The organism is Streptomyces sp. NPDC007896 (assembly GCF_042959425.1).
Lineage (GTDB): Bacteria > Actinomycetota > Actinomycetes > Streptomycetales > Streptomycetaceae > Streptomyces.
The window spans coordinates 226,954-311,253 of record NZ_JBIBKX010000016.1 but is presented as its reverse complement, the minus strand read 5'-3'; the positions used below and the strand labels follow the sequence as shown (position 1 = coordinate 311,253).

General features: G+C 69.3%; 71 protein-coding genes, 2 tRNA genes and 2 pseudogenes (1 of these 75 only partly in view). 39 read left to right on the top strand and 36 right to left on the bottom strand.

All coding sequences use genetic code 11. From position 1 onward, the window contains the following. Nucleotides 1-656: 656 nt before the first annotated feature. On the top strand, nucleotides 657-1,064 hold the full coding sequence (locus ACFZDJ_RS41235; protein WP_391066849.1) for a hypothetical protein: 408 nt from the start codon (nucleotides 657-659) through the stop codon (nucleotides 1,062-1,064). Between the two features lie 23 nt (nucleotides 1,065-1,087). Further along, a tRNA-OTHER gene (locus ACFZDJ_RS41230) sits at nucleotides 1,088-1,186 on the top strand. Nucleotides 1,187-1,465: 279 nt separating this feature from the next. Here the strand turns inward: ACFZDJ_RS41230 and ACFZDJ_RS41225 are convergent. After that, a complete protein-coding gene (locus tag ACFZDJ_RS41225; RefSeq protein ID WP_391066846.1) occupies nucleotides 1,466-2,026 on the bottom strand; it encodes a hypothetical protein in 561 nt (186 codons plus the stop codon). 12 nt (nucleotides 2,027-2,038) lie between these two features. Further along, on the bottom strand, nucleotides 2,039-2,932 hold the full coding sequence (locus ACFZDJ_RS41220; RefSeq protein WP_391066843.1) for an amidase domain-containing protein: 894 nt from the start codon (nucleotides 2,930-2,932) through the stop codon (nucleotides 2,039-2,041). Between the two features lie 250 nt (nucleotides 2,933-3,182). Between ACFZDJ_RS41220 and ACFZDJ_RS41215 the strand changes: the two genes are divergently transcribed. Beyond that, nucleotides 3,183-4,379, top strand: a complete 1,197-nt coding sequence (locus ACFZDJ_RS41215; protein ID WP_391066873.1) for a tyrosine-type recombinase/integrase — start codon at nucleotides 3,183-3,185, stop codon at nucleotides 4,377-4,379. 540 nt (nucleotides 4,380-4,919) lie between these two features. Next, nucleotides 4,920-6,986, top strand: coding sequence for a SpoIIE family protein phosphatase (locus ACFZDJ_RS41210; protein ID WP_391066840.1), 2,067 nt, complete (start codon nucleotides 4,920-4,922; stop codon nucleotides 6,984-6,986). Between the two features lie 33 nt (nucleotides 6,987-7,019). Here the strand turns inward: ACFZDJ_RS41210 and ACFZDJ_RS41205 are convergent, their stop codons facing one another. Then, nucleotides 7,020-7,289, bottom strand: coding sequence for a hypothetical protein (locus ACFZDJ_RS41205; RefSeq protein ID WP_391066838.1), 270 nt, complete (start codon nucleotides 7,287-7,289; stop codon nucleotides 7,020-7,022). 33 nt (nucleotides 7,290-7,322) lie between these two features. Beyond that, nucleotides 7,323-7,493, bottom strand: a complete 171-nt coding sequence (locus ACFZDJ_RS41200; RefSeq protein WP_391066835.1) for a hypothetical protein — start codon at nucleotides 7,491-7,493, stop codon at nucleotides 7,323-7,325. A 161-nt stretch (nucleotides 7,494-7,654) separates the two neighbouring features. Here ACFZDJ_RS41200 and phoU point away from each other — a divergent pair, with 161 nt between their 5' ends. The 11 genes and pseudogenes from phoU to ACFZDJ_RS41145 all read left to right on the top strand — a co-directional run bounded on the left by phoU (nucleotide 7,655) and on the right by ACFZDJ_RS41145 (nucleotide 21,430). Beyond that, on the top strand, nucleotides 7,655-8,329 hold the full coding sequence (gene phoU / locus ACFZDJ_RS41195; protein ID WP_391066832.1) for a phosphate signaling complex protein PhoU: 675 nt from the start codon (nucleotides 7,655-7,657) through the stop codon (nucleotides 8,327-8,329). Between the two features lie 1,522 nt (nucleotides 8,330-9,851). Further along, on the top strand, nucleotides 9,852-10,523 hold the full coding sequence (locus ACFZDJ_RS41190) for an RDD family protein (RefSeq protein ID WP_391066829.1): 672 nt from the start codon (nucleotides 9,852-9,854) through the stop codon (nucleotides 10,521-10,523). A gap of 246 nt (nucleotides 10,524-10,769) precedes the next feature. Beyond that, nucleotides 10,770-11,020: pseudogene (locus ACFZDJ_RS41185) on the top strand (transposase); the annotation flags it as partial. 464 nt (nucleotides 11,021-11,484) lie between these two features. Then, the gene (locus ACFZDJ_RS41180; protein ID WP_391066827.1) at nucleotides 11,485-12,378 is read left to right on the top strand and encodes a glycosyltransferase; all 894 of its coding nucleotides are present in this window, start codon (nucleotides 11,485-11,487) and stop codon (nucleotides 12,376-12,378) included. 65 nt (nucleotides 12,379-12,443) lie between these two features. After that, nucleotides 12,444-12,875 (top strand): hypothetical protein, encoded by a 432-nt coding sequence (locus tag ACFZDJ_RS41175; RefSeq protein ID WP_391066824.1) that lies wholly within the window; start codon nucleotides 12,444-12,446, stop codon nucleotides 12,873-12,875. A gap of 76 nt (nucleotides 12,876-12,951) precedes the next feature. Further along, entirely contained in the window at nucleotides 12,952-14,043 is a 1,092-nt protein-coding gene (locus ACFZDJ_RS41170) for a glycosyltransferase (protein WP_391066821.1), read from the top strand. Continuing rightward, nucleotides 14,040-16,466, top strand: coding sequence for a DUF2206 domain-containing protein (locus ACFZDJ_RS41165; protein ID WP_391066818.1), 2,427 nt, complete (start codon nucleotides 14,040-14,042; stop codon nucleotides 16,464-16,466). The genes ACFZDJ_RS41170 and ACFZDJ_RS41165 overlap by 4 nt, the downstream gene beginning before the upstream one ends. Then, complete coding sequence (locus tag ACFZDJ_RS41160; protein WP_391066816.1) at nucleotides 16,463-17,626, top strand: glycosyltransferase; 1,164 nt, start codon at nucleotides 16,463-16,465, stop codon at nucleotides 17,624-17,626. Before ACFZDJ_RS41165 ends, ACFZDJ_RS41160 begins: the two co-directional genes overlap by 4 nt. Next, nucleotides 17,623-19,041, top strand: a complete 1,419-nt coding sequence (locus tag ACFZDJ_RS41155; RefSeq protein WP_391066813.1) for an oligosaccharide flippase family protein — start codon at nucleotides 17,623-17,625, stop codon at nucleotides 19,039-19,041. The genes ACFZDJ_RS41160 and ACFZDJ_RS41155 overlap by 4 nt, the downstream gene beginning before the upstream one ends. Continuing rightward, entirely contained in the window at nucleotides 19,038-20,282 is a 1,245-nt protein-coding gene (locus tag ACFZDJ_RS41150) for a polysaccharide pyruvyl transferase family protein (RefSeq protein WP_391066810.1), read from the top strand. The genes ACFZDJ_RS41155 and ACFZDJ_RS41150 overlap by 4 nt, the downstream gene beginning before the upstream one ends. Next, nucleotides 20,279-21,430 carry a glycosyltransferase gene (locus tag ACFZDJ_RS41145; RefSeq protein ID WP_391066807.1) on the top strand — a complete coding sequence of 384 codons (1,152 nt, stop codon included), beginning with the start codon at nucleotides 20,279-20,281 and terminating at the stop codon, nucleotides 21,428-21,430. The genes ACFZDJ_RS41150 and ACFZDJ_RS41145 overlap by 4 nt, the downstream gene beginning before the upstream one ends. Before the next feature lie 20 nt (nucleotides 21,431-21,450). Here the strand turns inward: ACFZDJ_RS41145 and ACFZDJ_RS41140 are convergent, their stop codons facing one another. From ACFZDJ_RS41140 to ACFZDJ_RS41115, 6 genes are all read right to left on the bottom strand, one after another. Continuing rightward, complete coding sequence (locus ACFZDJ_RS41140; RefSeq protein ID WP_391066804.1) at nucleotides 21,451-22,644, bottom strand: cellulase family glycosylhydrolase; 1,194 nt, start codon at nucleotides 22,642-22,644, stop codon at nucleotides 21,451-21,453. Nucleotides 22,645-22,980: 336 nt separating this feature from the next. Further along, nucleotides 22,981-23,343, bottom strand: a complete 363-nt coding sequence (locus ACFZDJ_RS41135) for a glutamate ligase domain-containing protein (RefSeq protein ID WP_391066801.1) — start codon at nucleotides 23,341-23,343, stop codon at nucleotides 22,981-22,983. Further along, nucleotides 23,343-23,864: a C39 family peptidase gene (locus tag ACFZDJ_RS41130; RefSeq protein WP_391066798.1), complete on the bottom strand. Its 522-nt coding sequence runs from the start codon at nucleotides 23,862-23,864 to the stop codon at nucleotides 23,343-23,345. Before ACFZDJ_RS41130 ends, ACFZDJ_RS41135 begins: the two co-directional genes overlap by 1 nt. A 37-nt stretch (nucleotides 23,865-23,901) precedes the next feature. Continuing rightward, entirely contained in the window at nucleotides 23,902-24,654 is a 753-nt protein-coding gene (locus ACFZDJ_RS41125) for an ATP-grasp domain-containing protein (protein WP_391066795.1), read from the bottom strand. Nucleotides 24,655-24,702: 48 nt separating this feature from the next. Next, nucleotides 24,703-25,791: a diaminopimelate epimerase gene (dapF, locus tag ACFZDJ_RS41120; RefSeq protein WP_391066792.1), complete on the bottom strand. Its 1,089-nt coding sequence runs from the start codon at nucleotides 25,789-25,791 to the stop codon at nucleotides 24,703-24,705. A 59-nt stretch (nucleotides 25,792-25,850) separates the two neighbouring features. Beyond that, nucleotides 25,851-25,994, bottom strand: coding sequence for a hypothetical protein (locus tag ACFZDJ_RS41115; protein WP_391066789.1), 144 nt, complete (start codon nucleotides 25,992-25,994; stop codon nucleotides 25,851-25,853). Nucleotides 25,995-26,162: 168 nt separating this feature from the next. Between ACFZDJ_RS41115 and ACFZDJ_RS41110 the strand changes: the two genes are divergently transcribed. After that, on the top strand, nucleotides 26,163-26,321 hold the full coding sequence (locus ACFZDJ_RS41110) for a hypothetical protein (protein ID WP_391066787.1): 159 nt from the start codon (nucleotides 26,163-26,165) through the stop codon (nucleotides 26,319-26,321). Nucleotides 26,322-26,411: 90 nt separating this feature from the next. On the opposite strand, the gene ACFZDJ_RS41105 is transcribed toward ACFZDJ_RS41110, so the two are convergent. Further along, on the bottom strand, nucleotides 26,412-26,759 hold the full coding sequence (locus ACFZDJ_RS41105; protein WP_391066784.1) for a hypothetical protein: 348 nt from the start codon (nucleotides 26,757-26,759) through the stop codon (nucleotides 26,412-26,414). A gap of 616 nt (nucleotides 26,760-27,375) precedes the next feature. Here ACFZDJ_RS41105 and ACFZDJ_RS41100 point away from each other — a divergent pair. Then, entirely contained in the window at nucleotides 27,376-27,897 is a 522-nt protein-coding gene (locus ACFZDJ_RS41100) for a hypothetical protein (protein ID WP_168509182.1), read from the top strand. Nucleotides 27,898-28,232: 335 nt separating this feature from the next. Here ACFZDJ_RS41100 and ACFZDJ_RS41095 read toward each other — a convergent pair whose 3' ends face one another. Beyond that, on the bottom strand, nucleotides 28,233-29,951 hold the full coding sequence (locus ACFZDJ_RS41095) for an RICIN domain-containing protein (RefSeq protein WP_391066781.1): 1,719 nt from the start codon (nucleotides 29,949-29,951) through the stop codon (nucleotides 28,233-28,235). A 775-nt stretch (nucleotides 29,952-30,726) separates the two neighbouring features. Next, nucleotides 30,727-31,482, bottom strand: coding sequence for a hypothetical protein (locus tag ACFZDJ_RS41090; RefSeq protein WP_391066779.1), 756 nt, complete (start codon nucleotides 31,480-31,482; stop codon nucleotides 30,727-30,729). Nucleotides 31,483-31,908: 426 nt separating this feature from the next. On the opposite strand from ACFZDJ_RS41090, the gene ACFZDJ_RS41085 reads away from it, so the two are divergent. After that, the gene (locus tag ACFZDJ_RS41085) at nucleotides 31,909-32,133 is read left to right on the top strand and encodes a hypothetical protein (protein WP_067376496.1); all 225 of its coding nucleotides are present in this window, start codon (nucleotides 31,909-31,911) and stop codon (nucleotides 32,131-32,133) included. A 359-nt stretch (nucleotides 32,134-32,492) separates the two neighbouring features. Here ACFZDJ_RS41085 and ACFZDJ_RS41080 read toward each other — a convergent pair whose 3' ends face one another. Then, the gene (locus ACFZDJ_RS41080) at nucleotides 32,493-33,005 is read right to left on the bottom strand and encodes an alpha/beta fold hydrolase (protein WP_391066775.1); all 513 of its coding nucleotides are present in this window, start codon (nucleotides 33,003-33,005) and stop codon (nucleotides 32,493-32,495) included. An 8-nt stretch (nucleotides 33,006-33,013) separates the two neighbouring features. Between ACFZDJ_RS41080 and ACFZDJ_RS41075 the strand changes: the two are divergent. Continuing rightward, nucleotides 33,014-33,820: pseudogene (locus ACFZDJ_RS41075) on the top strand (tyrosine-type recombinase/integrase); the annotation flags it as partial. A gap of 71 nt (nucleotides 33,821-33,891) precedes the next feature. Here the strand turns inward: ACFZDJ_RS41075 and ACFZDJ_RS41070 are convergent. Together ACFZDJ_RS41070 and ACFZDJ_RS41065 are read right to left on the bottom strand one after the other, a co-directional pair. After that, nucleotides 33,892-33,964, bottom strand: a tRNA-Arg gene (locus tag ACFZDJ_RS41070). Between the two features lie 68 nt (nucleotides 33,965-34,032). Beyond that, nucleotides 34,033-34,782: a TetR/AcrR family transcriptional regulator gene (locus tag ACFZDJ_RS41065; protein WP_168509166.1), complete on the bottom strand. Its 750-nt coding sequence runs from the start codon at nucleotides 34,780-34,782 to the stop codon at nucleotides 34,033-34,035. Nucleotides 34,783-34,964: 182 nt separating this feature from the next. Here ACFZDJ_RS41065 and ACFZDJ_RS41060 point away from each other — a divergent pair, with 182 nt between their 5' ends. Then, nucleotides 34,965-36,515 (top strand): MFS transporter, encoded by a 1,551-nt coding sequence (locus tag ACFZDJ_RS41060; protein WP_391066772.1) that lies wholly within the window; start codon nucleotides 34,965-34,967, stop codon nucleotides 36,513-36,515. A gap of 116 nt (nucleotides 36,516-36,631) precedes the next feature. On the opposite strand, the gene ACFZDJ_RS41055 is transcribed toward ACFZDJ_RS41060, so the two are convergent. Together ACFZDJ_RS41055 and ACFZDJ_RS41050 are read right to left on the bottom strand one after the other, a co-directional pair. Continuing rightward, a complete protein-coding gene (locus ACFZDJ_RS41055) occupies nucleotides 36,632-38,551 on the bottom strand; it encodes an IclR family transcriptional regulator C-terminal domain-containing protein (protein WP_391066769.1) in 1,920 nt (639 codons plus the stop codon). Between the two features lie 171 nt (nucleotides 38,552-38,722). After that, on the bottom strand, nucleotides 38,723-40,006 hold the full coding sequence (locus tag ACFZDJ_RS41050) for a M6 family metalloprotease domain-containing protein (RefSeq protein WP_390930292.1): 1,284 nt from the start codon (nucleotides 40,004-40,006) through the stop codon (nucleotides 38,723-38,725). A gap of 924 nt (nucleotides 40,007-40,930) precedes the next feature. Between ACFZDJ_RS41050 and ACFZDJ_RS41045 the strand changes: the two genes are divergently transcribed. After that, the gene (locus ACFZDJ_RS41045) at nucleotides 40,931-41,575 is read left to right on the top strand and encodes a TetR/AcrR family transcriptional regulator (protein ID WP_384908089.1); all 645 of its coding nucleotides are present in this window, start codon (nucleotides 40,931-40,933) and stop codon (nucleotides 41,573-41,575) included. 158 nt (nucleotides 41,576-41,733) lie between these two features. Then, nucleotides 41,734-43,284 (top strand): MFS transporter, encoded by a 1,551-nt coding sequence (locus tag ACFZDJ_RS41040; RefSeq protein WP_211118732.1) that lies wholly within the window; start codon nucleotides 41,734-41,736, stop codon nucleotides 43,282-43,284. Nucleotides 43,285-43,485: 201 nt separating this feature from the next. On the opposite strand, the gene ACFZDJ_RS41035 is transcribed toward ACFZDJ_RS41040, so the two are convergent. Then, the gene (locus ACFZDJ_RS41035; protein WP_168492601.1) at nucleotides 43,486-43,995 is read right to left on the bottom strand and encodes a MarR family winged helix-turn-helix transcriptional regulator; all 510 of its coding nucleotides are present in this window, start codon (nucleotides 43,993-43,995) and stop codon (nucleotides 43,486-43,488) included. A gap of 128 nt (nucleotides 43,996-44,123) precedes the next feature. On the opposite strand from ACFZDJ_RS41035, the gene ACFZDJ_RS41030 reads away from it, so the two are divergent. Then, nucleotides 44,124-44,936 (top strand): dioxygenase, encoded by an 813-nt coding sequence (locus ACFZDJ_RS41030; RefSeq protein WP_384908091.1) that lies wholly within the window; start codon nucleotides 44,124-44,126, stop codon nucleotides 44,934-44,936. Between the two features lie 37 nt (nucleotides 44,937-44,973). On the opposite strand, the gene ACFZDJ_RS41025 is transcribed toward ACFZDJ_RS41030, so the two are convergent. After that, entirely contained in the window at nucleotides 44,974-45,513 is a 540-nt protein-coding gene (locus tag ACFZDJ_RS41025; protein WP_101404531.1) for a GNAT family N-acetyltransferase, read from the bottom strand. Between the two features lie 169 nt (nucleotides 45,514-45,682). Between ACFZDJ_RS41025 and ACFZDJ_RS41020 the strand changes: the two genes are divergently transcribed. Beyond that, a complete protein-coding gene (locus tag ACFZDJ_RS41020) occupies nucleotides 45,683-46,684 on the top strand; it encodes an RNA polymerase sigma factor RpoD/SigA (protein ID WP_101404532.1) in 1,002 nt (333 codons plus the stop codon). A 631-nt stretch (nucleotides 46,685-47,315) separates the two neighbouring features. Then, nucleotides 47,316-47,915: a TetR family transcriptional regulator gene (locus ACFZDJ_RS41015; protein WP_390930911.1), complete on the top strand. Its 600-nt coding sequence runs from the start codon at nucleotides 47,316-47,318 to the stop codon at nucleotides 47,913-47,915. A 59-nt stretch (nucleotides 47,916-47,974) separates the two neighbouring features. Here ACFZDJ_RS41015 and ACFZDJ_RS41010 read toward each other — a convergent pair whose 3' ends face one another. Further along, complete coding sequence (locus ACFZDJ_RS41010) at nucleotides 47,975-48,994, bottom strand: WYL domain-containing protein (protein ID WP_391066767.1); 1,020 nt, start codon at nucleotides 48,992-48,994, stop codon at nucleotides 47,975-47,977. 61 nt (nucleotides 48,995-49,055) lie between these two features. On the opposite strand from ACFZDJ_RS41010, the gene ACFZDJ_RS41005 reads away from it, so the two are divergent. Both ACFZDJ_RS41005 and ACFZDJ_RS41000 read left to right on the top strand, forming a co-directional pair. Further along, nucleotides 49,056-50,633 carry a DHA2 family efflux MFS transporter permease subunit gene (locus ACFZDJ_RS41005; RefSeq protein ID WP_390930286.1) on the top strand — a complete coding sequence of 526 codons (1,578 nt, stop codon included), beginning with the start codon at nucleotides 49,056-49,058 and terminating at the stop codon, nucleotides 50,631-50,633. A gap of 323 nt (nucleotides 50,634-50,956) precedes the next feature. After that, nucleotides 50,957-52,729 carry an aKG-HExxH-type peptide beta-hydroxylase gene (locus ACFZDJ_RS41000; protein ID WP_391066764.1) on the top strand — a complete coding sequence of 591 codons (1,773 nt, stop codon included), beginning with the start codon at nucleotides 50,957-50,959 and terminating at the stop codon, nucleotides 52,727-52,729. A 44-nt stretch (nucleotides 52,730-52,773) separates the two neighbouring features. Here ACFZDJ_RS41000 and fxsT read toward each other — a convergent pair whose 3' ends face one another. From fxsT to ACFZDJ_RS40980, 4 genes are all read right to left on the bottom strand, one after another. Next, the gene (gene fxsT / locus ACFZDJ_RS40995) at nucleotides 52,774-56,634 is read right to left on the bottom strand and encodes an FxSxx-COOH system tetratricopeptide repeat protein (RefSeq protein ID WP_390930282.1); all 3,861 of its coding nucleotides are present in this window, start codon (nucleotides 56,632-56,634) and stop codon (nucleotides 52,774-52,776) included. Beyond that, complete coding sequence (locus tag ACFZDJ_RS40990) at nucleotides 56,631-57,623, bottom strand: MoxR family ATPase (protein ID WP_390930280.1); 993 nt, start codon at nucleotides 57,621-57,623, stop codon at nucleotides 56,631-56,633. Before ACFZDJ_RS40990 ends, fxsT begins: the two co-directional genes overlap by 4 nt. 134 nt (nucleotides 57,624-57,757) lie before the next feature. Then, nucleotides 57,758-59,269, bottom strand: a complete 1,512-nt coding sequence (locus ACFZDJ_RS40985) for a hypothetical protein (protein WP_391066763.1) — start codon at nucleotides 59,267-59,269, stop codon at nucleotides 57,758-57,760. After that, nucleotides 59,266-60,123, bottom strand: coding sequence for a TIR domain-containing protein (locus tag ACFZDJ_RS40980; protein WP_391066760.1), 858 nt, complete (start codon nucleotides 60,121-60,123; stop codon nucleotides 59,266-59,268). Before ACFZDJ_RS40980 ends, ACFZDJ_RS40985 begins: the two co-directional genes overlap by 4 nt. A 224-nt stretch (nucleotides 60,124-60,347) precedes the next feature. Between ACFZDJ_RS40980 and ACFZDJ_RS40975 the strand changes: the two genes are divergently transcribed. From ACFZDJ_RS40975 to ACFZDJ_RS40960, 4 genes are all read left to right on the top strand, one after another. After that, nucleotides 60,348-61,109, top strand: a complete 762-nt coding sequence (locus ACFZDJ_RS40975; protein ID WP_390930274.1) for a DeoR family transcriptional regulator — start codon at nucleotides 60,348-60,350, stop codon at nucleotides 61,107-61,109. Further along, nucleotides 61,106-62,059 (top strand): 1-phosphofructokinase, encoded by a 954-nt coding sequence (gene pfkB / locus ACFZDJ_RS40970; protein ID WP_391066758.1) that lies wholly within the window; start codon nucleotides 61,106-61,108, stop codon nucleotides 62,057-62,059. The genes ACFZDJ_RS40975 and pfkB overlap by 4 nt, the downstream gene beginning before the upstream one ends. A gap of 205 nt (nucleotides 62,060-62,264) precedes the next feature. Then, nucleotides 62,265-64,349, top strand: a complete 2,085-nt coding sequence (locus ACFZDJ_RS40965; protein ID WP_391066755.1) for a fructose-specific PTS transporter subunit EIIC — start codon at nucleotides 62,265-62,267, stop codon at nucleotides 64,347-64,349. A gap of 88 nt (nucleotides 64,350-64,437) precedes the next feature. Then, nucleotides 64,438-64,695 (top strand): hypothetical protein, encoded by a 258-nt coding sequence (locus ACFZDJ_RS40960; protein WP_391066752.1) that lies wholly within the window; start codon nucleotides 64,438-64,440, stop codon nucleotides 64,693-64,695. 9 nt (nucleotides 64,696-64,704) lie between these two features. On the opposite strand, the gene ACFZDJ_RS40955 is transcribed toward ACFZDJ_RS40960, so the two are convergent. The 4 genes from ACFZDJ_RS40955 to ACFZDJ_RS40940 all read right to left on the bottom strand — a co-directional run bounded on the left by ACFZDJ_RS40955 (nucleotide 64,705) and on the right by ACFZDJ_RS40940 (nucleotide 69,324). Beyond that, the gene (locus ACFZDJ_RS40955) at nucleotides 64,705-65,454 is read right to left on the bottom strand and encodes a DUF6227 family protein (protein WP_101404541.1); all 750 of its coding nucleotides are present in this window, start codon (nucleotides 65,452-65,454) and stop codon (nucleotides 64,705-64,707) included. Nucleotides 65,455-65,611: 157 nt separating this feature from the next. Beyond that, on the bottom strand, nucleotides 65,612-66,778 hold the full coding sequence (locus ACFZDJ_RS40950) for an Ig-like domain-containing protein (protein ID WP_391066870.1): 1,167 nt from the start codon (nucleotides 66,776-66,778) through the stop codon (nucleotides 65,612-65,614). A 273-nt stretch (nucleotides 66,779-67,051) separates the two neighbouring features. Beyond that, the gene (locus ACFZDJ_RS40945; protein ID WP_391066750.1) at nucleotides 67,052-68,083 is read right to left on the bottom strand and encodes a P1 family peptidase; all 1,032 of its coding nucleotides are present in this window, start codon (nucleotides 68,081-68,083) and stop codon (nucleotides 67,052-67,054) included. Beyond that, complete coding sequence (locus tag ACFZDJ_RS40940; RefSeq protein WP_391066747.1) at nucleotides 68,080-69,324, bottom strand: low temperature requirement protein A; 1,245 nt, start codon at nucleotides 69,322-69,324, stop codon at nucleotides 68,080-68,082. Before ACFZDJ_RS40940 ends, ACFZDJ_RS40945 begins: the two co-directional genes overlap by 4 nt. Nucleotides 69,325-69,428: 104 nt before the next feature. On the opposite strand from ACFZDJ_RS40940, the gene ACFZDJ_RS40935 reads away from it, so the two are divergent. Beyond that, on the top strand, nucleotides 69,429-69,629 hold the full coding sequence (locus ACFZDJ_RS40935; RefSeq protein ID WP_168492573.1) for a hypothetical protein: 201 nt from the start codon (nucleotides 69,429-69,431) through the stop codon (nucleotides 69,627-69,629). Between the two features lie 253 nt (nucleotides 69,630-69,882). On the opposite strand, the gene mscL is transcribed toward ACFZDJ_RS40935, so the two are convergent. The 6 genes from mscL to ACFZDJ_RS40905 form a co-directional block, all read right to left on the bottom strand. Beyond that, nucleotides 69,883-70,353 (bottom strand): large conductance mechanosensitive channel protein MscL, encoded by a 471-nt coding sequence (mscL, locus tag ACFZDJ_RS40930; RefSeq protein ID WP_391066745.1) that lies wholly within the window; start codon nucleotides 70,351-70,353, stop codon nucleotides 69,883-69,885. Nucleotides 70,354-70,503: 150 nt separating this feature from the next. Beyond that, nucleotides 70,504-71,136, bottom strand: a complete 633-nt coding sequence (locus tag ACFZDJ_RS40925; RefSeq protein WP_391066742.1) for a hypothetical protein — start codon at nucleotides 71,134-71,136, stop codon at nucleotides 70,504-70,506. A 175-nt stretch (nucleotides 71,137-71,311) separates the two neighbouring features. Further along, nucleotides 71,312-72,145 carry an S-methyl-5'-thioadenosine phosphorylase gene (locus tag ACFZDJ_RS40920; protein ID WP_168509146.1) on the bottom strand — a complete coding sequence of 278 codons (834 nt, stop codon included), beginning with the start codon at nucleotides 72,143-72,145 and terminating at the stop codon, nucleotides 71,312-71,314. Between the two features lie 134 nt (nucleotides 72,146-72,279). Beyond that, the gene (locus ACFZDJ_RS40915; RefSeq protein ID WP_384908125.1) at nucleotides 72,280-72,585 is read right to left on the bottom strand and encodes an FmdB family zinc ribbon protein; all 306 of its coding nucleotides are present in this window, start codon (nucleotides 72,583-72,585) and stop codon (nucleotides 72,280-72,282) included. 68 nt (nucleotides 72,586-72,653) lie between these two features. Continuing rightward, a complete protein-coding gene (locus tag ACFZDJ_RS40910) occupies nucleotides 72,654-73,916 on the bottom strand; it encodes an MFS transporter (protein WP_391066739.1) in 1,263 nt (420 codons plus the stop codon). Nucleotides 73,917-74,179: 263 nt separating this feature from the next. Then, entirely contained in the window at nucleotides 74,180-75,736 is a 1,557-nt protein-coding gene (locus tag ACFZDJ_RS40905) for a potassium/proton antiporter (protein WP_390930258.1), read from the bottom strand. Between the two features lie 307 nt (nucleotides 75,737-76,043). Here ACFZDJ_RS40905 and ACFZDJ_RS40900 point away from each other — a divergent pair, with 307 nt between their 5' ends. Then, on the top strand, nucleotides 76,044-78,809 hold the full coding sequence (locus ACFZDJ_RS40900; protein ID WP_391066736.1) for a penicillin acylase family protein: 2,766 nt from the start codon (nucleotides 76,044-76,046) through the stop codon (nucleotides 78,807-78,809). Nucleotides 78,810-78,899: 90 nt separating this feature from the next. On the opposite strand, the gene ACFZDJ_RS40895 is transcribed toward ACFZDJ_RS40900, so the two are convergent. Next, nucleotides 78,900-79,475: a 5-formyltetrahydrofolate cyclo-ligase gene (locus tag ACFZDJ_RS40895; RefSeq protein ID WP_391066733.1), complete on the bottom strand. Its 576-nt coding sequence runs from the start codon at nucleotides 79,473-79,475 to the stop codon at nucleotides 78,900-78,902. A gap of 132 nt (nucleotides 79,476-79,607) precedes the next feature. On the opposite strand from ACFZDJ_RS40895, the gene galU reads away from it, so the two are divergent. The 6 genes from galU to glpR all read left to right on the top strand — a co-directional run. Further along, nucleotides 79,608-80,510, top strand: coding sequence for a UTP--glucose-1-phosphate uridylyltransferase GalU (gene galU / locus ACFZDJ_RS40890; RefSeq protein WP_168509140.1), 903 nt, complete (start codon nucleotides 79,608-79,610; stop codon nucleotides 80,508-80,510). A 4-nt stretch (nucleotides 80,511-80,514) separates the two neighbouring features. Continuing rightward, the gene (gene glp / locus ACFZDJ_RS40885) at nucleotides 80,515-81,837 is read left to right on the top strand and encodes a gephyrin-like molybdotransferase Glp (protein WP_390930252.1); all 1,323 of its coding nucleotides are present in this window, start codon (nucleotides 80,515-80,517) and stop codon (nucleotides 81,835-81,837) included. A gap of 61 nt (nucleotides 81,838-81,898) precedes the next feature. Then, on the top strand, nucleotides 81,899-82,378 hold the full coding sequence (moaC, locus tag ACFZDJ_RS40880) for a cyclic pyranopterin monophosphate synthase MoaC (protein ID WP_168509139.1): 480 nt from the start codon (nucleotides 81,899-81,901) through the stop codon (nucleotides 82,376-82,378). Further along, complete coding sequence (locus tag ACFZDJ_RS40875) at nucleotides 82,375-82,887, top strand: MogA/MoaB family molybdenum cofactor biosynthesis protein (RefSeq protein WP_360278754.1); 513 nt, start codon at nucleotides 82,375-82,377, stop codon at nucleotides 82,885-82,887. Before moaC ends, ACFZDJ_RS40875 begins: the two co-directional genes overlap by 4 nt. Beyond that, entirely contained in the window at nucleotides 82,884-83,537 is a 654-nt protein-coding gene (locus ACFZDJ_RS40870; protein ID WP_384908379.1) for a GNAT family N-acetyltransferase, read from the top strand. Before ACFZDJ_RS40875 ends, ACFZDJ_RS40870 begins: the two co-directional genes overlap by 4 nt. 177 nt (nucleotides 83,538-83,714) lie before the next feature. After that, a protein-coding gene (glpR, locus tag ACFZDJ_RS40865; RefSeq protein ID WP_391066730.1) for a gephyrin-like molybdotransferase receptor GlpR crosses the window boundary here: on the top strand, nucleotides 83,715-84,300 show its beginning. 734 nt of this gene lie beyond the right edge of the window; 586 of the gene's 1,320 nt are visible here — the first part of the coding sequence; its start codon is at nucleotides 83,715-83,717; its stop codon lies beyond the right edge, outside the window.

Sequence of the window (84,300 nt, the reverse complement as noted above, 5' to 3'; positions counted from 1 at the left end):
CCTCGCCGCCCGGCGTCGCTCCCGGACCTCTGCGGTCGAGCGCGGTCGGTAGCCGGGGCCGCCGCAACCGCACGAGTGGAAGGTGAGGCCGGCACTCAGCGTGGCCTCAAGTGCCTCCCAAGCGCTCTTGTCTCTACGGCGAGGGACAGCAAGGTCGAACCCAGCATTGATCATCGGGGTACGGCAGCGTGGGCACGGATGCGCCCGCGGCGGCCGCGGGCTCTGCTTGAACGACGACCGGCACGCCAGACACACGAAGTGCGGTTTGTAAGGGGTCGCGTATCGGCACATGCGGACAGGGTAGAGAGGGTGCCTGGACGGGACCACCGCTTTAGGAGCGAGGTGGGGCGAGTGCCGCTCTGACCTGCGAAACGTCCACGTGGGCGGACAGAGGATCAGTCCCCCGCCGGCCACCGCTGTTCCCCGTGGTTCCCCGCTGGATCTGGCACGGGTGTGGCACGGAGAACTTCTGATCCGGAGCTCTGGAGAGTGCCCTTTCACGACCCCGCGAAGGCCCAATGTACTCTGCCGTCCGGAGCAGTTGGTGTAACTGGCGAACACCAAGGGGGCGCATGAAGATGGGTATGGCCAGTCAGCTCCGACGCGAGTGGAGAGGGGGCCTCCGCCAAGTTGCACTCCACCTTGGGGCCATGCACGTGAGCGGTGTGATCTTGCTGTTCACCTTCTTGATACCTCCGGCCTGGGCTCTCGACGCCTACGGCGCAGCACCGGCCGACGATCCCACGGCAGATGTACCCCCTTTCATGATCCTTGCTGCGCTGCTGTTCGCTTGCGTGGGCTTCCACGTGGTCGTGCAGATTCCCTCTGGACTGCTGGGTACCTGGCTGGGGCGGAATCGTGGTGGCTTGGTCACCTATGCGATAGCCCTGGTGATTGCGGGTACCCTCACTGCCCTGGTCCTGGGGGCAGTCCTTCACGTCAAGAGTGCCAGGGCATTCAGGGGACTGTGGGCAGATTTCATGGTGCGCGGCTCGCTTGGGCTGGTGGGCTATGTGGTGGTGAGCTGCGTACTTTTTGGGCAATGCCGAGTTCGCTCAGTGTGACATCGGCGAAGCATTCGCGATGCGAGGTCGGTGGAGTTTCAAGGGCCGCGTCAGCTTGGTCAGCGGTCTTGAAAACCGTCGTGGCAGCGATGTCACCGTGGGTTCAAATCCCACCGCCTCCGCCGAGGTCATAGACCTGCTGGTCAGATGGGGTGTCTCTCACCGAGGGGCACCCCATCTGCGTGGGTCCTGTCTCACCTTGATCCGGCTGTGTAGCGTTGTGGATCACTGCGTGTGGACCAGGCGTGGACCACCATTGCGAGACAAACAGCAGGTCAGCGCCCGGTCGGAGGATTGGCGCTGTCGCGCACCAGGGGGCGCAGGGCGCCGTGACATGGGAGATGACGAGCCCCCGCCCTCCGGCTCGTTCCGGAGGGCGGGGGCCCGGGGTGCTCATGCGATCAGTTGCTGTTCTTCATTCTGGAGCCGGTTCCTCCCGGCTCCTTCGGCGCCCAGTTGGGAGCATGGGTTGCGTCCTTGAAATCGGCCGACTTCATCAGAACCCGCCAGTCCTCCTTGCCCGCGTCGCCATCGAGCCGAACGGTGAACTCTTTGACCTGGCGGGTGTCATGGAAGTACAGGACCACGACTTGGCGCTCTGAGCCATCGTCATAGAAATCGCCTGTCACATGGCGACGGGCGCCGGCACCGAAGCCCTTGATCCAGTTCTCGGCGGTCTTCCGGGCGTCCGTCTCGTTGCTGTCGCTGGTCGCCAGCTTGCGAAGTTCATCCGTTTTGCCATCGGCGATGTCCCACACGAGCTTTTGCACCACCAGCAGAGAGCCGGTGGAGGGGTAGCCGACCACGTGCAACGGCTCGTGGTCGGCGTACGCCTGCTCGTAGGACGCGCCCGGCCCTCTGGCATCAGCAGAGCTGCTGTCGAGGACAGCACATCCAGACGTCAGCAACACTGCTGTTGCCAGCCATCCGGCCGCCGTATGGCTCTGCTTCAACCTGGGCATCTCACATCCTTGCTAACTACGGGTCTTGGGCCTGACGATCGTGACCTTCTCGATCGGGTTCGAGGAGTGACTGTACCGATTGATCACCTCGTTGAGAGTGGTCTCATTCTTCAGGCCGTGCTGCACGATCCTCGCGTGCCCTTGCACCATGGCTGAGACGATCGCCACGTGGTTGTAAATCCTCTCCCTCTTCCACTTGAAGAAGACGAGGTCCCCCACCTTGGCGTTGTACTCGTGCGGAATCATCGCGGAATTCCGCCACTTGGTCACGTGCCGCCGGAGGTAGTCCGCGCTCGTCCAACTCCAGCTCTTACCGAACCCATACCTGCCCTGCCACCAGGCATTGTCCGCCTTGCGGCCGCCGGGGCGCATCTTCATCCCGCCCCCGTGGTACAGGGCCTTGGAGACGAAGTTCGCGCAGTCGGTCCTGTACTCCCACCTGGTGTCCAGGTTGTTGTATGCCCAGTTGGCCGTTCCGTCGCCGCTGATCGCTGCGGCTGCGGCTGCCGAATCGGCTGAATCTGCGGACGTGGACGTCGGGTTGGCGTCAGGGCCGTAGATGCCTTCATCGATGAGCGGCTGCGGCTCCTCCTCCTGGTCGGCGGCGATTTTGCCGTTCGCGTCAGGAAGGTGCGGATCGGCTGAAGGTGCGGGCCAACCGTTCGCGGTCCACGCCGCGTCGGGAACGGCTGCGGAGAAGTTGTCGGGAAGATCTATGGAGGGGCTGTCGGCAACGTCTGCGGAGGCATTGTCGGCAGAGTCTGTGGCGGCGTTTGCTGTTCCTGTGATGGCGCCCGAAGTGCCGGGAACGTCTGTGGTGGCGTTCGCTGTTCCTGTGATGGCGCCGGTGGCGGTGAGGGCGAGCACTGCTGCGCCGGTGATCGTACGGCCGAACTTGTTGCGCAAGAGTCGGGTTCCTTCCCCCTGTGATGGGTCCCGGCCGCCTGGTCGCGGATCGGTGCGGCTTCGGGACTCGTGATTAGGAGGATGGAGGGGCGGACACGTGAGTTCCCAGTTGGCCGTGTGTTTCGCGCGGCATCCGAGCCGGAGCACCTGAAAGACCGTCCGCTTGCGGTTTACCGTGTAACTGGTTAGCGATTCTTTGACCAACACGCCACACCTCGGCTTGGCGGTGAAGGTGTTCGGCGTGGTTGTGATGCTGTTCGGCTTCTGGTTGGTCAGCGTGGCTGACTGGGAACCGCAGCAGAAAGGCAACCGCAGAAACTTCGGGTCCGTCCGTCAGCTCACCTCCGGCCGATGGCAGGTGCGCTACCGCGATCCGGAGACCGGCCTCCTGCGCCCTGCTGAGAAGACGTACGCGACCAAGACCGATGCGCAGGTCGCACTCACGCACATCGAGGCGGACATCACGCGCGGTCAGTGGGCGGACCCGGACGCCGCAGCGGTGAACTTCGCCGACTACGCCACGGCATGGCTTCGGGACCGCAAGCTGGCCGACCGTACCCGTGAGCGGAACGAGTCGGTGGTGCGGCTGCACATCATCCCCACTTTCGGCGCGGGCTCCATCGCCGACGTCACGACCGCCCGGGTGCGGAGCTGGCGCGGCAAGCTCCTTGCGGCGGGAGTGGGGGAGCCCACAGTGGTCAAGGCGTACCAACTGTTGCGGGCCCTGATGAACACGGCGGTGGACGACGAGATGATTCGGCGCAACCCCTGCCGGATCAAAGGCGCGGACAGCTATGACGTGCCTGAGCGGCCCGTGTTGTCGGTGACGGAAGTCTTCGGGGTGGCTGATGCGATTGGGCCGCGTTACCGGCTGCTCGTCGTCCTGGCGGCGTTCACGACGCTCCACTTCGGCGAGTTGGCCGCGCTGCGTCGCAAGGACATCGACCTGGCCGGCCGTCTGGTTGTGGTCCGCCGGGCGCAAGCCGAGTTGCAGGACGGGCGGCTCTTCGACAAGGCGCCCAAGTCGGCTGCGGGGGTGCGGACGGTCTCCTTCCCCAGTGAGCTGGTCGACGAGATCACGCGCCACCTGGAGCACTACGCCGCCGCAGGACAGGACGGGCACGTGTTCGTCGGGCCTCAGGGCGGCCAGCTTCGGCGGAGCAACTTCCGGGACGACTGGGTCAAGGCGCGGAAGGATGCAGGCGTCACGGCCGAGCTGCACTTCCACGACCTGAGGCATACGGGCAATACGCTCGCCTCCACGGCCGGGGCCAGCACCCGGGAGCTGATGACGCGGATGGGCCACAGCAGCTCGCGGGCCGCGCTGATCTATCAGCACATGACCAGTGACCGTGATCGGGCCATAGCCGACCGCCTCGGCGCGATGATCCGCGACGGTGGGGGAGACCCCTCGGACAACGGCGACAAGGGCTCCGCCCGGACGTAGTGGCACGCGTGTGGCACGGCGCCGGAAACGGTGAAGGGCCAGCCTGGGAGGTGAATCCTCCTGAGCCGGCCCTTCTCTCTGTGCCCCCGGCAGGATTCGAACCTGCGACACCCGCTTTAGGAGTTTTCCCTGGGCTGGGCTGTGACCTGCGGAAACGTCAGCCGTGAGGCGTCTGACCTTGGAAAACGCTTCTCCGGAGTTCTCGCGTGTTCGCGGGGTTTCCCGTCCTGATGTGTGCTGAATCCGTTCTGGTCGGGGCTGCTTGAAAGGGCTGAGAGCGGCCGCGATGGGGACCGGTGCGGCCAAAAGTGCCGGTACAAACAGACGCTCCAGGTCTGGCAAAGCATCGCCGCGCCACACGCGGGTACCTGATCAGCGTCGCTGCAGCGGTTCGGGGTACCCGAGCAAATCACGCCCGCTCTGTTCAGCCTGGGCAAGCCCGAAGGCCAGGGGCAGCATGGAGGTACCGGCAGTCGGAATTCCGGCGGCGATGCCGGCACGGGTCAGCATGCTTCTGCGGCCGGCGGAGGAGGATCTGGGATGACAGCAGAATCCTTCCAGCTCAGCGGCGACGAGTCCGGCCCCGAGCGGCCTCGACCGACCGGCCTGCTGGATGTGCTGAGCGTCGCCGCGGTGGTTCTGGACGCCGGCGGGCGCATCGTGTTCTGGACCCCGCAGGCCGAGGATCTCTTCGGCTACACCGCGGAAGAGGCCCTGGGCGAGTACGCAGCGCGTCTGCTGATCCACCCGGATCACCTGCAGGCGGTCCTGGGTCTGTTCGCGGAGGTGTTGGAGACCGGCCGGAGCTGGGCCGGCGCCTTCCCCATCCGGCACAAGGACGGCAGCACCCGCCTGATGGAGTTCCGCAACATGCGGCTGCTGGACGACCGCGGGGATGTCTACGCCCTCGGTATCGCGGCCGACCACACCCTGCTCCAGCGCGTCGAGACCGACCTGGCACTGTGCGAGCGGCTGATCAACCAGTCCCCGATCGGGCTGGCCCTCATGGACCCCGACCTGCGCTATCTCCTGGTCAACCCCGCACTGGAGCGCATCGACGGCATACCCGCCGAAGACCACGTCGGCCGCAACCTGAGGGAGACCCTGCCCTTCCCGGACGTCGACACCATCGAGTCCGCCCTGCACCAGGTGCTGACCACCGGCACCCCGCTGCTCGACCAGTACCACGTGGGCCGGCCCCTGACCGACCCCGACCACGATCACGCCTGGTCCCTCTCCTTCTACCGGCTGGAGGATCCCGGCGGGCGGGTCCTGGGCGCAGCCGCCTCGGTCGTCGACGTCACCGAGCGGCACCGTGCGGCCATCGAGGCCGACCGGGCCCGGCGTCGCCTAGCCCTCATTGCCGACGCCTCCACCCGCGTCGGCACCACTCTGGAGGTGGAGCAGACCGCCCGCGAACTGGCCGAGGTCGCGACCCCCGAGCTTGCGGACGTGGCCGCCGTGGACGTCCTCGACTCCGCCCTGGCCTGCCGCCGCACACGTAAACCGGACAACGGCCCGGAGCTCTTCCGCGCGCTGGCACTCAAGGCGGCCCATCCCACTCCGGCCCTCCGCGCCGCCGACCCTCCCGGTGACCTCGCCGCCTACGGCGGCGACCGTCTGGTCACCCTGTGTGTCCACACCGGCCGGCCGGTCCTGGTGCGCCACGTGGGCGACCAGGATCTTCGGCGTATCGCCCGCGACAGAGAGGCCACCACGCTCCTGGCCCGCGCCGGCGTCCACTCCTATCTCGCGGTGCCGCTGATCGCCCACGGCGAGGTGCTCGGTGCCCTCGACCTCAAGCGCACCCGCAATCCCGTCCCGTTCGACCAGGACGACGTCGTCCTGGCCAGTGAGCTTGCCAGCCGCGCCGCCGTGGCCATCGACAACGCCCGCTGGTTCCAGAGCGTGCGCAACACCGCCCTCACCCTCCAGCGCAGCTTGCTGCCCGACCACCCACCGCACCGCACCGGCCTGGAACTCGCCTCCCGCTACCAGCCCGCCCAGGCCACCAGCGAAGTCGGCGGCGACTGGTACGACGTCATCCCCCTGACCGACGACAGGACCGCGCTGGTCGTCGGCGACGTCATGGGCAATGGCATCGACGCCGCCGCCACCATGGGCCGGCTGCGTACCGCCACCTGCGCCTACGCAGACCTCGACCTCGCCCCCGACGCGGTGCTCCAGCACCTGGACAAAATCACCGGCGATCTGGAGCACTACATCGTCACCTGCATCTATGCCGTGTACGACCCCCACCGCGGGCAGTGCCGCATCGCCAACGCAGGTCACATGCCGCCCGCGCTGGCCCGCCCCGGCCACGCCGCTGTACTGCTCGACCTGCCCACCGGAGCCCCTCTCGGCGTCGGGGGCATTCCCTTCGAGACCACCACCGCCGACCTCAGCCCCGGCGACCTGCTGGTCCTCTATACCGACGGCCTCGTCGAGACGCGGCACCACCCCATCGACGACCGCCTGAACCTGCTCCTCAGCTTCCTCGACGAGCCCCACCGACCCCTTGATCAGACCTGCGACCTCCTGCTGTACGGCCTGCGCCACCCCGACGACCACGACGACGTCGCGCTCCTCGTCGCCCGGGCCCTTTAGGCCACACGTCGGCCAACCATCGTCCGCTCGGCCTCACTCGTCGTCGGCAGCCGCGGTCGTCTCGATCTCCAGCACGCCGTCGTCCGGGAAGAGTTCGGAAGTCAGACGCCTCGCGTCGCCCGTGCTCTCCAGCTGAAGCAGCACGTGGACGGCGGGATCGGTCCGCCCCGGCAGCCGTTCGACCTTGACCAGCAGGATGCGGAAACTCCGCCCAGTGCACGTCCCCATCAGCCGGGGCAGCAGCGCCGCGCCCGTTCGGCAGGTCATGCGTAGTGCGAAGGTGGTGGCGGTGGTGCCAGGCACCAGTCGGGCGGAAGCAGGGGGTATCCCCGTACATCAGGGCACCGACGACACCAAGGTGTCCGTGTGTAGCCCGGCGCTCTTCTGCTGGGCCGCCCGCTCCCAGCCGATCAGGCTCGACAACAGCAGCGCGAGTCCAAGCTCGGCCGGCTGCCGCAAGCTCTGCCCGTCGCCCACATCTCGCATGGGGACCGCCAGCCCAAGCATGTGCACCTCCCCTCAGGCACTGCGCCTACCCAGCCGGGAGCCACCGCTCTTGTGACTGGTCCGACAGTCCACCGCCACGGGTAGTGACGCCACCGTCATTCGGATGTGCAAGGCTGAGATAGCGGGAGTAGACGCGCACAGAAGGGGGCCGGAGGCACACGATGCGGGACGCGTATCACGAGGAACTGGACTTGATCAGCGACGGCCTGGTCGAAATGGCGAGGCTGACCGGCTCGGCCATCGGCCGGGCGACCACCGCCCTCCTCGATGCCGACCTCCAGCTCGCCGAAAATGTGATCTCGGGCGACGAAAAGATCGACGACCTCCAGCGCGACCTGGAGGACAAGGCGATCGCTCTCCTGGCGCGCCAGCAGCCCGTCGCTACGGACCTGCGGGTCGTGGTCACATCGCTACGGATGAGCGCGGACCTGGAACGATCGGGCGACCTGGCCCAGCACCTGGCCAAGCTGGCCCGCATGCGCTTCCCGGAAGCCGCCATACCCGGCGACCTCCACCGCACGATCCTGGAAATGGGCCAGCTCGCGCAGCGCCTCATGGCCCAGGCAGCGGAAGTACTGATCACCAAGGATCTGGACGCGGCACGCCAATTGGAGCAGGACGACGACCGCATGGACGAGCTGCACCGCACGGTCTTCCAGCACCTCCTCGATGACCGCTGGAAGCACGGCGTCGAGACAGCAGTAGACGTCACCCTGGTCGGCCGCTACTACGAGCGCTTCGCCGACCACGCGGTGTCCGTCGCCCGCCGCGTGGTCTACCTGGTCACCGGCGAACACGCGGACGAAGTGGTAACAGACCCGCCAGGCGCCCCCTGATCCCGCACCCACGGCGCAGTCGGAGTGGGATCGAGTCTTTGATCGACGGTGTTGGTTCATCCCGGGTGGCGCTGTCCCCCCCGCAGGTAGGCGCCGTCCGGCATGACGGCAGTCAATCATCGTGAACTTGCACTCGAACCGGCTACCTTTTTTTGTGCCGAACGAAGTTCATGCAGGTTTGCCATCTGCCAGTGCTGCCCGTTGGCCGTACGGGCAGCAAGCCCAACGCACCGCCCGTCGTACCGATACGACTGGCCCGCGTCGAGCGGCGTCAACGCTTCTCGTAGGGGTCCGAGGGCTCCTCGACCTGCCTGACTGTCTTCGCGTCCAGGACCGGGGGCCAGGCCGCTGAGGAGCCCAGTCGGTGATCTTCTCGATGACCTGGTGGACGTTGTCCGGCGAGTACCAGCGGTGCGGGTTGCTGCCCCGCTTGACGCCCACCAGGTCGCCGACCTTCAGGTCGGTGCGGCTGCCGGCGGGGTTGGCGGACAGCAGCTTGTCCGTCCAGGCGTCGTAGCCGATCCCGTTGACGATCGTGTACTGATCCGTAGCTCTGTAGAAATCGGTCAACGGTGGCCATGTAGACCGTCGTTCGGTCCCTGAGAGCGGCTGTCGGCCATGGTCGGTTGCTGTGGTTGCTGTTCAGCACCGGCGGTGGCAACGGCAGCGTGAGAGGCCACCGTGATCCGTGCGAAGACGGACTCATCCGCTATTCACAGATTCGCCGTTCTCATCCGTTACGGAGGCGATCCGGCATCCTACGGGGCCGTCCGGGACACTGCTCACCGATGCGGACGGGTTGGTGTCTGACGGCTCGTCGGTTGCAGTGGCTAGCGGTTCCACCGTGCCCACAGACCAACTGCCGCTATCCCCATAGCGGTCACTGCCAGTGCCCCAGACCACCTGAACGTAGAAGCTGTGCGTGTTGTTGGGGTCCAGGTTTTTGATGGTCACCGTAGAGTAAAGCGTAGGTGACTGCCCATCAGTCCGCCCCAGTCGGCAATTACTGGCGGACCAAGAGGCGGTGCTGGCTGTCTTGGCCGTGGATGTCGATGTAGATGAACTCGCCGAAACCTGCGATGCCGCGGAGAGCGCTCCGGTCAATACGAAGCACAGGGCGGCTGGCAGAGCGACAAGCGATTGTTTGATGCGCATAAGTGTCTCCCATGGATGAGAGTAATCTTGGGTGATTCGACATATGCGGCAATCAAATGAGCATCCGAGCCTTCGGGGTTGTGCTCTGTAACATCCATAACAAGGGTAGCAGCCCAGTAAGAAGCTGCAAATCACCAAAAGCCTAACCTCGTTGGGTCTACCGGTGCGTCGCGACAGTGCACATGGCTCTCGCACTGCACCTGCACTCCTTGATCGATGTGCGGCAACCTCGGTTCTGTGCTAGTCCTGTGAATAGGTGCGGCATGCCTCATACGCCCTTGTGCGACATACGGGCATACCCGACTGGCCGTCAGATCCCATTCCACCGCACTGATCGCGGGCTGCTCCAGAGAGTAGGGAGTCGGTCATGACCGCGAATCCAGGCGAGAGCCGAGGAGGGGGACAGAAGCATGAAATACCGTCCCCCGAGCCTAGATCGTGGCAGCAATGGTCGTCACGTTCCAGGCCAAGCCAACCCACATCCCCACCGCCCGCCTCCCTTCCCCCGCAACCGCCAGAAGCAGCACCGGCAGCAGTAGACCCGGCAACGTTCACACCGACGGGAAAATGTACAAATTGCGGGCAAGCGACTGCGGGTGAGCCATCTTGCCAATTTTGCAACCAGGTGCAGTTTATGCCGCGAGGAATAACACTCTCCACAGCTGGACTGCGTTTCGGCGGTTATCTGCTAGAGGGAGTGATAATGGTCTGTACGTTGTTGATTGGCTGGCTTATTTGGGCGCTCATAGTCTTCCAATACGGCCAAACACCCGCCAAACAGCTGCTTCACATGAGAGTCGTTCATATTTCGGAAGCCCGGACTGCCCGATGGTGGCGAATGTTCTTCCGGGAATTTATCGCGAAGACGCTCATTGGCTTCCTTGCCGCTTTTACTCTCCTGATTCCATACTTCTGGCTCCTGTGGGATCGAAATCGGCAAGAACTTTGGGACAAAATGGCCACTACGCTCGTCGTCACTGACCCGAGAGATCAACTTCAACCGCACTCCCCAGACCGTTCCGCCAGCTGGTCAGGATAGGACGTCCGGGTGCGGCAGGAGCTGTGGCAACTCGCGGCTGCTGGCCCAACGTGAGGTCGGTGGAATGGCTTTGGGCGGGAGCTGCTTTGGCGCGAGTGATCATGGCGCCGTCAGCTTCCGGCGCGTCCGGCAGTCTGTGGACCTGCCCGTCATGCGGGCCACGCCGTATGTGGCCATGAGGTCGTACAGTCTTGAGTCTTCTCGGAGAGAAGCGCGTTGACCTGAAAGAACTCCTCTCGATAGTTCTGGTCCACCAACCCTCTCGAGCCGCGGAACCGGGAGATCGAACGGCGGGCCGATGTCGTACAGGTCTTCCTTAACCCTGCCGCCGTCGGCCGGCTCACCGCTGTGGTCCTGGCCGAGCCTCACGACGAACGGCCGGACTTCGACCGCCAGTACCTCTCCGAAGGCTCCATGGCCGAGCTCCTCACCGCGCAACCCATCGAGGACGGCCGCCAGCCCCTCCGCAGTCGGAACCGCATCAACTCGACCAGTGACTACACCATCAGGAGGGACACGCCCCGTTGCTGCACGCAGCACCCAAACCCTTGGCAGGTTGACGGCGTCGTCGAGGAGGTCGTGAATGCAGGTCGGCGGTGTGCGATAGCAGCCCAGGCCGATGTGGTGGAGGTCCGGAATCGGTCACTCCTTCGAACACTCGCGCTGGCGCGAACGGGGTGATGACTCCCTTCACCGCTTTTGCCCTGATATCTAGATCACGTTGAGTAAAAAGTGAGTTACCTGAGCTCGTAAAGGAAATGTGAGGAGCTAGGCTAGAGTTCGTAACTAGTTGAAGGGCGGACCATTTTGCCGTGCCTGTCAGTTCGGCAGAACTGTCGTGCCGCCCGAGACGTCAAGCGGTACGTGTGACGGGCACGTGCCGCGGTGCCGTGGGGGCGGGCGACGGGGCCCATAACCAACGGCGGCGCTGAGCACTGTGTTTGCTCCTGGGGGGAGCTCAATGAAGACATTGTCCATCGTCATCCCTGCCCTGAACGAGGCCGAAAACCTCCCCACGGTCATGGGATCCATCCCGAACCACGAACTGTCAGCGGCGGGCTGGCGCGTCGAGGTCATCGTGGTCGACAACGCATCCACCGATGACACGGCGGACGTCGCCCGCTCGCTGGGTGCCGTGGTCGTCTCTCAGCCCAATCGCGGCTACGGAAACGCCTATCAGGCGGGCTTCGACGCGGCGACCGGCGAGGTAATCGCCACGGGCGACGCCGACTGCACGTATCCGTTCGACGCGTTGCCGCACCTCCTGCACATCCTGGACGCGCGGGGGGTGGAGTTCATGACCACGAACCGGTTGGGGTTGGAGAACCGGCACGCCATGAAGCCGTCCCACACCATGGCCAACTACGCGTTGAGCGCGCTCAGCCGAGCCCTCTTCCGCAACGGTCTGCGTGACTCGCAGTCCGGCATGTGGATCTTTCAGCGGCATGTGTGGAAGACGATCGACGTTCGCTCTCCGGGAATGGCGTTCTCTCAGGAGATCAAGAACGCGGCGACCCGCGCCGGCTTCCGGTGCCTGGAGGTCCCCATCGAGTACAGGGTGCGTGGCGGAGAGGTGAAGCTCAACGCACTGCCTGACGGCGTGGCCAACCTCCGGCAGCTCTTCTCGCACAAGCTGCGGGACAACCGACTGCGCGCGGTTCCCACGCGGATGGTTCCGTTGGCGGTGGTGGCCCGTGCGACCGCTGCCGCCGAGCGTGCGGCACGTGCCGCCGAGCGTGCGGCCGAGCGTGCTGGCGAGGCAGTGGAGCAGTACAACGCCGGTTCGGCTCGGCCGACGCTTCCGTCCCTTCCGTCACCTCGGGATGCTGACGAAGCGTCTCTGGAAATGGCGTGACGACGACGCCTCACGGATCCCCGCCGCTCCGTCAGACCTCACAGAGGCGAGCGGAGCGGCGGGCCATGTCTTCTACGCCCGTCCGCCGGGCGGTTGTGCGAGTCACCGCCGTGCTGGGTGTGGTCGGTCTGTGCGGTGCCGCTTGGGCTGTACCTGCGGTCCGCAGCACACTGCGAGATTCCTTCACCGAGCGTCAGCAGACCTACATAGAGCTGTACTTCGCGAAGGATCCGTGGTTCGACGGTGGCGAACTCGTCGTGCCGCTCGACCTGGTCGAGCACGGCGCAAGCGGGGGCCGCCATGTGGTCGAGGTACGAGCCGAGGATGGGAAGGGCCGGCGCCTGTCAGGTCGCACACGCGCGGTCACGACCAAGCCGGGGGCACTGAAGGACATCGACATCCGGCTGCCTCTCAAGGGGGACAAGAGAAGAGACGTCGAGTCGGTCGAGGTGACCCTGACGGGGCACCCTCAGCGTCTACGCATGCACATTCGCTGACCGTCCGTATTCCGTCGGGCTCTTCTGTTGCCTTCGTCCTACCTCATCGAGCCGCACCAGTCATCGCGGGGAGCCCATGCGTACCATCGTCCAGATCGCCCCTTACTACCCCCCTCACCTGGGCGGCCTCGAACGCGTCGTCTCCCACCTCGCGCGAGAACAGGCGAAGCGGCACGACGTCCGTGTACTGACCACCGCTCTGGGCTCAGCGGGAGCCCCCCGCGTCGTGACCGAGGACGGAGTCGTCGTTCACAGGCACCGTGCGGTCGAAGTGGCACACACGGCTGTGGCACCCGGACTTGCCGCACACCTCGCCCGCCTGCCCCGTGAGGCCGTGCTGCATCTGCACTGCGCGCACGCCTTGATGCCGGAGTTGGTCGCCGTCGTTGCCCGGCTGCGGAGAACGCGCTATCTGCTCCACTTTCATCTGGACGTGGATGCCTCCGGCCCCCTGGGAGCCCTTCTGCCCTACTACAAGCGGCATGTGTTCGGCCGCGTGCTTCGTGCCGCGGCCGGGGTCGTGGCATTGACAGAGACCCAGGCGGCGTTTCTCGCCAGTGCTTACCAAGTGCCCGCCGGACGTTTGCACGTTGTGCCCAACGGAGTGGCCGAGTCGTACTACATGCCGCCGCGGGACGTGTCTTCGACGCCGCTGCGTCTGCTGTATGTGGGTCGGCTCGGCATCCAGAAGAACGTGGCCCGGCTGCTGGACGCCATGGCATTGGTGCGGCAGGACGTCCGGCTGCGCATCGTCGGCGACGGCGAACTGCGCGGCCGACTCATGGCGCAGGCTCAGCAGCTGGGTCTGCGCAACGTGGAATTCGCCGGCGGCCTGCTCGGCGAGGATCTCGTGAAGGCTTATGCCGATGCCGACGCGTTCGTCCTCGCCTCCGACAAAGAGGGCATGCCCCTGGTGGTTCTCGAGGCGATGGCGGCCGGGCTACCGGTCATTGCCACGGACGTACCGGGAACACGCGAACTGGTCGCCGGCATCGGCATGCTGGCCGCACCGGAGGCCGGTGCGCTCGCCGAGGCCATCGACAAGGTGGCCGCCGACCCGGAGCGCCGGTCCATGCTGGCCCAGGCCAGTGCCGAACACGCTCGGAACTATGCGTGGGCCACCGTCGCCCAGCGGATCGACGACGTCTACACCAGGGCCGGACTGTGACAACGAAAGACACCCTGGAACTGACCGTCACGCGCTCCTTTCCTCCGGAGCCCTCCCCGGGCGAGGCCGGGGCCGTACCCGCGCACAGGCCCCGTCTCGGGCGCCGCGAGCCTCTGGGCCGTCGGCCGGGTGTCCTGCTCGGCGTCGTCCTCGCCACCGTGCTCCAGCTCGTACCCCACGTGCCCGATGCGCTCCGCACCCTCGCCGGCCTCTGGCTGCTGTTCGGTGCGCCCATCGTGTTGTGGTGGCCGGTGGCCCGGCGCGTCGTGACATCCGCGACCGCCATGCTGTTGCTGTCCGTCGGCTTCACCGTCATCACCGACATGGCCGTCGCCCTCACGGTCAACACCGGGCTTCCTCCGCTCGGTGTCGACCGTCCGCTGACCCGACCGATCCTGACGATCGCGACCGCTGTCGCTCTGGTCGTGCTCAACGCGCTCGGCCCCATCGGCACAGGCCATGGAGCCGGCGACGCCGCGCATCGAGACATCCGGTCCCGGTGGGAGGAGCTGAAGGGCGTTCGTGGGATACGCCCGGTCGGCATCCTGGGCGCATTCACCCTCGTCCTGTCCGTGGCGGGTCCCATCAGGCTCAACAACGGCCTGGGCGGCTCGGTCAGCGTGGTCGCCGTGATCGCCGTGGTCGCCCTGCTGACTCTGCTCCTGCTGCGCAGAGGGCGCTATCCGGTCCCGGTCCTGGAACTGGGCTTGTACTGCGCGGCCGCTGCCCTGCTGCTGCTCACCTCGCTGCGCGGCCAGTACATCACCGGCCACGACATCCAGAAGGAGTTCCTCTACTTCCGGCTCGCTCTCGGCGGCGAGCACTGGGACGTGGCCGCCTACACAGACCCGTACAACGCGTGTCTGGGCATCACCCTGCTGCCCGTGAGTGTCTTCCAGCTCACCGCGCTGCCCGACACCACGATCTTCAAGGTTGTCCTGCCGCTCCTGTTCGCGTGCACACCGGTCCTCGTGCACCGCTCGGTTCGCAATGTGGCGCCCCGTGTGGTCGCGTTGATGTCGGCGGTGTACTTCATGGTCTTCCCGACCTTCCTCACCGACATGACGTACCTCGGCCGCCAGGAGATCGCCTTCCTGCTGCTGGGCTGCGCCATGGTGGTCCTCACGGACTCGCGCGGCCCCCTGCGGGCCCGCCGCATCGTGTTCGTGGTGCTCCTCGGCGGCATCGTCCTGTCGCACTACTCCACGACCTACGTGGTCGTCGGCACTCTCGCGATCTCCTTCCTCCTGGACAAGGCGTGGCGGCTGCTCGCTCGTAGAGGCCGCGGGAGAGTACGGCGCAGGCGCCGCGAGGACCGCATGCTTTCGTTCCTCACCTGGTGGACCGTAGCGGTGCCTGCGCTCCTTGCCCTGCTCTGGGCGGGACCGGTGACGCACACCGGAGGCCAGGCCGAACGCACGCTGCACGCCGTAGCCTCGGCGCTGACAGGCGGTGAGTCAGAGTCCGGCTCGTCGGACACGGCCTACAGCCTCCTTGGCGGAGCCAAGGTCCCCGCCGCCCAACGGATGCGGGATTACGAGGACGGTTTGTTGAAGCAGACCGCAGCACAGCGTTCGGACGGTGACTACCTGCCGCTGGCTGACGTCAAGAGCGCGTCCACTCCCGTGGTCCAGGCTTCCGTCATGAAACCCACGGCCTTCGGCCGCGCCCTGCAGACAGTGGGCATCGACGTACAGGGCCTCAACGGCGGGCTCCGGCAGGCAGCCGCCCTGTTCTTCCAGGTCATGGTGATGGTGGGATTCGCCGTGGCGATGTGGGCACGGCGCTCGGCGTTCCGACCCGTCCGGGATCAGGTCACGATCGCCGTCGGCGCGTGGTGCATGGTCGTGCTGTTCACTCTGATTCCACAACTCTCGGTGGACTACAGCCTGCTGCGCGCATTCCAGCAGGGTCTGTTCTTCTTCGCGCCCTTCCTGGCCACGGCCACGCTCTGGCTGGTGCGGTGGGCAGGGCGCCGGGCCGTGCCGCTGGCCTGTGTTCTGCTTGCCGGCCTCCTGCTGGACCTGTCCGGCGTGGTACCGAAGGCGCTGGGCGGCTATCCGGCTCAGCTGCAGCTCTCCAACGCCGGTCAGTCCTACACCATCTACTACCCGCACGTCGAAGAGCGCAGGGCCGCCCTGTGGCTCGACGCGCGACTCACCAGGGAGGGCCGCGGACTGGTGCAGACCGACCGGTTCACCTACAGCCGTCTGCAGGCGCTGCTCACCCATCCCACGCTCGCCGACGTCCACCCGGCCGCCCTGCGCACCGACTCCTACGTCCTGCTCGGCACCACCCCGACCCGCACCGGGCTGGTCACCGTCTTCTACGGGGGCGACCTCATCACGTACGAGTACCCGATGAAGGTCCTCGACTCCCGGGATCTCATCTACAGCGACGGGGGAGCCGTGATCTACCGATGAGCTCGCGTCCGCCGAAAGTCCTCCTCGTCAGCCATTACTACCCGCCGCATGTCGGCGGCATCGAGAACGTCGTGCGGCAAGAAGCCGCGGGGCTGGCCTCGCAAGGCGCCGATGTCACCGTGCTCACCAGTGGTCCGCGTTCCTCCGTCACCATCGAGGACGGCGTCCGGGTCGTCCGTGTACGGGCCTGGAACGGAGCGGAACACCGCGCCGGTGTACCGTTCCCCGTCTTCTCGCCCGCCCTCCTGCCCGTCGTACTGCGCTGGACTCGCAGGGCTGACGTCGTGCACATCCACGACTGCCTCTACCTCAGCTCATGGGCGGCCGGCCTGGCCACGCGGTTCACGCGCACCCGCTATGTGCTCACCCAGCACGTGGCGGTCGTCGACCACCCGTCGGGCCTGGTCCGAGGGGTGCAGCGAATGGTGTACGGGACGGTGGGCCGATTCCTGCTGCGCGGCGCGCGGGCGGTGTTCACTCTCAACGCCTCGGTGGAGTCCTTCGTCCGGGCGCACGGCGCCCGTTCCGCGCGCTCGCACCACCTCGCCAACGGTGTCGACACCGACCGGTTCCGTCCGGCGGGGGAGAGTGAACGGGCCCGAATACGGGCCCGGTTCGGGCTGCCCGCCGACCGCGTCCTGGTGCTGTTCGTGGGCCGCCTCGTGCCCAAGAAGGGATATGACCTGCTGCTGGCCGCCCGTACCTCGGACGCTCACTACGACCTGGTCCTTTCCGGGGGTGGGGACGTCCCGTCCCTGGCCGGACGTCCCGGGGTGCACCACCTCGGTCCCCTCCCACCGGATGCCGTCGCCGAGGCGTATCGAGCGTGCGACATCTTCGCGCTGCCGTCGACCGCCGAAGGGTTCCCGCTCACGGTTCAGGAGGCCATGGCCTCCGGGCTTCCGGTGGTGACTACTGACGACCCGGGGTATGCGCCGTACCAGCTGAACCGTGACCGGGTGTCCCTGGTAGCACGCGAGGTGCCCGCGCTCCGCACGGAACTGGAGGCTCTGGCGGCCGACTCGGAGCGACGCACCGGCATGGGGGACTACAGCCGGGCCCACGCGGAGAAGGCTTTCACTTGGGAGAGTCACGTGCGAACCCTTCTCGCGCACTACCGCGGCGAGTGGCATGCGGGTCGGGGAGATGAACGCCGATGACCGGAACCACCCTCCCCGGCCCGGTCGGCGGCGAGCGGCGCAAACACGCCCGCTCCGGCGACCGCATCTACCGCAGTTCCTTCTTCCTGCTCGCTTCCACGGTGGTCACCGCGGGACTGAGCTTCGTGTTCTGGGTGGTCGTCGCCCGGTTCTACTCCCCGGCCCAGGTCGGACTCGCCACCTCCCTGATCTCCGCGACCTCGTTGCTCGCCACCCTGAGCCTGCTCGGCCTCAACAACACCCTGGTCAGGTTTCCCGCCGGACGCGAGGCCCGCAACGCGCAGATCAGTCAGGCACTCGTCCTCGTGGCCGGCGTGGGATGCCTGGCTGGCGCCGTCTATCTGGTCGGCCTGCCGTGGTACGGCGCGAAACTCGGCTTCGTGCGCGACGACTGGCCGTCCGCGATCGCGTTCACCGGCTTCTGCGGGTGCGCGGCGATGAGCATGCTGGTGCGGTCTGTCTTCACGGGAGCCCGGATCCCGGAGTACAACGTACTGATCGACGGCCTGACCCAAGGCGTCGCCAAGGTGGCGATACCGGCCGCACTCACGGGGATGGGCGTCTTCGGGATCGTCGCCTCCGCCGGTGTCGGATACGCGGCGACGGTGGTGGTGGCCCTGCTCGTGCTGCGGCATCGGCTCGGCCTGCGCATCGATCTACGTACCCGGGGTACCCGACTGCGTGAGAAGTTCCGCTTCTCCGTGGCCAGTCACGCCTCGAACCTGATCAATCTGGCACCCGTGCTGGCGACTCCGCTGATCGTGCTGCACCACCGAGGGGCCGCCGAGGTGGGCTACTACTTCGTGGCCTTCCAGATCGCGGCCATGCTGAACGCCGTCTCCACCGCCGTCGGAGAGGCCGTCTTCGCGGAGGTCTCCCATCAGGAGTCCAGGTTCCGGGAGCTGATGCTCCGCTCGGCGCGGATCATCGCGGTGGTGCAGGTGCCCGCTGCTGCGTCGGTGGCGGTCGGCGGAGGGCTACTGCTCCGGATGTTCGGCGCCGAGTACGCGGTACACGCACGATCCCTGCTGATCGTGCTGGCCATCGCCGCCCTGCCGGTGTCGCTCAACACCTGGGCCTGTTTCGCGCTGAAACTGAGCCAGCGCATGTGGCAGCTGATCACCGCCAACACAGTGATGGCGGCTCTGTCCATCGGACTGAGTTCGGTCTGGGCCGACCGCGGTCTGGTGTGGGTCGGCTTCGCCTGGGCGATCGGCAACCTGGTGGCGGGAGTGTTCGCCACGGCGAGCCTCCTCAGCACCCGGACGACCGGAAGGCCGACCTCCGCGACGGGCCTGCCTGCTCCGTCAGCCGGGTCCGACGTCCCCCCGCCGTCGCCGTCGGGTGTTTCGGCCGCCTCCCACCAGGTGGCACCGCGCCTGCCCGGTACCCGTTCCGAGAGGTCCTCCCTGTGAACATCGTGGTGATCAACGCCTATGTCCGTGAGAACGCGGGTGACGCCGCCCTGCTCTCCGTCTGCCTGCGTCAGGTGCGGGAGGCGTTCCCCGACGCCGACGTGGTCGTCGCGGGCATGGAGGACGCGGCCGCGCACCCGGAGTTCGAGGGGGTGCGGAACATCGGGTCCCTGCGCCGGTATGTCGCGGACGGCACCGTCTCTCTGCCACGGCGCCTGATGCGCAAGGCGCTGGTAGGCATGGCGGGTGCCGTTGCCGTGGCGCTTCCCCGCCCGCTGCGCCGGACCCTGCTGCGAGCCCTGCCCGCCGAGGCCCGGCGTGAGGCGGAGGCTGTGTCCCGGGCGGACCTCGTGGTGTCGATGGGCGGCGGCTACGTGCTGGCCCGGCCCGGCCTGGACGGCTACCAGAACGTGTTCTTCGTACTGCTTCCCGCGCTGCTGGCGCAGAAGGCCGGGGTGCCGGTGGTGTGGGCACCACAGTCATTCGGCCCCTTCCCTGCGGCCGCCCAGCGGCGACTGGTCGGCCACGTGATGCGCCGCTCGGCGGCCGTGCTGGCACGCGAGGACGTCAGTGTGGGTGAACTCCTGGCCTGCGGCATCCCCGAGGAGCACATCGAGAGGGCGGTCGACGCGGGGTTCGCCTTCGCGCCCGGGCGCGCCGTCGCGTGGCGGGACCGGCTCGGTGTGGCGCCCGGCGAGCGGCTCGTCGGGGTCACGGCCCGCCGCTGGCTGGCCCCCACCGCCCAGGACCGCTACGAACGCGAACTGGCGCGCACGATAGACGCCGTTCAGGCCACCGGTGCCCGAGTGGTGCTCATCCCTCAGGTGAGCACGGACTACCTCGGCGACGACGACCGCGTCTGCGAGCGGCGCATCGCCGCACACTGCACGAGCGGGCCACTGATGGTCGACGAAGTGGTCGACTACCGCGACCTCAAAGGTCTTTACGACGAGTGCGGGCTGCTGATCGGGACCCGCTTCCACTCCGTGATCTTCTCGCTCACCAGCGAAGTGCCGTGCGTGGCCATCGAGTACGAGCACAAGACCCGGGGAATCATGGCGGACCTGGAACTCTCCTCCTGGGTTCTGCCCATCGCCGACGTGACTCACGAGCGGCTGTGGGCGCTGGTCGAACCGCTGCTGGAAGATCCCGGCCCGTACCGCGCACTGCTGGACAAGAACCTGCCCGGCTATGTGGACCGTGCTCTCTCCCTGCCCGCCCGGTTGAGGGAGTGCGTGTGACACCGCCGTCCCGGGAACGCCGTACGGTCGCCGTCGTCACCCCTTACTACCCGCCGAAGATCGGCGGTGTGGAGCAGTACAGCGCACGCGTGGCGGCGGCGGTCGCCGCCACCGACGACCTGCGCGCCCTGGTCATCACCACACGGCTCGACAGGGGTCTTCGTACCGAGGTCACCACGGAGGACGGTGTGACAGTGGTACGGCTCGGGGTCTGGCTGCGCCTGTCCAACACCCCTCTGAGCCCGTTGTGGCCTCTGCAACTGCGCCGCTGGCTGCGGCGAACGGGCGCGGACGTCGTCCACGCGCACGCTCCGGTCCCCGGGATCGGCGACCTGGCGGTCGCCATGTCCGGGCCCCGGCCGGCGGTACTCACGTACCACGCCGGCTCGATGCACAAGGGCGAGCCTGGCAGCGGCGCGGCGGACCGGCTCATCCGGCTGTACGAGACCAGTGTGCTGCCCCGGGTGTTCTCCCGTGCCCAGCGCCTCGTGGCCGTCTCGCCTGTGTCGCTGGCGGCGGCTCGCCGTGACGCGGTCTGCATTACGCCCGGCGTCGACACGGACCGCTTCACGCCGGGCGCACCCGCTTCCCGGCGACCGCCGACGCTGGTCTACGTAGGCCGCATGGATCGTTCGTCAGCCTGGAAGGGCACTGATGTCCTGGTCCGTGCCTTTGCGCTGCTGGCGGCGGAACACCCAACGGTCCGGCTGCGTCTGGTGGGCGACGGTGACGCACTTCCCGATCTGCGCGCCCTCGCGGCCGAACTGGGCGTCGCGGACCGACTGGAGACTCCCGGCGCGCTGAGCGGCGCGGCACTGACCGATGCCGTGCGCACCGCGGCCCTACTCGCCCTGCCCTCACTCACCGAAGCGGAGTCCTTCGGCATGGCGCTGGTCGAGGCGATGGCCTGCGCTACGCCGGTCGTGGGCTCGGCGGTCGGCGGCATCCCGCACGTCGTGGAGCACGAGAAGACAGGACTGCTGGTCCCGCCGGGCGACCCGACCGCACTGGCCGCGGCATGCGCCAGGCTGCTGTCCGACGGAGGGCTGGCGGACCGGATGGGAGCGGCCGGGCGCCGAGCGGCCGAGCAACGCTATTCCTGGCCCGCCCTGACCGCACGCTACGTGGACATGTTCCGCGCCCTCTGAACAGTGGACGGCGGCCAGTCTCACCCTTGCTGCTGCTCCTGATAACTGCGAATCGCCTTCTCCCAGGCAGCGAAAGCCGTCTTGCGCCGGCCGTCGGAGGAGAGCAGACCGAAATGCTGGGAGGTGCGGCTGTCCGGGGTTTCCGGCTCGCCATCACGGTAGGAGAACCAGAAAACCGTCGCGACCGAGGGGATCGCCGCGGCAGCGGGCACAGTGTCCGAGGCGATCTCGGCCTGAAGCCGTGGTGTCACGTGTCGGGTGTTCCGGTCGTTCGGCCTGTCGGCGGCGGCGCCCTGCGACCAGGTCGGCGCTCCGGTTTCGGTCAGCCATATGGGCATCTTCGGCTTACCGAAGCGGCGCAGCGTGGAGACGAGGCTGTCGCTGGTATCGGCGATCTCCTCGAAACGGGTGCCGGTCGCTGTCCTGGTACTGGGCAGGAGCGGGTAGGTGTAGGGGTGGTACGAGATGGCGTCCACCTGATCCAGAGCACCCAGCCGGCCCAGCTCCGCGAGATATGCCTGGTGTGATACGTACTGCTTGGCCGGGTCGGTCTTCACGGCCGCAAGCCCTCCGAGCAGCAGATACGCGTCCTTGTCCATGGAACGGATGGCCCGTGCGGTCGCTGTCAGCAGAGCGGCATAACGCTGGGCGTCCGGGCCGGTCCGCCAGAAGGGCTTGATGTTGGGCTCGTTCCATATCTCCCAGGTGTGCACGCCCTCCGGGGCGTATCGCTCGGCCGCACGGCGGGCGAAGGCGGCGAACTGGGCGTCGGCTGCCGGAGGACATGTCTGGCTGGTACTCGAACAGTCCGCGGCCGCGGCCCATCGGGGGGTGTAACCAATGGTCGGCAGTACGTCCAGACCGCGCTTCCGAGCGGCGGCCACCACCCGGTCGAATCGCGTCCACACGTACTGCGAGGCAGAATCCGGCTGGATGTTGCGCCACGAGAGGTCCACACGGACCCAGCGCACGCCGAGTTCCTTGGCGTCGTCCAGGGACCGGGCGAGTGCAGCGTCCCTGGCCCAGGTCAGAGTGTCGCCGAACGACAAACCGAAACCCAGGCGGTGCGAGTCGGTGCTGGAGGGTTCCCGTGAGGCAGGCCCGGACGCTCGGCCGTTCTCCGGGGCACGCGAGGAACTGTCAACACCCGATGTGGACACCACTACGCCCACCGCGATTCCGAGGACGACGACCGAGACGATCGTGCTCAGCACACGCCGCCCCAGCAGCGGTGACCAGGAGCTGCGAGGCGACGGAGGAACCAACAGGGGCTCTTCGGGCTGATACGGCACCCCAGAAGACTAATGCGCCTCTTTTCGGCCAGTGCAGGCACCTTGACGTGATCGCGTTGCCATATGCGACAGCACGGCCTCGGCTGGCGCGTGGGGCCGACTTCCCGCCACACCCTGCTGTGACTCTGTCGGGGGGCTCGCGCCGCGACGAAGAGGCGCAAGGCATAGCCACGGGCTGGCGGGGCTCGCCTTTGACTGCTGGCGGAATTCCTCCGCGTCGAGCCCGGCCTGCTGGCGAGCCAGCAGGCCGGCGTCTGCTCACAGTCCGGTGATGGGTTGCCCGGTGAGTGCTTGGGCGATCTGCCAGAGCTGTCCACCGCGGGATGCCTTCATGAGAACGACATCGCCGGGGCGGAGGATGGAGGCCAGGTAGGCGGCGGCGGTGCCGTTGTCGCCGACCATCGCGATGTCCGGCACGCCTGCCGCCCCCGCCGCGAGGGCGAGTTGCTTGGCAAGTGTGTCGCCGACCGCCACGATGAGATCGACACCGTTCTCGGCTGCCATGCGCCCGACCTCGCGGTGAGCTTCCACGGCTTCGTCGCCCAGCTCCAGCATCTCTCCGAGTACGGCGATCCTTCGGCTGCTTGTGGCCTCGGTCGTGTCGCCGTCTGCCTCGGGCATCAAGACTCTCCGTTGTTCAGGGGTGCGAAGGTGATCGCGCGGCCAGAGTACGAAGGGGACAGCCGACTGAGGGGGACTCGATCGTGCGTCTGGCCCCAGGCCGATGGGTCCCGGATGAAGATCGTCGGGTCGGAGGCGTTCTCGTAGCCGCGAAGGATGACGAGGTGGCCTCCGGAACGTCCGTCGTCGGGGAGCTGCTCGGTCACGGACACGATGACGGGTGCATCATCGAGGCGGGTGAGTAGGTCTTCGACCGGCACGGGCTCTGCGGCCGACGGGACGCCGAGGTCGGTCGCCAGGCTCGCGATCCCCGCGTGGAGTGCTCCACGCGGGGTCAGAACCTCGTGCTTGACCGCGAGTTTCAACAGTTCCGTGACCGTGGGTGCCTCGCGCCCGTAGGCGAGCAGGATCATTCTCAGCGACGCCAGGCCGCACGCCCGGTTGGACCATTCCACCCTGTCCCCGAGTGCCCAGCCTCCGTGCAGATCCCATTCGGCGGGGGCGATGAGCTGTCGGCACATGGGGACATCGTGGACGCGCGACACAGCGGGCGGGCTCCTACGGTGAGACGGCAGCCTCCCGAGTCAGTGTGGTGCTGGAGAACGCGGGAGTGGGCAGGGGAACATCGTATGGCGGGCGGGCCAACGCCTCGTGCAGCATCGCCACTACGACATCCGTGTGCGTGAGTCCGACCATCGCGGCGCCCACCACGAAGTTGCTGTCACGGGACATGCCCGGCGTGCTGTTGACCTCCAGCACATACGGCTCGTCGTCCTCGGTGAGGATGAAGTCGACGCGCGCCGAACCATGCAGGCCGAGCCCGTCCCACAGCGTCGTGGCGTACTCGGTGACCCTGGACAGCACCTCCGGCGGTAGCTCGGCGGCCCGTACGGCTACGGCGCCCCTGGAATCCACGTCGAGCTTCGTGTCGGCGTCGTAGAACTCCGCCTCGGTGGCCTCGGTGGCCAGCGGGGGGAGCACGACGACGGCTCCTCCGGGCAGCTCCAGCAATCCGACGGTCAACGGCACGCCGGTCAGGTAGTCCTCGACCAACACGTCTGCGCCCGCTTTGCCCGCAGCGTCCGCCAGCGCCCTGGGAAGGTCGGCCCTTTCGCGGACCAGGCTCATGCCTACGCTGGAGCCGCCGAAGGGCGGCTTGACCATCGCGGCCAGACCGTTCCGGTGCATCGGGCCCCCGGACCACACCCACCATCCGGGCGTGGGGACGCCGAGACTCAGCATCACCCGCTTGCGGAGGATCTTGTCGGCGGCCACCGCCGACGCGGCCACTCCGCTGCCGCAGTACGGCACGCGTAGGTAGTCCAGCAGGCCCTGCAGCCTCCCGTCCTCCCCGTACGGTCAGTGAAGGTTCGAGAGGGCCACGTCGTACCCGGCCAACTCCGTGATGAAGTCCGGTTCGCACGGGTTCAGTACCTTCCAGCGGGCTCCAATGCGGTCCAGGGCCTCGGACAGGGCGGTCACGGAACGCTGGTCCACGGGGCACTTCGAGTGGTACAGCCGGTCCTCTGCCGAAACCGGCCCGTAGACGAGTGCGACACCGAGCCCCTCTCGGTCGCGCTGCCAGTAGCGAAGTGTCTGGGCGGCCTCTCGCACCGCGAGGCCGGAGCTGGAGTCGAGGAACTGAGTCATGCGAGGACCCCTTCGAAGGTGTTGGTGACCGGTCCGCCGACCCAGTGAGTCCGCTTCGGTCGGTCGGGATATGGCCGGACCGTGAGCGGCTCCCCGGCATGGTTGTGGACGGTGACGGCACGCGGCGACACGAGTCCGCGCAGGGGCGGCGATGACGACGGCCGCGACGGCTCCACTCCCGCACGACAGGGTTTCCGCCTCGACGCCGCGCTCGTAGGCGCGGATCTTCAGCGCCTGGCTGCCGGCGGCTTCTACGAAGTTGACGTTCGTCCCCAGCGGGGCAAGGTCCGGGTGGTGGCGGATGAGGCGTCCGACGAGTACCGCGTCGATGGCGTCCACGTCGTCCACGATGGCGACGACGTGTTCGGTGCCGGTGTGGGCGCTGTCGAACCAGGTCGGCTTGCCGTTGATGACGGTCTGAACTCGCCGGGGGTGGACCGCGCCGACTTCGGCCGTGACCCACACGGAGTCGTCGCTCACGATCGCCTCGTGCATCACTCCCGCCATGCGGAGGCTCATCTCGCGGAAGCCGTGGTCGTGGTGCGCGGCCCAGGCGGTACACCGCAGAGCGCTACCGCACATCGTTGCGACTGAGCCGTCAGCGTTGAAGCAGCTGACTGCGAGGACGATCGGGCTGATGCTGATCAGGCTGCTGATGACGAGGCCGTCCGCGCCTACGCCGGTTCGTCTGGCGCAGAGGCGTTCCGCCTCCTTTGGCCAGTCCTTTTCGCCGTCCGGAGTGGGGTCGGCTAACAGGACGAAGTCGTTTCCCGCTCCGTGAATCTTGCGGAAGCGCATGGCAAAGCTCCTCGCTGGGCTGAGGTGACAGTGCTCGTGATGGCCGAACGGGGCCGGGATCAGAGGAGTTCGACAGGCCGATACGTGGTCGCCGACTCCTTCATGACCCACGGGGAGTGCCCGTCGAAGATCAGCACCCGGTGCCCCGCGATGCCGGCGGACCGCATGTCGCGGATCCGCAGATACAGCCCGTCGAGGCACACGAAGTCGCCTATGCGGACCTCGCTGGGCTGTCTCTGGCCGGCGATGGTGCCGAGAGGCGGAGAGGGCGCAGGAGCTGGTTCAGTGGTGCGGCGCTCGTACGTTCAGCCCTTCCAGATGGCTAGGAGGATCGAACCGCCCAGGGCCAAGAGGCTCGCCAGGTAGGCGAGTTGTTGCGCTTTCCCGACCGCCTGGACGAGGTCTCGAAGAAGATGCACAAGCGCCGCTCCAAGCAACTGGCCAAGGCGAAGGCCAAGCTGGAGAAGGCGGAGCGGAAGGCCCGTGAGGCCGCCGAGACCGTGGCAGCCCTGGAGGAAGACGCCGCGTGATGTGTGCCTAACCCGTACCGGGGCGCCGTAACCGAAGGGGGCACCCCACCGCGCTGATGCGGTGGGGTGCCCCCTTGCGTCTTCCTCGGATCAGGTCAGTCGCGGCCGACGGCTTTCCTCCCAGAACCGGTCCATCGCAGCAGCGGCCGCATCCCCAGCCAACCGCTCGATCCTCTCGGGCACCTCGCGCTCGTCGAGGACGAAGAGCCTCCCGCCGACGAGACGGGTGGTCGTCTTCCAGCCGAGACGCCGTCCCGCTTCCCTGGCGGCGCGCCGGACGTCCTTGAGCTCGCCCATCTCCGCAAGATCGTCAGCGCCGAGGATCAGCTGCCCGTAGTAGCCCTCGTACTCCGGCTTCAGAGCGGCCTGCATCAGCGACTCAAGCCGGTCGACCAGCTTCTCGTACCGGCGCCGGGCCAGCTCGTCGTTCGCGGGCATCTCGCACAGCTCCCCACCTCTGCCCGCAGCCGCATGTGTGCCATATGTGTGCTGCGAGGACGAAGGCCCTCCCGCCCGATGGACGGAAGGGCCTCTGACCAGGTGTTTCTCTGTGCCCCCGGCAGGATTCGAACCTGCGACACCCGCTTGAGGAGTTCGATCCGAGCTCGCTTCGGCTGCTGTAGTCGACTGGTGCGACGGCCGGACAGGGTTGTTGGTGTACGCCACCGTCCGGAGTCGTTGATGTCAGGCGTGGATGTCAGAACCTTCTGGTCCGTAGCTCTAGATAGATCGGTCAAGGACGGTCATACAGGCCGCACTTCGGGTCTACAAGGACACTGCGGGACGGGACCGGTTGCTGTGGTTGCTGTACTTGGCTGGTGTACCGCGATCTCAGGGCCTCACCCTTATCAGGTCAATCACCGTGGGTGGGAACCTTGAACAACTCACCATCCACCTCTATCGCTGGTCCGCATGAGTGCGGCTGCGACCGCCGCTGTACGCCGCCGTTGGTGTCAACCGCTGGTGTCAAACACCGACCGTCGACCCCGACCCCCTCGACCCTCGCGCGGCCATGTAGAGCATCATGCTGGCACGGCGACGTGAGGGGGGTTCGGTGAAGTGTGACGTAGTGATGCGAGGTCTGCGGTTCGGCCTGGTTGTCGGAGGGGTCTGCGCGCTGGGCTGGGGCGTCGTTTGGACGGCTGCCGTGATGGTCGCGTTGGCGCTGAGGCACGGGCACGGTGTGCCTTCGGCTCTCATCTCGGAAGTGATCCTCATGGGTGGCAGTCTGCTCGTGGGTGCGGCGCTGGGTCTGGTACTCGGCGCGACATTGGCACTCGCGCCCGGCTGGCTGACCTCTCATGGGCTGATCCGTCGGCTTCTGGCGGGAGCGGTCGCCGGAACGCTTTTCCTCGGCGAGGTTGTGGTCAGCGTGGAGGGCGGCATCCTGCCGGTGCTGGTGATGATCACGGGCATCCCGGTGGTTGGCGTGCTAGCGGCTGCGTGCAGTGGTGACATTTCAGGAAGCAGCCGCCGTCATGCCTGGTTGTGGTCGCGCACGCTTCTGTGGGCTGATTTTCGAGCACTCGCCTGGCGCGGGAGGCTCCGTGCCGCAGTTGACCTGCTGTGGAACTGATCCCTGCCATCTAAGTAGCTGTTGTCTTTCCGATCTTGAGCGGTGTCTGTCGAGCGGGAGTCTCGATTGGGTGGTCGCGGGGTGTTCGGCGCATACGAGCAGGGCCTCCTGAACAGCTCGTTGGTGTCTGGTCACCGAGCAGCAGGAGGCCCTGGTGCCGGTGCGTGAGCGCCGGTATCCGACCGATATGACGGACGGGGAGTGGGTCGTGGCCGGCAGATGCTGGACGCGATCCGCTATCTCCGCTTGAGCGAACCTGGCGGTCGGGCCAGGGAACGGCCGCCCGCGGCGAACCGTAGCCGTCGGCCGAGGCCTCCTCGGCCGACGGCAGGCGCCTACTTGAGCGCCGTACCACCCGACTTGCGGTACGCGATCGTCTTGTTGATCAGGTTTCCGCCGTCGGACTCGACCGTGGTCTGTTCCTGCTGCCCCGGACCGAACAGGAGGCCGGCGACGTGCGCGTTCGCCACCTGGTCCATGTGCGCGAAGAACCAGTCGACCTTGTCGTCCTTGTAATGGTTGAGGGTGTTGTTCTGCGCCATGTTGCCCACGGGGATCTGCCACAGGACCACCGGCTTGCCCACCGACTCGGCCATCGTCTTGTACCACCCCAGCGCGGCAGCGGCCTTCTGGTCGTTCCAGAAGGTGTCACGGGCGCCGTGCGCCGGCTGCGCGTACCAGCCCGCATCGCGGTCCGACACATCTGCGACCAGGAAGTCGGCGTTTTTCGCCCCGAGGTCCGTGTAGTCCTTGACGCATTTCTGGACGTCGGTCTGCCAGTCCCAGCAGGTCAGGTGGAACCCTGCGCCCGTGTTCGGCGCGTACTTGTGCGCCATCGCTATCAGGCAACGGGACAGGCCGGCGGCGCTGTTCTCCTGCGATCCGCAGTCTGTCGGATTCGCGGCCGTGACCTGCGCGGCGACCTGGTGCGGATTGCCGAGCGACCGGACGTAGCCCCAGAAGTCGGGCTCGATGTCGATCATGTCGTGCGAGTTGCCGATCTTCTGGAGGAAGAAGCGGTAGTCGTTCATATACCGGGTGAGCAGGTCAGCCCTGTTGATGGCCTTGACCTCGCCCGGACCGTCGCCCTCGCCTGCCAGATCCCCGAGGTCGCGCAATGAGTACCAGGTCCAGAAGTTCTTCTGCGGGCGCGGGCTGCCCTGGTACGTCGCCTTGGCCACGTGATCGTCGCCCCAGGTCACGTAGAAGCCGGGCGCCGTGGTGTCGCCGCTCCAGCAGCCCCACCAGCTCGACCACTCGGCCTTGCAACGCGATGCCGAATAGTAGTCCGACGAGGGCGCGGGCTGGCTGTGCACATAGGCGTATCGCACGTCGAACGGCGCGGCGGTCGTCGAGGCGTCGGACATCGAGCCGCCGATGAGCACCGTGCTACTGCCCATGAAACGTGTCGCCGAGCTGCCGCCACCGCCACCGCCACCGGCACCGCCACCGGCGGCCGGAGATGACGCCGACGGCGACGGCGAGCGGGTACCGCTCGTAGCCTGGCTTGTCGGAACGCTGCCGCCCGGTGTGGTGGGCGTGGGGGTGCTGCCGGAACTCCCGGTGCTGTCGATGCTCCCGGCCGGGACGAGTTTCCACTCCTGGCTGGCGCCGCCCCTGTCCTTGTTCTGGGCGACGCGGCCCCCGTCGGCCTTGGAGCCGTTCTGGACCTCAACGGCCATGCCACTGAAGCGATTGATCAGACGCACGTAGCCGTCCGACGACTTATTCAGGTGGAACTGCTGGTTGGCGCCGTTCCGGTCGCGCCACTGCACCATGGCGGAGCCGGCGGTCTTCGACCAGCCGTAGTCGTCCAGCACCTTGCCGGAGTTCCGGTTCTGCAGCCGGTAGTTCCCGTCACCCGAGTCGATGAACCGCCACTGCTGGTTAGCCCCGCCGTGACGGCCCCACTGCACCACCGCCGCACCGTCGTACGTGGCATAGGCGAGGCCGTCCAGCACCTCGCCGCTGTTCCGGTTGACCAGCACGTACCAGGCCTTCGTGTCCACGACTGCCGCTGAGGCCGTGTTGACCACGGCCACGGAACCGCCCACGACAGCCAGGACGACGGCCGCCCAGAGACTCCGACGCTGGTACAACCGACGGCCACGATGTCCCTTCCGTCGCCCCGGAACGGCTGAGCGGAACGACAGGCGACCACGGCGACGACGGCGGGCGCGACCGCCGACGGGCGACGCCTCCGACGACGCGGATGGACGAGGGAACATTTCGGTGCTCTCTTTCAGCCGTTGCCTCTGTCCGGACCGCCTGGTCCGGACAACCCCCAGTTGTCACAGCCCCCGAAAAGGTTGCCCCGGCCCGCGGGAATTTTTGTTCGGACGCCGCGCACCGGGTGGCGATCACGTCGTCGGGTCGGAGCGGCGGCCAGGGCGGAACGCAACTGACGGTCGGTCAGCCAGCCGCCCATGGTGGGTATCGGGAGCCGTCCGGCCCGTCGCCCGGCACGCCCGACCAGCGGAAACGCAGCCCTCAAGCCCGGAAAGACAACAGCTTCTAAGAATCCGGGCCACCTCGGGTGCGGGTCCGAGAGGTCGGCGGAGCCTTACTGACTTAGCCAAACGTCGCTGCCCAGGTCCCACCTACCCGGTACCCGGAGGGCACGGGTTGCCGCTGGCCAACCGCTTTAGGAGCGAGGTTGGGCGATCACGTGCGTGACCTGCGGATTCCCCTGCCTTACCACAGTCGGCCGAACTCACCCCTGCGGACCCCGGTTCCCCGTGAGTCCCCGTCCGTTCTGGCACGAGAGTGGCACGGCCTGGGGACCGTGCCGGGTGCCAGCAGGTGTCTGGATCCGGGCAGGCTGACGAGCTACCTGGCGCGGGAATTGTCGCGCAGAGCGCGTGCCAGCTCGGCGACGTGTCGCGCTTGGACGGCGGACAGCCGTCGCGCCTCCCACAGCAGCGCTGCGGCGTCCACGGCTTCCGGGGACGGAGAGGGCGGCACCTCACGCAGAAAGACGCCCGTCAACGCGGCCAGATCGCTGGCGTCGATCCCCAGCAGGACAGCGAAGTCCGTCACCAAGCGCGGGGTCAGCTCCTTACGACCGGAGCCGATCACCCCGTAAGTGGCCGCCGACAGGTATGTGGGCGTCACGAATGCAAGCGTCTGCGCCATGCCCATCCAGTTCAGGTTGCGGTACTGGAGCATGCGGATCACCCAAGTGCTCGGTCCGCCGGCGAGGGGTATGAGCGGCTTCGGGGCGAAGCTGGAACGCCGTTCCTCCTGCGGCAGTAAGCGGATCTGCTGTAGGAGGTCACGGCGTCCCGCTGCCGGGAGACGCGTCGCATCCGTCACTGTGCTCGCCACCCACTTCGTGGCCGTGCCGTCCAACGGCGCTAGATCGTCCGGGACTGCCAACCCTGCGAGGATGAACAGATCGACGGCGTGGAAACCCAGCGCGGGCGCGAGCCGTCGGAGCAACCCCGCGCCTGGGCGCTCCCCTGCGAGCACCGCGCGGACCTCGTCAGCGGTCAAGCCGGCGCGGTCGGCTAACTCCTGCACGCCAAGGTCTCTGTGGTCCAGCGACCACGCCAGCATCGCGCCGAAGCCAGGATGCTCCTTCATGCTCGCAACCTAGCCGGAAGCGCGTACCCCAGCCCTGTCACTCGACCTGGAGCCCCGCCTTGAACATTCCGCTGGTTCCGATAGCCGGACATACCGATGCGCGCTCAGTCAGATCGCAATCCGAGGTACAAGGGCAAAGTAGAGCGTTAGTTTGGAAGATCGCGTAACCGGATGAGGGCTGAGCTGGCGAGACGCTGAGCTGCGGGTTCTCGGGGCACTCGCCGAGGGTCCCCGCTGCTCCCCGCTGGTTGCTGTTCGACCGGGCACGCGGAGGGCACGCGTGTGCCTCTCTGCCGCACTCTTGGCCGCCAGATGGCGAGACCCGTGCAGACGACCCTGTTGCGCGCTCACGCGGGCTGTGGGGCGGCTCGCACTGCCCCGTAGTCTCGGTTCCGACCACACGGCAAGAACGGGGGAGTTCACGGGATGGCGAAGCCGGTACGTGCAGCACTGGGGGAAGTCTGGCTCAACTGCCAGGTCTGCCAAGGGGATCTGTTCCGAGAGCGGCGTGTCCTGCTCAACAGCGCCGGCATGGAGTTCATGCTCGGAAAGTTGGCCGGCGAGAACGCCACGGGCCTGATCTGCTGGCGGTGCGGCTACGTCCACTTGTTCGTCAACAAGGACATCAAGCTCTACCGAGCGGACAAGTAACGGAGATTGCGAAATCGGGTGGGGGCTGACCTGAGGCGGTGACGTGCGTGTGTTCAGCACACTCGCTGACGTCCTCCGTGGGTCCCTGCTGCCAGGAGACCACGCGGTCGGCGAAGCCTGACTGGTCGAGTCAAGTCGCCGGCCGACCTGTGCGACGCTCGATGCGAACTATGGGCACGAAGGTCACCGAGGTCTGTCGGGCTGGCTGGGCGGGCCGTGAGAAGCATGGACGGTTGGTGCTGGCCGACGGGGTTGCTGTACTTCGCTGCTGTACCGCACCGAGTTCTGTCGAGACCTCTTTACGGCCGGCGGCGACGCGCACGGATGCCCAAAGGCGGCGTGCCCCGCAGTCCTCGGCCCTACTCCAGGGTCTTCGCAGCGTTGCGGATGACCTCGAGGACAGCGTTGGGCTGAGAGAGCATCGGGACGTGGCTGCTGTCGAGACTGACGGTCGTGGCCTTCATCCGTTCGGCGGAAGCGCGCTCCCGGTCCGGGTTCACCGTGCGGTCCTGGGTGCCCACGATGTACCAGCTCGGCTTCGCTCGCCAGGCATTGCCGGGTACCTGCTGGTCGAAGAGGTCCGCGATCGGCGGGTCAGCGGTCGCCAGCACGAGTTTTTGTTCCTCCAGCGGCAGGTCGCCGCAGAAGTCGCCGATGCCCGACTCCTTGAGGTAGATGCGGTTGTCGGCGACCTCAAGGTGCTCGAAAACCGGCGAGCTGGGAAACGCGGCCAGGTGCTGCTGCGAGGTCTCGTCGTCGTCCGGGGAAAGCGCGCAGATGTACACCAGCGCGCCCACCCTGTCGTGCACGCCCGCCTTGGTGATCAGCGTGCCGCCGTAGGAGTGGCCCACGAGCACGACCGGGCCAGGCACGTGGTTGATCGCGCGGGGTCGCCGACGTACGCCGCTTCCTCGTCCGCCTGGAGAAGGAGACCACCGCGGCAACGGCCAAGGAGTCCCACCGAGTGCTCCGTTCCGCTCTGTCCTCCGCCTGCCGGGAGGAACTGATCACGCGCAACGTCGCCAAGCTGGTCGAGCCGCCCCGCACGGACAACAGGGAGTTGAAGCCCTGGAGCCTGGACGAGACGTTGGACTTCCTTGCGGCGTCCCGGAGGGATCCGCTCTATGCAGCCTTCGTGCTCGCCGTGGCTATGGGTCTGCGCCGGGGAGAGATCATCGGCCTTCGCTGGTCTGATCTCGACCTCGACAACCGAGTCCTCTACGTCCGGCAGCAGACTCAGCGTCGCCGCGGAGTCTTGTACGACGACGACCCCAAGAGCCGCCGCCGTCGCGTCGTCCCGCTGCCCGCGCTCTGCATCGCCCCGCTGCGCTGGCACCGGATGCGGCAGTCCGCCGCACGCGCCAAGGCGGGGGAGAAGTGGCTGGCGTCCGGCTACGTCTTCACCACCCGCACCGGCCGCCAGGTCGAGCCGCGGAACGTCTACCGCTCCTTCACCCGCATCGCTGACTCCGCCGGCATCCGAGTCGTCCGGCTGCACGACGCCCGGCACGGCACGGCGACCCTGCTTACCGCGGCCGGAGTCGCGCCCCGCGTCGTGATGGAGATCCTCGGCCACTCTCAGATCAGCATCACCATGGACGTCTACACGCACGTCGTGCAGGACACGCAGCGCGAGGCCATGAGTCACATGGATCGGCTGCTCAGGAGGCGTCCCGGCCGTCAGTGACCGTGCTCGTTGATGTCAGCTGTGGATGTCAAAGGCCCCGGACCATGATCAGTCCGGGGCCTTTGCCCTTGTGCCCCCGGCAGGATTCGAACCTGCGACACCCGCTTTAGGAGAGCGGTGCTCTATCCCCTGAGCTACGAAGGCGGGGGGATCTCGGTGAGACCCGGCGACTAGCGTAGCGGATTCGGTGGGGTGGGGGTTCTGGCGTTCGGTCAGTGGGTGATTCGGGTTGCCAGGCCGTCCAGGACGCGGTCGAGGCCGTACCGGAAATTCTCGTCGCGGGCGGTGCGGGGATCCTTGCCGCGTTGTTCGGCGTAGCCCTCGCGGAGGTGGGGGTAGGACTCGGCGGCCTGTTCGGCGGTGGGCCAGAGGCTCTCCACGTACTGCTGTTCGGTGTGGCCGCTGCGGGCGAGGACGTTGAGGTAGGCGGCCTCGCTGGTGGCCATGCCGGTGACGTAGGCGACGAGGGTCGAGGCGGCCTGGTCGGCCTCGGTCGTGGGCAGGCCCGCGCGGGTGAAGAGGGCGAGCAGGAACTCGGCCAGGCGCATCGCGTTCGGGCCGAGGTACGACATGCCCATCTCGCCGAGCACCGAGGCGATCCACGGGTGGCGCAGCATCGTCGCGCGCAGGCTCTGGGCGCAGAGGGTCGCGTCCGCGCGCCAGGTCGAGGGGTCGGTGGACCGGGGGATTTCGATTTCGCCGTAGATCTCGTCGATGGCCAGCTCGATGAGCTCGTCTTTGTTGGCCACGTGCCGGTAGAGCGAGGTGGCACCGGCGCCGAGGCGGGTGCCGAGCTTGCGCATGCTCAGAGCGTCGATGCCGTCGGAGTCGAGCAGGCGTAGCGCCTCGGCGACGATCTGGTCCCGGCTCAGCGCCGGCTGTTCGCGGCCGGCCCGGGGGCGGGTCCACACCGACTGGACGGGAGGTGGCGGCTCCGCTTCGGCCTGCTTCTGGGGGGACATTCGGCTTCCTCTCTCCCGGTCCGGCCACCGTAGCGCACAGCATGCGCAGGGTGCGTACGGGTGGCGATGTTTTCGTACGTCGTTCTCTCTTGCGTACAGTGTGCGCATCACCGTACGGTGTTCCACAGAGCGCACGGTGTGTGCGGCTCAGCCCGCCGTTCGAGAGGTAGAGAGGTAGACAGATGGACCGTCATCCGCGCCGCTGGCTCATCCTGATCGTGTTGTGCCTCAGCACCCTGGTGCTGGTCGTCGACAACATGGTTCTCACCGTGGCGATCCCGACGATCGCCGAGGACCTCAAGGCCAGTGCCCAGGACCTTCAGTGGATCCTCGATTCGTACATGCTGGTCTTCGCCGGGCTGCTGCTGACCGCGGGCAGCCTCTCCGACAAGTTCGGGCGGCGGAAGGTGATGGTCATCGGGCTCGCGCTCTTCGGGGCGGCCTCGGTGGTGGCCATGGAGGCCGCCACGCCCGGGGCGCTGATCCTGGGGCGGGTGCTGATGGGCGTCGGGGGCGCGCTGATCATGCCCAGCACGCTGTCGATCCTGATCACCGTCTTCGACGACGCCGAGCGGCCCAAGGCCATCGCCGCCTGGAGCGCCGTCGCCATGGTCGGGCTCGTCGGTGGTCCGGTCGTCGGCGGCGCGCTGCTGGCCCACTTCTGGTGGGGGGTCGTCTTCCTCCTCAACATTCCCATCGCCGGTCTCGCGATCATCGCCGCGCTGGTCCTCATGCCCGAGTCCAAGGGGCCCTGGCGCAAGGCCGACCCGATCGGCATGGTGCTGTCGATGGTCGGCATGACCGCGCTCATCTGGACGATCATCGAGCTTCCCAAGGGTGGGCTGGGTCAGCAGGGCACGCAGTTCTCGCTCGGCTTCGCGGTGCTCGGGCTGGTCGGGTTCGGGGTGTGGGAGAGCCGCTGCTCCTCGCCGATGATCCCGGTCTCGCTCTACCGCAACCGTGTCTTCACCGGCGCCAGCTTCTCCCTCGTGCTGCTGACCCTGGCCCAGGGCGGCCTGATGCTGGTGCTGACCCAGTACCTGCAGTTCGTCCTCGGCTACTCCGCCACCCAGACCGGTCTCGCCTTCACCCCGCTGGCCCTCGCGACCCTCGCCTTCAACAGCGTCGGCGCCGCCCTGCTGCCGAAGACCGGCAACCGCGCCATGGCGGTCTTCGGACTCCTCGTCATCGCCTCCGGGTTCGGGCTGCTGTCCACGCTGAACGCGCAGAGTGGGTGGGGAGTGCTCGCCGGTGCCATGTGCCTCATGGGCGCCGGTGGCGGGCTGACGATGCCCGCGGCGATGGCGGCCATGATGGGCGCGATCCCGGACGAGCACGCCGGTGTGGGCTCCGCGCTCAACGACACCGTCCAGCAGGCCGGCGCCGCGCTCGGTGTCGCCGTCCTCGGCGCGGTTCTCTCCAGCACCTTCACCGGACACATGCCCGCCGCCGCCCCGGCCGCCGCCCGCCACTCGATCGGCGACGCCCTCGCCGTCGCCGCCCGCACCGGCGACAAGTCCCTCCTCGCCTCCGCCCACGACGCGTTCACCAGCGCGATGTCGGCGAGCTTCCTGGCGGGCGGGGCGGGAGTCCTGGTCGCGGCCGTCCTCGCCGTCTTCCTGATGCGGGACGGCAGGTCCACCGGAGCCCCGGACGAGGGTGCGTGCGAGGCCGCCCCGGACGAGGGCGGGTCCGAGGCCGCGGAGAACGGGCTCGCGGGGGTCACCCACTGACGCCCAGGGTCACCCCCCTGCACATGCTCCCGCCCGTGTCCGGACCACCTCCCCGTGGCCCGGACACGGGCGCTCACGTGCTCAAACGGTCGTCAGAAGGGGGACGCGCCCATGCGTCACGTCCGCGGTACCCGGCGAAACCGTCCCGCCACCCACAGGTCCTCCTCGATCCGCCCCACCGTGGCCCGCAACTCCGGCAGCACCTCGGCGACGCACTCCTCGGACGTACGGCGGCTGCTGTGCATTGCGACATTGACGGCGGCCACGACCCGCCCACCGCGCTCGCGCACCGGCACCGCGACCGAGCGCAGCCCCACCTCCAACTCCTCGTCGACCAGGGCGTATCCCTCTTCCCGTACGCGGTCCAGGACGGCCTTCAGCCGAGCGGGGTCCGTGATCGTGCGGGGGGTCAACGGGAGCAGTTCGGTGAGCGGCGGCTCGGGCAGGTCCGCCAGCATCACCCGGCCCAGCGCGGTGGGGTACGCGGGCAGGCGGGTGCCGATGGTGATGTGGACGCTCATGACGCGGCTGGTGGAGACGCGGCCCGTGTACTGGATCTCGTCGCCGGTCAGGATCGCCAGCGACACCGAGTCGTGCAGCCGCTGCGAGAGTTCGGTGAGGTGCGGGGCGGCGATCTCGGCGAGCGAGGTCCGCGACAGGGGAGGGAAGCCGAGGCCCAGCACGCGGGGGGTGAGGCGGAAGACGCGGTCGTGCGCGGTGACGTATCCGAGGTGTTCCAGGGTGATCAGGGCGCGGCGGGCGGTCGCCCGGGCGAGCCCGGTGGCCCGGGCGACCTCGGTGAGGTTCAGTTCGGCGCGGCCCTCGCCGAAGGCGGTGATGACGGTGAGGCCCCGGGCCAGCGACTCGATGAACTCCCGGCCCAGTTCCTGCTTGGAGGCGCCGGTCCAGACGGCGAGGCCGGAGGGGGCGGCGGTGGGGCGGGGCGCGTCGGATTCGGCGTGCCGTGCCTCGCGCAGTTCCCGTTCCATCGCGGCGACGGCCTCCCGCAGCCGGGGCAGCACGGCGTCGCGCAGATCGGCCGCGGTGTGCCGGCTGGTGTGGCTGACCACGCTCACCACACAGGCGATGCGGCCCGCCTCCCGTACGGGCAGGGAGAGGGCGACCAGGCCCGGTTCGATCAACTGGTCGTCCAGCGCCCAGCCGGCCTCCCGCGCCTCGGCCGTACGCTGCTCGAAGTCGTCGCCGAGAGTGGGAAGTCGACGTGCGCTTCGGCCGGCGTCCGGCTCCTGCGGCCCGCCCGCCGTGCGGCCCTTGCCGACTGTGAGGTCCTTGCCGACCCTGAGGTCCTTGCCGACCCTGAGTTCTTTCCCGCCCGCAAGGTCCTTCCCGTCCACAAGGTCTCTGCCGTTTTTGCCGTTCGTGCGGTTCGCGCCGCTCCTGTCCTTCTCGTCGTTCCGGTCGTCCTCGCCGTACTCGATCGGCCGGCTGCGCGCCGGGACTGCCGGAAACCCCCGGTCCTCCGGGTCGGCCGCGCGCCGCTCGTGCCACCGCGCCCACTCCCGTTCGCCCCACTCGGTGGCGAACAGCGGGCCGGGGGCGGTGCGTTCGGCGGGCAGCAGGTCGCCGATGCGGAAGCTCAGCGACATGGCGCGGCGCCGGGTCGCCTGGTGGATGAAGCGGATGCCGTCCTGGTCGCCGACCGCGAGCGAGACGGACTCGTCGAGCTCGTCGGCGAGGGCGTCGGCGTGCGCGTCGAGGAGGCGGGGCAGGCGCAGGGCGGCCAGGTAGGCGTTGCCGAGTTCCATCAGACGGGGGGCCAGGACGGCGTCGCGGCCGTCCAGGCGTACGTACCCCCGGCGCGCCAGGGTCGCGGTGATCCGGTCGACGGTGGAGCGCGCGAGTCCGGTGGACCGCTCCAGACCGCTGAGGCTGGACACCCCGCCGGCGTCGGTCAGCCGCCGCAGTACGGCGATACCGCGGATGAGGGGGGTGACGGCCTCGGCGGGCACCGCGGCCTCGGCGCCCGCGGCGCTGCTGGTGCCGGTCCCGGGGGCCGGTGCGACGTTCGATGGCATGGGCTCTCCGTTGTGGATCTCTGAAGAGACGCAGTCGCGGATCTCCGAAGAGACTCAGAACAGACACCGTAGTCCTTGCACGGCCAGGTCAGCAGGTCGGAGGCCGGGAGCGGCGGGGGAGAGGCCGGTCAGGGACGGGGGAACGGCCGGTCGGGGCGGGGGAGAGACCGGTCAGTGGCGTGTGACGGACACCCGGTAGTCGCCGTTCGGATCCGTCGCCGTGACCGAGATCGTGATGCCGGTCTTGGGGTCCTTGAAGGACTCGCCGGGGGCGAAGGGGGCGTCGGAGAGTTCCGCGTGGACGTTGGGGCTGCGGGTGCAGCCGCCGCTGTGGCGCTTGGAGTCGTAGACGGTGATGGGGCCGTTTCCGGTGTCCACGCTCGCGTCGACCTTGTAGATGAGGATGCCGGGGCGGCAGACGGCGGCGTCGTTGCCGTCGTGGGTGCGCAGTTCGAAGGCGTACCCGGTCTTGGTACTGGTGGGTACGAAGACCAGCTTCTCGCCGCCGGGCCGGGACAGCGGGGTGAGGGTGTACTCCGTCGTCCCGGGCGACGCGGCGCATCTGACCTGCGAATCGTCGAGCCAGCCCAGCTTCCACTTGTGCCAGCCGAGGAGGTCGTTGTCGGCTCCCCAGTCCTCGCTCATGATGTCCCAGTGGCCGACCGCGCCTCCGCCCTCCGGGGTGTAGAGGTCGGGCAGGCCGAAGGTGTGGCCGTTCTCGTGGGGGAGTACCCGATAGCCGGTCTCGGCGTAGGAGCCGGAGCCGTCGTCCTGGCGGCTGTAGACGAAGGACGCGTTGGAGACGGGGACGCCGTCGGCGATGGGTGCCTCGGCGTTGCCGGCGAAGGTGACGGACAGGACGGTGTCCAGGGCGGAGGGCCCGGCGTTCGGCGTCACCAGCACGTTCAGGAGGTCGTACGAGCGGAAGTCCACCTCGGGGTCGGCCGTGGCCACTATGTCCTGGACCAGATCGCGGTAGCCGGGGTCGAAGGGGGCGCCGCGTTCTATGCCGTACGCCTTGAAGGGCTTGGGCATGCGCAGCCAGTGGTGGATGGGGGTCTCGGGGCGGTAGTCGAGGCGGCCGTAGGAACTGGTGCGAAACCAGTTCTGGGTCTGCGGGAAGAACTCGGCGAGGCGGTCGAGTGCGCTGCCCGGGCCGGGCGCGTCGGAGAAGTCGACCATCAGGGTGAGGGCTCGGACGGTGCCGGTGGAGCGGGCGTAGCCGGGGTGGGTCGGTATGCCCTCTCCCATCTGTACGCTCATCGCGCCGCTGATCATGCAGGGACCGAGCGCCGTGGAGCGGGCCAGCGCGATGGAGCCCGCCGTCGTGGAGCCCGCCGGGAGGTGACCGGTGCCGGCGGAGGTGCTGACCGTCAGCGTCAGAAGGGTCACTGTGGCGAGGGCGGCCACGCGGCGCGAGCGTATCCGGCGGCTGGTGGGCTGCATCGGCTGCATGCATGGGCCCTTCGCTCACGGCAGCCGCCTGGTCACCGGCTGCACCCTGTGCGATCACCCTGTGACGGGGGGCGCGGGGGCGCGCGCTGGAAGCGCCCGAACGTGGGTTTCTTCCCGGGGTAGGGGTGACGGGAGCCGCGCCGGAGGTTTGACCAAGGGCCGGGGCAAACGCTCAGGCACGGATGCCGAGTCGCGGCTGGGGCGGCTACCGAGCTGCGGCTGGGGCGGATGCCGAGCTGCGAGTGGGGCGGATGCCGAGATGCGGGCCCGCGTCGGATGCTCGGGCCTCCGGCCGCGCCGCGTCGGATGCTCGGGCCTCCGGCCGCGCCGCGTCGGATGCTCGGGCCTCCGGCCGCGCCGCGTCGGATGCTCGGCCCCCGCCCGCGCCCCGCCGGGCGCTTGGCCGGGAGCCGCGCTGGGCGCATGGCCGTTGGCCGCGGAGGATGCCAGTCGCGAGCCGCGCCGGATGCCTGGCCGCGCGCTACGCGGGATGTTCGGCTGCTAGCCGCGCTGGATGCTCTGCCGGAAGTCGCCAGATGCTCTGCCGGGAGCCGCGTCGTATGCTCCGCCGGTACTCACGCCGGATGCTCGGCCGCGCGCCGCGCAGGATGCTGCGCGGGGAGCCTGGCTCAATGCTCGGCCTGGAAACACCGCGGACGCCGGGCCGCCCGCCATGCCGCCCGCCACGCCGGACACCAGGCCGCGCACCACGCCTGACGTCGGACTCCAGGCCGCCCGCCACGCCGGGCGCCCGGCCGCCCACGATCCCCTCGATATCAAGTGACACAGGTCACATCAAATCTCTGGGAATGCGGGAAATAACCGGGGACGGTTTCCCCGTTTAGCCATGTGTCCGAGCGAAACGGGGATGGATTCCCCGGATCGCACCACAGTCTTCCTACACCTACGTCTGAGGAGTACGCCGTGGAGACCGCCACCCCCGTGAAGCGTCGCGTGCCCCGGCCCCGCGCCGATGCCCTGCGCAACCGGGAGCGGATCGTCGCCGCCGCGCGTGAGATGTTCGTCGAGTTCGGCCCCGAGGTGCCGTTCGACGAGATCGCCCGCCGCGCCGGTGTCGGCAACGCCACGGTGTACCGCAACTTCCCGGACCGCGACGCGCTCGCGCGGGAGGTCGTCTGCTCGGTGATGGACCGCACGTCGGAGTGGATCGAGTCGGCTCTCGCCGAGGGCGGCGACGCCTTCCAGGCGCTGAGCGACTTCGTGCACTTCGCGGCGGACGAGCGGATCGGCGCCCTGTGCCCCATGCTCTCCGAAGCCTTCGATCAGCACCATCCGGATCTGTTCGCCGCACGCGAGCGGACCATGGAGATGATCGAGGCGCTGATGGGGCGCGCCCGTGAGGCCGGACAGTTGCGTCCCGACGTCGAGTCCGGCGACGTGATGATCGCCGTCAGTCAGCTCACCCGGCCGCTGCCCGGCACCGCGTGCCAGGGCATCGACCGCTTCGTGCACCGTCATCTGCAGCTGTTCCTGGACGGTCTGCGGGCACCGGCCCGCTCCGTACTGCCCGGAGTGGCGGCCACCGTGGAGGATCTGCGAACAGCCTGACCAGCAGCCAGACCAGCCCGACCGATGAGATCGGCGCACAGCGCCAGTCCTTAGTCCGACAAGCTTCCGGAAGCTTGCGGCCGTCGACGAAGACGAGCCGCCGGCTCTCGTGACTTTCCCTCACCTTTTCACTGCGAAGTACCGGAGTGGGTATCCCCATGTCTGAAACAGGCACCTCAGCCTCGGCGAAGTCGGCGGCCGAACTCGCCGACGCACACAGCAACCGCTGGAAAGCGCTCGCGTTCATCGCGCTCGCCCAGCTGATGGTCGTCCTCGACGCGACCATCGTGAACATCGCGCTGCCCTCCGCCCAGCAGGACCTGGGGATATCGGACGGCAACCGTCAGTGGGTCATCACGGCCTACGCCCTCGCCTTCGGCGGTCTGCTGCTCTTCGGCGGCCGTATCGCCGACCTGTGGGGGCGCAAGCGCACCTTCGTCACCGGTCTGATCGGCTTCGCGGGCGCCTCCGCCCTCGGCGGCGCCGCGCAGAGCTCGGCGATGCTGCTCGGCGCCCGCGCGCTGCAGGGCGCGTTCGGCGCACTGCTCGCGCCCGCCGCGCTCTCGCTGCTCGCGGTGATGTTCACCGACGCCAAGGAGCGCGCCAAGGCGTTCGGCATCTACGGTGCGATCGCCGGTGGCGGTGGCGCCGTCGGCCTGATCCTCGGCGGCTTCCTCACCGAGTACCTGAACTGGCGCTGGACGTTCTTCGTGAACATCCCGTTCGCGATCATCGCCGCCCTGGGTGCGTACTTCGTCATCCGTGAGCCGGCCGGTGGCCGCAACCGCTCGCCGCTCGACATCCCCGGCGTCATCCTCTCCACCCTGGGCCTGGTCTCCCTGGTCTACGGCTTCACCCGTGCCGAGTCCAACGGCTGGAGCGACTCCACCACCATCGGTCTGTTCGTCGCCTCGGCGGTGCTGCTCGCGGCCTTCGTCTTCACCGAGTCCAAGGTCAAGGCCCCGCTGCTGCCCCTGCGCGTCATCACCGAGCGCAACCGCGGCGGTGTCTACCTCTCGCTCGGCCTCGCGATCATCGCGATGTTCGGCCTGTTCCTCTTCCTGACCTACTACCTGCAGATCGTGAAGGGCTACTCGCCGGTCAAGACCGGCTTCGCCTTCCTGCCGATGATCGCGGGCATGATCACGGGCTCCACCCAGATCGGCGCCCGTCTGATGACCCGCGTCCCGCCGCGGCTGCTGATGGCACCGGGCTTCGCGCTGGCCGCCGTGGGCATGCTGCTGCTGACCCAGATGGAGATCAACTCCTCCTACGCGGGTCTGCTGCTCCCGGCCCAGCTGCTGCTCGGCCTCGGTATGGGTACGGCGTTCATGCCCGCCATGTCCCTGGCCACGTACGGTGTCCAGCCCAAGGACGCCGGTGTCGCCTCCGCGATGGTCAACACCTCGCAGCAGGTGGGCGGCGCGATCGGTACGGCCCTGCTGAACACGATCGCCGCCTCGGCGACCACCTCGTACATCAAGGACCACATCGCCGGTGCCGCCTCCAAGCCGCAGCAGCAGCTCGTCCAGCTGCAGGGCATGGTGAACGGCTACACCAACGCCATCTGGTTCGCCGTCGGCATCCTGGTGGTCGCGGCCACGATCGCCGCGACCCTCGTCAACACCGGCCGCCCGGACATGTCCGCGGCCTCCGGCGCGGGCGACGGTGTCGAGGACGAGGTCAAGGTGCCGGTGATCGCCCACTGATCACCCGTACCGCCCGTACCGCCGCTGGTACCTCCGGTGCTTCAGGTGCTTCGCGTACGGGCGCGGGGTGGGGACGCCTCGCCCGTACGAATCCCAGGGTCCGCCCCGGTTCCGAGTTCATCGGAGCCGGGGCGGACCCGCGTCCATCCCCTGCCGACCTGCCGACCTGCCGACCTGCCGACCCGCCGCCCCACCAACCCGTCAACGCAGCCAGGGCAGGTCCGCGCCCGCGTCCTTCGGCTGCAGCCCCTCGGCGATGATCCGCATGGCCTCGCCGAGGGCCTTGTGCTGTTCGGGCGTGAGCCGGTCGAAGAAGGCCTGCCGTACGGCGTCGACATGGCCCGGCGCGGCCTTGCTCAGCACCTCGTAACCGGCGTCGGTGAGGACGGCGAACTGGCCCCGCTTGTCGGAGGGGCAGTCCTCGCGGCGCACCCACCCGTTCTTCTCCAGGCGGGCGATCGCGTGCGAGAGGCGCGAGCGGGTGATCTTCGCGTTCATGGCCAGCTCGGTCATCCGCAGCCTTCTGCGCGGCGCCTCGACGAGCTGGACGAGCAGACCGTAGTAGACGTGCGGCATGCCCGCGTCGCGCTGCAGCTGACGGTCGAGATGGTCCTCGAGGAGGGTGGCGGCGTTCATGTACGCACGCCAGGTGCGCTGTTCCTCGTCGGTGAGCCAGCGCGGCTCTTCAGCGGAAGCGGATGCCGTATTCATGGACTCCACTGTACGAGCCCCTTCTTGAAGATTAAACAAATCGGGAGTATGGTTCCGCATGGAAGCTTGAGACTTCAAATAACTTCGCCATCGGTCTTACGATGAACCCCCCGGAGGGAGTAGCCACCATGTCTGCCGCCACGTCTGCCGTCACCGAGGGGCGTGCGCCGCTGGAGCGCATGCCCGCCCTCTACCTCAGTCATGGCGCCCCGCCGCTCGCCGACGACCCGATCTGGCCCGGACAGCTGGCCGCCTGGTCCGCCGAACTGCCCCGCCCCAAGGCGATCCTCATGGTCTCCGCCCACTGGGAGGAGGCCCCGCTGGCCCTCGGCGCGGTGCAGACCGTACCGCTCGTCTACGACTTCTGGGGTTTCCCCGAGCACTACTACCAGGTCCGGTACGCGGCTCCCGGCGCCCCCCAACTCGCCGAGTCCGTACGGAAGCTGCTGCGCGCCCCCGGCGTCCCCGTCCAGGACATCCCTGACCGCGGCCTCGACCACGGCGCCTACGTTCCTCTCGTCGAGATGTTCCCCGACGCCGACATCCCTGTCCTGCAGATCTCCATGCCGACCCTCGATCCGGTGAAGCTGATGGAGATCGGACGCAAGCTGGCGCCGTTGCGCGACGAGGGCGTCCTGATCGTGGGCTCCGGCTTCTTCACCCACAACCTGGCCGCACTGCGCCAGGGCGGCGTTCCCTCCTGGTCGGTCGAGTTCGACGACTGGGGCCACCGCGCCCTGGACGACCGTGACTGGGACGCCCTGCTCGACTTCGGCCACAAGTCCCCGGCCGGCCTGCTGGCCCACCCCCGTACCGAGCACTTCGCTCCGCTCTTCGTGACGATGGGCGCGGCGGACGCCACGGGCGAACTGGACGAGCAGCGGTCGGTGATCGACGGGTTCTGGCTGGGGCTGGCCAAGCGGTCGGTGCAGTTCGGCTGATCCGGAGGTCCTTCGGGCTGATCCGGAGGTCCCTCCGCTAGAGGCCCTTCTCGTACCAGGCCACATCCCAGTACCGGCCGAACTTCCGGCCCACCTCCCGGTACGTGCCGACGTGCCGGAACCCGAAGCGTTCGTGCAGCCGCACGGACGCTTCGTTGGGCTGGGCGATGCCCGCGTAGGCGCGGTGCACGTCCTCGTCGGCGAGCGCTTCGAAGAGGGCCTTGTAGAGCAGTGTGCCGACGCCCCGGCCGCCCGCGTCCGGGGCGAGGTAGATGGTGACCTCGACGGACGTGGCGTAGGCGGGCTTGGGGCGGAAGGCGCTGGATGTGGCGTATCCCAGAATCCGCTGTGCGTTCCCGGGAGTCCCCTGTGAGTCCGTGTCCGTGGCAACCATCAGGCGGTGCGGGCCGTCTTCAGGGTGGGAGAGCAGCCAAGGGCGTCGCTCTTCCGAGGTGAAGACGGCAGTGTCGAATGTGATGGGCGTCTCACGAACGTAGTGGTTGTAGATGGCCGTGAGGGCGTCGAGGTCGGCCTCGACTCCTGGCCTGACCTGCACCTCTGTACGTTCCGTTGGCATCCGACCTCCCAGTGTGGCGGCACAGGGTACTGCATGATCAGAAAAAGAGGGGGGCGGGTTGGGAATTCTGTCCGGATTCCAGTCGTTGTTTCCTTCGGATGCCGGGCACTCGGAAGAGTGTCCGAGCCGCCACTAGGACCCGCAAGCCCACCATCGCAAGGGAGCACGCATGGCAACCCGTGCCGTCGCCCGTCGTCAGTCCGCCACCGGCGAGACCAGCGACGCGGCGCGCAGTGTTCGCGCCGTAGGCGGCGAAATCGCCGACCGCGACCTGGTCGGCATGTACCTCGACGAGATCGCGCGTACGCCGCTGCTCGACGCCGCCAAGGAAGTCGAGCTGTCCCAGATCATCGAGGCGGGTGTGTTCGCTCGGCAGATCCTCGACGACGAGGTCGATGCCCCCAAGGCGGATGCGACCCGCGAGGAGCTCGAGGCGCTGATAGCCGAGGGGGAGCGGGCCAAAGACGTCTTCATCCGCTCCAACCTGCGGCTGGTCGTCGCCGTCGCCCGGCGGTATCCCCGGAGCGGCCTGCCCCTGCTCGACCTGATCCAGGAGGGCAACGCGGGCCTGGTGCGCGCGGTCGAGAAGTTCGACTACCGCAAGGGCTTCAAGTTCTCGACGTACGCCACGTGGTGGATCCGTCAGGCCATCACCCGCTCCATCGCCGACCAGTCGCGCACGATCCGCCTCCCCGTGCACCTGGTCGAGGAGCTGGGCCGGATCCGTCGCGTGCAGCGCGAGTTCAACCGCAAGAACGGGCGCGAGCCCGAGCACGCGGAGATCGCCGCCGAGCTGGACTCGACCCCGGAGCGTGTGACGGACGTCCTGGACTGGGCGCGCGACCCGGTCTCGCTGAACATGTCGGTGGACGACGACGGCGACACCCAGTTCGGTGACCTCCTCGAGGACACCTCCGCGGTCTCGCCCGAGCAGTCCGTCCTCACCCTGCTGCGCAGCGAGGAGCTCGACGACCTGATCGGCCGCCTCGACCAGCGCACGGCCTCGATCATCAAGATGCGGTACGGCATCGACGACGGCCGGGAGCGCACGCTCACGGAGGTCGGCAAGGAGCACGGGCTCACCCGTGAGCGCATCCGACAGATCGAGAAGCACGCGCTGCTGGAGCTGAAGAAGCTGGCCCGCGACACCGGTTTTGACGCGGCGGCTTAAGAATGTCCGTGGTTCGTGCGGTTTGCGTGGTTCATGTGGTTGGTGCGCCACGTATGGTTCGTACGGGTTCGACGGATCTGACGGACCTGATGGCCGAAGGTCGGCCATAAGTCGACCGGACATGGCCATGTAACGCCGCTTAACTCGCTGGGCTCTGGGCACAAGACCTCAGGGCCCAGGGTTCAGGGTCCCGGGGCGCAGCCCCAAGACCCCCCAGAACCGAGTCCCGACGCACTCCCCCCCCCGCGCCGGGACTCTCCAGAGCCGAGCTTCGGCGCCTTCCCCCCCCTGGCGCCGGGGCTCGGCTCCTTTTTGCGCAGGGTTCGTCGGGGCCGGCCGGGGCTCGTTCGGGGGATGGTCCGGGACTCGTTCCCGGGGAGCGGTGGTTTTCGGGCAGCCTGACGGGCCACCCCGTACCTGAACCCCGGGGTGACCCGGATGGCAGATTGTGCCACAGGGGCATAACCTGCCGTCCGTGACCGGTACCAACCGCGCGGCCCGCGCGTCCGACCCCCGCGTTCCGGGGGGTTCGTCGTCGGCCGATTGTGCCGGGGATGGTGATGAGGTCCGCTCCGGCGCGGCCGCCGCTCCCGGGCTCTCGCTCACGGAGCGACGCAAGGCCGCCACCCGGATGGAGATCGCGCGGGCCGCGGCCGGGCTCTTCATGAGGCACGGTCTGCGCGCCACCCGCGCCGAGGACATCGCCCGCGCCGCCGGTGTCGCGCCACGCACGTTCTACCGCTACTTCGCCGGCAAGGAGGAATGCCTCGCCCCGCTCTTCTCCGCGGGCGTCGAGAAGTGGGCCGAGGCCGTACGAGACGCCCCGGCCGACCTGTCCGTGCCGGAGGCGCTTCGCCACGCCGTCGTCCAGACCCTCACCCCGGGCGTCGGGGTGCGACCGGAGTCCATGGACTGGGCCCGCGCCCTGCTCCGGCTGGCCGAGGGGAGCCCGGCGCTGCTGAGGGTGTGGGGCGAGGCCTGTCAGGGCGCGGAGCGCACGCTGGCGCGGGTGCTGGAGGCGAGGGCTTCCGCGGCGAGCGGCGGGGCGGGTGCGTCGGCCGGTGGTGGGGCGGAGTTCCGGCTCGGTGCCGCCGTGGCCGGTGCGGCCGTTCGCGTGGCGGTGGAGGCCTGGGCCGCCGGGGACGAGCCGGCCGACGGCCCGGCCGGGCCGGTCGCGCTCGCGGTACGCCATCTGGAAGCCCTGCGCGACTTCCCCTGGGGAGCCGTGTGAGCGTGCCCTGGCGGGGAGTCGTGTGAACTCGCCTCGGACCGGTCGGGCCCGCGCGGGGCTCACCCGGCCCTGACACCAGGCCCTTCCGGGCGACCGCCCGCCGACCCGTCTTCCGAGCCACCGGCCGCCCGAGTCAGGCGCCCGCCCAACTCCCGTACGCACTCCACCAGTTCCGTCGGCCGTCGCACCGAGAACTCGCAGTCGACCATCGCGAGCCGTACCGCCAGCCACTCCACGGAGTCCCCGGCGGAGGAACGCAGCAGACAGCTGCCCTCGTCGATCGGCTCGGGTGCGCCGAACCACTTGGGCAGGCGGGCCGCGACGAACGCGGCGGGCGCGGCGAAGGCCACCTCGAAGTCGTACGTCTCCTGGCGCCCGTACATCGACTGCCGCAGGTACTCGGCCGCGCTCCCCGTCGGCAGTTCGCGTGGCGTGAAACGGACGCCGGTCGCGAAGGGCTCGGCGATCCGGTCGACGCGGAAGGTGCGCCAGTCGTCGCGGTCGAGGTCGTAGGCGACGAGGTACCAGCGGCGGCCGGTGGAGACGAGGCGGTAGGGCTCGGCCAGGCGTCGTGACGGGGTGTCGTCCCCGGAGCGGTAGGCGAACCGCAGCCGTTCCCGCCCGGTCACCGACGTGGCGATCACGGTCAGCGTCTCGGGCGCGATGCTCGCCCCGTCCCCGCTGGTCAGCGGGGTGGTCGCGGCCTGGAGCGTGGACACACGGTGGCGCAGCCGGGACGGCAGGACCTGCTCCAGTTTGGCGAGGGCCCGTACGGAGGCCTCTTCGACGCCCTCGACCGCGTGCCCGGCGCCGGCCCGCAGCCCCACCGCGATCGCCACCGCCTCCTCGTCGTCGAGCACGAGCGGCGGCATCGCCTTGCCCGCCACCAGCCGGTACCCGCCGTCGGCCCCCTTCGTCGCCTGCACCGGATAGCCCAGCTCCCGGAGCCGGTCGATGTCGCGACGGACGGTACGCCGGGACACGCCAAGACGCTCGGAGAGCTCGCCGCCGGGCCATTCGCGGGGCGTCTGGAGGAGGGAGAGGAGCTGGAGGAGCCGGGCCGGGGTGTCCGTCGTCATGTTTCCAGGGTGCCGCACATCTAGGACGTGATCTGACCTAATAGGGGTCTACCTTCACGCCATGACCTCCACCGAGACCACTCTCAGCAGTCCGGCCGAGCCGCCGCAGGGCCCGGCGGCCGTGGCCGACCGGCGGCGCTGGTTCGCGCTCGCCATCGTGATGACCGCGGCCTTCATGGACCTGGTCGACGTCACGATCGTCAACATCGCGATTCCCTCGATCAAGCGGGACGAGGGCGCGTCTTTCAGCCAGATCCAGTGGATCACCGCCGGCTACGCGCTCGCCTTCGCCGCCGGGCTCATCACCGGCGGACGGCTCGGTGACATCCACGGCCGCAAGCGGCTCTTCCTGGTCGGCATAGGCGGCTTCACGATCGCCTCCGCGCTGTGCGGCTTCGCCGCGAACCCGGAGATGCTCGTCGCCTCGCGCATCCTGCAGGGCGGGATGGCCGCGCTGATGGTGCCGCAGGTGCTGTCGATCGTGCACGCGACGTTCCCGGCGCACGAGCGGGGCAAGGTCTTCGGGCTCTTCGGCGCGATCGTCGGCCTGGGCGCCGTGTCCGGCCCGCTGCTCGGCGCGCTGCTCACCGAGTGGAACCTCTTCGGTCTGGAGTGGCGGCCGATCTTCCTCATCAACCTGCCGGTGGGCATCGCCGCGCTGATCCTGGGACGACGCTTCATCAGCGAGTCGAAGGCCCCCAAGGCCCTCAAGCTCGACCTCGTCGGCGTGGCCCTCGTGACGCTGGGCCTGCTGATGCTGCTCTACCCGCTGACGCGCGGGCGTGAGCTGGGCTGGCCGCTGTGGGGGTACGTGTCGATGGGCGGCGCCCTTCTCGTCTTCGCGGCGCTGGTGGCGTACGAGAAGCGCAAGGCGGCGCGGGACGGATCGCCGCTGGTCGAGCTGTCCCTGTTCAAGGTGAAGAGCTTCGCCGCGGGCATCGCAGTCCAGACCGTCTTCGGGGTCGGCCTCGGCATCTTCTTCCTGGTCTGGACGCTGTACATGCAGGTCGGCCTGGGCTGGACCCCGCTGCGGGCGGGGCTGACCGGGGTCCCGTTCTCGATCGCGGTCTCGGCCGCGGCGGGCATGTCGGTGCAGCTGCTCGTCCCGCGCTTCGGGCGCAAGGTGCTCCAGGCGGGCGCGCTGATCATGGCGGCCGGGGTGCTGCTCTACATCTGGGAGTCCGAGCGGTACGGCCTGTCCATCGCCTCCTGGCAGATGGCGCTTCCGCTGGTCGTCATGGGCGCGGGCATGGGCTTCATCGTGGCCCCGCTGACCGACGCCGTGCTGTCGGAGGTACCGCGCGAGCACTCCGGTTCGGCGTCCGGCCTCATCAACACCGTGCAGCAGATGGGCAACGCGCTCGGACTCGGCCTGGTGTCCGTGGTCTTCTTCGGCCAGATCGGCGACCGCCTGACCCCCGCCCAGGTGGGCCCGGCCTTCGTCAACGGCTTCCAGCACGCGCTGGGCTGGGTCGTGGCGGTGATGGTGGCGATCTTCGTGCTGATGTTCGCGCTGCCGAAGCGGCCGGCGCAGCATGTCGAGGGGGCGGGGGAGGACACCCCGGCCGGCGAGCGGGAGAGCGCGAACCCGGCCGCGGGCGCCCCGGTGTCCGACAGTGAGCCGGCGCTGCTGGGCTGACGTCCTGGTGCCGACGCCCTGGTCGTGTGCCCGTCCTCCGCCGCCGGAGGGCGGGCACACCTCGCTGGGGAGTGGTTCAGCGTTTCTTGAGAGCACACGTTGATATACGGTGACGTAATGTCATCGAGGGAACACGTCACCCCCCGTGAAGCGGTGGTGTCCGGGGCGCCGCAATCCTGGCTTCCCACGTTGTCGGCACTTTCGCTCGAGGAGGTCGCGGCCCTTGATGACGCCGTTCTACGGCCGTCGATCGAGCGCTTGACGTATCGCGTCGGCCGTCCCGTGTCCACGATCGCGGGCAGCGAAGGCGGTTAGGCCCGCGGATGCGTCTTCACCACCTCTCCAACCCCGTTTTGGACGCGCTGAACTCCGTCACCGAGAACGAGGAAGCCGTCGGATTTCTGCTTGAGGCGGAGTCGAGCCGGCGACTGTTGCTGTTGCGCGCGATCCTGGACGCGGCAGCGGACGCCGACGACGTCCGTCGGGCCTGGAAGCTGCTCGAAGCCGCCGAGCGGGCGGACCCGGCGGCCTTCCGTACGGTGCTCCTCGACCCGCAGGTGGGGGTGTGGGCGGCGAGCCTGCTGCGCAGACTGTCCCGGCCGGATCCGGCGGCGACCGAGATCGAGACACCGCTGCACGTGGAGCTGGGGTTCCTCGGGCAGTTGGCGGCAGCCGTGTTCATCACCGCCGGGGCGGACTTCCGTGCGTGTGTGCCGGTGCGGGAGGGGCGGGTGTTCCTGCCAGGCCTTGGCCGGGCCACGGTCGGTGGCGATCTCTGGGGGACCGCCGAGGTGTGGGGGCAGGACGGGGTGGTCCGGGTCGGCGCGGGCGGCGTGACCGTGACGGTGCCGGACGAGACGGAGAACGACGCCCCGGGCTGGGAGGGGCAGCGGTGGCTGCGCGCGGAACACGCGGGAGTCGGCCTCACCCTCGCCCTCGACGACCTCGGACCCTATGCACCGGTGCCGCAGCTGACGGCGCCCGGACGTCTTGCTCCCGCGCAGTTCGCTTCCTGGCAGCGCTGGTTCGAGCGCATGTGGCCGGTACTGGTGGAGGATCACACGGAGGGCGCCCTGGCCCTGGCCGCGGGCTTGCGTTCCGTCGTTCCGCTGCCGCGGGGCGAGCGGCTGCGCGCACGGGCGGCTTCGTCGAGCGACGCGTTCGGGTGCCTGCTGCTGTCCGAGCCGGACGAGGACGAGGACGTCCTACCGGCGCAGCTCGGGGTCGCCGTCCTGCATGAGTTCCGGCACACCCTGCTCAACGGCCTCATCTTCCTTACGCCGCTGTTCGACGAGTGCGACGACCTGTTCTACGCGCCCTGGCGCGACGATCCGCGCCCCCTCGGGGGGCTGGTGCATGGGGCCTATGCCTTCTCGGGGGTCGCGCACTACTGGCGCACGCGCGGTCCGGACGGGCTTGCGGGCTTCGAGTACGCGCTGTGGCGGAGCGCTGTCCGTACGGTGGTCGGGACCCTGCGCGGCCACCCCGCCCTGACTCCGCTGGGGCGTTCGCTGATCGGCAGCCTGGACGAACAGACCGCGCCCTGGCATGCGGAGTCGGTGGGAGCGCGTGAACAGCGCCTTGCGCACCTCGCGGTGGCCCATCACCGTGCGACCTGGCGTGTGCACCACCTCCATGTGCCCCCGGCGCATGCGAGGGAGCTGGCTGACAGCTGGCGGGCGGAGCGGCACGTGGATGTCGGCATGCGCCCCGAGCGCGTGTTGCGGGCCGATTCGGGCGCCTGCCGGCTCGACACGCTCGCGCTGCTGGCGCGCCTGAGCCTCATCGCCCCCGGCGAGTTCGACGCCCTGCGCGCGGCGGAGAACCCGGCGAGGAGGGTGCCGGGTGTCGGCCCCGCCGATATGGCGCTGGTGGACGGCGACGCCGCGACCGCGGTCAAGCTGTACACCGAGGAACTCATGGGTCCGGTCGCCAGACCCGCCGCCTGGGCCGGACTTGGCCTCGCGCTGGCCGAGTATGGCGAGCGAGCCGCCGGGACCGCCCTGATCGAACGGCCCGAACTGGCCCTGGCCGTCAGCCGGTCGCTGTCCACCCCGCCCGATCCGGTGCTTCTGGCTCACTGGCTCGCGGAGTAGGGGCACTTGTCGGGCCGGTTCCGAGCCGGGCGGCGCGGGTTCCGTCACAGAGGCATCGGATCGATGTCGCAGTCCGCGCGGTGGTCCCAGTCCGCGGCCTGGGCGACCGCCGGGTGGCCGCTGCCCAAGGTGCGGTGGAGACGGTCGCGGGTGTCGCGGTGCAGTGCCTGCGCCTCCTCGTCCCGTCCCATGGCCCGTAGATCCATGGCGAGGTTCGCGGCGCAGGCCAGAGTGGAGGGGTGTTCGTCGTCGAAGACCTCCCGGGACCTGCGGAGTGTTTCGGTGTCGAGGTCCAGCGCGCCGGCCGCGTCGCCGAGCGCGTAGTGGTCGCTGGCGAGATTGGTGCGGCACACCAGCGCGGAGGGGTGTGTCGCCTCCAGCGTCTGTGTGAGCTGCTCGAGGGCCACGGCGTCGATGTACTGTGCGGCCGCGGCGTCGCCCAGGAGCCGATACGTGATCGCGAGGTTCACTGCGGCGGACAGGGCATGCGGGTGGTGCTTGCCGTACGTCTCCTCGTACCGCCGGCAGATCGCCGTACCCAGACGCAGTGCTTCCTCCAGGTCTCCCCGGTGGCGCAGGTGGATGGTCAGTTCGAGGGTGGCGGCCATCGACTCGGGGTTGCGGTCGCCGTACCGGCGTACGAGCTCCGCGCGAATGCGCTGCGCCGTCGCCGCGGCCTCCTCGTGCTCGCCGGCCTTGCGCAGGGCGACGGCCAGGAGGCGGATGCAGGACAGGGTGAACGGGTTGCTGCCGCCGAGCAGCGTGGTGGCCTGCTCGGTGATCTCGCGGTGGTAGGTCAACGCTGTTTCGTAGTCGCCGAGTTCACGGAGGTCGACGATCATCCCGAGCCAGGTGCTCAGTGAGTCGATGTGGTCCTGGCCGAAGATCTGGATGCGGTTGCGCCAGGTCTGCTGGTCCAGTTCGTAGGCGCGGGCGAACATCCCCACCAGGCGCAGGCTCACGCCGAGGTTGTGCGCGGCCCGCAGTGTCTCCGGGTCGTCCGGACCGATGAGTTGCAGGGACTGCTGGTGCACGGAGTCGGAGAGCTGGAGGGCCTCGGTGAAGGCGCCGCGCACGCGGTGGTCTATGGCGACGTTGCCGAGCGCGGCGAACGTGTCCTGGTGGTGGGGACCCAGTGACCTGAGATGTGCTTCCAGCGTCTTCGTGTTGAGCTCGGCGGCTTCCTGGTAACGGCCCATGCTGAACTGGAGGAACGCCAGCCAGCGGGCGATCTGCAGGGTCTGGGTGTGCTCCGCGCCCAGGCGACCGGACCAGTCGTCGTAGGCGGTTCGGGCGAGTTCCAGACAGGACTCGTAGTCCCCCCAGCGCCGCAGGTACTTGACCTCGTTCACCACCAGCCTGCGCACCCAGGTCTCGTCGGACTGCACCGCGCCGGAGACGACCACGTGGGGATAGAGCGCGCCGTACCGATCCCAGCGCAGCGCGTTGCTGGGGTCGTTGGGGTCGCTCGCCACCAGCAGCATGTGCGCCCCGTGCCGCATGGTGGCCCGGTCCTCCTCGGTCATCCGGAACTGCAGCGCCGCCTGAACCAGCCGGTGCATCTGGAGCGAGTTGGTGCGGTGGTCGAAGCGGGCCAGGGAGTAGCGGCCGATGTCGCGGATGGCCTGGCCGAGCCGGATCGGATCCTCCAGGGCGGTGTCCAGCTCGGGGGTGATGGGACTGGGTGGCATCCGCATGAACATGGTCCGCGCGATGGGTTCGGGCGCGTAGAAGGAGCACACCTGAAGCAGCTGGTACGCGGCCGGACTCTTGGCCTCCAGCCGGTCCAGGGAGATGTTCCAGGCGGCTATCACCGGATGCTGGTTGCCGAGCGGCGCGGTGCCGCGCAGCAGGTCCACGCGCTTCTCGTCGAGCAGCCGCAGGTACTCGTCCACGGGCATGCCCGTCTCCGCGTGCCAGGCGGCGGCCTGCTCGATGGCGAGCGGCAGGTCACCGAGTGCCTCCGCGAGCCGGTCGGCCTCCGCGTCGCTGATCTCCGGTCCGCGTACGCGCAGCAGCTGTTTGCTCTCCTCCCGCATGAAGACGTCGACCTCCAGCGGCCGGGCGACGGAGGCCCATTGGGGGTTGCGCGAGGTGACGAGGATGTTGCCCGGTCCTCCGGCCGGGAAGAACTGCCGTACGGATTCCGGGCTTTCGGCGTTGTCGAAGACCAGGATCCAGTTGGTGTAAGGCACGCCGATGCGCAGCGCCTCCAGGACCGAGGCGACGGTCGAGGAGACGTCGGACCCGGTCGGCAGGCCCAGGCGCGGTGCCAGTTCCACCAGGGACAGGGAGATCTGCGCGGTGCGCTCCGCGGAGATCCACCAGACCACGTCGTACTCCGCCATACGACGGTAGAGGTACTCGACGGCCAGCAGGCTCTTGCCGACGCCGCCCATGCCGTGCAGCGTGTGGGGCAGCACGGCGGTCGCCTTCTCCCGCAGCAGCCGCTGGTGCAGCTTGTCGAGGAGTTCCTCGCGGCCCGTGAAGTTCGGATTCCTGGGCGGGATGTTTCCCCAGATCGTGGGCGTGCTCCTGGTACGTCCGTTGCCCACCGTGCTCGCCGGGGCCTGCTGCGGCATCACCGGCCTCCTCTTCCCCTGATCGGTCCGACGGTCGGCGTCGCCCGGGGGCCGGGCGACGGCATCGCTGGGTGCTGTGGGTGCTGTGGGTGCTGTGGGTGGTGCGGGTGTGGTGGTGCCGTGCTGCTGTGCGCGCTGCGGGCGTTTCCGATCGGCCGGGGCGGCCGCGAGGGCCTCGTCGACCTCCCTCGCCGGCTTCAGGAACGGCCCGGACAGGGCGTGGAGCACAGCGCTCTCCGCCATGAGCCACGGCCCGGACTCCGCGTCGACCGGCGGGAGTCGGTGCACGGCGGCCCCGCGCAGCAACCGGGGCAGTCGCCACAAGTGTTCCCCGCCGGATCCCCGGCGATCCCCGATCAACTCGACTACTCGCACCACATCGGTACGCCGTCCGGTGGCCAGCAGCTCCTCGCGGACCCCGGGGGCGAACGCGAACGTGGTGTGCCCGCCGTCCGCCGGCCGGACCAGGCCGTGCACCAGCAGGTGGGCGACGTCGGTGAGGGAGGTGCCGGGCAGGAGCGCGCCCCGCACCTCCTCGATCAGCCCGGCGCTGAGGGGTGTCGCGGAGAGCATGGTGGCGAGCGTGAACACGCTCCGGGGCACGGACGACTGGAAACGCGCCACCCGAGCCGCCGGGGTCGGGACGGGCTCCGCCGCCGCCGGACCGGCGGGTACGCGTGCGCGGGGGAACATCACCGCCATCGGCAGCCACGACGGAGGGCCCCCGCCCAGCAGGCCGGACCAGGCGTCCAGCCAGCGGGGGGTGAGTTCGAGCACGGGCACCGCCACGTCGGGGCGGTGGGCGGGCGGCAGGCCGTGGACATCGGGGCCCAGGCCGCGGGGCCGCCACCGCATCCGGTGGTTGGCCACGCCCGGGGCGGGCGAGCGCAGCAGCACCTGCCAGCCGCGCAGCCCCGTCGCGTGCCACACCGGGTGCGGGAGCAGGTGGATCAGCGCGAGCGGTCCGGACTGGCCCCAGCGGCGCAGCAGCGGTTCCACCTCGTGGGTGCGCCAGCGCGGGCCCGCGCCGTCGGTCAGGACCAGGGTCAGCCGGGTGCCCGCACGGTGACGCGGCAGGGTCGCCGGGTCGGCACTGTGCCCGTAGGGCAGCCTGTGCGTGGTGATCCGGCCGAAGGCCCCGCACCGATGCAGCGCCGTGGCGAACTCGTGGACCGTCCGGTGCCAGATCCCCATCGTCGGCCCCACGTCGGCCACCACCGCCACGTCCCGGACGGCGGTGCGGCCGAGCGCGGTGCCGATGCGCCGCAGGGCCTCCGGGAGCCCCGGCGGGAGAGCCGCGGGAAACGGGCCGGGCCCGGTCATGGCTCCTCCGGCGCGGTCCACTGCCAGAGGGTGTCGACGGCCTCCTGCCAGTTGCCGTCCTCCGCCACGGCCTGGAGGACACCGTCGGCGGCCAGGCGGAGTGCGTCCAGGAACCGTTCGAGGACCGGCCCCTCGGCGGCGGCGGCCCGTTCGACGAAGGCGTCCACGGCGTCCGGCGCCGGGCCGGGACGTCCGGGCTCCGACGGGAACCGGTTCGCGGCGATGGCGCGCAGCAGGTCCGGGCCGGGCCGCTGGGACCGTAGGGTCACACAGCGGCGTACGAGATCCGCCGGCAGATCCCGCTCCCCCGTGGTGGTGATGACCACCACGGGGAAGGCACGGCAGCGCACCGCTCCGTCCGGCAGCGGCACCGCGGCCGACGGATCGTCGTGGGACGACACCCGAAGGCCGGTGGAGCCGGCGCCGGGCAGAGCGAACCCTCCGGCCGTCAGTACCGTGCACAGGTCCTCGGGCAGGCCGATCTCGGCCCGGTCCAGCCGGTCGATCAGCAGCACACGGGGCCTGCGGTACGGCAGGAAGGCGGTACCCAGTGGCCCGAGCCGGATCCCACCGCCGTACTCGCCCGTGTCATGACCCTCGTACGGGCCGTCGTACGGGCCGTCGTACAGGCCCTCCCGGAGGGTGCTCAGGGAGGTGATCGGCCAGCGCAGGACGCGGCCGAGGCCGAGCTCCCCGCTGATGCGGTAGGCGAGGGACGACTTGCCGGTGCCGGGCTCGCCCGTGACGAGCAGGGGGCGGCGCAGATGCAGCGCCACGTTCACCCGTGCCACCTCGTCCGGCGGAGCCGGCAGTGGCTGTCTGATGGTGCCCAGCACCGTGGGGGCGCACGGGTCGTCGACGGGTGGCGGGGCGAGTTCGGGGCCGCCGCCGAAGCTGCGCCAGGCCGGTGCCTGGGGCCACTCCTCCGGTGTGGCACCGGGCAGCCCCGTGCCTCGGTACAGTCCCCACGACTGGCTGTTCGGCGGCATGAACGGCGTCCCTCCGTAAGGCGACTGGGCTGCGATGACCGGACCGGTGGCGCAGGTCCGCACTGCTGGTCGGTGGTCATGGGTCCGCACTGCTGGTCCGTGGTCACGGATTGATCCGTACCGCTGGTCCGTGGTCACGGTGGCTCGGGACGCACGGGTTTGCGGTCGGGGTCGTCCCACAGGACCGCGAGGTGGCGGCCGATGTGTGCGGCGTCCTCGTCGTCGGCGGCGTCGATCGCGGCACGGCGGCGGTAGGCGGCCACCTTGGCCGGGAACCGCGACAGGCCCTCGGTGAGGAGCCCGTCGAGGACACCGCGGAACTCCTTGGTGGAGCGGCCTTCGCGGTGCCAGATCACCACGGGCAGCCCGCTGCGCAGGGCCGCGTGCAGCTCCCGGCGGCCGTTGCCGTGGTCGGGCAGCGGCGGCTCGCTCAGCACCAGGGCCACGCAGTGCTCGTTGTCCCCGAGGCGGGCCTCCAGGCCGCGCAGATGGTTGCCGTTCTGGTGCGCGACGTTGACGTACACAGACTTCGACGGGTGCTCGTCGCGCCCCAGTTGCTGCCATCGGGTGCGCCAGAACCGGTACCAGTCCCGGTTCTGCAGCCGGTCCAGGCTGCGCACGACCACCGGGTAGTCCACCGCGAGCGGCACGTTCGGTACTTCGGCGGTGTCCCGGGGCCACCGGTCGACGGGCAGGTTGAGCAGTTCGAAGGGGAGCACGAACTCCAGCCACACATGGGCCAGCCGGTCGCCGCCGCCTCCTTCGACCGTTTTGATGATGCGGGTCACGGCCTGTTGCAGCCCGTCGGTCGGCACCCGCTGCATCGGGTCGCCGTGCTGCCAGTTCGGGCCGCCCGCGTCGGACATGAGGGAGTGCGAGACCGTGTAGCGCCCGTTCTCCAGCGGGTCCGGCGCGATGTGGATCGCCAGGTACTCCTGGCCCGGCCTGACCGCCGGCGGTGGCGCCGGAGTCCGGGCGCGGTCGAGGTCGAGCAGCTCGGCCAGGCCGCAGCTCAGGGCCCACTGCCGGTTGCGTGCGAGCAGCTCGACCGCGACGGGGTGGCCCATCGCGTCGGCAGCGCGGTCGAGGTAGACCATCCACGGGGGCAGTCCGCCCCGTGGAGCTCCCTGCCCGGCCATGTGCAGGAAGTCGTGCCAGCAGGTGTCGGCGTGCGGCGGCGGTGCGCAGACCCTGGCCTCGGTGGCCGTCCGGACGAGGGCCGTCCGCATGGCGTACGACATGGCCGGCGTGCCCAGGGTGGCACCGAGGAACTGCCAGGAGCCGGTGACCTCCGGCAGGCCGTCGAGCGAGTCCACGGCCGTCCATTCGTCGGCGAGCCGTTGCACGACGGGTCCCTGGGGGCAGCCCGGCTCCAGCATCTGCAGCTTCCGCGCGAGCGCCGACAGTCCGTCCTGGTGGCGGGTGCAGAAACGGAACAGTTCCAGCAGCTGCAGCGGCACGGTGGCCTGTTCCCGCAGGTCGGCCCGGTGCCCCAGTGCCTCACCCACCAGATCGGTCAGCAGGTCGCGCGCATAGCGGTCGTGGAGCGCGGGGACCGCGAGCAGTGCGTCGAGGGTCTCCTCGCAGATCCGCTCCCGTATCCGTAACGCCGGGTTGTGGCGGCCCGCGCCGCCCTGTCCCGTCAACGTCGGCCCGCCGGGCCGGGGAAGCGCGGAGGTGCGGCGTACCTGGTGGGGATGGTGCGGGTGACGCCGACCGCGTCGAGCAGTCGGGTGCGGGCCCCGTCCTCGCCGAGGCCCGTGAGGTCGGTGTACGCGACCGTGGACAGCGGCCACGGGGGCCGGCACGGCTCCACCATGACCGGCACCAGCAACGCGGCCATGCCCTCGGGGTTTCGGTGGTGCACGGCCTGCCAGGCCTGCTGGACGGGTGCGGAGCCGACGTAGGCCGGGGACAGGACGGGGAGGGCGCGTTCGCACTGTTCCAGACCGCTCAGCGGTCCGTCGAGGAGGTCGAGGAGTACGCCGACGCCCGCGTCCTCCAGGTGCCAGGCGATCCAGGAGGCCCATGCGAGGTCGGTGACGGCGCAGGAGAGGAACAGGTGAACAGGGCGGTCGGTGTGCGAGGGGGCTTGCGGTGGTGCGTCCTGAGCCCGGGACGACGCGGGGGCCCGGGACGACGCGGGGGAGGGCGCGGCGGGGGAGGGCGCGGCCCGTACGACGTGCTCCCGTACGAGCTCGCCGACGGCGTCGGCCGTCCGGCTGTGGCCCTCCAGCAGTGACACCGCGTCGGCCAGCGCGGACAGCCCGTGGTTCGCCGCGATCTCCTCACGGACGCAGAACCGCACCAGTTCGAGCAGCTGCAGCTGCGTGGTCGCCTGTTCCCGCAGGACCACCGGCCGCCCCAGCCGGTCGCCGATCAGCTCGGCCAGCATCGCGCGGGCACCGCGGTCGCCCAGGACCGGGGAATCGCACAGCGCCCGGACCACGGCCTGCTGCCAGTCGTGGTCCGGGCAGGTGCGGAGACCGTCCCTGTCCACAACACCCCCCGAGAAGTTGTGTCCCGCAGTCCAGGATACGGACGCGATGACACGGCGTCAGGGCTTCTGCGAGGCCGGAACGAGCGGGCGGAGGGGCCCACCTCGATGCCCGTTTGTGTCCACCTGCCGCCCGAACCTGTTTACTTTCCGGAAATCCGGGCGTAGCCTCCCAGCGAAACCACAAGTTCGGGCATCGGCCGCACAGTAATCGGAGGCGAACGGACATGTACGCACCGGAGCGGCAGCAGGAGATTCTCCGGCTCGCCCGTGACGGCGGCCGGGTGGACGTGATCTCGCTGGCCGAGGAGTTCCAGGTCACCGCGGAGACCATCCGCCGCGATCTGAAGACCCTCGACCGCGCGGGACTGCTGCGGCGGGTGCACGGCGGTGCCATACCGGCCGGGCGGCTGGACTTCGAGCCCGACCTCGCCGAGCGCGAGTCCACCGCGGCCGACGAGAAGGACCGCATCGCCCAGGCCGCGGTCGCCGAGCTGCCGGACCAGGGCACGATGATCCTCGACGCGGGCAGCACCGTCGCCCGGCTCGCCGGGGACCTTCCGCTGGACGCGACGCTCACCGTCGTCACACACAGCCTGCCGATCGCGGCCCGCCTCGCGGACCACCCCGGTATCCAGCTCCACCTGGTCGGAGGGCGCGTCCGCCACCGTACGCGCGCCGCCGTGGACGCCTGGGCGCTGCGCGCGTACGCCGAGATCCGTGCCGACGTCCTGTTCGTCGCCGCCAACGGCTTCTCCGCCGAGCACGGACTGACCACCCCCGACCTCGCCGAGGCCGCCGTGAAGCGCGCGGCCATCCGCGCCGCGCGCCGCGTGGTGCTGCTCGCCGACTCCTCCAAGCACGGCCAGGAGCACTTCGCCCGCTTCGGTGACCTGAGCGACGTGGACCTGCTGATCACCGACAGCGGGCTGAGCCCCGAAGACGCCACCGACATCGAGCGCGGTGGCACGGAAGTAGTGCGCGCATGATCCTCACCGTCACCCCCAACCCCTCCCTCGACCGTACGTACGAGGTCCCGTCGCTCGACCGCGGCGAGGTCATCCGGGCCACCGGCGAACGCATGGACCCGGGCGGCAAGGGCGTGAACGTCTCGCGCGCGGTCGCGGCGGCGGGGCAGCGCACGATCGCCGTACTGCCGCTGGGCGGTGCGCCCGGCGCACTCGTCGCCGAGCTGCTCCACGCGCAGGGCATCGAGGTCGCGCCGGTCCCGGTCGCCGGAGCCACCCGCTCGAACATCTCGGTCGCCGAGCCGGACGGCACGCTCACGAAGATCAACGCGCCCGGTCCCGAGCTCACCGCCGCCGAGGCGGAGCTGCTCCTGGAGACGGTGCGCCAGCAGTATCGTTCCGGCGACACCGACTGGATCACCTGCTGCGGCAGCCTGCCGCGCGGACTCGGTCCTTCCTGGTACGCCGACCTCGTCGCCCGCGCTCACGCGGCGGGCGCCCGGATCGCACTGGACACCTCCGGCCCCGCGCTGCTCGCGGCGCTGCGTGAGCGGCCCGACGTGGTGAAGCCCAACGCCGAGGAGCTCGCCGAAGCAGTCGGACGCCCCCTCGCCACCGTCGGTGACGCCGTCAAGGCCGCCGAGGAACTGCGTGAAATGGGCGCCGACGCCGTGCTCGCGAGCCTCGGCGCGGACGGGCAACTGCTTGTGGACGGCGCGGGCGCCTGGTTCGGCAGCGCCCGGGTGGATGCCGTACGCAGCAACGTGGGCGCCGGTGACTCCTCCCTCGCCGGATTCCTGATCGCCGGCGGCCGCGGCCCGGAGGCCCTCGCCTCCGCCGTCGCCCATGGCGCCGCGGCCGTACAGCTGCCCGGCAGTGTGATGCCGGGCCCGGCCGACCTGGACCTTTCCGCCGTGACCGTCACGTCAGAGGTCCCCGCGGACCGCGTACTCACGGAGCCCGTGTCATGACGAACCCAGCTGTTCTGACGAACCCAGCTGTTCCGACGGCCGGTACCGCCGCGGTCGCACCCCCTGAACAGGCCCTGATGAGGCGGGGTTTCCCCGGCCCCGCCTCCGCCACACCCGCAGACCCCGCCCTCCTTGAGTGCGGCACCCCCGTCCCCACCCCCGCCCACCACTTCCCCCGGGCGATACGCGTGCGAAGGAGCCCGCGATGAGCGAGATGATCACCGCGGACCTGGTCGATCTCGACCTGTCCGCCGAGACCAAAGAGGCGGCGGCACGCGCCCTCGCCGAGCGCATGGTGACCCTGGGGCGGGTGACCGACCTCGACGGCTTCCTTGCCGACGTGGCCGCCCGCGAGGCCCAGATGCCCACCGGCCTCGACGGCGGGATCGGCATCCCGCACTGCCGGAGCGAACACGTCACGGAGCCGACGCTCGGCTTCGGGCGCAGCGCGGCCGGGATCGACTTCGGCGCGCCGGACGGCCCCGCCGACCTGATCTTCCTGATCGCCGCCCCGGCGGGCGCCGACGACGCGCATCTGACGATCCTGTCGTCGCTGGCCCGTCAGCTCATGAACGCCGAGTTCACGTCCGCGCTGCGGACCGTGGACGACGCGGCGGCCGCGGCCGCGCTCATCCGCGGGGACGAGTCCCCGGCGGCCGCGGCCTCGACCGCGCCCGAGAGTGCCCGGAGCGCTGAAGACTCCGAGGGCTCCGAGGGCTCCAAGGACTCCGTGGCGGTGTCGGCGGCGGCCTCCGCCGACACCGCCACGGGCACCACCACGAGCGAGCGTCCGTTCCGGATCGTCGCCGTCACCTCCTGCCCCACCGGCATCGCGCACACCTACATGGCGGCCGAGTCGCTGGAGAACGCGGGCCGCGAGGCGGGCGTCGAGGTCGTCGTCGAGACGCAGGGCTCGGCCGGCTTCACCCGGCTCGACCCGGCGGTCATCGCGGCCGCGGACGGTGTGATCTTCGCGCACGACGTGCCCGTCCGGGACAAGGACCGGTTCGCCGGCAAGCCGACCGTCGACGTCGGCGTGAAGGCGGGCATCAACAAGCCCACCGAGCTGATCACCGAAGTGCGCGGCAAGGCCGCGCGCGGCGAGGTCAGCGCGGGCTCCGCGCCCGGTACACCGGTGGAGCGCTCCGGCGACTCCGCCGAGGGGTACGGCACCAAGCTCCGCAAGTGGCTGATGTCCGGCGTCAGTTACATGGTCCCGTTCGTCGCCGCGGGCGGTCTGCTGATCGCCCTCGGCTTCGCGATCGGCGGCTACACGGTCAACAAGGCGCCGTCGGTCATGGACCACTTCCTGTGGACCCAGGCGGACAGCTGGGGCGCGCTGTTCTTCCAGATCGGCGTCGTCTCCTTCGGCTTCCTCGTCCCGGTCCTGGCCGGCTACATCGCCTACGGCATGGCGGACCGCCCAGGTCTCGTGCCCGGCTTCGTCGGCGGCGCGATCTCCCTCACCATCAACGCGGGCTTCCTCGGCGGTCTGGCCGCGGGTCTCATCGCCGGTGGTGTGGTGATCGGGATCCAGAAGGTGAAGATCCCGGCGGCGTTGCGCGGCATCATGCCGGTGGTGGTGATCCCGCTGATCTCCGCGGCGATCGTCGGATTCCTGATGTTCGTGGTCATCGGCAAGCCCATCGCCTCCGCGCAGAAGGGCATGACCGACTGGCTCAACGGCCTCACCGGCACCAACGCCGTCCTGCTCGGCGCGCTGCTCGGCCTGATGATGTGCTTCGACCTCGGCGGCCCGGTCAACAAGGTCGCGTACACCTTCGCCACCGCCGGTATCGCGGTCGCGAGCCCCAGCGACTCGGCGATGAAGATCATGGCGGCCGTGATGGCGGCGGGCATGGTTCCGCCGCTGGCCATGGCGCTCGCCACGACCGTGCGCGGCAAGCTCTTCACCCAGACCGAGCGGGAGAACGGCAAGGCGGCCTGGGTACTGGGCGCCTCCTTCATCTCGGAGGGCGCGATCCCGTTCGCGGCGGCCGACCCGCTGCGCGTGATTCCCTCCGCCATGGTGGGCGGCGCGGTCACCGGCTCCCTGTCGATGGCCTTCGGCGCCACGCTGCGCGCGCCGCACGGCGGCATCTTCGTGGTCCCGCTGATCGGCAACCCGTTCCTCTACCTGATCGCCATCGCGGCCGGTGTCTGTGTCTCCACCGCCCTGGTGGTCGTCCTGAAGGGCATGCGCAAGCAGGCCCCCGAGGGGACTGGTGGGGGGATCGCCGACGCCGCGATAGCGACGACGGTCGACTCCAAGGAGCCGGTCGCGGCCTGAACGGCCAACTACTCGCCCTTTTAGGGCATCTGCGAGATACGTCACGGTCCGGGGCCAAAGTCCCGGACCGTGGTGTCTACTGGAGGGCATGCCTGAGCATGTGTCGATCCTCCAGCTGATGGGCGTGGCCGTCCTCGCCCTCGCGACCGTCATCTGGGTCGTCGGCCTGTCCCGCCTGCTGCGCCGCGCCCGCACCGAGGTCGCCGTGCGTCACCACGGACAGTTGCTCCGCGCCATGCCGCATCAGCGCCGGTCGGGCCCCGACGCGGAGTCCGTGGAACTCACCCCTGAGGAACGCGCCGCGTTCGCAGGTCTGGTACGCCAGTTCAGCGACAGCCGTCCCTGACGACAGGACCTAGGCGAGCCGCGCCGCCCGGCGTTCCATGGCGGCCCGCGCCGCGTGCTCCGTCGGATAGACCTCGCACATGTGCCGGCCGTCCGGCGTCGCCGTGTGTTCGACCTCCCACAGGGAGATCTCCTGGCCGTCGCGGAGCAGGAACGCGTGCTCGTAGAGCGAGAAGCACAGCCCGACCTGGCCCGCCCGGCAGGGGCGCCCGAAGGCCTGGGTGATCTGGTGCGCGAACGCGGTGCGCAGCAGCAGCGTCGTGATGTCGGCCCCCGGCCGGTCCGCGTTCTCCGCCCGCCGCAGCAACCGCCGCGCGTGATCCGCCGAGTCGTCCGTCAGGTAGACGTGCCGCGGCTCGGGGACCGGCGGCAGATGGACCATCACGGGCAGTTCGAAGTCCGGCGCGTCCGGCGGCAGCGGCAGCCGGGCCGTGGCGGCGCGCAGCTCCTCCTCGTCGACATACACCTCGTGCTGCGGCTCACTCCCGAGCGCCGTGTTGTGCACGAGCTCCCACAACGTGACCGCCGAGCCGTCGGCGAGCAGCCAGGTGTGCCGGTACGTCTCGCGGTGCAGCCCCGCGCTGTGGTGCGCGGAATGCAGCGAGCTGTCGTGCGCCAGCGCGCAGTCGAGCCGCCTTATCGTCTCGTCGGGCAGCTCGAAGGAGTTCAGGGCACGGCCGAGGAGCCGCTCGAGGTGCTCCTCCGGAGACTCGGGCGACTCGGGTGGTTCGTACGCTGCTGTCTCGTACGGAACGCTCAAGGCTTCTCCCGGCGTTGCTGCATGTCACCTTGTGGGTGCATACCGTAGCCCCTCGGTCGGACATCAATCCCGCGAACCGAGAAAACGTACGGACAGAAAACGAGCGGGCCGCGCGGCGAGTTCCCGCGCGGCCCGCCGTGACGTCAACGGCCCCAGGTCAGACCGTACTTCCCGCGGTCCACGCACTCCAGGACATGTTCCAGCCGTTCAGTCCGTTGTCCGGCGAGACGGTCTTGTCGGGCGAGTTCTTCACCACGACGACGTCCCCGACGAGAGAGTTGTCGTAGAACCACTTCGCGCTGGTGTCGCCCTGCGCGCCCTGTACATCGGCGAGACCGACACATCCGTGGCTGGTGCCCTGCCGTCCGAAGGGCGGGTTCCCGCGGTTGTACCAGTAGTTGCCGTGGATGAACGTCCCCGAAGACGTCAGTCGCATCGCGTGCGGCACGTCCGGGATGTCGTACTCGCCGCCGTAGCCCACCGTCGAGCCGTTCATCCGCGTCTGGACGAACTTCTCGGAGATCACCATCTGGCCGTTGTACGTGGTGTGCTCCGCGCTGCCCGCCGAGATCGGCACCGTCTTGAGCGTCGTGCCGTCACGCACGACCGTCATGGTCTGCGTGTTGACGTCGACCGTGGAGACCTGGGAGCGGCCGATGGTGAAGGTGACCGTCTTCTTCTGTACCCCGAAGACGCCGTTCGCGCCCTCGACGCCGTCCAGGTCGATCTTCATCGTGACCTTGGAACCGGCCTTCCAGTACGCCTCGGGCCGGAAGTCGAGCCGCTGCGAGCCGAACCAGTGCCCGACCACCTGCTGCCCGCTGCTGGAGGTGACCGTGATGTGCGACTGCACGGCCTTCTGGTTGCTGATCACCTTGTTGAAGTTGAACGACACCGGCATTCCGACGCCGACCGTGGTGCCGTTGTCGGGCGTGTACGTGCCGATGAAGCTGTTGCTCGAGGAGACCGTCGTGAAGATGGAGTTGGCGGCGGCCGTGCGTCCGCTCGCGTCCTTCGCGGTCGCCGAGATCTGGTACTTCGTCCCGCGCTCCAACTGTGCCGTCGGCTTCCAGCCGGTCCCGTCCGCGGTGATCGCCCCCGGCACCGCCGTCCCGGACCCCGACACCGTCATCTTCACGTCGGTCAGCTTGCCGTCGCTGACCTTCACGCCGGTCGCGTTGATGGACGCGTCCGTCGAACCGTCCTTGGCCGAGATGACGATCTTCGCCGTGGACGTCTTGGCCGAGGTGCCGCTGTCCTTGCCGTCCTTGGCGTCGGCGCTGGCGTTGCCGCCGCAGCCGGTCAGGGTGAGGGCGCCGACCATCAGGGCGGCACAGGCCCCCAGTGCGCGCCGCGCTGTCGTGTTCGGCGTTGCCACGGGCTGCTCCAGTTTCTCGTGATGTGCGTGATCCGCTCCAGTGCGTGGAGAAAGAGCGAGCGGTGCCGCGAAGGGTTCCCGCCGTCCCCGGCCCAACACGATCACGTGACAGAACCGGGACAATCCCCATCGGGCCCACAGTGAACTCCCCCTGCCGCTGACCCCACTTGGCGTCAGCGGAAGCACCAGGCCACCCGGAACCACGAGCCAGGACCTGTCCTAGGCGCTCCCGTACAGCTCCTCGTACGACGGCCACACCCCGCCCGGTCCGTCCACCGGGTCGGCCGCTCGCACCGCGCGGACGATCGCCCGGGTGACCAGATCCGCGCCCGCCGCGAGGATCTCGTTGAGGGCGAGGGGGTTGTCGGGATTGAGGGGGCGGGCGCCCGTGGCCAGGGCGAAGACCGTGTCGCCGTCGTTCAGGAGGTGGACCGGGCGGACGGCGCGTGCGATGCCGTCGTGTGCCGTGCCGGCGAGCTTGTGGGCCTGGGCGCGGGTGAGGTCGGCGTCGGTGGCGACGACGGCGAGCGTGGTGTTCAGCGGGGGAGGCGCGTTCTTCGCGGCGGCTTCGGCGAGCCGTTGCCGCGCCGCCTCGTGGACCTCGGCGGACGGATACGCGGTACGACCGTCTCGCAGCAACTCCCCGTACAACACCCCTGTCTCCGGATCCACCGCCGAACCCGCCGCGTTGGCCACCACCAGCGCGGCCACCGTGATCCCCGAGTCGAGCACGGCGCTCGCCGTCCCGACCCCGCCCTTGATCCGCCCGACCGTCGCCCCCGTTCCGGCGCCCACGCACCCCTCCGGCACCGGCGCGCCAGGCCCGCTCGCGTCGGCAGCCTCGACCGCGGCCCGGCCCATGGCCGCGTCCGGCCTCGCCCGGAAGTCGCCGCCGCGGCCCAGGTCGAAGACGCAGGCGGCGGGCACGACGGGCACGACGTGCGCCGGATCGGGGCCCACCCGCACCCCGCGGCCCCGCTCCTCCAGCCAGGCCATCACCCCGGACGCGGAGTCCAGGCCGTACGCGCTGCCGCCGGTCAGTACGACCGCCTCCACCTTCTGCACCAGGTTGCGGGGGTCCAGCGCGTCGGTCTCCTTGGTGCCGGGCCCGCCGCCGCGTACGTCCACGGCCGCGATGGCGCCACCCGCGGGGGCGAGCACGACCGTGCTGCCGGTGAGCCAACCGTCGCCGGTACGCGTCGCGTGTCCCACGCGCAGCCCCGCGACATCCGTCAGAGCGTCAACTGTCATGCCTCCAGTGTTTCCCGTCCCGCGGTCCCCGCCCCCTCCTTTGTGACCATCTGTGCCGTCAGGGCCACCCCGACCGCCACCGACAGCGCCGCCACGACGCCCGCCGCGAGCACCGCCCAGCTGCGCAGGAAGGTGCACAGGATCACCAGCAACGCCGTCGTCGGCAGGACGAGTTGCTGTGCGATGCCCACCTTGAAATAGCGCGCGTGCAACAGCCACACCGTGAGGAAGTACAGCGCCGTCGGCAGTGTCACCGCGGCGGACGCGGCGAGCGTCGAGATCTGTGCCTTGCCGACCGCCTGCTCGACCGCGACCTCCAGGCCCGCGCCGATCGCGGCCGCCGACGCGAAGATCAGGTAGTGGCCGTATCCCCACAGGAACGCATGCGCGTTGGACCGCAGGTGCCCGTGGATGGGCACCACGAAGTAGATCCACCATGCGGAGAAGACGATCAGCAGTCCGCCGGAGGCGATCGGCAACAGCTCGCCCAGCGCGTCGTGCTCGTCCACCGCCGACTTCACGGCCATCGTCGACGCGGCGATCGTCTCGCCCAGCACGATGATCGTGAACAGGCCGAACCGCTCGGAGACGTGGTGCGGATGCCAGGAGGTGACGAAGTCCTTCTCCGCGTACACAGGGACACACATCTCGGCGATCGCCATCACCAGGAACACCCAGGGACGCCCGGGCTCCGGCAGGACCAGCAACCCCAGCCAGCCGACCTGGCACAGCAGCACACCGCCCGCGTACCGCAGCGCCATGGTTCTCTCGGAGCCCTCCGTGCCGCGGGCCACCCGCAGCCACTGGGCGATCATCGCGAACCGCATGATCGCGTAGCCGAGCCAGACGGCCAGGTACACGTGGTTCTCGAACGCCCTCGACACCCCGGCGGCGAGGACCAGGACACCGGCGATCTGTACCAGCGTCACGACCCGGTAGAGCGCGTCGTCGTTGTCGTACGCCGAGGAGAACCAGGTGAAGTTCATCCACGCCCACCAGATCGCGAAGAAGATCATCGCGTAGTTGAGGATGCCCTCGCCCGCGTGTCCCGCCGCCACGGCGTGCACCAGCTCGGCGCCCGCCTGGGCGATGGCCACGACGAAGCACAGGTCGAAGAAGAGCTCCAGCGGCGACGCGACGCGGTGCGCCTCGTCCCTCCTCCGGGCGGTCAATCTGCGCAGGGGCCCGAGCCGGGCCGTCCTGGGCGTCGGAGTGGGTTCGGAAGCGGCGCTGGACGTCATAGGGCCAAGCACAGCAGAAAAGAGTCCAGGTCGCTCGGGTTGACGGCCGGAGGACGCGGCCGTACCGGGGTGGGCCGGGGGCCCGTCGGCGTACTCTGGGACGCATGAGTACCGCCGCCGCCCCCGAACCGCGTGACGCGTCCGCACCGCGCGCTCCGAAGCCCGCGCTGATCTTCGACGACCCGCTGAGCCAGCAGTCCTCGGACGACACGGACCGGGGATGGGGCGAACAGTCCGGCGGTGACGGTGACAGCGCGGCGGACCTGAAGAGGTTCCTCGACGAGAAGCCGCCGCACCACATCTGAGCCGCCGTGCCTCGGCGCCGCCTGTCGCCGACCCCGACTGTCCACAGCTGGGCCCCGTGTTTCGGGAGCCCGACTGTCGTCCGCCTTCGGCCTCCGAGCTTTCGGAGCCCGACCCCCATGGTCCGGCGTCGGCCTCCGAGCTTTCGGAGCCCGGCCCCCATGGTCCGGCGTCGGCCCCCGCGCTTGCGGAGCCCGGCCCCGGTTTTCAGGAGTCGGTCCGTGAGCGATCCGAGCGGGGCCCCGGCCTTCGCCGTCAGTTGTGGCCGTTGCCCGAACCGCGCTGGGCCACCAGGGCGTCGCGGATCTCCTTGAGCACCTCCAGCTCGGACACCTCGATGACCTCCTGGGTGCCCTCCTTCGCCTTCTGCCGGGCCGCCTGCCGGGCCAGGAACTTCGACATCGGCAGCACCATCAGGAAGTAGACGACGGCCGCGGTGATCACGAAGCTGAGCGTGGCGCCCAGCACGGAGCCCCACATGATCCGGATGCCCGTCGCCGTGTCCCCGGTGCCGGTGCAGCGAGGTTTGAGGCAGGAGCTGTAGCTGTCGAGGTTCTGCGTGCCGATCGCACCCACCAGCGGGTTGATGATGCCCTTCACCACCGAGTTGACGATGTTGGTGAAGGCCGCGCCGATGACCACCGCGACGGCCAGGTCGATGACGTTGCCCCGCATCAGAAAGGCCTTGAAGCCCTCCCAGACACCGGGTTGCTTCTTCTCGCTCACCAAGAGGCCCCTCTGCACAAGTTGTGGAACAAACAGCTCCGCAACCTACGGCAGGGCCCGCCGGACCTGTCCAATTCGGTAGCACAATCGAGCGAGTTGACACCGATTCGATATCCGGGGAAGCCGTCAGTACGGCATTGCGCACGACGCTCAACACAGTGTCACCGCCAGCCGTGCCGTCGTGCCCGCGCCCGCCAGTCGCGCCGCCGTGGCCCGGGGCACGGAGAGGACCACCAGCGCCCCGGTCTCGGTGGCGGCGAAGTCCGGGACCTCGGCCACCCGCGCCCCGGCCGCGACCACGCGGGCCTCGCTGCCGGCGTCCGCCGCGATCACGTCGACCCGGTCGCCCGGCCTGAGCAGCCGCACCGTGGCAGCGTCGGCGATCCGCACCGGCGCCGCCACCATCTCCACCGCGCCCCGCCCCCGCACGGACTCGGAAGCGGAAGGGGAAGAGGGAGAAGAAGAGGGAGAAGAGGACATGGAGGAAGACGCGGACGTGGACGGAGGAGCCGCCGTCGGATGGCCCCGCGCCCGCCCGGCGTCACCGGGGCCCGCCGCCACGAGGGCCGCCGCCGTGACGGCGAGCCCCGCGGCCACGGCCCGCCGCTTGTGACGGGTGAGGCGCCGCAGCCGGTACCTCCCGCCGCGCACGTGTACGGGGGCGAACTGCGGCACCTCGCGGATCGCAGGCGTGTCCGCACCGGGCGGACGTACAGGATCCGTGCCCGGCGCCCGTACGAGATCCGTGTCCTGCGGGCGTACAAGAGGAGCGTGCTGTGCCATGGGACCACCACCTGCGACGAGAGATCGGCTTGCGATCCCACGATGAGGCCTCACGGCGGAGCCCGTCGGCGCCGGTGGACTACCGACGAGTTGTGGACAACTCCCTCACCCGAACGGGAAGTTCCACCACGTGAAAACGCCCGTCAGCGCCCGTCAGCGCCCGTCGGGGCCACCGTCACGACAGCTCGAACCCCGGATCCATGCCACCCAGCGCCTTCGTGCACAGACAGTCCCGCGTCCCGTTCTCCGGCAGTGCCGCCACCGCGTCGTACAGCACGTCCCGCAGCCGGTCCACGTTCGACGCGAACACCTTCAGCACGTCGTCGTGCGAGACGCCCTCGCCGGCCTCCGCGCCCGCGTCGAGGTCGGTGACCAGGGTCAACGAGGTGTAGCAGAGCTCGAGTTCACGGGCGAGCGCGGCCTCGGGGTGGCCGGTCATGCCCACCACGGACCACCCCTGCGCCTGGTGCCACAGCGACTCGGCGCGGGTGGAGAACCGCGGTCCCTCGATCACCACGAGCGTGCCGCCGTCCACCGGCTCCCAGTCGCGCCCGCGCGCCGCTTCGAGGGCGGCCTTGCGGCCGACGGGGCAGTAGGGGTCGGCCAGCGACACGTGCACGACGTTCGGCACGGTGCCGTCCGGCAGCGGCAGCCCGTCGAAGAACGTCTGCGTCCGCGTCTTCGTACGGTCGACCAGCTGGTCCGGCACGAGCAGCGTTCCCGGCCCGTACTGGGGGCGCAGTCCGCCCACCGCGCAGGGTCCGAGGATCTGACGGGCGCCGACGGAACGAAGCGCCCAGAGGTTGGCCCGGTAGTTGATGCGGTGCGGCGGCAGATGGTGGCCGCGGCCGTGGCGGGGAAGGAAGGCGACCCGTCGCCCGGCGATCTCGCCGAGGAACAGGGAGTCGCTCGGCGGCCCGTAGGGGGTGTCGACTTGTATCTCGGTCACATCGTCGAGGAAGGAGTAGAAGCCCGAGCCGCCGATGACACCGATCTCTGCGTTCGCCATGACAAGCACATTAGCGGGCTTCGGAGGCCTGCCTCGGGAAACGTCGAGGCCCCTGCCTCGACGCCGGGTACCCTGCTCCCGAAAATGCCGGGGACCCCATCGTCGTACGACGATGGGGTCCCCGGCAGAAAGTCCTAGGCGGCCGAGCTGCTGCTCGCCGAGCCGCTGCCCGACGACTTCGAGTCGGACGAGGACGACGAGGTCGTCGACGGCGAGGGCGAGGAGGTCGACGGCTTGGACGCCGGCGAGCTGCTCGACGACGAACCACGGCTGTCGTTGCGGTAGAAGCCGGAGCCCTTGAAGACAATGCCGACGGCCGAGAACACCTTCTTCAGGCGTCCACCGCAGTTGGGGCACTCGGTCAGGGCATCGTCGGTGAACTTCTGCACCGCCTCGAGGCCCTCGCCACACTCGGTGCACTGGTACTGGTAGGTCGGCACTTGTCTTCCTCCTGGCACTCTCACTCAATGAGTGCTAACGACGATCCATACTGACGTATTCCGCGAGATCAGTCCACTGTCACCGGCACTCGGTGACCGACGCCACGTGCGACAGTGCGTCCGGAGGGCCGCGTGGCCAGCCGTGAGCGCAGGGCCAGCAGAGTCGCCAGCGCCAGTGCCGTACCGGCCATCGGCACCAGGAATCCGGCACCGTTCCACAGACGGTCCTCCAGCTGTCCGGCGACCGTGACGGCCGCCGCCTGGCCGAGCGCGACGGCGCCGGTCAGCCAGGTGAAGGCCTCGGTGCGGGCGCCCGCCGGGACCAGGCCCTCGACCAGCGTGTAGCCGGTGATCAGGGACGGAGCGATGCACATGCCGACCAGGAGGCCGATCGCGGCGAGCACGACCACGGAGTGCGCGGCCCACAGTCCGCACGCGGCGAGTGCCAGGGCGGCGTAGCCGATGACGAGCCGCCGCTGCGGGGCGACCTTCCAGGCGATGGCTCCGCAGACGACGCCGGAGAGCATGTTGCCCGCGGCGAAGACGCCGTACAGGACGCCGTTCAGACCGGGCTCGCCGATCGACTCGCTGAACGCGGCGAGCGAGACCTGCATACCGCCGAAGACGGAGCCGATGCCCAGGAAGGTCACGATCAGCACGCGCACTCCGGGGACCCGCAGCGCGGAACCGTGCTCCACGCGCGTGTGCCCGGCGGCTGCGACAGCGGGCTGGGTGCTCTTCTGCGCGGCGAAGAGGAGACCGCCGATCAGGGTCAGCCCGGCCTCGGTCAGCAGGCCCGCGGCCGGGTGCACGGCGGTGCACAGCGCCGTGGCGAGCAGCGGGCCGAACACGAAGGTCAGCTCGTCCGTGACGGACTCGAAGGCCGCCGCGGTGGTCATCAGGGGCGAGTCCTGGAGCTTCACGCCCCAGCGGGCGCGCACCATGGGTCCGACCTGGGGCACCGAGGCGCCGGTCGGCACGGCGGCGAGGAAAAGGGCCCACAAGGGGGCGTCCGTCAGCGCCAGCGCCGTCAGGCAGAGGCCTGCCAGGGCGTGTATCAGGACGCCGGGCAGCAGGACGGCCCGCTGGCCGTGGCGGTCGGCGAGACGGCCGGTGAAGGGTGCGAACAGCGCCATGGAGACGCCGGTGACGGCGGCGACGGCGCCGGCGGCCCCGTACGAGCCGGTGGTGTGCTGGACGAGGAGTACGAGGGAGAGCGTCAGCATGGCGAAGGGCTGACGTGCGGCGAAGCCGGGGAGCAGGAACGTCCAGGCGCCGCGGGTGCGCAGCAGCTGTCCATATCCGGGGCGGGAGGTGACCGTGGATGCCACGGCCCGTGCCTTTCTGCCGCCTGGTAGCGCGCCCGTGCGGGGGGCGCCGAGAGCTGTCCTCTTGCGCGGAACTGCGGTAGATGCCGCGCCGCCCACTGTGAGGGCGTCACGACCGCCATACGGTCGCGCCAGCTCTGCTTCAGGCAGAGTTGGTTCGATCAAGGTGTGCCTTCATCGTACAGGGGCGAGCGCTGCGGTGCCTGTGAAAGTGAGCACCATGGCGGTGTTCGCCTGCGAATGCACATCGCCCCTTAATGTCCCGTTTACTGTCCGGAATGTCGGGAGTGCGGTCCGGTGCCGTTGCCCGCGAGGCCCAGCCAGCCCGCCAGCTTGCCGCCCTGGCCCACCGCGCGCAGCCGTCGCTCGGCCGCGTCCCGGACCGGGTCGGTGGCCACCACGAGCAGCTCGTCGCCGCGGCGCAGGACGGTCGTGGGCAGCGGCACGAAGGATGTCCCGTCGCGCACGACGAGGGTGACGGCGGCCCCCGAGGGCATGCGCAGCTCGGCCACCTCCACGCCGTGCATGCGGGAGCCCTTCGGGATCGCGACGGACAGCAGATGGCCGCGCAGTCGCTCCAGGGGTGCCGATTCGATCCCGAGGTCGGCGGCGCCCTCGGACTCGCCCAGCCGCAGCTTCCGGGCCAGCCAGGGCAGCGTGGGGCCCTGGATGAGGGTGTAGGCGACGACCAGGACGAAGACGATGTTGAAGATCCGGCGGCTCTCCGCGATGCCGCTCACCATCGGGATGGTCGCCAGGATGATGGGCACGGCGCCGCGCAGGCCCGCCCAGGACAGCAGCGTCTGCTCCTGCCACGGAATCCGGAAGGGCAGCAGGCCGACGACGACGCTCAGGGGGCGCGCCACCATGGTGAGCACCAGGCCGATGGCGAGGGCCGGCACGATGTCGTCGCCCATCTCGTGCGGGGTGACCAGTAGGCCGAGCAGGACGAACATGCCGATCTGGGCGATCCAGCCGAGCCCTTCGGCGAAGCCTCGGGTGGCGGGCCAGTGCGGCAGTTTGGCGTTGCCGAGCATCATTGCCGCGAGGTAGACGGCGAGGAAGCCGCTGCCGTGCGCGAGCGCGCCGGCGGCGTAGGCGGTGACCGCGATCGCCATCACGGCGATCGGGTAGAGGCCGGAGGCGGGCAGCGCCACGTGCCGCAGCCCCCAGGAGCCGAGCCAGCCCACCGCGAGGCCGATGGCCGCGCCGATGGCCAGTTCCAGGGTTATCTCGCCCAGCAGTACGTACCAGTGCTCCACGGGGCCCGCCGTGCAGAACGCGACGACGAGGATGACCACCGGGGCGTCGTTGAAGCCGGACTCGGCCTCCAGGATGCCCGTCACGCGCGCGGGCAGGGGTACTTTCCGCAGCACCGAGAAGACGGCCGCCGCGTCCGTCGAGGACACCACCGCGCCGATGATGAGCGCCTGCCGCCATTCCAGGCCGATCAGGTAGTGGGCGGCCGTAGCCGTCACTCCGACGCTCACCGCGATGCCGACCAGGGCCAGCGAGGTGGCCGCGGGCAGCGCCGGCTTGATTTCCTTCCACTTCGTGCCGAGGCCGCCCTCGGCCAGGATCACGACCAGGGCCGCGTATCCGATGACCTGGGTCAGTTCGGCGTTGTTGAAGTGGACGTTGCCGACCCCGTCCTGGCCCATGGCGATGCCTATGCCGAGGTAGACGAGCAGGCTGGGGAGCCCGCTGCGCGAAGAGATACGAACCGCTGCCACCGCGACGAGCAGAACGAGCGAGCAGACGAGCAGGAGCTGGTTGAGGTGGTGGACAGTCAGCGGCTGTTCCCTTCTCGCCAATCCGGGCACTGGATTCGAACGTGTGGATGTGAACACGTCGATTCGATGTGATCGCGTCGAGGCCGACGCGTGGAATCGATGTGATCGCGTGGATCATCCGAGCACGTCGATCCGAACACCCGAAGTCGGTAAATGAGTCCAAGTACTTCGTTACCTTACCTAACTCTTGACGCTTTCTTGACGCTCGAGAGGCCGAGATCGAACGCTCGTCCGCCCTGTACCCGACTCCGCGTCAAGGCGCGTCGGGCCCTGCGCCTATGGTTGCTCCAGCACTCCAGGACCGCCTGCCGCTCGCGTTAGGACAGCAAGGACAGCGATGCCCCCGAACACCACCGCCTCTTCCGGCCAGAAGCCGGGCAAGTCCGGCAGGAAGAAGGGGCGCAAGGCCCGACTGTTCCTGATCGTCCTGGTTCTGGCCCTCTTCGGAGGCGTTGCCTATGGCGGCTACTGGGGGGTCAGTACCGTCCGTGCCTCCTTCCCGCAGACCAAGGGCTCACTCACGCTCGACGGGCTGTCGGGCCCCGTGGACGTCAAGCGGGACGGCAACGGGATCCCGCAGATCTACGCCTCGTCCGACGCGGACCTGTTCATGGCGCAGGGCTACGTCCAGGCGCAGGACCGGTTCTACGAGATGGACGTACGCCGTCACATGACCTCGGGCCGGCTGTCCGAGATGTTCGGCTCGGGCCAGGTCAAGAACGACGAGTTCCTGCGCACGATGGGCTGGGACCGGGTCGCCAAGGAGGAGTACGACACGAAGCTGTCGCCCTCCACGAAGAAGTACCTCCAGGCGTACGCCAAGGGAGTCAATGCCTACCTGAAGGGCAAGGACGGCAAGGACATCTCCCTGGAGTACGCGGCCCTTGGTTTCACCAACGACTACAAGCCCCAGGAGTGGACCCCGGTCGACTCGGTCGCGTGGCTGAAGGCGATGGCCTGGGACCTGCGCGGCAACATGCAGGAAGAGATCGACCGCTCCCTGATGACCAGCCGCCTGGGCCCGAAGCAGATCGCCGACCTGTACCCGGAGTACCCGTACAGCCGGAACAAGACGATCACCCAGGAGGGCCAGTACGACAGCGTCACGGGGTCGTACGTCCAGGGCAGCAGCACGACGACGAGCGGCGGGACGCGGTCCACGTCCGGCACCGGCCTCGCGGGGAACGCCACCGCGCCCAATGGCCTGCAGAGCCAGCTCTCCAAGCTCTACAACGTGCTCGACAACGTGCCCACCGCCGTCGGTGTGAACGGCAACGGCATCGGCTCGAACTCCTGGGTCGTCGCGGGCAAGTACACGATCACCAACAAGCCGCTGCTGGCCAACGACCCGCACCTGTCGGCCTCGCTGCCCTCGGTCTGGTACCAGATGGGCCTGCACTGCACGAGCGTCTCCAGCAAGTGCCAGTACGACGTCTCCGGCTACACCTTCGCGGGCATGCCCGGCGTGGTCATCGGCCACAACCAGGACATCGCCTGGGGCATGACCAACTCCGGGGTCGACGTCACCGACCTCTACCTGGAGAAGATCACCGGCGAGGGCTACGAGTACGACGGCAAGGTGCTGCCCTTCGCGACCCGCAAGGAAACGATCAAGGTCGCGGGCGGCGCGAGCAAGACGATCGTCGTCCGGGAGACCAAGGACGGGATGCCGCTGCTCTCCGACCGCGACGACGAACTGGTCAAGGTCGGCAAGAAGGCCACCGTCGACAGCGGGGCGCCCGACCGCGGCGACGGCTACGCCATCGCGCTGCGCTGGACCGCCCTGGACCCGGGCAACTCCATGGACGCCGTCTTCCAGCTGGACAACGCGTCGAACTGGTCCGAGTTCCGCAAGGCGGCCGCGTCCTTCGACGTGCCCTCGCAGAACCTGATCTACGCCGACACCAACGACAACATCGGCTACCAGCTGCCCGGCAAGATCCCGACCCGGTCGAAGGGCGACGACGGCTCGCTCCCGTCGCCCGGCTGGGACTCCAAGTACGCGTGGACCGGCTACATCAAGCAGTCCGAGCTGCCCTACGAGTACAACCCGCAGCGCGGCTACATCGTGACCGCCAACCAGGCGGTCGTCGACAAGGACAAGTACCCCTACACGCTCACCACGGACTGGGGCTACGGAACGCGCAGCCAGCGGATCACCGATCTCATCGAGGCGAAGATCAAGGGCGGCGGCAAGATCTCGACCGACGACATGCGTCAGATGCAGCTCGACGACAGCAGTGAGATCGCCAAGCTGATCGTGCCCAAGCTGCTCAAGATCGACGTCGCCGACAAGAACGTCCGCGAGGCGCAGAAGCTCCTGGAGGGCTGGGACTACACCCAGGACGCCGACTCCGCGGCGGCCGCGTACTTCAACGCGACCTGGCGCAACATCCTCAAGCTCGCCTTCGGCAACAAGCTGCCCAAGGAGCTGCGGGTCAAGGGCCAGTGCTTGAACGTCGCCCCGGTCGACACCACCGGCCCCGCGGACGAGAACCAGACCGTGCGCGAGTGCGGTCAGCGCGAGGCGGACCAGGCGCAGCCGGACGGCGGGGACCGCTGGTTCGAGGTGGTCCGCAAGATCATCGACGACCAGAACAACGACTGGTGGAAGGCGCCCAAGACGCGCCTCGACGATGCGGCCGACAACCGTGACCAGCTGTTCGCGCGGGCCATGAAGGACGCCCGCTGGGAGCTGACCGCCAAGCTCGGCAAGGACATGGACACCTGGAGCTGGGGCCGGCTGCACCGCCTGTTCCTGAAGAACCAGACCATGGGCACCGACGGTCCCGGCGTCCTGCAGTACATGCTCAACCGCGGCCCCTGGAAGCTCAGTGGCGGCGAGGCCACGGTCAACGCGACCGGCTGGAACGCCGCGGGCGGCTACGGAGTGGTCTGGGTGCCGTCCATGCGGATGGTGGTCAACCTCGACGACTTCGACAAGTCGAAGTGGATCAACCTCTCCGGCGCCTCCGGGCACGCCTACAGCGCCCACTACACCGACCAGACGGACAAGTGGGCCAAGGGCGAACTGCTGCCGTGGTCCTTCTCGGACAAGGCGGTCGACAAGAGCACGAGCGACACCCTGGTGCTCAAGCCGTGAGCCACCGACGGCAACCGTGAGTCACTGACGGCGACAGGTGAAGGGGCCCTCCACGCACGCGTGGAGGGCCCCTTCACCTACCCGGGCCCGTCAGCCGAAGCGACGCACCCCCGAAGGCGTCACCACCGCGTGGACGGGACGGTCGTGAGGTTCCGCCGGGACGTGCTCGACGACCTCCGCGTCGTACAGCAGCACCACCAGTGCGGGATCGGCCCCCGCGCGCTCCAGGCGGGCCAGTACGCGGTCGTACGAGCCGCCGCCGCGACCCAGACGCATTCCGCGCCGGTCCACGGCCAGGCCGGGCAGCAGGACGGCGTCGGCGCCCTGGACGGCCTCGGGACCGAGCCGCTCGCCCGCCGGCTCCAAGAGAGCCATCCTGCCGCCGTGTTGGACACGCTCCAGGGAGCCCTCTCCGGCGTACGCGCCCCAGTCCAGGTCGTTGTCCGCCATCAGGACCGGCAGCAGCACGCGCACCCCGCGCGCGTGGAGCGCGTCCAGGAGTGCGAGGGTGCCCGGCTCGCTCCCCACGGAGACGTACGCCGCCACTGTGCGCGCGTGCGCCAGCTCCGGCAGCTCCAGCGCCCGCAGGGCCAGGGTCCCGGCGGCTTCCCGCAGGTCGTAGGGTGTCAACCTGCTCCTCACCGCGAGGAATCCTCGCCGCAACATTCGCTTGTCAGGCTCTGCCGTACGTCCCACGTGGCTCACAGCTCACTCCGTACCGTTCCTTATGCGCTCATATGAGAGCTATTTAACGGGACCAACAGATTGCGCTCATAGCCACCGGATATGGTTACGCGCATGACTGAGTCGCACCCCAGGATCAGCAAGGCTGTCATCCCCGCAGCAGGCCTCGGCACCCGGTTCCTGCCGGCCACCAAGGCCACTCCCAAGGAGATGCTGCCGGTCGTCGACAAGCCGGCGATCCAGTACGTGGTCGAAGAGGCCGTGTCGGCGGGTCTCGACGACGTCCTGATGATCACAGGTCGCAACAAGCGCCCCCTTGAGGACCACTTCGACCGCAATTATGAGCTGGAGTCCGCCCTTCAGAAGAAGGGTGACGCCGACCGGCTCGCCAAGGTCCAGGAGTCCAGCGACCTGGCCACCATGCACTACGTGCGCCAGGGCGACCCCAAGGGCCTCGGCCACGCCGTCCTGTGCGCGGCTCCGCACGTCGGCCACGAGCCCTTCGCCGTGCTCCTCGGCGACGACCTGATCGACCCCCGCGACCCCCTCCTCGCCCGCATGGTCGAGGTCCAGGAGCAGCACGGCGGCAGCGTCATCGCGCTCATGGAGGTCGAGCCCGAGCAGATCCACCTCTACGGCTCCGCGGCCGTCGAGGCCACCGGGGAGGGCGACCTGGTCAAGGTGACGGGCCTGGTCGAGAAGCCGGACCCGGCGGACGCGCCCAGCAACTACGCGATCATCGGGCGTTATGTCCTCGACCCGCACATCTTCGACATACTCCGCAAGACCGAGCCGGGCCGCGGCGGCGAGATCCAGCTCACCGACGCCCTCCAGCAGCTCGCGCAGGACGAGAAGGTCGGCGGCCCCGTGCACGGCGTCGTCTTCAAGGGCCGCCGCTATGACACCGGCGACCGCGGCGACTATCTGCGTGCCATTGTCAGGCTCGCGTGCGAACGTGAGGACCTGGGCCCGGACTTCCGGACCTGGCTTCGCAGTTACGTAGCCGAGGAGATGTAGGAATTTGAGCAGCGCCGCGACCCGTGTCACCGGCCAGGACCATCTCTGGTCGGTGACCGAGCACCTGGAGGACATCCTCGCGACCGTTCGCCCTCTCGAACCCATCGAGCTGCAACTCCTCGACGCCCAGGGCTGTGTCCTGGTCGAGGACGTCACGGTGCCGGTCTCCCTGCCGCCGTTCGACAACAGCTCGATGGACGGGTACGCGGTCCGGGTCGCCGATGTCGCGGGCGCGAGCGAGGAGTATCCGGCGGTCCTCACGGTCGTCGGCGACGTCGCGGCCGGCCAGGGCGAGCAGCTCCGTGTGGGCCCCGGTGAGGCCGCCCGCATCATGACCGGCGCCCCGCTGCCGCCCGGCGCCGAGGCCGTCGTCCCGGTGGAGTGGACCGACGGCGGCCTGGGGGAGGGTCCCGTCTCCGGGATGCGCGCCCGCAGCACGGCCCCCGAGGGCGCCTCCGGCCAGGTGCGCGTCCACCGCCCGGCCGAGGCACGCGCGCATGTGCGCGCGAAGGGCAGCGACGTGAAGGCGGGGGACCGCGCCCTCGAGGCCGGCACGATCCTCGGCCCGCCGCAGATCGGCCTGCTCGCCGCGATCGGCCGCGGCACCGTACGCGTGCGCCCGCGCCCGCGCGTGGTCGTCCTGTCCACCGGCAGTGAACTCGTCCAGCCCGACGAGCCGTTGGGCCCCGGCCAGATCTACGACTCCAACAGCTTCGCCCTGTGTGCCGCCGCCCGCGACGCCGGGGCCATCGCCTACCGGGTGGGCGCGGTCGCCGACGACGCCGAGACGCTCCGCGCGACCATCGAGGACCAGCTCATCCGCGCGGACCTGCTGGTCACCACGGGCGGCGTGAGCGTCGGCGCGTACGACGTCGTCAAGGAGGCCCTGTCCTCGGTGGGCGACGAGGACGAGGAGGGCAGCGGTATCGACTTCCGCAAGCTCGCCATGCAGCCCGGCAAGCCCCAGGGCTTCGGCACGATCGGCCCCGAGCACACCCCGCTGCTCGCGCTCCCCGGCAACCCCGTCTCCTCGTACGTCTCCTTCGAGTTGTTCGTCCGCCCCGCGATCCGCACCCTGTCGGGCCTGGACGACATCCACCGCCCCACCACCAGGGCGACCCTGGAGACGGGCAAGGCGCTGACCTCGCCGGACGGCCGTCGGCAGTTCCTGCGCGGGAGGTACGCCGACGGCAAGGTGACCCCGGTCGGCGGCGCCGGATCCCACCTGGTCGCGGCCCTCGCCCAGGCCGACGCGCTGATCGTCGTCCCCGAGGACGTCACCTCGGTCGAGCCCGGCACCGAGGTCGAAGTGGTCCTGCTCGGCTGAGTGCCCCGAGTGGCGGTACCGTGTCGCGCACAAGAGGCCCGACCGGGAGCGCCGCGCAGACATGAGTACGCAGGACCGACTGACCCACATCGACGAGGCGGGCGCCGCCCGCATGGTCGACGTCTCCGGGAAGGACGTGACCGCGCGCACCGCCCGCGCCAGCGGCCGTGTCCTGGTCTCGCCTCGTGTGATCGAACTGCTGCGCGGTGAGGGCGTCCCCAAGGGCGACGCCCTGGCCACCGCGCGCATCGCGGGCATCATGGGCGCCAAGCGCACCCCGGATCTGATCCCGCTCTGTCACCCGTTGTCGGTCTCGGGTGTCAAGCTTGATCTGTCGGTCGCGGACGACGCCGTCGAGATCGTCGCCACCGTGAAGACCACCGACCGTACGGGCGTCGAGATGGAGGCCCTCACCGCGGTCAGCGTGGCGGCCCTCACCGTGATCGACATGGTCAAGGCGGTCGACAAGGGGGCGGTCATCACGGACGTACGGGTGGAAGAGAAGACGGGCGGAAAGTCGGGCGACTGGAGCCGGGCATGACGGCACCGTCGTACCGCGCGCTCGTGGTCACGGCCTCGAACAGAGCCGCCGCGGGGGTCTACGAGGACAAGGGCGGCCCCTTGATCGCCGAGGGGCTCACGGCGTACGGCTTCGAGGTCGACGGCCCCCGGGTGGTGCCGGACGGCGACCCCGTGGAAGCGGCACTGCGCGCGGGTGTCGACGGCGGGTACGACGTGATCGTGACCACCGGCGGGACCGGGATCTCGCCCACCGACCGGACGCCCGAGGCGACCCGGCGCGTGCTCGATCACGAGGTACCGGGCATTCCCGAGGCCATCAGGGCGTTCGGGAGAGAGAAGGTGCCCACGGCGGCGCTGTCCCGGGGGCTCGCCGGAGTGGCGGGACGGACGCTGATCGTCAACCTGCCGGGTTCCACCGGCGGGGTGAAGGACGGCCTGGCCGTTCTGGAGCCCCTTCTGATCCACGCCGTCGACCAGATCCGTGGCGGCGACCACCCCAGACCCAGCGGCAGTGGGGGTGCGAGCTGAACAGCCCATCCTGGCCCGTCGAGCTGGTGGACGGCGATGTCGTCCTCCGGCCGATAAAGGCGCGCGACCAGCGGGCCTGGCGCGAGGTGAACCGGCGCAACAGGGACTGGCTGCGGCCCTGGGAGGCGACGATTCCGCCGCCCACGCCCAGCGGTCCGATAGCGCACCGGCCGACCTACCGCCAGATGGTCCGGCATCTGCGTGCCGAGGCCAACGCGGGCCGGATGCTGCCCTTCGTCATCGAGTACCAGGGCCGTCTGGTCGGGCAGCTGACCGTCGCCGGGATCACCTGGGGATCGATGTGCTCCGGGCACATCGGCTACTGGGTGGACCAGTCGGTGGCGGGGCGCGGAGTGATGCCGACGGCCGTGGCGCTGGTGAGCGACCACTGCTTCCGCACGGTCGGACTGCACCGCATCGAAGTCTGCATTCGCCCGGAGAACGGGCCCAGCCGCCGGGTCGTGGAGAAACTCGGATTCCGCGAGGAAGGGCTCCGGCCGCGTTATCTCCACATCGACGGCGCCTGGCGGGACCATCTCGTCTTCGCGCTCACCGCGGAAGAGGTGCCGGAGGGGTTGCTGGGGCGTTGGCGGCGGGCACGATCGATGCAGGCCCGTTCGGAGAACCAGAGCAAGCCCGGCACTCAGTAAATGAAATGTGTGTTCGAAATTGATCGGTGCGTGATCGGCTCGGGGCATTAAATTCGCGCTCCCTGCGGCCTGCTGATCGCATCGGTCACAAAAAAAGCTCGAAATATCAGCCGGATCGTGCGACACACCGGCCGAATTGGCAGATGGCCTCATGCAAACCCCTCTACCGTGTGAGGCGTGAGCAGCAGCGGCCTCATCTACGCAGTCATCGTCGGGGCCTGGGCCGCCTACTTGGTGCCGATGTGGCTCCGTAGGCAGGACGAGCTGAACGAAGCCCGTCCGACGGAACGCTTCAGCACCGCCATCCGGCTGCTGTCCGGACGGGCGGGAATGGAGCGCCGGTACGCCAAGGACCTGCGGGCGCGCTCCGCCGAAGAGGGGGAGCCCAGCGCCGATCCGGACGCCGTCACCGACTCGGTGGACGTCCGGGCCTTCGCCATGCCTCCGGTCCGGCAGCAGACCAAGGCCCAACTCCCGCCGCCCGTCCGGTCCGAACCGCAGCAGGCGCCACAGGCCGCCGCCCGGCAGGGTGCCCCACAGGGCTCCTCGGCGGCCGGCCGGGCGGTGCCGCAGCAGTCGGCCCCACCCGCGCCGAAGCCGAAGCCGTCGGCGCTGGAACCGGGGTCGGGGTCCGGTTCGGCGCCGTCGTCGGGTTCGGCGTCGGATTCGGGATCGGGAGTGGGATCGGATTCGGCCAACTCCGGGGCCTCCAGGGTCCCGGCCGCGCGGCGGGCCTCCGCGGCGGAGGCCGCGGCGCGCGCCC

Excerpts from the sequence above, each read along its gene's own strand:
- ACFZDJ_RS40925 (WP_391066742.1), bottom strand. The coding sequence starts at position 71,136 with ATGGCACAGCACGCTCCTCTTGTACGCCCGCAGGACACGGATCTCGTA.
- ACFZDJ_RS41210 (WP_391066840.1), top strand. The coding sequence starts at position 4,920 with ATGACAGCAGAATCCTTCCAGCTCAGCGGCGACGAGTCCGGCCCCGAG.
- ACFZDJ_RS41180 (WP_391066827.1), top strand. The coding sequence starts at position 11,485 with ATGAAGACATTGTCCATCGTCATCCCTGCCCTGAACGAGGCCGAAAAC.
- ACFZDJ_RS40900 (WP_391066736.1), top strand. The coding sequence starts at position 76,044 with ATGCCCCCGAACACCACCGCCTCTTCCGGCCAGAAGCCGGGCAAGTCC.
- ACFZDJ_RS41090 (WP_391066779.1), bottom strand. The coding sequence starts at position 31,482 with ATGAAGGAGCATCCTGGCTTCGGCGCGATGCTGGCGTGGTCGCTGGAC.
- ACFZDJ_RS41105 (WP_391066784.1), bottom strand. The coding sequence starts at position 26,759 with ATGCCCGCGAACGACGAGCTGGCCCGGCGCCGGTACGAGAAGCTGGTC.
- moaC (WP_168509139.1), top strand. The coding sequence starts at position 81,899 with ATGAGTACGCAGGACCGACTGACCCACATCGACGAGGCGGGCGCCGCC.
- fxsT (WP_390930282.1), bottom strand. The coding sequence starts at position 56,634 with ATGACCGGGCCCGGCCCGTTTCCCGCGGCTCTCCCGCCGGGGCTCCCG.
- pfkB (WP_391066758.1), top strand. The coding sequence starts at position 61,106 with ATGATCCTCACCGTCACCCCCAACCCCTCCCTCGACCGTACGTACGAG.
- ACFZDJ_RS40965 (WP_391066755.1), top strand. The coding sequence starts at position 62,265 with ATGAGCGAGATGATCACCGCGGACCTGGTCGATCTCGACCTGTCCGCC.
- ACFZDJ_RS41065 (WP_168509166.1), bottom strand. The coding sequence starts at position 34,782 with ATGTCCCCCCAGAAGCAGGCCGAAGCGGAGCCGCCACCTCCCGTCCAG.
- ACFZDJ_RS41050 (WP_390930292.1), bottom strand. The coding sequence starts at position 40,006 with ATGCAGCCGATGCAGCCCACCAGCCGCCGGATACGCTCGCGCCGCGTG.
- ACFZDJ_RS40960 (WP_391066752.1), top strand. The coding sequence starts at position 64,438 with ATGCCTGAGCATGTGTCGATCCTCCAGCTGATGGGCGTGGCCGTCCTC.
- ACFZDJ_RS41010 (WP_391066767.1), bottom strand. The coding sequence starts at position 48,994 with ATGACGACGGACACCCCGGCCCGGCTCCTCCAGCTCCTCTCCCTCCTC.
- ACFZDJ_RS41005 (WP_390930286.1), top strand. The coding sequence starts at position 49,056 with ATGACCTCCACCGAGACCACTCTCAGCAGTCCGGCCGAGCCGCCGCAG.
- ACFZDJ_RS40935 (WP_168492573.1), top strand. The coding sequence starts at position 69,429 with ATGAGTACCGCCGCCGCCCCCGAACCGCGTGACGCGTCCGCACCGCGC.
- galU (WP_168509140.1), top strand. The coding sequence starts at position 79,608 with ATGACTGAGTCGCACCCCAGGATCAGCAAGGCTGTCATCCCCGCAGCA.
- ACFZDJ_RS40950 (WP_391066870.1), bottom strand. The coding sequence starts at position 66,778 with ATGGTCGGCGCCCTCACCCTGACCGGCTGCGGCGGCAACGCCAGCGCC.
- ACFZDJ_RS41025 (WP_101404531.1), bottom strand. The coding sequence starts at position 45,513 with ATGCCAACGGAACGTACAGAGGTGCAGGTCAGGCCAGGAGTCGAGGCC.
- ACFZDJ_RS41030 (WP_384908091.1), top strand. The coding sequence starts at position 44,124 with ATGTCTGCCGCCACGTCTGCCGTCACCGAGGGGCGTGCGCCGCTGGAG.
- ACFZDJ_RS41040 (WP_211118732.1), top strand. The coding sequence starts at position 41,734 with ATGTCTGAAACAGGCACCTCAGCCTCGGCGAAGTCGGCGGCCGAACTC.
- ACFZDJ_RS40940 (WP_391066747.1), bottom strand. The coding sequence starts at position 69,324 with ATGACGTCCAGCGCCGCTTCCGAACCCACTCCGACGCCCAGGACGGCC.
- phoU (WP_391066832.1), top strand. The coding sequence starts at position 7,655 with ATGCGGGACGCGTATCACGAGGAACTGGACTTGATCAGCGACGGCCTG.
- ACFZDJ_RS40895 (WP_391066733.1), bottom strand. The coding sequence starts at position 79,475 with ATGTTGCGGCGAGGATTCCTCGCGGTGAGGAGCAGGTTGACACCCTAC.
- ACFZDJ_RS41215 (WP_391066873.1), top strand. The coding sequence starts at position 3,183 with ATGCTGTTCGGCTTCTGGTTGGTCAGCGTGGCTGACTGGGAACCGCAG.
- ACFZDJ_RS40920 (WP_168509146.1), bottom strand. The coding sequence starts at position 72,145 with ATGGCGAACGCAGAGATCGGTGTCATCGGCGGCTCGGGCTTCTACTCC.
- ACFZDJ_RS40975 (WP_390930274.1), top strand. The coding sequence starts at position 60,348 with ATGTACGCACCGGAGCGGCAGCAGGAGATTCTCCGGCTCGCCCGTGAC.
- ACFZDJ_RS41160 (WP_391066816.1), top strand. The coding sequence starts at position 16,463 with ATGAGCTCGCGTCCGCCGAAAGTCCTCCTCGTCAGCCATTACTACCCG.
- ACFZDJ_RS41015 (WP_390930911.1), top strand. The coding sequence starts at position 47,316 with ATGGAGATCGCGCGGGCCGCGGCCGGGCTCTTCATGAGGCACGGTCTG.
- ACFZDJ_RS41130 (WP_391066798.1), bottom strand. The coding sequence starts at position 23,864 with ATGTGCCGACAGCTCATCGCCCCCGCCGAATGGGATCTGCACGGAGGC.
- ACFZDJ_RS41170 (WP_391066821.1), top strand. The coding sequence starts at position 12,952 with ATGCGTACCATCGTCCAGATCGCCCCTTACTACCCCCCTCACCTGGGC.
- ACFZDJ_RS41190 (WP_391066829.1), top strand. The coding sequence starts at position 9,852 with ATGACCGCGAATCCAGGCGAGAGCCGAGGAGGGGGACAGAAGCATGAA.
- ACFZDJ_RS41155 (WP_391066813.1), top strand. The coding sequence starts at position 17,623 with ATGACCGGAACCACCCTCCCCGGCCCGGTCGGCGGCGAGCGGCGCAAA.
- ACFZDJ_RS41055 (WP_391066769.1), bottom strand. The coding sequence starts at position 38,551 with ATGCCATCGAACGTCGCACCGGCCCCCGGGACCGGCACCAGCAGCGCC.
- ACFZDJ_RS40945 (WP_391066750.1), bottom strand. The coding sequence starts at position 68,083 with ATGACAGTTGACGCTCTGACGGATGTCGCGGGGCTGCGCGTGGGACAC.
- ACFZDJ_RS41000 (WP_391066764.1), top strand. The coding sequence starts at position 50,957 with ATGCGTCTTCACCACCTCTCCAACCCCGTTTTGGACGCGCTGAACTCC.
- ACFZDJ_RS41060 (WP_391066772.1), top strand. The coding sequence starts at position 34,965 with ATGGACCGTCATCCGCGCCGCTGGCTCATCCTGATCGTGTTGTGCCTC.
- ACFZDJ_RS41035 (WP_168492601.1), bottom strand. The coding sequence starts at position 43,995 with ATGAATACGGCATCCGCTTCCGCTGAAGAGCCGCGCTGGCTCACCGAC.
- ACFZDJ_RS40875 (WP_360278754.1), top strand. The coding sequence starts at position 82,375 with ATGACGGCACCGTCGTACCGCGCGCTCGTGGTCACGGCCTCGAACAGA.
- ACFZDJ_RS40990 (WP_390930280.1), bottom strand. The coding sequence starts at position 57,623 with ATGCCGCCGAACAGCCAGTCGTGGGGACTGTACCGAGGCACGGGGCTG.
- ACFZDJ_RS41085 (WP_067376496.1), top strand. The coding sequence starts at position 31,909 with ATGGCGAAGCCGGTACGTGCAGCACTGGGGGAAGTCTGGCTCAACTGC.
- ACFZDJ_RS41020 (WP_101404532.1), top strand. The coding sequence starts at position 45,683 with ATGGCAACCCGTGCCGTCGCCCGTCGTCAGTCCGCCACCGGCGAGACC.
- ACFZDJ_RS41200 (WP_391066835.1), bottom strand. The coding sequence starts at position 7,493 with ATGCTTGGGCTGGCGGTCCCCATGCGAGATGTGGGCGACGGGCAGAGC.
- dapF (WP_391066792.1), bottom strand. The coding sequence starts at position 25,791 with ATGCGCTTCCGCAAGATTCACGGAGCGGGAAACGACTTCGTCCTGTTA.
- ACFZDJ_RS41175 (WP_391066824.1), top strand. The coding sequence starts at position 12,444 with ATGTCTTCTACGCCCGTCCGCCGGGCGGTTGTGCGAGTCACCGCCGTG.
- ACFZDJ_RS41135 (WP_391066801.1), bottom strand. The coding sequence starts at position 23,343 with ATGCCCGAGGCAGACGGCGACACGACCGAGGCCACAAGCAGCCGAAGG.
- ACFZDJ_RS41225 (WP_391066846.1), bottom strand. The coding sequence starts at position 2,026 with ATGCCCAGGTTGAAGCAGAGCCATACGGCGGCCGGATGGCTGGCAACA.